The following is a 90,504-nucleotide window of genomic DNA, read 5'->3' as shown; positions in this document are numbered from 1 at the left end:
CGATAACGGCACCACCGCCAACGGCACTTTGGACGTGAACATCGTCGACGACCTGCCTGCCGCTCATGCCGATTCAGCCTCGGTGGATGAGGGCGGGACGGTCAGCGGCAACGTGTTGGACAACGATGTGGGTGGCGCCGACGGCCCGGCCTTGAGCGGTGCGGTGATCGGTGTTCGGGCCGGCGACGATACCTCGTCTCCGGTTATTGGCGGCCTCAACACCCAGATCAACGGCACTTATGGCTACCTGACCCTGGACGCCAACGGCAACGCCGTCTACCACAGCCATCCGAACACCGTCAGCGCACCGGGTGCCACCGACGTGTTCACCTACACTGTGCGCGATGCCGATGGCGATGAAAGCACCACGACCATCACCATCGACGTGCACAGCAGTTGCCTGGTCGCGCACACCGACCAGGAAATCAGCGTCTACGAAAAAGCCCTCGACCTGAACCAGGACGGCCAGGACCTGGCGCCCGGCACGGTCACCGGCAGCGACCCGAGCGCCACCAGCGAAACCGCCAGCGGTAACCTTGCCAGCTCGGTGTCCGGTGCCATCGGTGCCGTGACGTTTGCCCTGGTGGGCAGTGCCACCGGTGCCTACGGCCAGCTACTGCTTCACACCGACGGTTCCTACACCTACACGTTGACTTCACCCACCACCACGACGCCCCACGTCAACGATGGCCCGAACGTCTTGAGCGAAAGCTTCACCTACCAGGCCACGGACTCCCTGGGCAATACCGTCACCAGCACCATTGTCATCAACATCGTCGACGACGTTCCCACCGCCCATGCCGACTTCGCGTCAGTAGTGGAAGGCGGCACGGTCAATGGCAACGTGTTGGTCAATGACGTGCTCGGCGCCGACGGTGGTGAGGTCATCGGCATCCGTGCCGGCAATGACACGTCGTCCCCGGCCACTGGCGGCCTCAACACCCAGATCAACGGCGCCTACGGCTACCTGACCCTGGACGCCAACGGCAACGGGGTCTACCACAGCAATCCGAACAGCGTTGGCGCACCGGGCGCCACCGACGTGTTCACCTACACCGTGCGCGATGCCGATGGCGACGAGAGCACCACCACCATCACCATCGACGTGCACAACAGTTGCCTGGTCGCGCACACCGACCAGGACATCACGGTCTACGAGAAAGCCCTCGACCTGAACCTGGACGGCCAGGATCTGGCCCCCGGCACGGTCATCGGCAGCGACCCGAGCGCCGCCAGCGAAACCGCGACCGGCAGCCTGGTCGGTTCAGTGACCGGCGCCACGGGCGCCGTAACCTTCACCCTGGTGGGCAATGCCACGGGCGCCTACGGTCAACTGCTACTCAATCCTGACGGCTCCTACACCTACACCCTGACTTCACCTGCCACGACGACGCCCGGCGCCAACGACGGTCCGAATGTGCTGAACGAAAGCTTCACCTACAAGGCCACAGACTCGCTGGGCAACAGCGTCACCGGCAGCCTGATGGTCAGCATTGTCGACGACGTGCCCAAGGCCGTCGCGTCCGAACGTTCGGTGACGGCGGTGGAGATTGATTCGAACTTGCTGATCGTGCTCGACGTCTCCGGCAGCATGAAAGACGATTCCGGCGTGCCGGGGCTCTCGCGTATGGATCTGGCCAAGCAGGCGATCAGCGCCTTGCTCGACAAATACGACGACATGGGCGACGTCAGAGTCCAGCTGGTGACCTTCAGCGGCAGCGCCACCGACCAGAGTGCCGTATGGGTGGACGTGGCAACGGCCAAGACGCTGATCGCCGCGCTGAACGCGCACGGTGACACCAATTACGATGCGGCCGTGGCGATGGCCAAGACTGCGTTCGCAACCCCCGGACAACTGACCGGCGCGCAGAACATTGGTTATTTCTTCTCCGACGGCAAGCCGACCTTGGGCGAGATCGGCTCGGCGGACGAGGTCGCGTGGAAAGCCTTTCTCGATGCCAACGGCATCAAGAATTACGCCGTCGGCCTGGGCAGCGGCGCCAGAAACGTCAATCTCGATCCACTGGCCTACGACGGCAGCAGCCACACCAACACCAACGCAGTGGTGGTCACCGACCTGAACCAGCTCAACTCGGTGCTCTCCGGTACCGTGCAAGGCGCGCCGGTCACCGGTAACCTGCTGGGCGAGGGCGGTTCGTTCGGCGCCGACAGCGGGTTTGTGAAAAGCCTGGTGGTCGATGGCACCACCTACAGCTACAACCCGACTGCCAATGGCGGCCAAGGTGGGCTGACCGTCAGTGGCGGTGCCAATCACGGGACCTTCAATACGGTCGGCAACACGCTGAGCATCGCCACCGCCCATGACGGCACGCTGGTGGTCAACCTCGATACCGGCGCGTTCAACTACACCTCCCAGACCGCCACCAGTACGCTGATTACCGAGACCATCGGCTATACCGTCAGCGACAACGACGGCGACCTGGCAAGCTCGAACCTGGTGATCAAGGTTGTCCCCAACAGCCCGCCAGTGGCCGTCGATGACAACATCATCACCAACGTGCTGTCGGGCAATATCGTCGTCCCCGGTGAGCTGCTGCTGGGCAACGACAGCGACGCCAACGGCGATCCGCTCACCGCGTCGCCCACCGGTTTCAATACCGGCTGGGTCGCCAGAGGCGCGGACTTCACCGGCACCACCGGTACAGTGAGTTTCACGGGTAACCAAGTGCAGTCGATAAACCTCAGCCGCAGCGCCTTTGTCGCCAACACCGCGACCATGACGGCGGTGCTGGTGGTCAGTGGCGCGCTGGGGGCAGTGTCCAATAACAATGCCAATGATGAGGACCGACTCAACATCAGCCTCAAGCAAGGCGAAACCCTGACCCTGGATCACAACCTGGCGGCCGGCCATGTCACCCTGGAATATTCCCTCAACGGCGGGCCTTTCATCGCTATTGCCGACGGTGCCTCGTTTACCGCGGCGGCGGATGGCAACTACCAGATCCACGTCACCAACATCGCCAATCCCGGCAACGGAAATTCCAACGCCGCGGAAAACTATCAACTGACCATGACCGTCAACTACGCCGGGGCCCAGGACATCACGCCTGACTACCACGGCACCTACGCCGCCAGCGACAACCATGGCGGCAGCGACAGCGCGGCGGTGGGCATCAGTTATCAGGCCGGACACACCCTGACGGGCACCGGTGGGGACGATGTGCTGCTTGCCGGCACGGGTGACAACGTGCTCAACGCAGGTGACGGCAACGACATCCTCAGTGCCGGCTCGGGCAACAACACCCTGCACGGCGGAGCCGGCAACGACTTGCTTTACAGCGGCGCAGGCAATGACCTGCTGGACGGCGGTACAGGCACCGACACCGCCAGCTACGCCCACGCCACGGCGGCGGTCACGGTGAACCTGGGGCTGCTGGCGGCGCAAAACACTCTGGGCGCCGGCATCGACACCTTGAGTGGTATCGAGAACTTGGTCGGCTCGAACTTCAACGACATCCTCACCGGCGACGGTGGCAATAACCGCATCGACGGCGGGCTGGGTCATGATCTGCTCAATGGTGGTGGCGGCGATGACCTGCTGATCGGTGGGCTGGGCAACAATACCCTGACCGGCGGCAGCGGCGCCGATACCTTCCAATGGCACGCGGGCAATAGCGGCCATGACGTGATCACCGACTTTACCCCAGGCGTCGACAAGCTGGACTTGTCGCAACTGTTGCAGGGCGAAAATGGCAGCACGGCGTCACTGGACGACTACCTGCACTTCACCGTCACCGGCAGCGGCGCATCGGTGATGACCAGTATCGATGTCAGCGCCACCGCAGGCGCCACACCGAACCAGACCATTGACCTGGCCGGCGTCAACCTCGCCAGCCACTACGGCGTCACGCCGGGCGCAGGCGGGATGATTGCCGGTGCGGATACGGCCACCATTATCAATGGGATGTTGAATGATCATTCGTTGAAGGTGGATACGGTCTAAGGTGAGCTGAAATGACAGACCCCGTCATTTGTTGGGCGGCAATGGCGGGTTTTTCGTACTGCACCTGCCAGATCCCTGTGGGAGCAAGTTTGGCTCCCACAGGGATATGAGGACGGCCAACGGTGATTTCGGATGTTGGCACCCGCGCTCAAATCGTGCCCACAACGATGATGAACGTCACCGACTTGCCGTTGGAGGTCGCGGTGACCGTCACGAAACCGAATCTGTTGCCGGCGATCAGCTTCGGCGACACGGCGTCACCTTGACTGTTGGTCGTCGCTGTCGGCGTCTGGTCGTCGCCAATAAAGCGGGTTCCGGTTTCCCTGTCATCGATGATCGTGTAGGTGACCCAGGCGCCTTCTACCGGATTGCGGTCCTGATTCAATGTCCGTGCCGTGAGGGGGAGGGGAAACTCGGTCCCCTCGGGCGCGATCTGACCTTGCCCCGCGATCACGGACAGATGCTCCACATCCTCGGTCGGGTCGCCCTCCTGTGACACCACTCGCAAGTGGAACGTGGCCGTCTTGCCGCTGGACAGGGCGGTGACCTGCAACGTGCCCGTCCTGGCGTCGGTCAACAGGGCTGGCGACGTTGCATCACCTTCGGTGTTCGTTCGCACGGTTGGCGTCTGGTCATCCCCTTCGAACCGTGTCCCGGTCCCACCATCATCAGTGACTGCGAAAGTGACATCCGCGCCCACCACAGCCGCGTCAAGCGGGTCTTTCGCCCGTGCGGTCAATGGTTTCGAAAACCGGCTGTCCACAGGGGCGGCCTGAAGATTCCCCGCCTGCGCGCTGAGTGACTGAACCTCGCCTGGCCCGCGCGACATCACGTTCAGGGCGAGGTGGTTTGCTCCGCGGATCTGTCCTGTCTCGGACAAGAGTCGTACCCGGCCATCGATGACCTGGCCGTCGGGGGCTGTGTTATCCACGCGCAGCGTCGCCACTTGTGTCATGCCCCAGTTGGCTGCGCCTGACAGGGTGCATGACGCGGCTTTGCCGTCCTCGGCGATCCATTGGGTGCTGCCGCTCTGGCAGGACACGTCAGTGATCGCGGTGTGTGTAGGGGCCTGGTAATACAGCTGTTCTCCGGATGTCCCTGCCACCGGGGATTGGCCGTCCACCTGGGTCACTCGCACCGGAACCTGTACGCCAACCGCGCCCGGCTTGGCCATCGGCACGGTCGGCTGGTCCACCGGGATACTGCCCTCCGGCAACTTCCCACCGAAATACCCGGCGATATCGGGCCAGATGCTGCTCATCTGCGCGCCAGCGTTGTACCCCGAACTGAAACCAAAATTCAGCGCGATCACCGCATGGGTTCTTGCATCGATCACTGGCGATCCAGAAGACCCTGAGTCGGTGTCGCAGTTGTATTTGGCGAAATCCGTGCGACCGTTGTTGCGAATCTCGGTTATCGAGCAGGGACGTCCGTCATCGTGAAGGCGCGAAATCCGTTTCGGCCCCGCCAGGGGATGTCCTGCAACGTAGACCGGGTCGCCCACCTCCGAGAGGCGGGTATCCAGGCCCAGGTAGCCGAAGGAGTCCAGTACGCCGCTGTCGACCGTCTCCTGATCCAAAGCCAATAGCGCATAATCGGCCGACCCATCGGAGGCCAGGAGCCGCTCCACCGGCACCCGGACGGCAGACCGCACAGCATCCGAGTCGCAGCTGGGTTCCTCGTAATCGAACTCCACCACCATCCGAGCCAGATCCGGATTTTCACCCACGACGTGCAGGTTGGTGAGCACAAGGTTTCCAGGCCCTACCCGCCATGCAGTTCCATAGCTGCGCCCGGTGTCAATCCTGCCGACCGCGCGGGAGCGCTGGTACTTTGCCGGGTCCGACGCCTGCACGCACCGAGCCTTCTCGAGCTGACTCTCGCCGATGATCTGACCTGGAGTGATCGGGAGGGGAGGCGCAGGCAGCACGGCAGCGACCGCCGCCCCAGCACCCAGTACCAGCCCGGCAAATGCCAGCGGTGCCAGGATTGTTTTCGATCGAGTCAGCATGGCTCGGATGCTCCGGTCGCGTCAGGGGGGATGGAGCGATTAATGAAGTGGAACCGGTTCGCTGCCTACTGTCAGATCTGACAGGTCGAACAGGGGGCTGACGGGTGGTCGGCTCCTACGGTTTACGCAGGGTCTTCTGCCTGAGGATGTAGACCGTCACCAGCACCGCGCTGGTGAGCATGAAGCCGCGAGCCCATGGCAGGGGGACGAGGTAGCAGGAAAACAGGATGCTCGCCCACATCAGCCCGATGGCGTAGACCTTGCCCTTGAGCGGGATGCCATTGCCGCTGAGGTAGTCACGGATCCACGGGCCGAGGCGAGGGTGGTCTACCAGCCACTGGTAGAAACGCGGAGAGCTACGGGCAAAACAGGCAGCCGCCAGCAGCAGGAAGGGAGTCGTAGGGAGGACGGGAACGAAGATACCGATGACCCCCAGCACCACGCTCAACCAGCCGATGGCCAGCAGAGCGTAACGCAGGATCAGCGGGCGATTGCCAATGGGCGCGGACACCCAGGCACTCAGTGGTGACGAGGCTTGAGGATCGCCGGTTTCTCGTCCGGTGCGTTGCACAGTAGGTACAGGGCGGTGAGGGCTTCCGGGATCTGCACGATCATGTCGTCCATCAGGTTGGCGTCGGCAGCGATGTCGGAGAACTCCGGTTGCTCGTCGAACAGGCCGGAACCGACCATGATCGGCAGCAGCATTTCGCTGACTTCCTCTTCGGCGGTTTCGAACCAGGCCGCTTCGCGCAGGAAAACCCCTTCCATGAAACCGATGCACCAGCCACGCAGTTCCGAATCGTCCGGGTCATCGCCCAGGTCCAGCTCGCAGGGCAGTTCGAATTCTTCGTCGGAAGCCAGCTGACGGGCGATGTGTGCCTTGAGACCCACCAGCGTGGCTTCGATTTCGATGCGCTGGGCTTCGTCGCTGTAATGCGGCTCCTCGGCGAACAGTGCGTCGATCCATTCACGATCCGGCACCGGCTCGGAGCAGATCGACAGGGCGGTCAGATAGCCATGAGCGGCCACGTAGTCCAGCGCTTCCTCGTGCAGCTCATCGGCGTCGAGGAAGACTTGCAGGCGGGTCAGTTGCTCAGCGAAGGACATTACGGGCTACCTTGGGGAATAAACAATGCGGGAATTCTAGGCCTTCTTGAGCGCCCAGGCCAGCCGCATGGCATATTTGCCTTCCCCATGGCGCCTGGGTTGCCCCAATGGCCGGGCCTGCATCCCCCGTGGCGAGGGAGCTTGCTCCCGCCGGGTGGCGAAGCCGCCCCCGAAACAGGGCCGCTGCGCGCCCAGCGGGAGCAAGCGCCCTCGCCACGGGTTCAATGGCCTCAATGCCTCTTGTCAGCGGCGTCCTCTGCAACGAAGGCCTCGGGTATACTGCCGCGTTTTGCGATGCCCTGCGGCGTCTCGCCGGTTCGAAACGCGCCCTTACGATTTGCCGGTGCAGCGTTTGCAATTCTGAACCAGCCTTGCAGGGATGTTTCGGTGATTTTTGGAGTTTCTATGCTCGAACAGGCTCAGCGCGTCCTCAAGGACATCTTCGGCTACGACAGTTTTCGTGGTCGTCAGGGTGCCATTATTGAGCGCGTGGCCAGCGGTGGCGATGCCCTGGTGCTCATGCCCACCGGCGGTGGCAAGTCCCTGTGCTACCAGGTACCGGCGCTGTTGCGCAATGGCCTGGCGGTGGTGGTTTCCCCACTGATCGCGCTGATGGATGACCAGGTCGCGACCCTTGAAGAGCTGGGCGTCGCGGCCGCTTCGCTGAACTCCACCCTGAGCGCCGACCAACAGCGGGAGCTGGCGGCGCGCATCAGGCGGGGCGAAGTGAAGATGTTGTACCTGGCACCGGAGCGCCTGGTACAGCCGCGCATGCTGGCGTTCCTGCAGAGCCTGGAAATCGCCCTGTTCGCTATCGACGAAGCTCACTGTGTATCCCAATGGGGCCACGATTTCCGGCGCGAGTACCTGCAGCTGGGGCAACTGGCAGAACTGTTCCCCGACGTACCCCGCATCGCCCTGACCGCCACCGCGGACAAACGAACCCGCGAGGAAATCGTCTCGCGCCTGCACTTGCAGGACGCCGAGCGGTTCCTTTCAAGCTTCGACCGCCCCAACATTTTCTACCGCATCGTGCCCAAGGAGCAGCCGCGCAAGCAGTTGCTGGCGTTCCTGGCCGAGCGCCGCAGCGATGCCGGCATCGTGTATTGCCTGTCGCGTAAAAAGGTCGACGAAGTGTCGGCGTTTCTTTGCGAGCAAGGTTTCCCGGCACTGCCGTACCACGCCGGCCTGCCCAATGAGCTGCGGGCCTACCACCAGAAGCGCTTCCTCAACGAGGAAGGGCTGATCATGGTTGCCACCGTGGCGTTCGGCATGGGCATCGACAAGCCCAACGTACGCTTCGTCGCGCACCTGGACCTGCCCAAATCCCTCGAGGCGTACTATCAAGAAACCGGGCGAGCCGGTCGCGATGGCTTGCCGGCCGACGCCTGGATGGCCTACGGCCTGCAAGATGTGGTGATGCTCAAGCAGATGCTGCAGAACTCCGAAGGCGATGAGCGCCACAAGCGCCTGGAGCAGCACAAGCTCGACGCCATGCTCTCACTCTGCGAGGAAACCCGCTGCCGACGCCAGACCCTGCTGGCCTATTTCGACGAAGACATGCCCCAGCCATGCGGGCATTGCGACAACTGCGTCGACGGCGTGCAGACCTGGGACGCCACCGAGCCGGCCCGCCAGGCACTGTCGGCGATCTTCCGCACCGGCCAGCGCTACGGTGTCGGGCATCTGGTGGACGTATTGCTGGGCAAGGACAACGAAAAGGTCCGTAACTTCGGCCACCAGCATCTTTCGGTTTTCGGCGTGGGCAAGGCCCGTACCGAGGGCGAGTGGCGGTCATTGTTCCGCCAATTGGTCGCACGCGGGTTGGCGGACATCGACCTGGAAGGCTACGGCGGCCTGCGCCTGACCGAGAGCTGCAGGCCATTGCTCAAGGGCGAAGTCACCCTGGAACTGCGGCGTGATCTCAAGCCGGCCACGGCGGTCAAGAGCAGCAAGAGCCAGGCCAGCCAACTGGTGCGCGGCGAAGAGCGTGACCAGTGGGAGGCCTTGCGCGCCCTGCGCCGCAAGCTCGCCGAGGAACATGGCGTGCCACCCTACGTCATCTTCCCGGATTCGACCCTGTTGGAAATGCTTCGCAGCCAACCGACGTCGCTGGCGGAAATGGCTCGGGTCAGTGGCGTGGGCGCACGCAAGCTGGAGCGCTATGGCGAGGCCTTCCTCCAGGTGCTGGGTGGCGAGGCCGAGACGCCGAAAGCAGTGGCCGACGTCCGCCATGAACTCATTACGCTGGCGCGGGCCGGCATGACCCCGTTGCAGATTGCCGGGCAGTTGCAATGCTCCGAGAAAAATGTCTACGCCATGCTGGCCGAGGCCATTGGCGAACAGCAGTTGTCCCTGGAGCAGGCTCTTGATCTGCCGGAAGAGCTGATGGGCGAGGTACAGGACGCGTTCCTGGACGGCGAAGGCGAATTGCCGTCCGTGTCGGAGGTCGCCGAGCTGTTCGCGGGACGGGTTCCGGAAGGCGTGCTGTATTGCGTCAGGGCTGCATTGCAATCGGAATTCGAAGTCTGATCAATGAGTTAAACGCCTTTAACGATTCATCAAGGTACAAACCTTGCTTGAATCCGAAGCTCATGCTTAGCTGACTAATAATTAGTATTTCTCTATTTCAGATCCGATGAGTTTTTTATGTCTTTAACCGATGAACACCGATTTGGCATGCAACTGGCGCAGATTTCCCGTGGCTGGCGAGCCGAGCTGGATCGTCGCCTGGCCGGGCTGGGCCTGTCTCAGGCGCGCTGGCTGGTGCTGTTGCACCTGGCCCGTTTCGAACAGGCGCCGACTCAGCGTGAGCTGGCCCAGAGCGTCGCGGTCGAGGGGCCGACCCTGGCCCGGCTCCTCGACAGCCTGGAAACCCAGGGCCTGGTGCAGCGTCAGGCCGTGGCCGAGGACCGTCGAGCGAAGAAAATCGTGCTGTGCGCTCCGGCCCGGCCGCTGATCGAACAGATCGAAACCATCGCCACGCAGCTGCGCCGGGAAGTCTTCGAAGGCATCGACGAGGCGGACATCAGCCTGTGTATGCGTGTCCATGAAACCATCCTGGCCAATCTGGAAAAATCCTGAGGCATATCCCCGGCATTCAACTTTTGAGATTCGGCGATTAGCGAACTATAACCAGTACTAAGCGTTCGTATTGGAAGCGTTTACGCTCAGTCTGGTAATCGAAAGGGATGCCCATGCTTGGAAGTCTGCAGTTCACGTTGCGCCGTTGGGTCAGCGTGTTGGTCGTCGTGGGTGCCCTGGGATATTCGGCGTTGGCGTCTGCGCTGGGGTTGGGGGAGATCACCCTCCATTCGGCCCTGAACCAGCCATTACGCGCCGATATCGCCCTGGTGGATGTGGCCGGTCTCAGCGAGGGCGATCTCTCGGCCAGCCTGGCCAGCCCTGACGATTTCAATCGGGCCGGCGTAGAGCGGGTGTTCTTTCTGAGCAACCTGCGTTTCACGCCGGTGTTGCGTGGCGACCGCAGCTTCATTCGGGTGACGTCCAGCAAACCGGTGGAGGAGCCGTTCCTCAACTTCCTGGTACAGGTCAATCAACCCAACGGTCGGCTGCTACGCGAATTCACCGTGCTGATCGATCCGCCGGGCACACCCGGTATTGTTCCGGCTCGTGACGAACCTGCAGGCGATTCTCCGTCAATGAGGGCAGACCAGGCGCCTGCCATCAAGCCGCCTCCGGCGACTTTGGGCAAGCGCTACACCGTCGTCCAGGGTGACAATCCCTGGGTCATCGCCAAGCGCTTGCATGACGCAGGCAGCAACGCCTCGGTCAATGAACTGATGCAGGGAATCCAGGCGCTGAATCCCGGCAGCGACCGGCTCTCCATCGGCCAGCGCCTGTTGTTGCCAGATTCGGCAGTACTTCCGGCTGCTGATGCTGCCGCTGCGGCCCCCGCCCCGGCTGCTCCCGACGAGCAATTGGCGGCCAGCGCGCTGCAGAGCCAGCAGCAACAGTCCACCATCGACCAGTTGCAGGCCAGGCTCCAGGCCCAGGACGAGGAAATCGCCGCCCAGCGCAAACAAATCGGCGAATTGCAGGCCCGATTGGCCGAAGCAGTACCAGAAGCCCCGGTTGCGTCGCAGCCGCCCGAGCCCGCCGATTCGGTGCCTGAACCGAGCCCTGCACCAACCCCTGCACCGACTTCTTCACCAACCCCCGCACCGGCACCTGCACCGACCGCGGATACTACTGCGGCCGTAGAGCCGGTCGCCGAACCGGAAGGTATCGATTGGCTGTGGATAACAGGACTGGTAGGGCTGCTGGCGTTGCTCGCGCTGTTGCTGTTCGTTCGTCGCCGGCAACAGCAGGGGACGGCGGACCCGGCGCCCATGCCCGAGCGTCCTGGGCCGGAGCTTGAAGACCAAGCCGACATCTATGCGCCGCTTCCCGACAAAGAGCAGCCGGAGACTGCCGCGTCATTCCATAACGGTGATGCACCACTGGGCGACGTGTTGGAGGGCGTTGGGATTTACCTGACCTATGGGCGTTTTACCGAAGCCGCCGGGCTGCTACGTGCGGCGCTGCTGGCGGAACCTGAACGCACCGACCTGGGCCTGAAGTTGCTCGAAGTCCTGGGCAAGCAGGGTGATGTCATTGGTTTCCAGGCGCAGGAGCATCACTTGCTGGCGCAGGGCATCGACGCCGGAACGCTGCAAGCCGTTCGCGAGCGCTACCCCAAGGTCGCGGCGATCGCCACGCCGGTAGTGCCGCCACCGGAGCTTCAGGCTCCGCTTCCCGAGCCTGAGCCCGTCGCTGCCCCTGCACCGGCTCCCGCCCCGCCCAGTGACGAATTCGAGCTGAACCTGGATGCGCTGTCCATGGACAGTAGCTGGGACCTTGCAGACACCCAGCCAGCCCCTGCCGGGAAAACCGCTGTCGTACCACCTGTGCCCGTGGACGCTCCCAATGGCCTGTCGCTTTCAGGCTTCGATGAGCCTGAATTGCAATGGGAGGCGCCACTGGAAACCGAATCATTGGATGACGCCTTCCTCGATAGTTTTGCCGATGAAGAACAGTCGCTGGAACTGGAATCACTGCCGTTCGAGCCCGACCCCCTCCAACCCCTCTCGCTGGAGCCCCAAGCCCCGGAACATGCGGCCAAACTGGAACAGGCACAGAATTGCATCGATGATGGCGACCTGAAGACCGCCGTGACGCTGCTCGAAGAACTGCTCCAGGAAGGCGATGAACCGCTCAAGCAGACCGCCCGGATACTGCTGGCCGGGATTCGCTGAGTTCCTGGGACCTGTGCCGTAGCTACTGGCCTATTCGTCGGATCGCCCGGAGCAAGCCCGCTCCACAGGAGCCTGGGGCGTTCACAAAGGGGGGCACTGCAAATCCCCTGTGGGAGCGAGCCTGCTCGCGATGGCGGTGGGTCAGCTTACGAAGTTGTTGAATGTGCCCTCGCCATCGCGAGCAAGCCCGCCTCCACAAGGCATTTGGCGATGGGTATCATGGCAGGCCTTCCCCCAGGAATTCCCGCCATGACCGCAGCTAAACCGGAAGTCGTCATCACTTACTGCACCCAGTGCCAATGGCTGCTGCGCGCCGCCTGGTTGGCCCAGGAGCTGCTCAGCACCTTTGGCGACGATTTGGGCAAGGTGTCCCTGGTGCCGGGAACCGGTGGGATATTCCAGATCAGTTGCGACGGCCAGCAGATCTGGGAGCGCAAGGCCGATGGCGGTTTTCCCGAAGCCAAGGTGCTCAAGCAGCGGGTCCGCGACCGGATCGACCCGGAGCGCGACCTGGGTCATAACGACCGGGTTCAGTGAGATGCCACTTCGGCGCCCACATCCGGTTTCTTCGCGCCGCCCAGTTGGCTCGATACCACGATGGCGACGATGATCAGCACGCCCCCCAGCAGCATGCGCAGTGTCGGGCTCTCATCGAACAGCAGCCAGGCCATGGCGATGCCGTAGACCGGTTCCATGGCGAAGACCACCGCCGCCGTACGGGCCTTGATCACCGCCAGGCTAGCGACGAACAGGCTGTGGGCCAGGCCGGTGCAGAAGACCCCGAGCAGCGCGATCCACAGCCAATCGATGGGCCGTACATCACTTAATTGCGGCGCGGCCATCGGCAGCAGGCACAACCCGACCACCACGTTCTGACACAGTGCCGCCTGCACCGGCGGTACGTGGGCGGATCCGGCGCGGTTGGTCAATGACAGCAGTGAAAACAGCAAGCCCGACGTTACCGCCCACAGCAGGCCGGTGGTCGCGCCGCTGGCCAGGTCGAAGTCCGGCGTGACCAACACCAGGCCGATACTCACCAGCACCACCAGCAGGATTTCATTGGTGCGAATCCGCTCGCGGAATATCAGTCCTTCGAGCAGCACCGTGAAGGCCGGAAAACTGGCGAACCCCAGCGTGGCGATCGCCACCCCGGCGACCTTGACCGCAATGAAGAAACTCACCCAGTGCCCCGCCAGCAACAACCCGCCCAGCAGCAAGCGCCGAGCATCCGCAGGCCGGAGTTTCTGCCAGCGGGTGTGGCTGGCGAACCGGGCGAACATCGCCAGGGCCAGCACCGCGAATACCGCGCGGCCAAACACGATGATCGCAGGGGGGGCAGCAGCCAGTTTGCCGAACACACCGGTCAGGCCGAACATGAGTGCGCCGATATGCAAGGCGCCGAGGGCAGTGCGGGGAGTCATTGCAGTCCTTTTCTACAGGTAAGCCGAAACCGATCAGGCTGGGACACTGATATCTAACGGTGGGAGCGAGCCTGCTCGCGATGACGGCAGCACATCCAACATCCCTGCAAGCTGATACACCGCATCGCGAGCAGGCTCGCTCCCACAGGGGTATTTTGGTCTTGCGTACAGAGCCCTGTCTGTCGCGATCCTGGCGATTTTTAGCGCCAGGCTAGCGCTGGCGCCGCAATCTGCCCGGCGAGGCGCCGAATTCGCGCAGCACCGCAGCGGCGAAGGCGCTCTGGGAGCTGTAGCCGACGCGCTGGGCGATCTCACCGATGGGCAAATCCGAATCGCGCAGCATTCCCACGGCCTTGTGCAAGCGCCGGCTACGAATGTAGTCCATGGGCGTTTGTCCGCATTCGGCGACGAAGCGCGCATGCAGGCGGGCGCTGGAGAGGCCCGCGACCTGCGCCAGATCGGCGACTTGCAGCGGGTAGGCCGCGTATTGGTCGATGTGCGCGTTGAGCGCGGCGTAAGGCAGGCGCCGCCCGCCGACCGACTCCTGACGAACACCGTTGAGCGTGGCCAACAGCAGCACGGCGCCCTGATGCGCGATGAGCGGATCCTCCACCGGACTGCTCGCCAGCCAACTGACCAACTGGCTCTGACCGGCATCCAGGGGCAGGCGGGCACTGTTGTCCAGCAGGCGACGGCTGGCATCGGCATGCTCCCCCAGGCATTGCCCGATCCAGTCGTCGCCAGGCACATCCAGTACCAGGCAACGACTGCCATTGGGGCTGCCGCAGGCATGATGGGCGCCCGCCGGCACGACCACGAAACTCTGTTGCACCACCTGGCTGCCGAGCCCGTCGACCTCGAAGTCCAGCGCACCGGACAACCCGAACACCAACTGGGCATGGTCATGGCTGTGGACGATCAGGTCGTGGCTGTAATGGCGTAGCGTGAGGATAGGGCTCATCGCGGTCTCCCGTGTCAGGCCGCCAGCATACACCGCCAGCGCGATGTACCGGACTGTCATGTAACGGACTTGTGTTTGTCATGGGCTATTAACCGCGCAGGCGCACAGTGGAAAAAACGATCAGAGGGGGTTGCCCATGACCAGCGCCGAGCTCGCCAGACCCAGCCGCAAGCAGCGTGTCCGCACCCTGTGGATATCCGACGTGCACCTTGGCACCCGTGACTGCCAAGCCGAGCACTTGTCGCAATTTCTCAAGGGCTATCACGCCGACAGGATCTATCTGGTGGGCGACATCATCGACGGCTGGAAACTGCGCGGTGGGATGTATTGGCCCCAAGCCCACACCAACGTCATCCGCCGCTTGCTGACCATGAGCAAGCGCGGCACCGAGGTGATCTACGTCACAGGCAATCACGACGAATTCCTGCGGCGCTATTCGAAGCTGATCCTGGGCAACATCCAGCTGGTAGACGAAGCGGTACACGTGACCGCCGATGGCCGGTACCTGCTGGTGATCCACGGCGACCAGTTCGACGTCATTACCCGTTACCACCGGTGGCTGGCGTTCCTCGGCGACTCGGCCTACGAATTCACCCTCACGCTCAATCGCTGGCTCAACCACTGGCGCGCTCGTTATGGCTACGGCTACTGGTCGCTCTCGGCGTACCTCAAGCACAAGGTCAAGACGGCTGTCAGCTTCATCAGTGATTTCGAAGAAGCCATCGCCCACGAATGCGTCAAGCGCGAGCTCGATGGCGTGGTCTGCGGGCACATCCATCATGCCGAGATCCGCCAGGTGGGCGAGGTGGAGTACCTCAATTGTGGCGATTGGGTCGAGTCGTGCACGGCGCTGATCGAGCACTGGGACGGGTCGATCGAGCTGTATCGGTTGGCCGATGCCCAGGCGCGGGAAGCGCAGTTGAAGGCATTGAAAATCCCTGAACCGGCCTGACGCCTCTCCCAAGACAAAACACAAAACCCGTGGCGAGGGAGCTTGCTCCCGCTGGCTGCGCAGCAGCCCAAACGAGGGGGCGCTTCGCGCCCAGCGGGAGCAAGCTCCCTCGCCACAGGTTGTGTGTCAAGCAGGCTATAGGGGTGTGTATCAGGCAAGCCACAGAGTCGTGTTGTCAGGCAGGTTGTTGCGGCATTGCCGCCTTATAGATCGACTGCCTCGGCGCTGCGAAAACCCTATGCAACATCGGCTCGAAGAAGCCCAACGGCAGGGTGTCGTAGGCGGCATCGAACGCTGCTGCGTCGTAAAGGGCGCAGAAATCGATGGTTGCCTGGTATTGCGGGTGATCGCGAAATTGCTCGCGCAGGTGTCGGTCCATGCCCAGGTGATGGAAGAAGTAGTAACCCTGGAAGATCCCGTGTTTTTCCACCATCCACAGGTTCTCGGCGCTGACGAACGGCTTGAGGATCGCCGCCGCGATATCCGGGTGGTTGTACGAGCCCAGCGTATCGCCGATATCGTGGAGCAGCGCGCAGACGACATATTCCTCATCCCGCCCGTCCCGATACGCACGGGTGGCGGTTTGCAGTGAATGGGTCAGGCGGTCCACCGGGAAGCCGCCGAAGTCTCCGTCCAGCAACTTCAGGTGGGCCAGGATCCGGCCCGGCAACTGACGGGCATAGGCGCTGAAGTCGGCTGCGATGAGCGCCCAGTCTTCCTCAGTGCCGTCCTGCATATGCGTAAAGCCTGCGTGAGCGCTCATTGACAAATCCTTTGTGAGGTTAGAACGCAACCTTGCCCAGCAGCATGTCGCGGTACATGACGAAATCACCGAGCAGGCTGTAGAACGGATGCTGGAAGGTGGCGGGACGATTTTTTTCAAAGAAGAAATGCCCGACCCAGGCGAAGCCATAGCCAGCGACCGGGAGGGCAAGCAACCACCAACCGCTTCCGACAACCAGCGCCAGGGTGAAAATCAGGATGACCAGGGAGGTGCCGACGAAATGCAGTCGTCGGCAGGTGCTGTTGCCATGCTCGCTGAGGTAATACGGGTAGAACTCGGCGAACGTCTTGAATTGTCTGGCGTTTTCCACGACTGCGGGCTCTGTGGTTGTTGTTTTCGAGACGAGTGCATTGAGCTTGCTTATGGAAGTCTAGAGCGATCATTCACAACGGCCAGTGACAATGGGCGCCACTTTAGTATCCTTCGCAAATCCGGCCGTACCCTGCGGCTCGTCATGCAAGTAGACCGTCATGCACGAACGAACGACTTCTTCAAGCTGGGCGATGGGGATTGTCAAGGCGCTGGAAATGGACGGCCTCGACTGCCGGGCGCTGTTCAAGCAACTGGGGCTGGACTTCGATGCGCTGGACGACCCGGATGCGCGTTTTCCCCAGGACTCGATGACCCGGCTCTGGCAACGGGCGGTGGAGGTGTCCGGCAACCCGGCCATCGGCTTGAACATGGGCAAGGTGGCGCGTCCGGCGTCGTTCCATGTGGTGGGCTACGCCCTGATGTCCAGCCGCACGCTGCTGGAAGGTTTCCAGCGCCTGGTGCGTTACCAACGGATTATCGCCGAAAGTGCCGAGTTGAGTTTTCGCCAGTTGGGGGAGGGCTATGGGCTGATCCTGACGGTGCACGGCGATCACCTGCCACCCACCCGGCAGAGTGCCGAAGCGTCCCTGGCCTGTGCGCTGGCGCTGTGCAACTGGTTGACCGGCCGCGCCCTGCGTCCGGTGAAGGTATTGTTCCAAGGCCCCGAACCTTTGGACCTGACGCCTTACCAGCAGGCCTTTCCCGCACCGCTGGTATTCGGCGCGCCCCATGATGCGCTGATCTTCGAACGGGCCGACCTGGAAGCCCCCCTGCCCACGGCCAACGAAGCCATGGCCTTGCTCCATGATCGGTTCGCCGGGGAGTACCTGGCGCGGTTTTCGGAAAGTCGCGTGACCCACAAGGCGCGGCAGGTGCTGTGTCGACTGTTGCCGCAGGGCGAGCCCAAGCGTGACGTGGTGGCGCAGACGCTGCACTTGTCCCAGCGCACCTTGCAGCGGCGTTTGCAGGAAGAGGGCACCAGCTTCCAGAGCTTGCTCGACGACACCCGCCGGGAACTGGCCGAGCAATACCTGGCACAACCGGCCATGACGTTGCTGGAGATCGCTTATCTGCTGGGGTTTGCTGACCCGAGTAACTTTTTCCGGGCCTTTCGTCGTTGGTTCGACACCACGCCCGGCGAATACCGGACACGGCTGGCGAGCGTGGTGGCGCCGGTCAGTGGCGCCAGAACGCCGGGATACACAGCACGAACACCGTGATGATCTCCAGGCGCCCCAGCAGCATCCCCGCTGACAAGATCCATTTCGCGGCATCCGGCAGCGGTGCGAAGTTGCCGGCCGGACCGATGGTTTCCCCCAGCCCCGGACCGACGCCGGACACGGTACTGGCGGCCCCGGTCAGCGCGGTCATCCATTCCACGCCCAACAGCGACAGCAAGAGGGCGATCACGCAGATGGTGATGGCGAAGAAGAACGAGAACGTCAGGATCGAACGGACGATTTCTTCGTCGAGGCGGTGACCGTTGTACTTCTGCTTGATCACCGCCCGCGGGTGGATCAGTTGCATGAGGTTGGCCCGCAGCAGGATGTAGGCGACCTGGAAGCGGAAGATCTTGATTCCGCCGGCGGTCGAGCCGGAGCAACCGCCGACGAATCCCAGGTAGAAGAACAGCATCAGCGAGAAGTTGCCCCACAGGCTGTAGTCGCCCAGGGCGAAACCGGTGGTGGTGACAATCGACGTCACGTTCAGCGCCACGTGCCGCAAGGCATCCAGCCAGTGCAGGTCGGTGGTCGCCCAGTACCAGGTGCCGAGCACCAGCCAGGTCACCAGCAGTACGCCGATCAGGCCCTGGACCTGCTGGTCCTTGATCAGCGCCCGGCGATGGCCGCGCAGCATGGCGACATACAGGGCGAAGGGCAGGCTGCCGAGGATCATGATGACGATGGCGACCCAGTGCACCGCCGGTTGGGTCCATTTGGCCAGGGACAGGTCCGATGTGGAAAAACCGCCGGTGGAGATGGCAGACATGGAATGGTTGATGGCGTCGAACAGGCTCATCCCGGCCCACCAGAGCGCCAGCGTGCCAAGGATCGTGATGCCCACGTAGGACGACACGATCAGCCTGGCCACCATGTGCGAGCGGGGCATGACTTTTTCCGAACGGTCCGACGACTCGGTCTGGAACAGCCGCATGCCACCGATGCGCAGCAGCGGCAGGATCGCCACCGCCATGCCGATGAAGCCGATCCCGCCGAGCCAGTGCAGCAGCGAGCGCCACATCAGGATGCCTGGAGACATGTTGTCCAGGCCGCTGAGGACCGTGGCGCCCGTGGCGGTGATGCCTGACATGCTTTCGAAGAACGAATCGGTGTAGCTGATGTGCTGGGTCAGCAAGAACGGCAGCGCCGCGAAGATACACACCACCAGCCAGCTGCTGACGGTCAGCAGGTACATGTCTCGGGGGCGCAGGTGTACGTGTTCCGGGCGTCCGGGCAGCACCAGGGCCAGGCCGGCAAGGAAGGTGATCATGCTCGACCAGAGGAACGATGGCAGGTCGCGGGTGCGCTCGAAGACCACCAGGGTGGCCATCGGCACGACCATGAAGATCGCCAGGGTGATCAGGAAGATGCCGATGATGAAACCAATGATCCGCAGGGTCGGCAACGCCATGAAGTCCGCTCGGGCTGAAAAAGGGAAGGGCGCCATTCTACCCGTGGCAAGAAGCATGTAAACCAACCGCCGGCGGGCTCGGTGCGGCAGGCGTGGGCAGTGCAAGACGAATTTGCGCTGACGGACTTCTCCCGCAGCCACTAGAATAGCCGGACATTTTTATCAGGGAGATGGCCGATGCAGGCTCTCGACGCTTTGCTCAACCGTGTTTCCGTCCCGCGCCTGGTGGACCCGGCACCCACCCCCGAACAGCGCGAGATCATGTTCGCCGCTGCCATGCGCGCGCCGGACCACGGCCAGTTGCGGCCCTGGCGTTTTCTGACAGTCGAAGGGCAGGCGCGCTATCGCATGGGCGAACTACTGGCCGAAGCGGCACGCTTCAATGATCCGCTGGTGCCTGAGGCCGTAGTGGAAAAGGCCCTTAATGGTCCGCTGCGTGCACCGCTGGTCGTGGTGGTGATCGCTCGTTTGCAGGACCATTTCAAAATACCCAAATCCGAGCAGCTGCTGGCGGCCGGCTGCGCGGCCCACGGGATCCTGCTGGCCGCGTATGCTCAGGGTATTGGCGGCGTATGGCGCACGGGGGAACTGGCCTACTCACCCCACGTCGCCGAAGGGTTCGGTCTGGCGGACGGCGAAGAGGTGATCGGTTTCCTGTACCTGGGCACTCCGCAGAAAGAAGCCCGGGTCGCGCCGAAAGAAAATACGGCTGAATTCGTCAGTGAGTGGACGGGGGCGTAGATCCGGAGGATAACGTTCCACCTCAGGCATTCATGATTACCGTGGCGAGGGAGCTTGCTCCCGCTCGGGTGCGAAGCAACCGCAAAAGGGGTCTGCTGCGCAGCCCAGCGGGAGCAAGCTCCCTCGCCACGTGTTTGAGCTGTCTCTATTATCTGCAAACGTCCGCAATCGCCTCGGCCAGTAGGCTCAGGCGTGTGGCGTCGATGCCTGCCACATTGGCCCGGCCGGTGCCAACCATGTACACACTGTGCCGCTCGCGCAGCTGCCGGACCTGTTCCGGCGCCAGGCCGGTGTAGGAGAACATCCCGCGTTGCACACCGATATGGGCAAAGCGCTCGCGCAACCCATGGGGTTCGAGGGCATCCAGCAGACCGCTGCGTAACTGGGCGATGCGCAGGCGCATGCTTTCCACTTCTTCGGCCCACTGGCTTTTGAGTCGGGCATCGCCAAGGATCGTCGCCACGACCGCTGCGCCATGATCCGGCGGCGTCGACCAGAGGTTACGGGCGACGTGGGCCAACTGGCTGCGGATATCCAGCAACTTGTCGGTATCCCTGGCGCAGACGATCAGTGCGCCGATGCGGTCGCGGTACAGGCCGAAGTTCTTCGAACAGGAACTGGTGATCAACATCTCCGGCAATGTCTCGGCAAACAGCCGGACCGCCCAGGCGTCCTGCTCCAGACCATCGCCAAAGCCCTGGTAGGCGAAGTCGATCAACGGCAGCAGGCTGCGGCTGCGCACCACCTCCAACACCTGGCGCCACTGGTCCTGGGACAGGTCGAAGCCGGTGGGGTTGTGGCAGCAGGCGTGCAACAGCACCACATCACCCGAAGGTACCTGGTTCAGGGTCGCCAGCATCGCTGTGAAGTCCAAGCGGTTGTCGGCGCCCACGTAAGGGTAATGGCTGGCCTTGACCCCGGCCGCAGCGAAGAGGGTTTCGTGGATCGGCCAGGTCGGGTTGCTCAGCCAGACGCCACGACCCGGCAGGCATTGGGCGATGAAGTCGGCACTCAGGCGCAGCGCCCCCGTGCCGCCCGGAGTCTGGGTGGCGCCGGCGCGTTTTTGCGCGATCAACTCCGAGCCGGCACCCAGCACCAGTTCGTTGATCAACCGACCGAAATCGGCATCGCCATGGCCACCGATGTAGGTCTTGGTGGTCTGGCGATCCACCAGACGCTGTTCAGCCTGCTTCACCGATCCGAGAATCGGCGTCAGGCCTTGGGCGTCCTTATAGACGCCCACCCCCAGGTCGAACTTGCTCGGGTTGCTGTCGGCCCCGTAGGCCTCCATCAGTCCGAGGATCGGATCGCCGGGTACGCGGCCGATGGCATCGAAGTGCATTACTTGCGGCCCTCGGCGGTCTTGGCGACTTCATCGGTGCGCGCGGCCATGATGAAGTCATTACGATGCAGGCCCTTGATGGAGTGGCTCCACCAGGTCACGGTGACTTTGCCCCACTCGGTCAGCAGGCCGGGATGGTGACCTTCGGCCTCGGAGATTTCACCGACGGCGTTGGTGAAGGCCAGTGCGTGCTTGAAATTCTTGAACAGGAAAACCTTCTCCAATTGCATCACGCTGTCGCGCACTTCGATGTTCCAATCCGGGATCTGCTTGATCAGGACCGGCAGTTCTTCGTCGCTGACTTGCGGGGCGTCGGCACGACAGGCTTCGCAATGGGCTTGGTTCAGAGCGTTCATGGTGTGTTTCCTGGAGCGAATATTTGAAAAATGTCGATGCCACCCACGCTAAAGCAAAGCCGCGGGTCGCAACAGACTCACTTGAGCGTAAAAAACGCCATTCAGGCGGCTTTCGGCGGAAATTTCGGTGCGTGCAGGCCCAGCTCCTGGCCACGCTGGACCATGCCCATGATGTCTTCATGGGCCAGATCGAACAGGCGCTTGAGCTCAGGCAGGACAAAGTACAACGGTTGCAGGATGTCGATACGATACGGCGTGCGCATGGCTTCCAACGGATCGAACGGCTGATGCTCCGGCTCGTCCGACAGGCAGTACACGGTTTCCTTGGGTGACGAGAGAATACCGCCGCCGTAGATGCGTCGGCCCTGGGGAGTATCCACCAGGCCGAACTCGATGGTCATCCAATACAGGCGCGCCAGATACACGCGTTCTTCCTTGGACGCCTGTAGGCCGAGTTTGCCGTAGGTGTGGGTGAATTCGGCGAACCAGGGGTTGGTCAGCAATGGGCAGTGGCCGAAGATCTCGTGGAAAATATCCGGCTCTTGCAGGTAATCCAGTTCTTCACGGGTGCGTATGAAGGTGGCAACCGGAAACTGCTTGCTGGCGAGCAATTCGAAGAAGGTCTGGAAGGGGATCAGCGCCGGCACCCGGGCGACTTGCCAGCCGGTGGTTTCACCCAGCACCTTGTTGATTTCGTCCAGTTGGGGAATGCGGTCGTGGGGCAAGCCGAGCTTGTCGATGCCGTCCAGGTACTCCTGGCACGCACGGCCTTCGATGACTTTCAGCTGGCGGGTGATCAGCGTATTCCACACCGCGTGTTCTTCGGCGGTGTAGTGAATAAAACCTTGCGCATCGGGCTCGCGGGCCACGTAGTGCGTCTGCTTCATGCTGTTCTCCTGCTGTTTTCCAGGCTTTGAAACCGGGAAAGGCTGTTTGTTGTTATGTCCAGCGATGCATTAGAGATAACCCAGGGCAGGGGGATTTGCAGCAGAGGGTCGTGGGCGGATTCGGCGGACAGCAGGGCTATTCGTAAATTTTTCGTTACGGATTGGCTTGAGTGGGCGCAGTTGTCGAGATATCAGGCTAGGAATTGGCCTATAGCTGTCACATAATCTTGACAACTATTTGCGCTACGCAATGAAAAACGCCCTGCTCAATCCCGTGGCGAGGTAGCTTGCTCCCGCTGGGCTACGCAGTAGCCCTGAAATCAGGGGCCGCTGCGCGCCCCAGCGGGAGCAAGCTACCTCGCCACGGGATGTGGGTGGCTTCAATGGCGCCTTGTCTCCTACACATCCGAGTCCTTCCATGCGCATCAAAGTCCATTGCCAGAACCGCATCGGCATCCTGCGGGACATCCTCAACCTGCTGGTGGAATACGGCATCAACGTCGCTCGTGGTGAAGTCGGCGGTGAGCACGGCAACGCGATCTATCTGCATTGCCCGAACCTGATCAACATTCAGTTCCAGGCGTTGCGCCCGAAGTTCGAAAATATCGCCGGAGTGTTCGGCGTCAAGCGCGTGGGACTGATGCCCAGCGAGCGTCGACACATGGAGCTCAACGCCTTGCTCGGTGCCCTGGAGTTTCCGGTGCTGTCCATCGACATGGGCGGTTCCATCGTGGCGGCCAACCGGGCGGCGGCGCAGTTGCTCGGGGTGCGGGTGGATGAGGTGCCGGGCATTCCGCTGTCGCGCTACGCCGAGGATTTCGACCTGCCGGAACTGGTGCGGGCCAACCAGTCGCGGATCAACGGGTTGCGGGTCAAGGTCAAGGGCGACGTATTCCTGGCCGACATCGCGCCTCTGCAATCGGAGCACGACGACAGCGAGGCCATGGCCGGTGCGGTGCTGACCCTGCATCGGGCCGACCGGGTGGGCGAGCGTATCTATAACGTGCGCAAGCAGGAACTGCGCGGTTTCGACAGTATTTTCCAGAGCTCCAAGGTCATGGCGGCGGTGGTCCGTGAGGCCCGGCGCATGGCGCCGCTGGATGCCCCGCTATTGATAGAAGGTGAAACCGGCACCGGCAAGGAACTGCTCGCTCGTGCCTGCCACCTGGCAAGCCCGCGAGGCCAGTCGCCGCTGATGGCCCTCAATTGCGCCGGCCTGCCGGAGTCCATGGCCGAGACCGAGTTGTTCGGCTATGGTCCGGGGGCGTTCGAAGGGGCTCGAGCCGAGGGCAAGCTCGGATTGTTGGAACTGACGGCGGGCGGCACGCTGTTTCTCGACGGGGTAGGGGAGATGAGCCCGCGCTTGCAAGTGAAATTGCTGCGCTTTTTACAGGACGGCTGCTTCCGTCGTGTCGGCAGCGATGAAGAGGTGTACCTGGATGTGCGGGTGATCTGCGCGACTCAGGTGGATCTGTCCGAGCTGTGCGCCCGAGGGGAATTCCGTCAGGATCTGTACCACCGTTTGAATGTCCTGTCGCTGCACATTCCACCCCTGCGCGAATGCCTCGATGGCCTGGCGCCGCTGGTGGAGCATTTTCTCGACCAGGCCAGCCGGCAGATCGGTTGTGCGCTGCCAAAACTGGCCCCGGCGGCAATGGACCGTCTCAGTCGTTACCATTGGCCAGGCAATGTCCGCCAGTTGGAAAACGTTTTGTTCCAGGCCGTTTCCCTGTGTGACGGCGCAACCGTCAAGGTCGAGCACATCCGCCTGCCGGACTACGGCGTGCGTCAGCCGCTTGGCGATTTTTCCCTGGAAGGCGACCTCGACGAGATCGTCGGGCGTTTCGAGAAAGCGGTGTTGGAGCGCCTGTATTCCGAGCATCCCAGCAGCCGGCAGTTGGGCAAGCGGTTGGGGGTTTCGCATACCACCATTGCCAATAAGTTGCGGGCGTATGAGGTGGGCAAGGCGGAGTCCTGACGGAGCGGCGGCTGAAATAGTTGGTATGGGATTTGCTCGACCGAGCACGGTTCCCCGCTATTCAGATTCGGCGGCGATTTTTTGACAGGGCACCGTCCCCTTCCGCTGCGAACGTGAGATTCACAATGCCTAAGAAAATTGCAGTGGTGCAGTCGAATTACATTCCCTGGAAGGGCTATTTCGACATGATGCGTAGCGTCGATGCCTTCGTTCTGTATGACGATGTCCAGTACACCCGCAGCGATTGGCGCAACCGTAACAAGATCAAGACTGCCCAAGGCGAGTATTGGCTGAGTATTGCGGTCAAGAAGAAAAGTCGTCTCGGCCAATTGATCAATGAGGTTCAGGTCAGTGACCCTGGTTGGGCCGCCGCGCACTGGAAAACCATCGAGCAAAGCTACCGACGCGCGCCGTGTTTTTCCCAAATGCATGCGCCGATCCGGGCGCTGTACGAGCAGGCCGCCGACCTGACCCACCTGAGCCAGATCAATCATCTGTTCATCTGCGGTCTATGCCCGTTGCTGGGTATTCATACGCCGCTTTACCGTTCCGAGGATCTAGGGCGCACGGAGGGCAAGAATGAGCGGCTGATCCACCTGTGCCAGACGCTCGGTGCCGACGAATACCTCTCTGGACCGGCGGCCAGTCATTACCTCGACGAGGCGGCGTTCGCCGCTAATGGGATCAAGGTGTCCTACATGAGTTACACCGGCTACCCCGAATACTCGCAGGTGTACGGCGACTTCCAGCACGCAGTCAGCATCATTGATCTGTTGTTCAATACCGGCGCGGACGCATCGGCTTTCATAAACCGAGGGGCTTTCTGAGCGAGCTCGCCAGTCACACCCTGTTTGATTTGATCGTGGAGATGCACCCGATGTCGAACCCCGCGCAGTTGGACGCTCATTCGCTTGAACAGGCGTTGGCGCGTTTGCGGCTGATGTACGCCAAACCCGAGCATCCCTACTATTTCGCCGCGCCTGCCTACCGTGAATCGTCGTCGGGCGTGGTCTCGCTGCACTACCTCTGCCATATGCTTAACCTCAGCGGACGCGAGGCTTACATCTGCGGCACCGAGGTAGTCAATCCAGACCTCAAGACACCGGTGATTACATCTGCGATCAAACAGCGTCACAAGGCCGCCGGCAAAGTGCCGATCGCGGTGTATCCCGAGGTGTTCCCTGGCAACCCGCTGAACTGTTCGGTCGTGGCGCGTTTTCTGTTGAACTTCGAGGGCTTCCTGACCGGAAACGGCATGGACGCGGCGCCCACCGACTTGTTTTTCTATTACGCCGCCCGGCTCGCCGAGCACCGGGGCGACCCTGACGGCGACCTGCTGTGCCTGCCGACCATCGACATCGAAATGTTCTCCAGCGTGGGCACCGATGCTGTGCGCGAGGGTAGCTATCTCTATCAGAACCGCCACCCGCTGGAAAAGATCGACTACGCGCAACTGCCCGCCGACATTCGTTTGCTGAGCATGGCCAATCCCCTGACCCTGCCAGAACTGGCCAAGGTGTTGCGCAAGGCCGAGGTGATGTATTCCTACGAGTGGTCGATGACCTGCGTGATGGCGGTGCTGTGCGGCTGCCCGGTGATTTTCATTCCGGGGCATGGCGTCGACCAGCCCCTGCTCGACACCAGTTTCTTCGGCAGCGTCGGCTTTGCCATGCTCGACCAGCCGAACCCGCTGGAACATGCACGGGCCAGCCTCGGCGACGCCTTGCAGCGTTACGTTGAGCGCACCGCGTCTTTCTGGCAGCAATTGGATGTGTTCATTGCCAGGACCCAGGCGACCGCCGCCCGGGAAGCTGTCGGCAACCGCCTGGGGGCGCTCGACTGGTTGCGCCAGCGCTACCCGACGGCCCAGCAGTTGCGCTTGGTCAACGAGCGCTTGGCGAGCTCGACGGCGCCCAGCTTCACGGTCCTGGTCCGCGATGACGGCAACCCACTGGCGTTGGCTCACACCCTCGACAGCCTGGATCGACAGTTGTACCAGCGTATCCATGTGTGCGTGATGGGCGGCGTCGATCCGGCGCGCGCCAACGTCCAGTGGTTGGCCTGTGATCCGAGGCAGCCGGTGACTGCGATCAATGGCTTGCTCGCGGGCATCCAGAGCGACTGGGTGATGATGGTCGAGGCGGGGGAGGAGTTCGTGGCCGCAGGCTTGCAGGTGACGGCGCTGAACCTGATCGACGCCCCCGACAATTGCCTGGCGGTGTACGCCGACGAGGCGCTGCGCATGGCTGGCGTGGTCAATGTCGCGCTGCGCCCCGACCTGAACCTGGACTTGCTATTGGCCAATCCGGCCAGTTTTTCCCGTCACTGGATGTACCGTCGCGAAGCGCTGGTGCAGCTGTGCGGTTTCGACGAGGCCTGCGGCGGAGCCTTCGAGCTGGCCTATCAGTTGCGCCTGATCAGCGAGCAAGGTGGGCAGAGCGTGGGGCATGTCAGCGAGCCCCTGCTGATCGCCAACGAGCCGAGGCCGTCGGACTGCGCCGATGAGCGTGCGGTCATCGAGGCGCATCTGCAGGCGCGTGGCTACGTTCAAGGGCAGGCGATCGCCCTGGACATGCAGCCCGGCGGTTACCGCATCGACTACGGCCATGAGCGCCAGGCCTCGGTCAGCATTGTGATCTACCTCGAAGGGCAACTGGTCAATTTCCAGCGCTGCCTGGAAAGCCTGCTGATCCAGACCAGCGCCGTGGACTTCGAAGTCTTGCTGGTCGAGCCGGGCGGCGACGACCCTGCCTTGCTGGAGTGGCTGGCGCTGGTCGAGGAAATGGGCGAAGGCCGTTTCCAGGTGTTGCGTTTCATGCCGGGACAATCCCGTGCGGCCATGTGCAATGCGGCAGCGCAGGAAGCGCGTGGCGAGTACCTGTTGTGGCTTGATGCCCATGCCGCCGTGCTGGAGCCCGGCTGGTTGCACGCGTTGCTCAACCAGGCCCAGCGCCCGGAAGTCGGCGCCGTGGGCGGCAAGTCCCAGGACAACCAGGGGCGCATTCGCCAGGCGGGCCTGGTGTTGGGGTTGGGAGGAACGGTGGGTCGGGCTTTCGAGGGTGTGTCATCCCAGGTGGCGGGCTACATGGGGCGGCTGGGGCTTGAGCAGAGCTGCTGCGCGGTGGACGGTGAGTGCCTGATGCTGCGTCGGGCGTTGTTCATCGAGGCGGGCGGCTTCGACACCGATCCGTTGTTGGCGCCCTGGGCCCCTGTCGACCTATGCCTGAAGTTGCATCAGGCGGGTTACCTGAACGTCTGGACGCCTTTCGCACGCCTGTTGGTCGACCCGCTGCCGGCTCCTCGTGCGAGCCGCGAGCAGGAGGACGCGTTGTTCGCCCGCTGGATGCCGCAGTTGGCCCGCGACCCTGGCTACAACGCCAATTTCTCGCTGCGTGCCGGTGAGGGCTTTACCCTGGAAAACAACGACCTGAGCTGGTATCCGCTGCAAGGCAGCGTGCCGAGGCTGCTGGTTTGCATCACTGACCCGCAGGCGACGGGGCACTCGCGGCTGATCCAGCCATTGCGGGCCATGCTGGAAGCCGGGGAGGTCGAGGGTACGGCGGTTTCAACGGTGTTGTCGGCGGTGGAGATCGAGCGCCTGGCGCCGGCCACCGTAGTGTTGCAGCGGCCTCTGGATGACGCGGGGCTGTTGGCCCTGAGCCGTCTGAGGGCGTTTTCCAAAGCGTTCACGGTCTACGACCTGGACGGTTACTTGCCGCACATGGAATTGAAAGGCGATTACTCTGCCGATGAGCTGTTGGAGCGCCTGCGGTTCGGGCTGCTACAGGCCGATCGGGTATTGGTCTCTTCGCCGGCGCTGGCCGAACTGTTGCAGGGCCAGCACGATGATATTCGCGTGGTGGAAACCCTGCTGCCGGCCGCCTGGGGGCGCCTGCAGAGCAAGCGCGCCGTAGGCGTCAGGCCGCGCCTGGGCTGGCTGGGTGGCAAGGACGCCGAGCTGTTGGCCGATGTGCTGCCAGCGTTGGCCGGCGAAGTGGACTGGGTGGTGCTGGGCGATTGTCCGGCGGCCATGCGGCCTTTCGTGGCAGAACTGCACCCGAGCGTCGGGCAGCAGCAGTTGGCGGGCGCCCTGGCGGCATTGAACCTTGATCTTGCCTTGGTACCGATGGCCGAAACCCTGGGCAATGCCTGCTCGGCCGACCTGCGGGTCCTGCAGCATGCCGCTTGCGGGCATCCGGTCATATGCAGCCGGGTGCCGGGGTTTGTCGGTGGCGAGGTATTGCCGCTGTCGCGCGTAAGCAACGAGGCGCAAGACTGGATCCGCACGATTCGCCTGCATCTGGAGGATCGCCAGGCCTCGGCGACCCTGGGAGACGCCTTGCAGTCGGCCGTGCGTGCCCAGTGGCTGCTCGAAGGTGAGCGCCTGGACGCCTGGCGACAGGCCTGGCTGGCTGATTGAACCGTACCGATGACTATTTGGCCGCCCAGCGGAGTGCAGTGACATGAGCAACGATCTTGATACCTTCATCGCCGCCTACAGCGATAGCTTTGGCTATGCGTATGACAACAACATCATTCTCAATTGGTATCCCCAACGCATCATGGCGCTGTGCACCCAGGCGCAAAGCCTGCTGGAGCTCGGCGTGGGCCATGGTTTCAGTACCCATCGCTTCTCGAAGTTCTTCAGCAAACACACGGTCATCGATGGCTCCGCCTCGGTGATCGCCCAGTTCAAGGGCCAGTACCCGGACAGCCCGGCCGAGATTGTCGAAAGTTATTTCGAGACCTTCGACACCGACCAGCGTTTCGATCTCATCGTGATGGGGTTCGTGCTTGAGCATGTCGATGACCCGCAGGTCGTGCTGCAACGGTTCAAGCGTTTCCTGGCGCCGGGTGGTCGTTGCTTCGTGCTGGTACCCAATGGCGAGTCCCTGCATCGGCGCTTCGGCCATGCTGCCGGGTTGCTTGACGACATGATGGCGCTGGGCCGTGGCGATCTGGAACTGGGCCATGTGCGCAGCTATTCGCTACAGTCCCTGACGGCTGAGCTGCAAGCTGCAGGGTTTGAGGTGGTGCGCAAGGAGGGCGTGTTTCTCAAGCCTTTCACCACCGGTCAACTGAAGGAATTGAACCTGGGGGCAGACATCGTCCAGGCCATGTGCACCGTGGGCATCGACTACCCGGAGCTCAGTTGCGCGCTCATGCTCGAAGCGACAGTCGCCGCGTCATGAGGAGCCTGGTCATCGGAAGTACCTCGGTCATTGGCCAGGCGGTCGCTCGCAGCTTGTCGCGCCATGGCCAGGTCAGGTTGGCGGGGCGCCGCGATGCCGACATCGCCTTCGACTTGAGTGCCCAGGTCCCCGTCGCCTGCGATGAGCGCTTCGACGTTGTCGTGTTGGCCGCTGCCGATTTCGGCGGGCGCCAGCCGAATGAGCTGGTTCGCGCCGAGCTGGTCAACAGCGTGGGTACGCTGGCGGCCTGTCGCCTGGCGGAACAATGCGGGGCCCGCCATTTCATCTTGCTGTCGTCGCGTTCGGCCTGCGACCAGGTGACGGATCCCTACTTTGGCATCTACTCGCTGTCCAAGCGCCATGCCGAGGAAGTGGCAAGCCTGTACTGCCGGGAGCGCGGCATGGGGTTGAGCATCCTGCGCATCAGCCAGGTCTACGGCAGTGACGAGCAGTGCCGCTCCCATCAACCGCTGTTGTACGCCATCGCGGACAAGGCGCAATCCGGGCAGGCCGTTGAGTTGTATGGCCGCAACGACGCCAGGCGCAACTACCTGCACCTCAACGACCTTGCCGAGCTCTGCGCACGGGTAGCGACCCAGGGCATTACAGGGCTTTTCAACTGCGGCCATTCGCAATCCCCGCGTCTTTCCGAGATCGCCCAGGCCGCGTTCGAAGCATTTGGCAAGCCGCTGGACGTCCGCTTCCTTGCGGAAAAAAACGACATCCCCGACCTGCCGCCCTTCGACGATTTGCAGGCGCTCCACGAGCAAACGGGTTTCACCCCGCGAATCGACATTCGCCAGGGATTCGAGTTGATGCGAGCGCACCGGGAGACCCTGACATGAAGACCGTCATGGTGACTGGCGTAGGGGCCATCATGGGCTATGGCCTGCTCAAGTCCTTACGTGCGGCGGACCCTGCCGTGCGCCTGATCGGCACCGATATCTACGACGACGCTGTCGGGCGCGCTTGGAGCGATGCATTCGAGCAAGCCCCGCTGACCGCTGACCCGGGATATGGTCAGTGGCTGGGCGACACCCTCGCCCGGCACAAGGTTGACCTGCTGATTCCGGGGATCGAACAGGACCTCCATTGGCTGTCGGACAACCGCGCGTTGTTGGCCACGCTTGACTGCCAGGTGGTGCTCAACAATTCGCACCTGATCGACCTTTCCCGGGATAAATGGGCCATGGACCAGGCGCTGGTGGCGCTGGGGGATGCATGCCGTATTCCCAGCCTGCTGTCCGGGGACTTTCATTCGCTCACGGCCGCGCTGGGCCTGCCGTTCCTGCTCAAGCCACGCAGGAGCTACGCTTCCAAAGGGCTGGTCTGGGTTCGCGAGGAGCGCGACTTCACGCCTCATGCGCCGTTGCTGGGTGAGTACCTCATGGCACAGCCGATCATTGGCAGTGCGGCCGACGAGTTCACCGTGGCGGCGTTTGGCGACGGTCGCGGCGACACCGGGCCGATCATCGCTTTCCAGCGCCGCCTGGCCTCGGATGGCTCCACCGCCAAGGCTTGGGTGTATCAGGACGATTCGCTGGAACAGGTGGTGGTCAGGTTATGCCGTGCCTTCAAGCCTGAGGGGCCGACCAACTTGCAGTTCCGGCGTGGCGGCGACGGTTCCTGGAGCCTGCTGGAGATCAATCCGCGGATTTCCTCGACCAGTTCGATACGCCGCGCATTCGGCTACAACGAGGCGGCCATGTGCCTGGACTATTACCTGCGCGGCAAGAAGCTGGCCAGGCCTACGCTGCGCAGTGGTTTCGCTGTTCGTTATATAGAGGACTTCATTGTCTATGATCGGGATCATTTCTGACGTACATGGCAATTACAGCGCCCTTCGGACAGTGCTGGCCAAGCTCGACGAACTGGGTGTTACGCAGATCATCTGCCTGGGCGACACCGCCGGTTACTACAGCCAGGTCAACGAATGCTGCGACGCTCTGCGCGAGCGGGACGTCTTCTCGGTGATGGGCAACCACGACTGGTACCTGGCCAAGCATGAGCGATGCCCTCGTTCCAACAGCGCTAATGCCTGCCTGGACTACCAGCAAGGCGTCGTCACGGCGCAGAACCTGGCCTGGCTGGGCTCGCTTGCGCAGCGCTCGAACCAACAGGGGGTGAGCATCGTCCACGGTGGCTGGAACGATCCGCTGGATGAGTATGTGCGACCTTCGCAGGCGTATTTTTCGCCCTTGCCTGGCCGCTACTTCGCCTCGGGCCATACTCATGTCCAGTACCTGTGGAGCGGCGAAGGCAAGGTCTACTGCAACCCTGGTTCAGTTGGTCAGCCCCGTGATGGTGACGCTCGGGCCGGTTTCGCCACCTGGGACGGTGAGGCGTTCGAGCTGCATCGGGTTGAATACGACATCGGTGAAACCCAGCAGGCGATGAAGCGGGCCGGATTCACCCCGTACTTCTATGAGAATCTTGATACAGGCAGCCAGATAGGTGGACGGGTCAGTGCGGTTTGAGGTTTTGTCCTGCGCGCCATCCATGACCATGCCCATCCAGGGAAGTTTGCAATGAGCAAAGAAACGATCTTCTTCAACCGCCCTTACATGACCGGCAAGGAACTGGATTACATCGCCCAGGCCAAGTTCGGCAACATGCTCGCCGGCGATGGTCCCTTCACCAAACGGTGTCATCGCTGGCTGGAGGCGCAAACGGGCAGCAACAAGGCCCTGCTGACCCATTCATGCACCGCGGCCCTGGAAATGACTGCGTTGCTGCTGGATATCCAGCCTGGCGACGAAGTCATCCTGCCGTCGTATACGTTCGTTTCCACCGCCAATGCCTTCGTGTTGCGCGGCGCGGTGCCGGTCTTCGTCGATGTGCGGCCCGATACCCTGAACCTGGACGAGCGCCTGATCGAGGCGGCGATCACGCCACGGACCAAGGCCATCGTACCTGTGCACTACGCTGGTGTGGCCTGCGAGATGGACGAGATCCTGGCCATTGCCCGCAAGCATGGACTGGCCGTGGTGGAAGACGCCGCGCAAGGTGTGATGTCGACCTACAAGGGGCGGGCGCTGGGCAGTATCGGTGACCTGGGGGCCTTCAGCTTTCACGAAACCAAGAACGTGATTTCGGGGGAGGGCGGGGCCTTGCTGGTCAATGATCCCGCGCTGGCGTTGCGGGCCGAGATCATCCGGGAAAAAGGCACCGATCGCAGCCGGTTCTTCCGGGGTGAAGTAGACAAGTACACGTGGCAGGAGGTGGGTTCCTCGTTCCTGCCGGGGGAAATGACCGCCGCGTTCCTCTGGGCCCAGTTGGAAGAAGCTCAAGCCATCACCAACCGCCGCCTGGCCCTCTGGGACAATTACCATGCGGCGCTGGCGACGCTTGAGCGGCAAGGGGCGCTGCGGCGTCCGATAGTGCCTGAAAACTGCCAGCACAACGCGCACATGTACTACGTGATCCTCGCCCCTGACGTGGAGCGCCAGGCCGTCCTCGAAGAGCTCAAGCGGCATGCCATCTACGCGGTGTTCCATTACGTGCCGCTGCATTCATCGCCCGGTGGCCTGCGTTATGGACGCGTGCAGGGTTCGATGGAGGTGACTGACGGCTATTCCGAGCGCCTGTTGCGTTTGCCCATGTGGCTCGGCTTGACCCATGAGCACCAGGAGCAGGTGGTGGGTGTGCTGGGCGATGCCTTGGCAAAGGCCTGACTTTCCTCAGCCGATGAGGTGGCCTGGCATCGGGCGAGGTGCCAGGCCTTGCCACCTGGCGGCATAACACCGCCGGTTTTTCGACTTTGACACCCTCGACCTATCCTCTGTAATCCCCTCAGGCCCTTTGTTTACCGGGTTCGGGCCCGCCAGAAAAAAGTTGGTCTGTAAATTGCTTAAGGCTCTGCCGTACAGCAGTGGACGGCAACCGTCCGGCATGCAGAGGAACGACAGTGGACAAGTACCTTTATGTGGCAATGACCGGCGCCAGCCAGAACGCACTGGCGCAGCGGGCCCATGCCAACAACCTGGCGAACATCTCCACCAATGGTTTTCAGAAAGACCTGGAGCAGGCGCGTTCGATGCCGGTATTCGGCGACAGCTTTCCGGCGCGGGCATTTGCCATGTCCGAGCGTCCCGCCACTGACTTCACCCCGGGTGCGTTGGTTGAGACCGGTCGTGACCTCGATGTGGCAGTCAGCGGGCCGGGCTGGATGGCCGTGCAGAACCCCGATGGCGGTGAAAGTTATGTGCGCACCGGCAGCCTGAACGTTGACGCCCTGGGTGTGCTGCGGGCCGGCAACGGCATGCCGGTCATGGGCAACGGTGGTCCGATCGCCGTGCCGCCAGAGCAGAAAATCGAGATTGGCCAGGACGGCACCATCAGCATCCGCGCGATGGGCGAAGGCCCGCGGGTGATGGCTGAGGTGGACCGCATCAAGCTGGTCAATCCGGACCTCAAGAACATGACCAAAAGCCTGGACGGCTCGATCCGCACCAAGGACGGCCAGCCGGCGCCCATCGATGCCAATGTGCAACTGGTGTCGGGCTTCCAGGAAGCGAGCAACGTCAACGCAGTGGATGAAATGACTTCGGTGCTGGCCCTGGCCAAGCAGTTCGAGCTCCACGTGAAAATGATGAATACGGCCAAAGAAGGCGATGAAGCCATGGCTCGGGTCTTGCAAATCTAACTATTACTGACAGCGTCGCGCCGAAAAACAGGCGTACGAGGAGAAACGAATGCTTCCGGCTCTTTGGGTTGCCAAAACAGGTCTGTCCGCCCAGGACACCAACCTGTCTACCATTTCCAACAACCTGGCGAACGTATCGACCACAGGCTTCAAACGTGATCGGGCCGAGTTCCAGGACCTGCTGTACCAGGTCAAGCGCCAGCCCGGTGCCCAGTCGACCCAGGACAGCGAACTGCCGTCGGGCCTGCAAGTGGGTACGGGTGTGCGCATTGTCGGCACCCAGAAAAACTTCAACGCCGGCAGCCTGCAAACCACCGAGCAGCCGCTGGACATGGCCATCGACGGTCGCGGTTTCTTCCAGATCCTGCAGCCGGACGGCACCACGTCCTACACCCGTGACGGTACCTTCCACCTCGACTCCAATGGCCAGATCGTCAACGCCAGCGGTTTCGCCCTGGAACCGGCCATCATCATCCCGAACGATGCCCAGACCTTTACCGTGGGCCGTGACGGCACGGTGTCCATCACCGTGGCGGGCAACCCTGCCGCACAGGTGATCGGCAACCTGCAGACCGCCGACTTCATCAACCCGGCGGGCCTGCAAGCGGTGGGCAACAACCTGTTCCTGGAGACCGCCGCCAGTGGCGCGCCGCAAGTCGGCACTCCGGGCCTGAACGGTTTCGGCACCACGCTGCAGAACACCCTGGAAACCTCCAACGTGAGCACCGTTGAGGAGATGGTCAACATGATCACCACCCAGCGCGCTTACGAAATGAACTCCAAGGTGATCTCCACCGCGGATCAGATGCTCTCGTTCGTCACGCAGAACCTGTAATTACATTTATGAGGCGGCCGCAGGTCGCCTTGCAACACCGAGAGGTAGGGTCATGAAACGCTTTGTATCTGTTCTGGCACTGAGTGGGATCACCGCGCTCGCCGGCTGTGTCGCGCCTACGCCAAGGCCCAATGACCCGTATTACGCTCCGGTGTTGCCGCGCACACCGTTGCCGGCCGCCGCCAACAACGGCTCGATCTACCAGGCCGGTTTCGAGCAGAACCTGTACAGCGACCGCAAGGCCTTCCGGGTCGGTGACATCATCACCATCACCCTGAACGAGCGGACCCAGGCCAGCAAGAACGCCAACTCGCAGATCGACAAGACCAGCGAGACCAGCGTCGGCCTGACGTCGCTGTTCGGCTCGAGCCTGACCACCAACAACCCGATCGGCAGCAACGACCTGAGCCTCAACGCCGGTTACGGCTCCGACCGCGCCACCAAGGGCGACAGTAAATCCGGGCAGAGCAACAGCCTGACCGGTTCGATCACCGTGACCGTCGCCGACGTGCTGCCCAACGGCATCATCGTCGTGCGTGGCGAGAAATGGCTGACCCTCAACACCGGTGATGAGCTGGTGCGAATCGCTGGCATGGTTCGTGCTGACGATATAGCAACCGACAACACCGTGTCGTCGACTCGTGTGGCTGATGCGCGCATCACCTACTCGGGCACCGGTGCCTTTGCCGATGCGAGCCAGCCGGGCTGGTTCGACCGTTTCTTCCTCAGCCCGAAGTTCCCTTTCTAGGTGGTCAAGTTGAATCTTAAGCAGCTGTTGATGGGTGCGTTGATGATGTCGGCAGTCTTCAGTGCTCAAGCCGAGCGTCTGAAGGACATCGCCAGCATTTCCGGCGTGCGTTCCAACCAGTTGATCGGCTACGGCCTGGTCGTGGGCCTGAACGGTACGGGCGACCAGACCACCCAGACGCCGTTCACCTTGCAGACCTTCAACAACATGTTGTCGCAGTTCGGCATCAAGGTACCGCCTGGTTCGGGCAACGTGCAGCTGAAAAACGTCGCGGCGGTGTCGATCAGTGCCGATCTGCCGGCGTTCGCCAAGCCAGGCCAGCAGGTAGACATTACCGTCTCGTCCATCGGTAACTCCAAGAGCCTGCGGGGCGGCACGCTGCTGCTCACACCGCTCAAGGGGATCGACGGCAACGTCTACGCCGTCGCCCAGGGCAACCTGGTCGTTGGCGGTTTCGATGCCTCGGGCGCGGACGGTTCGAGAATCACCGTCAACGTTCCGTCGGCCGGTCGTATCCCTGGCGGTGCGACGGTGGAGCGTGCGGTGCCGAGCGGCTTCAACCAGGGCAACAGCCTGACGCTGAACCTCAACCGTTCCGACTTCACCACGGCCAAGCGCATCGTCGACAAGATCAACGACATGCTCGGCCCAGGCGTGGCCCAGGCCATCGACGGCGGTTCGATTCGTGTCACCGCGCCGATGGACCCGAGCCAACGAGTCGACTACCTGTCGATCCTGGAAAACCTTGAGGTCGATCCGGGCCAGGCGGTGGCGAAGGTCATCATCAACTCGCGTACCGGCACCATTGTCATCGGCCAGAACGTCAAGGTTTCGCCGGCCGCCGTGACTCATGGCAGCCTGACGGTGACCATCACCGAAGACCCGATCGTCAGCCAGCCGGGCCCGCTGTCCAACGGCCAGACCGCGGTCGTGCCGCGTTCGCGGGTCAATGCCGAACAGGAAGCCAAGCCGATGTTCAAGTTCGGGCCAGGCACTACCCTGGATGAAATTGTCCGGGCAGTGAACCAGGTCGGCGCGGCCCCAGGCGACTTGATGGCGATCCTCGAAGCCCTGAAGCAGGCCGGCGCGTTGCAAGCCGACCTGATCGTGATTTGAGGGACTGGCCATGGATATGCGCAAGGGCGCTTTGATCAGCGGGGATTCAGCGTCCTATTCGGACCTGAACCGCTTGAACCAACTCAAGGTCGGCGACAAGAACAGCGAAGGCAACCTGCGTAAAGTAGCGCAGGAATTCGAATCGCTGTTCCTGGGCGAGATGCTCAAGTCCATGCGTTCGGCCACCGAGGCGTTGGGCAAGGACAATCCCATGAACACGCCCGAGGCCAAGCAGTACCAGGAAATGTACGACCAGCAGCTGGCTGTTTCCATGTCCCGTGAGGGCGGTGGTATCGGCCTGGCTGACGTGCTGCTGCGCCAGATGTCGAAGAACAAGCCGTTGGCCCCCGGCGAGGCGGCGACGTTGTCGGCCGCCAAGCAGCAAGAGGCGCTGGAGAAGGTCACCAAGGCAGCGGTGCCGACCCCGGTCGCTGCCGGAACCCTGCCGACCGACGGTCCCTTGTCTCGCACCAGTGGCCAGCGTCCGCTGTGGGCGTCGCGAGCCGTGAGCGCGCCGCAGGGGACAGAAGGTGCTCATCGTAACGATATGGAACTGCTCAACCAGCGGCGCCTGGCCCTGCCACCGAAACTGGCGGACCGGCTGCTCGCCGGGCTGGTGCCTTCGGCGGCGGTCAATGCCGAGGTGCCTGCGCAAAACCTGCTGCCGGATCGCGCCGTCGCTGCGGTCAAGCCGGCCACCGGCGAACTCGCCAACGGCGACTGGCTGGCCGCGCTCAAGGCCGCCGACGCGAAACCGGACATGCAGGTCTACGGCCGTGCCGTCGCGCAGCCGCCGCTGGCTCCGGCCCGCAAAGCCTTCCGCGATGCCGACGAATTCGTCAACGCGATGCTGCCGATGGCCAAGGAAGCGGCGGACCGCATCGGCGTGGATCCACGCTATCTGGTGGCCCAGGCCGCGCTGGAAACCGGTTGGGGCAAATCGGTCATGCGCCAGCCTGACGGCAGCAGCAGCCACAACCTGTTCGGTATCAAGGCGAGCCAGAACTGGAAGGGCGATTCGGCGCGAGCGATCACCAGCGAGTTCCGCAATGGCCAGATGGTCAAGGAGACGGCCGAGTTCCGTTCCTACGCCTCCTATCGCGACAGCTTCCACGACTTGGTCAATCTGTTGCAGAGCAACAGCCGCTATCAAGATGTGCTGAAGTCGGCCGATAACCCGGAACAATTTGTACGCGAGCTGCAGAAGGCCGGTTACGCCACCGACCCGAACTACGCCCGCAAGATTTCGAACATAGCCCGGCAGATGACGAGTTACCAGAACTACGCGTCTGCAGGCGCCACCACGACTTTATAAGGTCTGAACCATGAGTTTGCTCAATATAGGGATGTCGGGTCTGTCCACAAGCCAGACCGCGTTGGTGACCACGGGTAACAATATCGCCAACGTCGATACCGCCGGTTATTCACGTCAACAGACCGTGCAGACCACCAAGGCGTCGAATCAATACGGCAACGTGTTCATCGGTTCCGGCACGACCCTGGCCGACGTGCGCCGGGTATACAACTCCTATCTCGAAGCGCAGCTCAAGACCACCACCTCGCTCAACAGCGATGCGGCGGCCTATCAGGGGCAGATTACGCCGCTCGACTCCCTGCTGTCCGACAGCGGCACCGGCCTGAACGGCGCGCTGACCAAGTTTTTCGCTTCGGTGCAGAACGTCAATGCCAAGCCGGGCGACGATGCGTCCCGCCAGTTGCTGCTCAGCGATGCCCAAGCCCTGAGCAACCGTTTCAACTCGGTTGCCAGCCAATTGACGGCACAGAACGAGAACATCAACGGCAACTTGTCGAATATGGTCGAGCAGGTCAACAACCTGGCTTCCACCATTGCGCAGTTGAACAAGAAAATCGCCGAAGTCTCTAACGCGGGCGGTGCGCCTAACGACCTGTTGGATTCCCGTGGCGAAGCCATTCGCCAGCTCTCCACCTTCACCGGTACTCAGGTGGTGGAGAACGGCAGCAGCCTGGACATCTATCTGGGCTCCGGACAGCCGTTGGTGATGGGCAACATCACCAACACCCTTCAAGCGGTGCCGGACAAGAACGATCCGGGGCGCATGGGTATCCAGCTCAACAGTGGCTCCAGTTCCATGGACCTCAGCCAGGTGCTCACCGGCGGTGAGATCGGCGGTCTGATGCGCTACCGCAGCACCGTGCTGGACCCGGCCATGAACGAGCTGGGCCGCGTGGCGCTGGTCGTCGCCGACCAGATGAACAGCATTCAGGCCTCCGGTATAGACAAGAACGGTGCCTTCGGGTCCAATCTGTTCAGCAACATCAACAGCGCCGCGCAAATCAGCCAGCGCAGCGTCGCCGCCCTGAACAACAGTGCGGGCGCCGGCAACTTCAACGTGTCCATCGAAGACACCGGCAAGTTGACCACCAACGACTACAAAATCACCTTCACCAGCGGTAGCGACTACACCGTCCAGCGCCTGCCCGATGGCACCTCGATGGGCGCGTTCAACACCGCGACCACGCCGCCACCGGTAGTCGACGGTTTCTCGCTGACCTTCGCCAACGGCACCGCGGCCGCCGGGGACTCGTTCAAGATCACCCCGACCCGCAACGCGGCGGGCAGCATCAAGACCGAGATGACCGACTCCAAGCGGCTGGCGATTGCCGCGCCGCTCGGCGCCGCTATCGCGCCGGGCGGCAGCGGCACGCTGACCATTCCGGCCAGCGGCCAGCCGGCGATGACCACCAAGCTGGACATCTACGACGAAGCCACCACCAGTATCATCCAGAACGGCATCCAGAACTCGATGCCGGTCAAGGTGGTGTTCGGCGCGACCTCCGCCGACGGCACCAGCCAGGGTTACCAATTGCTCGATGCCAAGGGTGGCACGATCAGCAGCGGCACGATCAAGCCTGGCCAGAGCAACACCCTGAGCCTGAGCGTTCCGCTCAAGGACGCCAGCGGCAACCCGATCATGGATTCGTCCGTACCGCCGGTGCAGCGCACCGTCTCGTTCGACATGTCCATCGCCGGTGCGCCGTCCCAGGGGGCTGGCATCAATATCAGCCTCAGCCAGGCCGGTAGCCTGGACAACCGTAACGGCACCGTCCTGGCCGGCTTGCAGATCGCCAAGACCGTCGACACCAACTCCGGCAGCAAAGGCATTTCCCTGAACGATGCCTACGGCAAGCTGGTGGAAGGGGTAGGGGCCAAGGCTGCCCAGGGCAAGCTGGACAGCGCCGCCACCGGCGCCATCCTGAACAACGCCAAGACTGCCCGCGACTCACTGTCGGGCGTGGACCTGGATGAAGAAACCGGCAACCTGGTCAAGTTCCAGCAGTACTACACCGCGTCTTCGCAGATCATCAAGGCTGCGCAACAAATCTTCAGCACATTGATCAACAGTCTTTAAGGAGCCGTAGCCCATGCGCATTTCTACCTCTCAGTTCTACGAAAGCACGGCTGCGAACTACCAGAAGAACTTCGCCAAGGTGGTCAAGACCAGCGAAGAGGCCAGCAGCCTGGTGCGGGTGAACACCGCGGCCGATGATCCGGTGGGCGCTTCGCGTTTGCTGCAGTTGGGCAACCAGGCGTCGATGCTTAAGCAATATGAAACGAACGTCACCACGATCAAGGCGACCTTGGGCACCACCGAAGCGGTCATGACCAGCATCGGCAACGTGCTGCAACGCGCCAAGGAATTGGCCGTCAGCGCCGGCAATGCCGCCTACACCGACTCCGACCGCAAGGCGGTGGCCTCGGAATTGGGTTCGATCGAAGAGCAGCTGCTGAGCCTGATGAACACCAAGGATGAGAACGGCAAGTACATCTTTGCCGGATCCAAAGGCGACATCGTGCCATTCACCCGCAACGACGACGGCAGCTACAGCTACAACGGCGACCAGGTCACCCTGGACCTGCCGATTGGCGACACCATGTCCATGGCCACCAATAGCACCGGCTGGGAAGCGTTCCAGCAAGCCGTCAACACCAGCCGCAGTCAGGTCACCATGACCGCGCCGGCGGTGGATGATGGGCGTGTGGTGTTGACCAACGGCCAGGTCTCGTCCGCTGTGACCTACAACAGTCAGTTCCGCAGCGGCGAACCGTACACCGTGGAGTTCGCCAGCGGCACCCAGTTGAAAATCACCGATTCGAGCGGCAACGACGTAACTGCCGAAGCCAGTAAAGGCGGCGTCATCAACCCCGACACCCAAGCCGGGCAGACTGTGAGCTTTCGCGGTGTCGACCTGACCTTGAACGTCAACCTTCATACGGGCGACGCGGCCGGCACGGTGCTGCCTGGCCACACCTTTACCCTGGCGGCCAAGCCTGACAGCTTCACGCCGGCCCGGAGCCCGGGCAACACCACGGCGACCCAAATCACCGGCAGTGCCATCACCGACCCGGTGGCCTACCACGCCAGTTTTCCGTCGGGATCGGCAGTGATGAAATTCACCAGTGCCACGGATTTCGACCTGTACGCTGCGCCACTGACCGCAGACAGCAAGCCGGTGTCCAGCGGCACCCTGGCAGGCAACGTTGCGACCGCCTCCGGCGTGAGCTTTACGCTCAACGGTGCCCCGGCCACCAACGATCAATTCAACATCGCGGTCAACACCCACGAGACGCAGAACATTCTGGATACCGTGAACCAGTTGCGCTCGGCATTGGAAACGCCAGTCGATGGCAATAACATCGCTGGTCAGAAACTGAACGCGGCACTGGCTTCGGCCATGGGTAACCTGGCCAGCGGTACTGATCAGTTGACCAGCGCGTTGAGTTCGGTCGGTGGTCGCGGACAGTCTCTCGACACCCAGAGCGACACCAACCAAAGCTTTGTTTTGGCCAACTCCCAGACCCAGTCGGCGATTCGTGATTCCGACCCGGCCGAGGTGATGACGCGCCTGACCTTACAGCAGACTATGCTGCAAGCATCGCAGTTAGCGTTCAGCAAGATCGCTCAATTGGGTCTGTTCAACAAAGTCTGATCCGGGATAGGGACCGTGACGCCAACGCGGTCCCTGACCCGCTCCTTATACGATTCAGGACGTCCCGCTCTCGCCTGAGTTGGCGCCCGCCGGTTGAGAGCCATGCGTGTGAAATCAGCTCCTCTTGTCAGTATTGCCATCCCCGCGTTCAACCCACGCTTTTTCACTCTCGCTTTGCAAAGCGCGCTCGACCAGACCTACGAGAACCTGGAGATTGTCATCTGCGACGACTGTCGCACCGATGAGATCGAGCAGATTGTCCAGACCCTTGGCGAGGGGGCAAAGGTCGAGGTGCGCTACTTGCATAACCCGGATCGGCTCGGGTTCCAGCAGAATCTGTTGCGCTGCCTTGTAGAGTCCCGGGGCGAATTCATCAAGTTCCTGTGTGATGACGACCAGTTGTTGCCGCTCTGCGTCAGCCAGCAGGCGGCGATCCTACAGGAGCATACGCAGGTGTCGTTGGTGGTCAGCAAGCATCACCTGATCGATGCCGACAATTATGCCTTGCCGATCCGCTTGGAAAATACCGGCATCACACAGTTCGATGCGCTGTTCAACGGCACTGACATGCTGGCGTATTTTGAAAAGACCACCCGCAATATTCTCGGCGGTTTCAGTAGTGCATTGATGCGCCGCACCGATGCTGAGGCCTTGCTGCCCGCGTTGGCGCGGGCCGGTGAAGGCTTCGAGGCGGTGCTCGATTTTGCCTTGTTCATTTGCCTATTGCGCCGGGGCAATCTGGTCCAGCTTTATGTCGAGGGCAGCGGCCAGCGGTTGCATCCGGATCGCCTGGGGCGTCAGCCCAAGATGCTCGATGCGGCCACGGTGGAACTGACATGGCTCAAGGAAATGCTCGCCCAGCGCAGTGGCGAGCCGGCGCCCGCCAGTGGCTGGGTGCGTTACCAGACACTGGGGCAGCCCAAGGAGCCGGGGGCACCGGAGTGGGAGGAGGTCAACGTCTACTCGATCATTGCGACCCGGCAGGGCGTTATCGGTTCGCAAGTCGGTACGGACATCGAAAGCTACGCAGACCTCTACGTGCAGTGGCTGGAGTGCCGGCATTTCAGCCCATTGCGCAAGCAGGTCCTGTCTCGCCAGATCGCCCGCTGGGCCTATCGTCCGAGGATCGTCCCCGTCATTATCGACGCGCAGGACGATGCCTATGCGCTTGGGATTACCCTGCAGAGCATTGCTGCGCAGGCCTATGCCTGCGAATCGGTGCTGGTGTTGTCCAATGGTCGCCAGTCACTGGACAACCATGTCCTGCGCCTTAGCCTGCAAGCCGATTGGGCGCAGCAGCTCAGTGGCTTACTGCCCCAGTTGGACGGTGCCGACTGGTTCTACCTGCTGCGGGCCGGCGATCGCCTGACCGAATCGGCGCTGCTGATAATGGCCGACCGAATAGTCGGCTCGCCGGGTGCGGTCTGTCTCTACAGCGATGAAGGCGCGCTGGTGGATGAAAAGTCGGTTGAGCCGATCTTCAAGCCTGACTTCAACGTCGACCTCATGCGCGGTTATCCCTATGTCGGGCGGACACTGGCGTTCGAGCGCGAGCGATTCCTGGACTCGGGCGGATTCGAACCGAGCCTGGGGGAATTGGCGCCCCATGACCTGGTCTGGCGACTTGTGGAAACAGACGGGCCGCAAGTCATTGGTCATATTCCCGAGGTCCAGGTCGAGTCGATGTTCTCATTCGCCCAATGGCTGTCGCTGCCCGAGGTCATCGAGCAAAACGCCCGGTTGGTCGGCGCTCATCTACAGCGAATCGGCGTGCCGCACCGGCTGCATCCGGGGCCGCTTCTGACGTTGATCCCACGCATCGAATATCTTTTCGACGAGCGGCCGCTGGTGTCGATCATCATCAGCGTCAAGGATGACCTGGGCGCGCTGGAGCGTTGCGTCAACAGCCTGATCAGCACGACCGCGTATCCGCACTACGAAATCATCATCGTCGATAACGCCAGCGAGAACTCCGAACTGCAACATTGGTTGCGGGCAATGGCCGAATTGGGCAGCGACACACTGCGAATATTCTTCCACCAGGGAAGCGATAGCGAAGCCGTGATCCGCAACTTCGCCGCGCAACAGGCCCGCGGTGAATACCTGTTGTTGCTCAACCCCCATTGCATGGTGTTCGAGGCCGCCTGGCTGGACGAGTTACTCAATCATGGTCAGCGCCCCGAGGTCGGCATCGTGGGGCCTCGCACGCTGAACCAGCAAGGGCGGGTCATCGACTCCGGCATGATCATGGGGCTCGGTGGCCTGGCGGGCAGAGCCTTTGTCAACGAATCGGTCACCTCAGGCGGCTACATGCAACGCTTGCAGACAGTGCAGAACTGGAGCGCTGTCGGCGATCACTGTCTGTTGGTGCGCAAGCAGGTGCTGGAGGAGACCGGTGGGTTCGATGAGTCGATCACGACGCAGCGCATCAACGCCCTGGAGCTGTGCCAGCAGGTCGGAAAAAACGGTTACCTGATCGTTACCACCCCTTACAGTGACGTGGTGCTGGCGTCTGGCGTGGAAGCCAGTCGCGATGCTTCCTGGAAGCAGCGGTTGGAGCTCGAACAGGAGGCGTTCTATCAGCGCTGGTTGCCCAGAATCGCCAATGATCCCGCCTACAACCGTAACCTGACCCTGACCGGGAAAAGCTTCAGCCTCGAACCCGGACCCCGCACCGGCTGGAATCCGTTGATTACCCGCAACGTGCCTTCGATCCTGGGGATGGCGGTCAATACCTCGGCGGTGGGGCACTACCGGGTCAGCCAACCGTTATTCGAACTGGAAGCGGCAGGGCGAATCGTGGGCCGTGTTGCCTACGATACCCCCTCGATTATCGATATCGAGCGTCAGTCACCCGATGTGATCGTGCTTCAAGGTCGCTATAACGTGGGTAAGTTCAAGGACATCGCCCAGGTCAAAAATTACTCCAAGGCCATGCGCATCTACGAACTGGATGACTACATCGCCAATGTCCCGGAAAAAAACGAACACCGCCGCAATATGCCGGACAACCTCGAAGACTTGCTGCGCCGGGGAATCGCCCAGTGTGATCGGGTGGTGGTCTCCACCCATCCGCTGGCGGACGTCTTGTCCAGCATGCACCACGATATCCGCGTGGTGCCGAACATGTTGGCGGCCGGCCTGTGGCAGCAGCTCAGAAGCCAGCGGGCCACCTCCGGCAAGCCGCGTATCGGTTGGGGCGGCGGCACCAGCCACCGCGGCGACTTGGAGCTTATTGCAGATGTCGTGCGTGAACTGGCTGACGAAGTCGAATGGGTTTTCTTCGGCATGTGCCCGGATCTGCTCAGGCCCTATGTTCATGAGTTTCATCCTGGCGTGAGCCTGGCGGCGTATCCGGCGAAACTTGCCAGCCTGAATCTTGACCTGGCCCTGGCGCCGCTTGAGTTTCATGTTTTCAATGACTGCAAGAGCAACCTTCGCCTGCTGGAGTACGGTGCGTGCGGCTATCCGGTCATTTGTTCGGATACCGAAGCTTACCGGGGACATTTGCCTTGCACCCGGATCCTCACCAACAGCAGCGAAGAATGGCTGGAGGCGATCCGCATGCACCTGGCAGACCCGATTGCCAGCTACCGGATGGGCGACGAATTACGTGAAGTGGTGTTGCGCGACTTTATTTTGCGCGGCGATAACCTGCAGTACTGGGCCAACGGCTGGCTGCCGGATTGATGGGTTTCAACCTTGAAACTCCCGGTGTCGCTGATGCGGTCATCCACTCATTAAGGAATGAATATGCAAAGCAATGTCCCAACAGGATCGTCTGCGCCGTTGAATGAACGGTTGACCCTGGTGCTGCTCGCTCACGACCAGTCGACTGCCCTGCGACGGGCGTTGCGCCATTACCGCGACAGTTCATTCGCCGTGCTGGTCATCGACTCGTCCAGCCAACCCGACGGCGACATCATGGCAGCGTTCCCCGTCGTGCAATACCTGCACGCACCCACGGCCTCTGGTTTCGGCGACAAGGTTCGCCAGGCTGTCGAGCGCGTCGCCACGCCTTACCTGACAGTGGTCGATGCCGAGGATTTCCTGCTGCCCCAGGCGCTCGAGCAGGCCTTGCAGTTTCTTGAGGCGCACCCCGACTACAGTGCCTGCCAGGGTTATAGCCTGGCGTTCGAGGCCCACGCCGATCGCGTCGACTACTACCTGCTCGATCGCAAGGGCAGTGACGACTACCGAGATGCATCGGCTGAAGCGCGGCTGGCCGCCTTTGCCGAAGATTGTCCGTCGCTGGCCAATGCCCTCGTGCGCACTGAAACCCTGCGGCGCAGCTACGCGTCGTTGCCCACCGGTTTTGATTCGCGGTTGCACGAAGCCGGCCATTCCTGTGCTTTGGTGAGCGAAGCCTCGGTGCGCTTGCTGGACATTCCATACGGGGTACGTGAGCGCGGTCGCGTGGCGTCGCCGCCGAGCCCTTCCGCAGTGCCTGGTTCCCAGGATTTGCGTGCGGCCGCCGAACAGGAACGCCTGGCCACGACGTTGGCCAGCACATTGGGCTCGGGAGGCTCGACGCGCGAGCACCTCAAAATCATCGTGAAGAAACTGGCCGAGCGCTCGGTGCCGCAGTCCAGCAAGCTGTTGGAGTCCTTCTGGGATTCGCGGCGCGGCGAACCGGTTCGCCGGTTCGAACCGACGCAATACGTTGAAATGCCTTTCTACAATCGGGCGTTCTTCGACGAGCTCACCAACCTGGAATTCCTGCTTCATGCGGCGCCAAGCGGGCAGGTGCAGTTGAGGGAACTGGAAGCAGTCATGCTCAAGCAGAAAGAGCTGTCTCGCCCCCAGCGCAACGCCAGCGCCGAGCCGCTTGATGAGCAACTGGCGAGGGCTTTCCTGAGCTATGCCTTCAACCAAGACCTGAATGAGCAGCTGCTCGATCTCATGAAGGCCAAGGGTGACAAGCGTTACGTGCAAATGCTCCAGGCCTGGAATCAACGGCTCAAAGCGGCGGCGTTTGAAAATACCGCGAGGTTGTTCGACACCACGCGCTCCGGCCAATTACTGGCCTGGCTCGAGGCGCGTGAACCGAGCGCCAGTGACGCACGGAAAGTCTCCAAGTACCTGGCCGACCGCAACGGTGGCCCGACGTTCGGCATTTTGATCCTGGATCTGGACGCCGACATCTTCAAGATGCAGGCAACGTTCGACAGCGTCATCAATGGCTACTGCCGGGCGTTCAAGATTGTTGTGTTTACCACCGGCGATCTGCCGGCCGAGACGACGTCAAAGAATGTCCTGCATTTTGTCAAAGTCAACGAAAGCAACTACGTCGACAAGATCAATCAGGTGGTCGGCCAGAGCGATTGCGATTGGATGGTCATGGCCGAGGCCGGTGACGAGCTGACGCCGGCCGGCCTGTTCCGCGCGGGTGTTGAATTACTTGGCGCTCCACAGTGCCAGGCTGTGGCAATGGATGAGTTCCAACGTCAGCCCGACGGGACGCTGGCCGATGTATTCCGGCCAGGGTTCAACCTCGACTTGTTGTTGAACGCCCCAGCCTTGATGGCCCGTCATTGGCTGGTACGCCGCGAGACGTTGGTCAGGCTCGGCGGCTATTCCCGCGAGTTCAAGCAAGCGATGGAGTTCGACCTGCTGTTGCGCTTGATCGAGCAGGACGGCCTGGAGGGCCTTGCCCACTTGGACGAGCCGCTGCTGATCAGTCAGGCGCCACCGGTGGAAGACAACATCGATGAGCGCAAGACGCTGCTGCGTCACTTGGCAGTAAGGGGGTATCAGGCCGACGTGAGCACGGCGGTGAGGGGTACGCACAAGATCGACTATCGTTTTGCCGATCGCCCCATGGTGTCGATCATCGTCCATGGCGTCACCGAACTGGCGGCGTTGCAGCGTTGCTTGCTCAGCGTGCTGCAACGCACTCGCTATCAGCGCTACGAGGTGTTGGTCCCGCTCGTGGCGGCCGAGCACGCGACGCTGCGCACCTGGCTCGGCGGCCAGGGGCATCAGGCCAGTCGTGTGCGGTTGCTGGAGATCGAAACGGGCGTCGCGACCGGGTCGTTGGTCAACGCCGTCAGCCAGGAGGCCAAGGGTGACTATCTGGTGACCCTGGCGGCCGACAGCGAGGTGCTCAACGTCAACTGGATCGAGTCGCTGCTCAACCAGGCCTTGCGTCCGGAAGTCGGTGTGGTCGGCGCCAAGTTGATCGAGCGCGATGGGAGCATCAACCAGGCTGGCTTGATCCTGGGCTTGAATGACGAAGTGGGCTCGCCTTTCATCGGCGAGTCGAAGTCCGGCAAGGGCTATATGAACAGGCTGGTCGTCGAGCAGAACTGTTCGGCGGTGTCGTTCGCCTGTTTGATGATTTCCAGGCAGCTGTTCAACGCGGCCGACGGTATCGACAGCGGACTTTTCGACGAGGCCCTAGGGGATGTCGACCTGTGCCTCAGGGTGGGCCAGGCGGGTTACCTGACGGTCTGGACGCCCCATGTGCAGGTAATCCAGTCCGGTGTGCTGGCCAGTACGCCTGAAGCGCTTGCGGCGCTGCGTGGAAAATGGTCCGAGGCGTTCGCCCAGGATCGCTTCTACAACGCCAACCTGGCGCTGCAAGGTGCGGGTTTCGCTCTGGGACCTGTGCGCAACGTACCGTGGACTGACCTGTTGGACAAACCTGCCGCCTGATCTGGCTGCTCGGCGCCGGCAGGGCGAACCTGCCGGCGCGTTTGCCGAAATACCCCGCCTATCACCCGATGCCTACCCGCAGTCTCCTACGGACGTGGACAATGACAGCGCTTCGTTTGTCATGAAAAAATGCCTCTGTGGCATAAAACGGCGTGACGCATAGGTCATAAAGTGCATCTTCACTGTATTGTATTCCGCGGAGTGGAGGCCCATTCGTTTGCCTGGCATGGCCTGCGCCCTTGGAAATCAACCATTTTGAAGCGCCCCTGAGCTTTGGGGGTGGAACCTAGTCGCAGTTTATGATCGGGAAGCCATGATGATTGGCATAAAAAGCATAGCGAGTTACGTGCCGACCGCTGGCGTGGATAACTACGCTCAGGGTGCCAAATTCGAGAAGGATGAGGAGTTCATCCTTGGCAAGATCGGTTCAGCGTTCCTGCCGCGCAAAGACGCTGACCAGGAAACCTCGGACCTGTGTGTCGAAGCCGTGAACGCCCTGTTCGCCAACAACCCGCAGCTGTCGCGCGAATCCATCGACGCGCTTATCGTGGTCACCCAGAACGGTGACGAAGAGGGATTGCCGCATACCGCTGCCATCGTGCAGGACAAACTGGGCCTGCCAACCCATGTGGCGGCGTTTGATATTTCGCTGGGCTGCTCAGGCTACGTCTACGGTATCTACGCTCTCAAAGGCTTTATGGAGGCCGCTGGGCTGAAGAACGGTCTGTTGGTGACGGCTGACCCTTACTCGAAGATCGTCGACCCTGAAGACCGCAATACCACCATGCTGTTCGGCGATGCCGCCACGGCCACTTGGATGGCCGAAGGAGCCAGCTGGCAGTTGGGCAAGTCCAAGTTCGGTACCGACGGGTCCGGCGCGCCGCACCTGAAGGTCAGCGACGGCGTGTTTTTCATGAACGGCCGCCAGGTGTTCAATTTTGCCTTGCTGAAAGTCCCGGCTCATCTGCACGAGTTGCTCAATGAGTCTTCGCTGCAAGCCAGCGACATCGATGCCTTTTGCATCCACCAGGGCAGTGCGGCGATTGTCGATGCCGTGGCGCGCCGTTTCGAGGGTGAGCCCGAGAAATTCATCAAGGACATGGTCGAGACCGGCAATACCGTATCGTCGAGTATTCCGCTGCTGCTGGAAAGGCACGTGCTGGATGCTGACTGGAAGCGCGTTGCAATCAGCGGTTTCGGCGTGGGCTTGTCGTGGGGATCGGCGATTCTCTATCGCGACTGATTCACAACTGAACATAAAGGTGGGAGCGGGCGTGCCCGCGAAGGCGTCGGTACTTCAGCACAGATACAAAGCTGATTCACCGCTTTCGCGAGCAAGCCCGCTCCCACTTTTTTTGCCTGCGATTTCATGAAGCAGGTTTTTGACGCCATTTTTCAGCGCTTCGCTCCACGCTAAGCCCTTGTTTATCAAGGAGTGGCAGTCTGCTAGCAAAATTTTTGAAAAAAGCCCTCAAGCAAGTTCCTAACCCGACGATAACTATTACGAAGGTTCTCTAGGCCACACCCCGGCGGTTGCCAAGGGCCGGAAGCCGCAGTACCCAACCAACGAGGAATTCGTCATGGCTTTAACAGTAAACACCAACACTACTTCGCTGAACGTTCAGAAGAACTTGAACCGTGCTTCCGACGCTCTCTCCACTTCGATGACCCGTCTGTCTTCCGGCCTGAAAATCAACAGCGCTAAAGACGACGCCGCCGGCCTGCAGATCGCTACCCGTATGACCTCGCAAATCCGCGGTCAGACCATGGCAATCAAAAACGCCAACGACGGTATCTCCATGGCGCAGACCGCTGAAGGCGCGATGCAAGAGCAAACCAACATTCTGCAGCGTATGCGTGAACTGGCCATCCAGTCCCGTAACGATAGCAACAGCGCAGATGACCGTATCGCTCTGAACAAAGAGTTCTCGCAGATGAGCGACGAACTGACCCGTATCGCCAACAGCACCAACCTGAACGGCAAGAACCTGCTCGACGGTACTGCTAGCACCATGACCTTCCAGGTTGGTTCGAACACCGGTGCCGACAACCAGATCTCCCTGACCCTGAGCGCCAGCTTCGACGCCGCGGCCCTGGGTGTTGACTCGGCCATCACCATCGTTGGTTCCGACAGCGCTACTGCTGAAACCAACTTCTCGGCCGCAATGGACGCAATCACCAGCGCGATCGACACCATCAACAGTGCTCGTGCCGACCTCGGTGCTGCTCAGAACCGTTTCGCCAGCACCATCTCCAACCTGCAAAACATCAACGAAAACGCCAGTGCTGCACTGGGTCGCGTACAAGATACCGACTTCGCTGCTGAAACTGCACAACTGACCAAGCAGCAGACTCTGCAGCAAGCGTCGACTTCGGTTCTGGCCCAGGCCAACCAACTGCCATCCGCTGTACTGAAGCTGCTTCAGTAATAGCCGGATGAGTTTTAGCGGGGGAGTGCGCATGCGTGCTCTCTCGCTTTTTCCGTTCAAGAGGTGATGGACATGGATATGAGCGTGAAGCTGAACTTGTCTTATCCAGCGGCGAAGCCGACGCCTACAGTGGCCGACAAGCCAGTGGAGAAGCCTCAAGCCGATGTTGTTTCCGTGGCACCGGTCAAGGAAACTCCCAAGGACGCTGCTGCCGAGCAAGACAAACTCAAGAAGGCCGTTCAGGAAATCGAGAAGTTCGTCCAGTCGGTCAAGCGTAATCTGGAGTTCTCTATCGATGAGCCTTCAGGCAAAGTAGTGGTCAAAGTCATCGCCAGCGGTTCCGGTGAAGTGATTCGCCAGATCCCGAACGAAGAAGTTCTGAAACTGGCGAACAGTTTGAATGATGCAAACAGCTTGTTGTTCAGCGCTGAAGCCTGACAATCGGCACGAATTTCGTTGCTATGTACTTTTGGGCGTTGTAGGGGTCAAAAGGCCGGCGACACACTGAAGGGAGTTCCTCATGGCAAGTCCGATTCTACCTGGCCTGGGGCTGGGTTCTGGTCTTAACACGACTGAGATCGTTAAGGCACTGGTCGATTCCGACAAGGCTGCCAAGCAAGGTCAGATCACCCGAGCCACCAACACAACCAGCAACAGTATCTCCGGGGTCGGCACCCTGAAGTCTTTGCTGGCAGCCTTCAATACCGCCATGAAGGATTTGGGCAACACCAAGAACCCGCAATTCGCGGGTTTTGCCGCAACCTCTTCCGTCCCTGGTGTGCTCACGGCTACCGCCAGCAACTCAGCGGTCAACGGCACTTATGCCATCAAGGTCACCAACCTCGCCACGGCGTCCAAGGTCACTTCGGCGGCTTTCGCCGGTGGTACGACCAGTGCTATCCCTTCCGGCACGCTAACCATCGCGCAGAAGGGGGTCAACTACAACCTCACTGTGCCGGACGGTTCGACCTTGCAATCGGTGCGTGACGCGATCAACGCCGACTCGTCCATGAAGGCCGCCGGTTTGAGTGCCAACATCGTGACCGACTCCTTCGGTTCGCGGCTGGTGCTGGGCTCCACCACCACCGGCGCAGGTTCCGATATCTCGGTCAGCGGTATTGCCGGCCTGGAGATCGACGGGACGAACGTCGTGGGCGCCAGCAATACTGCACTGACGGCCACTTCGGCGGGTGCTATCGGTGCCTTGGCCCAGGACGCCGTGTTTTCCGTCGATGGCATGAAGCTGACCAGCGCAAGCAATACGGTGAGCACGGCGATTTCTGGATTAACGTTGAATCTGGTCGGCGTACCCGGTGACGGCACATCCACCGTCACCGTCGCACCGAACAACGATGGCCTGAAGGCCTCGATCCAGAAGTTCGTCGATGCCTACAACGCGGTCGCCAACAGCATCACTGCGCTGACAAAGCCGTCTCTGGATGATGATGGCAACCCGACGATACCGGCCAAACTGACTGGTGACTCTTTGCCTCGCTCGCTCCTGGCGACGATCCGCGAACCGTTGTCCCAGACAGGTGCTGGTGACAAGCTCACGGTGTTGGCCCAGCTGGGTATTACCACCGACCAGAAGACGGGTGCATTGAATTTCGATAGCACCAAGTTCAACGCGGCCATGAATGACAAGAAGCTCAGCGGTGAAGTCCAGACGATGTTCACTGGTACCAATGGCTTGCTGGAGCGCATGGGCAAGGCGATCGAACCCTTCACCCAGACCGGTGGCATCCTCGACCAGCGGACCTCTGCGCTGACCAAGACCCAGACCCGGCTCAAGAGCGATCAGGCGGCCCTGGATCGCCGGGTCGAGACGTTGACCGCTTCGTTGACCAAGAAGTACAACGACATGGATACCCTGGTCGGCAAGCTGAAGGCCACGGCCAGTAACATCACTTCTATGTTCGAGGCCCTGACGGCGCAACAGAGAAACAGGTGATTTCGACCGATGTAAAAAAGCCCGGCAACGTTTTGACAACGTTCCGGGCTTTCGGCTTTTCGGTCTAAAGTTTTTTGACGCGGCGTCGATACGCTGTTTATACGAACTGAAGATTTTGATGAGGTAGCACATGAATCCGCTGTTGGCCCTTCGCCAATACCAGAAGATTGGCGCCCAGGCGCAAACCTCCGAAGCGAGTCCCCATCGTCTTGTTCAAATGCTCATGGAAGGCGGCCTGGATCGCATCGCGCAGGCCAAAGGTGCCATGGAACGCAAGGATATCGCCAGCAAGGGCATATTTATCAGTAAGGCCATCGGTATCGTCGGCGGCCTGCGTGAAGGCTTGGATCTGGAAAATCGGGCCGAGTCGGTTGCCGAATTGGATGCGCTCTACGACTACATGATGAAACGTTTGACCGAGGCCAACATCAAGACCGATCCGAAGATCCTCGACGAAGTCGCCGATCTGCTTCGCACGGTCAAGGAAGGTTGGGATGCCATCGCCACCCCTGGCCCGCAATTCTGAGGAGCACTCTCATGAGTCTTGTCCTGCAACGAATAGAACACACCCGTGATGCGCTGGTCGACGCACTGGCCGAGCGTAATTGGGAGGCAATCGGTCAGTTGGACTTGACGTGCCGTTCGTGCATGGAAGATGTCCTGAGCGAGTCCGGGGTGGACGAGGCGACGTTGCGTAACAATCTTGAGCAATTGCTGGGGGTGTACAAGCAGTTGCTCGAGGCGGCGACAGGGGAGCGCCAGGCAATCGTCGACGAGATGTCGCAGATCCATCAAGCACAGAACGCAGCAAAGGTTTACCATCTGTTCGGTTAATACTCAGTTAATCCGAATCCGTTGCGCCATAAATTTGACTGTGCACGGTTTTTTGACTTAACTAGTAACTGTTTTCAGATTTCAGGCGTCTACAGGCGTAACAAGTCTGCAAGCGTCTAGCTTGCCCCCTAATTCCGGGCATTGGGTTGACTAGGGAAGTTGCTATTGCATGTGGCGTGAAACCAAAATTCTCCTGATCGATGACGATAGCGTCCGCCGCCGTGATCTGGCGGTGATCTTAAATTTTCTCGGCGAAGAAAATTTACCCTGTGCAAGTCATGACTGGCAGCAGGCTGTCGATTCTTTGTCCTCCAGTCGTGAGGTCATTTGCGTTCTCATCGGAACGATAAGTGCTCCCACCACGCTTTTGGGCTTGCTAAAGACACTCTCAACCTGGGATGAGTTCCTTCCTGTTTTGCTAATGGGCGAAAATTCTTCTCTTGACTTGCCGGAAGACCAGCGTCGTCGGGTGCTGTCGACCCTTGAGATGCCGCCCAGCTACAGCAAGCTGCTCGATTCGCTGCACCGGGCGCAGGTCTATCGCGAGATGTATGACCAGGCCCGCGAGCGCGGCCGTCATCGTGAGCCCAACCTGTTCCGCAGTCTTGTCGGCACCAGCCGGGCGATCCAGCATGTTCGTCAGATGATGCAGCAGGTTGCCGACACCGACGCCAGCGTCTTGATCCTCGGCGAGTCGGGTACCGGCAAGGAAGTGGTTGCACGCAACCTGCACTATCATTCCAAGCGTCGCGAAGCGCCATTCGTGCCGGTCAACTGCGGCGCGATTCCGGCCGAGTTGCTGGAAAGCGAATTGTTCGGTCATGAGAAGGGCGCTTTTACCGGCGCGATCACCAGTCGCGCCGGGCGTTTTGAGCTGGCGAACGGCGGCACGCTGTTCCTGGATGAAATCGGCGACATGCCGTTGCCGATGCAGGTCAAGCTGCTGCGGGTCTTGCAGGAGCGCACCTTCGAGCGCGTGGGGAGCAACAAGACTCAGAGCGTCGACGTACGAATCATTGCCGCGACCCATAAGAATCTCGAGAGCATGATCGAGACCGGCGGTTTCCGCGAAGACCTTTACTATCGCCTGAACGTCTTCCCCATCGAGATGGCGCCGCTGCGTGAGCGGGTCGAAGACATTCCTCTGTTGATGAACGAGCTGATTTCACGCATGGAGCATGAAAAGCGCGGCTCGATCCGTTTCAACTCGGCGGCAATCATGTCCCTGTGCCGTCATGGCTGGCCGGGCAACGTCCGCGAGCTGGCGAATCTGGTGGAGCGCATGGCCATCATGCATCCTTATGGCGTGATCGGTGTGAACGAGCTGCCGAAGAAATTCCGCTACGTCGATGATGAAGACGAGCAAATGGTCGACAGCCTGCGTAGCGATCTGGAAGAGCGGGTGGCAATCAACGGTCATACGCCCGATTTCACCGCCAATGCCTTGCTGCCGCCGGAAGGCCTGGATCTCAAGGATTATCTGGGAGGCCTGGAGCAGGGGCTGATCCAGCAGGCCCTGGACGACGCCAACGGTATCGTCGCACGGGCCGCCGAGCGCCTGCGCATCCGGCGTACCACGTTGGTCGAGAAGATGCGCAAGTACGGCATGAGCCGTCGCGAGGGCGATGAACAGGCGGATGATTGACGCCAGCTTTACCATTCACCGCTGATTCATGGTGAGTATGCTCCCCTGTGGCGAGGGAGCTTGCTCCCGCTGGGCCGGGCTGGCGCACCAGCGCGAAGCGGCCCTAACTTTGGGCAGCAGCGCAGTCCAGCGGGAGTAAGCTCCCTCGCCATAGGTTTGACTATCCTTCCGGCACGCCTATTGCTACTGCCTCTCGCAACGTCCGTTTAACTGACGGTCAGCCACGCGAGAGAGCACGATGACCCACGCCGCCCAGATGTCTCCTGTCCCCGAGCCGGGACACCTGCCGTCCTCCGAGCAGGCAAGCCGGCTTGGCCTCGAACAGGCATTTTCGCTGTTCAATCAGGTGTCCAGTCAGCTGAGCGATTCCTACAGCCTGTTGGAAGCCCGGGTCACTGAACTCAAGGGTGAACTGGCGGTGGTCAGTGCTCAGCGCATGCAGGAACTGGCGGAAAAAGAACGCCTGGCCAATCGTCTGCAAAACCTTCTGGACCTGTTGCCCGGTGGCGTGATCGTCATAGATGCTCACGGTCGCGTGCGCGAAGCCAACCCGGCTGCTTGCCAGTTACTTGGCCTGCCGCTGGAAGGGGAGCTGTGGCGCCAGGTCATTGCCCGTTGCTTCGCGCCGCGTGAGGACGATGGACACGAGGTCTCACTCAAGGATGGCCGCCGTTTGTCCATCTCGACCCGTTCGCTGGACGCCGAGCCCGGGCAGTTGGTCCTGCTCAACGACCTGACTGAAACCCGTCACCTACAAGATCAGCTGGCGCGTCATGAGCGGCTGTCCTCCCTGGGCCGAATGGTCGCTTCGCTGGCCCATCAGATCCGCACACCACTTTCCGCCGCGCTGCTTTACGCCAGCCATTTGACTGAACAACAACTGCCGGTGGATACCCAGCAACGTTTCGCCGGGCGGCTCAAAGAGCGCCTGCACGAGTTGGAGCATCAAGTGCGCGACATGCTGGTTTTCGCCCGTGGGGAGCTGCCGTTGACCGATCGCGTCAATCCCAAGGCGCTGCTGCAGGCGCTGCAGGCGGCCGCCTCGGCTCATGTCCAGGACCTGCCGATCCGCTGGCAATGCGACAGTTACCACGGAGAGGTGTTGTGTAACCGCGACACCCTGGTGGGCGCGGTGTTGAACCTCATCGAGAACGCGATCCAGGCCAGTGGCGACGACGTCCGGCTCAAGGTCCACCTTTATACCCGCGACAACATCCTGCGCCTGTGCGTCAGCGACAGCGGCAGCGGTATCGAGCCGGCGGTGCTGGCGCGCCTGGGCGAGCCGTTCTTTACCACCAAGACCACCGGAACCGGCCTGGGCCTGACCGTGGTCAAGGCTGTGGCCCGGGCTCATCAGGGAGCATTGCAACTGCGCTCACGGCTGGGGCGTGGCACCTGTGCGACGGTGTGCCTGCCGCTGTTTTCCAGCGTACCCGAGATGGAGTGAAGGCAATGGCGATCAAGGTGTTGCTGGTTGAAGATGACCGCGCCCTGCGCGAAGCGCTGGTCGATACGTTGATATTGGCCGGGCATGACTACGCTGCGGTGGGCTCGGCCGAGGAAGCATTGCTGGCCGCGGACCGGGAAGCGTTCAGCCTGGTGATCAGTGACGTCAATATGCCGGGAATGGACGGTCACCAATTGCTCGGCCTGTTACGTGCGAGCCAGCCTCAATTGCCAGTGTTGCTGATGACCGCCCACGGCGCTGTCGAGCGAGCGGTTGAGGCGATGCGTCAGGGCGCGGCGGATTATCTGGTCAAGCCGTTCGAACCCAAGGCGCTGCTGGAGCTGGTGGCTCGCCACGCCTTGGGCAGCTTGGCGGTGGAGGGCGAAGGTCCGATTGCCATCGAGCCGGCCAGCGCGCAGTTGCTGGAACTGGCGGCGCGGGTGGCTCGCAGCGATTCGACTGTGTTGATATCCGGCGAATCCGGCACAGGCAAGGAGGTGCTGGCGCGCTACATTCATCAACAATCCCGGCGGGCCAACGAGCCGTTCATTGCCATCAACTGTGCGGCGATTCCCGACAACATGCTCGAGGCGACGTTGTTCGGCCACGAGAAAGGCTCGTTCACCGGCGCCATCGCCGCCCAGGCCGGCAAATTCGAACAGGCTGATGGCGGCACGATCCTGCTCGATGAAATTTCCGAAATGCCCTTGGGCCTGCAAGCCAAGCTGCTACGCGTGTTGCAAGAGCGTGAAGTCGAGCGGGTGGGGGCGCGCAAGCCCATCAGCCTGGATATCCGGGTGGTGGCGACCACCAACCGCGACCTCGCCGGTGAAGTGGCGGCGGGACGGTTCCGGGAAGACCTCTATTACCGCTTGTCGGTATTTCCCCTGGCCTGGCGTCCACTTCGCGAACGTACCGCCGATATCCTGCCGCTGGCCGAGCGTCTGTTGGCCAGGCACGTCAATAAAATGAAGCATGCACCGGCCAGGCTTTCAGCCGAGGCCCGGGCTTGTCTGGTCGCTTACCCCTGGCCTGGCAACGTCCGGGAATTGGATAACGCGATTCAGCGAGCGTTGATCCTGCAGCAGGGCGGTCTGATCCAGCCGCAGGACTTCTGTCTGGCCGGCCCGGTAGCCTGCGCGCCTTTGCCTGCATCGGCGCCGAGTGCGACGTTCGTACCTGCCCCGCAAGCGGATAGCGAATCGGCCGGTGCGTTGGGCGACGACCTGCGTCGCCGGGAATTCCAGATGATCATCGACACCTTGCGCGCCGAGCGCGGGCGTCGCAAGGAAGCGGCCGAACGCCTGGGCATCAGCCCGCGGACCTTGCGCTACAAGTTGGCGCAGATGCGCGATGCCGGGATGGACGTGGAGGCGTACCTCTTCGCCAGCTAATACTGTTTATCCCCTGTGGGAGCGAGCCTGCTCGCGATAGCGGTGGTCCTGGCGATGCCGATGTGACTGTCACGGCGCTATCGCGAGCGGGCTCGCTCCCACAGATGTGTATGGGGATTTGTTTATCGCCGGCCTTGAGCTGGCACCCTTGTTGCTACTACCCAGATATCCGCTGAGCAAGTGTCAAAAAAACGCGGGCCGCCAGAGAGAATAGACCATGAGCCAAGGTATTGAATTTAATCGATTGATGTTGGACATGCGGGCCATGCAAATGGACGCCATGGCTCAGCCGAAATCGGTCGCCGTCCCCCAGGTGGGTGGCAGCAGCTTTTCCGATATGCTCGGTCAGGCCGTCAATAAAGTGAACGATACCCAGCAGGCGTCGAACCAATTAGCAAGTGCGTTTGAAATTGGTAAAAGTGGCGTCGACCTGACTGACGTGATGATCTCCTCGCAAAAAGCCAGTGTCTCGTTCCAGGCCCTGACCCAGGTTCGCAACAAGCTGGTTCAAGCCTACCAAGACATCATGCAGATGCCGGTTTAAGGAAACTATTGAGTCATGGCAGAAGCAGCCGTAGATAACGTTCCGGCCAAGGCCACTCCACCAGACGGCAAACCGCCGCTGTTTGGCTTGTCCTTCCTGGAAAATCTCTCCGAAATGACCATGTTGCGTCAGGTCGGCCTGTTGGTGGGCCTGGCTGCGAGCGTGGCGATTGGTTTTGCCGTGGTGTTGTGGTCCCAGCAGCCGGACTACCGTCCCCTCTACGGTAGCCTGGAGGGTATGGACGCCAAGCAAGTGATGGAGACCCTGGCGGCTGCCGACATTTCCTATACCGTCGAACCCAATTCCGGCGCCTTGCTGGTCAAGGCCGACGATGTTGCCCGTGCGCGCCTCAAGCTCGCCGCGGCTGGCGTGACGCCGAAAGATGGCAACCTCGGCTTCGAGATCCTCGACAAGGACCAGGGCCTGGGTACCAGCCAGTTCATGGAAGCGACCCGTTATCGTCGCGGCCTGGAAGGCGAACTGGCACGGACCATTTCCAGCCTGAACAACGTCAAGGGCGCACGGGTGCACCTGGCAATTCCGAAAAGCTCGGTATTCGTGCGTGATGAGCGCAAGCCCAGCGCATCGGTACTGGTGGAACTGTATCCGGGCCGCTCCCTGGAGCCGGGCCAGGTCATGGCCATCGTTAACCTCGTGGCGACCAGCGTACCTGAGCTCAGCAAGTCGCAGATCACCGTCGTCGACCAGAAGGGCACGCTGCTGTCCGATCAGGCGGAAAACTCCGAACTGACCATGGCCGGCAAGCAATTCGATTACAGCCGTCGGATGGAAGGCATGCTGACCCAGCGGGTGCACAACATCCTGCAACCGGTCTTGGGTAATGATCGCTATAAGGCGGAAGTTTCGGCCGATCTGGACTTCAGTGCGGTCGAGTCGACTTCCGAGCAGTTCAATCCTGATCAGCCAGCGTTGCGCAGTGAGCAGTCGGTCAATGAGCAGCGCACCGCCAGCAATGGTCCGCAGGGCGTTCCCGGTGCGTTGAGCAACCAGCCGCCGGCTCCGGCCAGCGCGCCGCAAACCACCGGTGGTGCCGCTGGGTCGGCCAGCATGGTGCAGCCAGGTCAGCCGCTGGTGGACGCCAACGGCCAGCAGATCATGGACCCGGCCACCGGCCAGCCGATGCTGGCGCCATACCCGGCGGACAAGCGTCAGCAGTCGACCAGGAATTTCGAGCTAGACCGTTCCATCAGCCACACCAAGCAACAGCAAGGTCGTTTGACGCGTCTTTCGGTCGCGGTGGTGGTGGACGACCAGGTCAAGGTCAACCCGGCCAACGGCGAAACCACTCGTGCGCCATGGAGCGCCGACGAATTGGCGCGTTTCACTCGCCTGGTCCAGGACGCCGTCGGATTCGATGCCAGCCGTGGCGACAGCGTCAGCGTGATCAACGTGCCGTTCTCCTCCGAGCGCGGTGAAGTGATCGCCGATATTCCGTTTTATTCGCAACCCTGGTTCTGGGATGTGGTCAAGCAAGTACTGGGCGTGCTGTTCATCCTGATCCTGGTATTCGGTGTGCTGCGTCCGGTGCTGAACAACATCACCAATGGCGGCAAGAACAAGCAGTTGGCAGGCCTGGGTGATGTAGAGCTGGGAGGCATGGGCGGCCTGGATGGCGAATTGGCCAATGATCGCGTCAGCCTCGGCGGGCCGCAGAGCATTCTGCTGCCAAGCCCGAGCGAAGGTTATGACGCCCAGTTGAACGCCATCAAGAGTCTGGTGGCAGAAGATCCGGGTCGTGTGGCTCAGGTCGTGAAAGAGTGGATCAACGCAGATGAGTGATAATCGAGCCGCTGTTGCCAAATTGTCCCGGGTCGACAAAGCCGCGATTCTGCTGCTGTCCCTGGGTTCGACCGACGCCGCCCAGGTGCTGCGCCACATGGGGCCCAAGGAGGTCCAGCGAGTGGGCGTGGCAATGGCGCAGATGGGTAACGTGCACCGTGAGCAGGTCGAGCAGGTAATGAGCGAATTCGTCGACATCGTCGGCGATCAGACCAGCCTGGGTGTCGGTTCCGATGACTATGTGCGCAAGATGCTCACCCAGGCGCTGGGTGAGGACAAGGCCAACGGCCTGATCGACCGCATTCTGCTGGGCGGCAACACCAGTGGCCTGGACAGCCTCAAGTGGATGGAGCCGCGGGCAGTCGCCGACGTGATCCGTTACGAGCACCCGCAGATCCAGGCGATCGTGGTGGCGTATCTCGATCCGGACCAGGCGGGTGAAGTCCTGGGCAACTTTGACCACAAAGTGCGCCTGGACATCATCCTGCGGGTCTCGTCGCTCAACACCGTGCAGCCGGCGGCCCTGAAGGAATTGAACCAGATCCTCGAGAAGCAGTTCTCGGGCAACTCCAATGCCTCGCGCACCACCTTGGGTGGCATCAAGCGTGCGGCGGACATCATGAACTTCCTCGACAGCTCGATCGAAGGTCAGCTGATGGACTCGATCCGCGAGTTCGACGAAGACCTGTCCGGTCAGATCGAAGACCTCATGTTCGTGTTCAACAACCTGGCCGATGTCGACGACCGCGGGATCCAGGCGCTGTTGCGCGAGGTGTCCTCCGACGTACTGGTCCTGGCCCTCAAGGGTTCGGACGAAGGCGTCAAGGAGAAGATCTTCAAGAACATGTCCAAGCGGGCGGCCGAACTGTTGCGCGACGACCTGGAGGCCAAGGGCCCGGTGCGCGTCAGCGACGTGGAAACCGCACAGAAGGAAATCCTCACCATCGCCCGCCGCATGGCCGAAGCCGGAGAGATCGTTCTCGGTGGCAAGGGCGGCGAAGAGATGATCTAAGGTCGTTATGTCCGTCAAGAGTGATGATGCACCCAGCGACCTGATCCGCGCCCGCGACGTCGGTGGTTTCGACGTCTGGTCGCTGCCCAGCTTCGACCCCCATGTGCCGGAGCCTGAGCCTGAGCCGGTGGAGGAGCTGCCGGAGATCGAGGAAGTGCCGCTGGAGGAGGTCCAGCCGCTGACCCTCGAAGAAGTCGAAAGCATACGCCAGGAAGCCTACAACGAAGGTTTCGCCGTGGGCGAGAAAGAGGGCTTTCACAGCACCACGCTCAAGGTCCGTCAGGAGGCCGAAGTGGCCCTGACGGCCAAGCTGCGGGCATTGGAGTCACTGATGGTCAACCTGTTCGAACCGATTGCCGAGCAGGATACGCAGATCGAGAAATCCCTGGTGGGACTGGTGCAGCACATCACCCGCCAGGTCATCCAGCGCGAACTGGCCATCGATTCGAGCCAGATCGAACACGTGATGCGCGAGGCCCTCAAGCTCCTGCCATTGGGCGTGGGCAACGTGCGGCTGTACATCAATCCGCAGGATTTCGAACTGGTCAAGGCCTTGCGCGAGCGCCATGAGGAAACCTGGCGCATCGTCGAGGACGCCTCGCTATTGCCTGGCGGCTGCCGCGTGGAAACCGAACACAGCCGCATCGACGCAACTGTCGAGACCCGCATCGAGCAGGTCATGGCCAAGTTGCTGAACCAACTGCACGAGCAAGCCCTGCACCCCGCACCGGCCGACCTGAGCCTGGAGCTGCCGGACGAGCCCAGGGCTGACGCCGAACCTGACGGTGCGTCATTGATTGCCACCGAACCGGACAGCCGCGATGCGCCTTGAGCGAACCAGCTTCGCCAAGCGCCTGGGCAGCTACGCCGAGGCCACCGAGCTGGCGGGCCAGCCGATCCTGGAAGGACGCCTGTTGCGTATGGTCGGTCTGACGCTGGAAGCCGAAGGTCTGCGCGCCGCCATGGGCAGTCGTTGCCTGGTCATCAACGACGACAGTTACCACCCGGAGCAGGTGGAAGCCGAGGTCATGGGGTTCTCCGGCAGTAAAGTATTTCTGATGCCGGTGGGCAGCGTCGCCGGGATCGCCCCCGGGGCGCGCGTGGTGCCCCTGGCCGATACCGGTCGCCTGCCCATGGGCATGAGCATGCTCGGCCGCGTACTGGACGGTGCCGGGCGCGCCTTGGATGGCAAAGGCGGCATGAAGGCCGAAGACTGGGTGCCGATGGACGGCCCGACGATCAACCCCCTCAAGCGCGACCCCATCAGCGTGCCGCTGGACGTGGGCATACGCTGCATCAACGGTGTATTGACGGTCGGGCGCGGCCAGCGTCTGGGCCTGTTCGCCGGTACGGGTGTGGGCAAGAGTGTGCTGCTCGGCATGATGACCCGCTTCACCGAGGCCGACATCATTGTGGTGGGGCTGATCGGCGAGCGGGGCCGCGAGGTGAAGGAATTCATCGAGCACATTCTCGGCGAAGAAGGCCTCAAGCGTTCGGTTGTCGTGGCTTCGCCGGCGGATGACGCGCCGTTGATGCGTCTGCGGGCAGCCATGTATTGCACGCGCATCGCCGAGTATTTCCGCGACAAAGGCAAGAACGTCCTGTTGCTGATGGATTCGTTGACCCGTTTCGCCCAGGCCCAGCGGGAGATCGCCCTGGCCATCGGTGAACCGCCGGCGACGAAGGGCTATCCACCGTCGGTGTTCGCGAAGTTGCCGAAACTGGTGGAACGCGCCGGTAATGCGGAGAAGGGCGGCGGTTCGATCACTGCGTTCTACACCGTGCTTTCCGAAGGTGACGATCAGCAGGACCCGATCGCCGACTCGGCCCGGGGCGTGCTCGACGGTCACATCGTGTTGTCCCGGCGCCTGGCCGAGGAAGGACATTACCCGGCCATCGACATCGAGGCGTCCATCAGTCGGGTCATGCCGTCGGTGGTCAGCCCTGAGCACATGAAGCGTGCCCAGCAATTCAAGCAGTACTGGTCGCGTTATCAACAAAGCCGTGACCTGATCAGCGTCGGCGCCTACGTACCCGGCGGTGACCGCGAGACGGACACCGCGATCAACCTCTACCCGGCCATGTCCGTGTATTTGCGCCAGAGCCTGAACGACAACATTGGCATGGGGGCCAGCGAAGCGCACCTGCAGAGTATTTTCACCCCCGTCGCCGGCGGGTAACCGACCATGGCCACGAGTCGTGCGGCGCGCCTGGCGCCGGTGGTGGAAATGGCGGAAAAAGCCGAGAAAGCCGCCGTGCAGCGGCTGGCTTATTTCCAAGGGCAGGTGGCGGTCGCCGAAAGCAAACTGGCTGACCTGGAGAATTTCCGCCTCGAATACCAGGAGCAGTGGGTTGCCCGTGGCCGCCATGGGGTTTCCGGACAATGGCTGCTGGGCTACCAGGGGTTCCTGGCGCAGTTGGGGACCGCCATCGACCAGCAGCGCCAGAGCCTGGTCTGGCACCAGAACAATCTGGAAAAAGCCCGGCAGGGCTGGCAGGAGGCTTTCGCCCGCGTGGAAGGGCTGCGCAAACTGGTGCAGCGCTATATCGATGAGGCGCGACAGCTGGAGGATAAACGCGAACAGAAGTTGCTGGATGAGCTGTCCCAGCGCCTGCCGCGCCAGAACCCATATTGACCACTCAACAGGATTTCGTCAGGTGAATGATCCGAAACCTTGCTCAGACCTTCACCAGATGCTAAACCTTGTACACGTATGTCCATGACAAGGAAGCCGATCATGTCAGTCGTTACCGAAGTATCCCCCGATAGGCAGAAGTTGACTATTTCGATCAAGGGTCGATTCGATTTCGGTCGGCATCAAGAGTTTCGTGAGGCGTATGAGCGGCTCGATCCACTGCCAGGGTCCGTCGTCGTGGATTTGAAAGAAGCCACCTATCTGGACAGCTCTGCCCTGGGCATGCTCCTGCTGCTGCGCGATTTTGCCGGCGGCGACGATTCGGACATTCGGATCGTCAACAGCAACAGTGACGTCAAGAAAATCCTGGCGATTTCCAATTTCGACAAGCTGTTCGATATCTACCCCAAAGACGACCGGTCGGCAGAGCACGACCGCACAGGCAACCACCACGACAAGCGTCATTCAGGCAAAGCCTGACTGCCCATCATGTTGTCCGACCTGGAACCGTTGACGGTCCTGATCGCCGAGGACAGCGCCGCTGATCGACTGTTGTTATCCACCATCGTCCGTCGCCAGGGTCATCATGTACTGACTGCGGCGGATGGCGCCGAGGCGGTCGAGGTGTATCGGGGGCAGCGTCCGCATCTGGTGCTGATGGACGCGATGATGCCGGTGATGGATGGCTTCGAGGCCGCGCAGAAGATAAAGCAGCTGGCCGGCGACCAGTTGGTCCCGATCATTTTCCTGACATCGCTGACCGAGAGCGAGGGCCTGGCTCGCTGTCTGGAGGCCGGCGGCGATGATTTTCTCGCAAAGCCTTACAACCAGGTGATCCTGGCTGCCAAGATCAAGGCCATGGACCGCTTGCGTCGGTTGCAGGCTACGGTGGTGGAGCAGCGTGACCAGATCGCCCGGCACAATGGCTACCTGCTCAACGAGCAGCGGGTCGCCAAGGCGGTCTTCGACAAAATTGCCCACTCCGGCTGCTTGAGCGCGCCGAATATCCGTTACCTGCAATCACCTTATGCCTTGTTCAACGGCGATTTGCTGCTGGCCGCGTTCAATCCGGCCGGGGACATGCATATCCTGCTGGGCGATTTCACCGGGCATGGTTTGCCGGCGGCGGTGGGCGCGATGCCGTTGGCGGAAGTTTTCTACGGCATGACGGCCAAGGGCTATGGCCTGGCGCAGATCCTGCGGGAGATGAACGCCAAGCTCAAGCGGATCCTGCCGGTGGACATGTTTTGCTGCGCAACCCTGCTGTGCCTGAGTTTCCAGCGTTGTACGGTGGAGGTCTGGAACGGCGGCATGCCCGATGGCTATCTGCATGACGGCCTCAGCGGCACGCGCACGCCATTGCCGGCGCGGCACCTGCCATTGGGTGTGCTGTCGCCTCAACTATTCGATGACCGCACCGAAGTCCACCCCATGTCCTTGGGTGACAGGGTCTTCCTGTTGTCCGACGGCGTAATCGAGACCAGTGACGAACAGGACCGGCCGTTTGGTGTCGAGGGGCTGCAACAGGTGTTCGCCGCCAACCGTGAGCCCGACCTGCTGTTCGATGATATCCAACAGGCCTTGCGGGACTTTGGCGGAGAGTCGCGGGATGACTTCAGCATGGTCGAGGTGCGGCTCGTCGCGCCTTCGCAACTCAATCCGCCGCAACCGGTTTACTCCGATAGCGGCCAATCCAGCCCGCTGGACTGGTCGGTGAGCTTCGAGTTCCGGGCGCAGACGCTCAAGCGCTTCAACCCGATGCCTTATCTGTTGCAGTTGCTGCTTGAGGTTCATGGACTCAGGGCTCAGAGTGGCGCTCTTTACAGCGTCCTGTCGGAGCTTTATTCCAATGCCCTGGACCACGGCGTATTGGGGCTCGATTCGAGCCTCAAGCGTGACGCGTCGGGGTTTGCCCGGTATTACCGGGAACGTAACGAACGCCTGGATGCGCTGAGCGATGGCCATGTGCGGGTGCACCTGCACGTCACGCCGAACGAAGAGGGTGGTCGCCTGGTCATCGAGGTCGAGGACAGCGGCCAGGGTTTCGACGTGGCTCGGGTGCTGGCGCAGCCCGTGGACAGTGATCGGTTATCCGGGCGCGGCGTGAGCCTGGTGCGTCAACTTAGCCATCATGCCTTGTGGTCAGACGATGGTCGTAGTGTGCGCGTGGAGTTTTTCTGGGAGGCTCTGGCATAATCAGGGTCATTCTTGATCAGGGAGCGAACAAGTGAGTGAGATTCATCTGGACCGTGACGTGCTGAGCACGTTGAAGGAAGTCATGGAAGAAGGGTATCTGGAGTTGCTGGATACCTTCCTTAACGATTCCGAAGCTCGCCTGCGGGTGCTGCATGAGGCGCGGGACGCTGAAAAACTGAGCGCCACCGCCCATAGCTTCAAGGGCAGTAGCAGCAACATGGGCGCCATCCGTCTCGCCGAGCTCTGTGGCGAACTGGAGCAGCGTGCCAAGCAGCCGTCGTTGGGCGGTATCGAGAAGCTGGTCAGCGAAATCGACAGCGAATTCGCTCACGTGCGCTCGCTGTGCCGGGAAGAGCGCGAAGGCTTCCACTGCTGAGCATTCTCAGGCAATCGTAGATTGGCCCGCCCCTTGCATTGTTTGTCCCGACTGTACCTATGATTCCAGTGCAGCGGAGACTTTTTTATGCCGGTTACCCCCAATTCACTGCTTCAGGCCGCTGCCCAGGCCAAGCCCCAGGCTGCCGTCAATTCACTGGCAGCAGCCCCGGACAACGGGGATAAAGGCTCCAGCTTCGCTAAAGTCTTTGCCCGTCAGGCATCCTCCGACTCCTCGGGGCCTGTTGTTAAGGCCGCGCGCGACAAGACTTCCGATGTCCCCGTCAAAAAGGAGGTCGGAAACGAAACCGCTGCCGCTGAGGAACCCAAGGTTGCCGATAGCGGCAAGCCCTTGCCTGTAGACAAGCAACCGTCCAGCGCCGACGACGAGACGGCCAGTGATGACGCAGCAGATTCGACTGACGATACGGTGGCACAGGCTCCCGTGGCGGATCCGACAGTGGGTCCGGCACAACTGCCGGACATGAGCGTACCCGTCGTGGCCACCGCGCCGGAACCTCCACCGGTGGTGGTCGCCGCTCAAGTCCAGGCCGCTGCTGCCGTGGCTCCGCCGGCCGCTCAGTTGGTCTCGCCGGGCCAGGTCGAAGACCCGGTTGTCGATCCGGCTTTCGACCCGCAAGCCGACCCACTCGACGCGTTGCCGGCTTTGCGCTTGGCGATGGAACAAAGTGGCCATGTTTCCGCCTCCAGCCAGGCGCAACCCCAAGTGGCTGCTCCTGCTTCGCACGAGGCCGACCAGACTTCGGCCCAGACGTTTGCCGCCGGAATGGCGAGCATGCTGACCGTGCAAGCCGACCAGGACAGCACCGGTCCCGGCAGCCAGGGCGGTGACAAGGCATTCGGTGGCCTGATCAGCGAAGGCCTTAAGGACCTGACCGCCGCTTCCAGCGATACGCGGGTTGATGATTTTGCCAACCGTCTGGCGGCACTGACCCAGGCTGCGACGCCGAAGACCGCCAACGCGGTGCCGGTCAACCAGCCCATTGCCATGAACCAGAATGGCTGGACCGAAGAAGTGGTCAATCGCGTCATGTACCTGTCCAGCGCCAATCTCAAGGCGGCTGATATCCAGCTGCAACCGGCCGAGCTCGGGCGTCTGGACATCCGTGTGAACATGGTGCCGGACCAGCAGACCCAGGTCACCTTCATGAGCGCTCACTCAGGCGTTCGCGAGGCGCTCGAAGGCCAGTTGCATCGCTTGCGCGACAGTTTTGCCCAGCAGGGCATGGGGCAGGTCGACGTCAATGTGTCCGACCAGTCCCGAGGCTCGCAGGACCCGGGACAACAGGCGCAACAGCAGGCCCAGGCAGGACGAACCCGTTCGTCTGGCGAGCGTATCGATTCGCCTGATGAGCAATCGCCAGCCAGCATTGCTGAAGTGGCAACTGCCACCACCAGCGTGATCGGCACCAGCGCGGTCGACTACTACGCCTGATTGATAACAATCAGAATCTGTGGGAGCGAGCCTCTCGCGATAGCGGTGGATCAGTCATCAATGAGGTGACTGACACACCGCTATCGCGAGCAGGCTCGCTCCCACAATAGTTTGGGGGAGTCACTGGGCGAGCCGGACACTTCTGGCATAACACTTGCTCCACCCTAGCCACGCAACAGTGAAAACCCCGATTAGTGACGGATTATTGGCATGGCGAAGAGCGACGCAGCAGCTGTAAAAGACCCCGCAACCAAAGGCAAGCTCAAGATGATCATCCTGATCGTCGTCGGCCTGCTCCTGGCGATCGGTGTGTCCGTAGGGGCGACCTGGTATTTCATGCACGGCGCTCAAAGCAAGCCAGCCCCGGCGGCCGAGGCCGCACCGGTCGGCAAACAGCCGGCGATTTTCGAATCGATGGCGCCGGCCTTCGTGGCCAACTACACCCAGAACGGACGCCAGCGCTACATGCAGGTCAGCATCACCCTGCTGGGTCGCAACCAGGCCGACCTGGAAGCACTGCGGGTGCACATGCCGCTGATCCGCAATAACCTGGTGATGCTGTTTTCCGGACAGAACTTCGACACCCTGGCGACGCCCGTCGGCCAGGAAATGCTCCGTCAGAAAGCCACGGCCAGCGTGCAGGAAGTGGCTCAGAAAGAGCTGGGCAAAGTGGTGATCGAACAGTTGCTCTTCACTAACTTCGTATTGCAGTAGGAACACGACATGGCCGTGCAGGACCTGTTGTCCCAGGACGAAATCGACGCGCTGCTACACGGTGTCGACGACGGCCTGGTCCAGACCGAAAACGTAGCTGAACCGGGCAGCGTCAAAAGTTATGACCTGACCAGCCAGGACCGCATCGTTCGCGGACGCATGCCGACCCTGGAAATGATCAACGAGCGTTTCGCCCGGTACACCCGCATCAGTATGTTCAACATGCTGCGCCGTTCGGCGGACGTGGCCGTTGGTGGTGTGCAGGTGATGAAGTTCGGTGAGTACGTGCACTCGCTGTACGTGCCCACCAGCCTCAACCTGGTGAAGATCAAGCCGTTGCGCGGCACTGCGTTGTTCATCCTTGACGCCAAGCTGGTGTTCAAGCTGGTGGACAACTTCTTCGGTGGCGATGGGCGTCATGCCAAGATCGAAGGGCGTGAATTCACCCCGACCGAGCTACGCGTCGTGCGCATGGTGCTGGAACAGGCCTTCGTCGACTTGAAGGAAGCCTGGCAGGCGATAATGGAGGTGAACTTCGAGTACATCAACTCCGAAGTGAACCCGGCCATGGCGAATATCGTCGGCCCGAGCGAAGCCATCGTGGTCTCGACTTTCCACATCGAGCTCGATGGCGGTGGCGGTGACCTGCACGTGACCATGCCGTACTCGATGATCGAGCCGGTGCGCGAAATGCTCGACGCCGGTTTCCAGTCGGATCTCGACGACCAGGACGAGCGCTGGATCAATGCGTTGCGCCAGGACGTGCTGGATGTCGACGTGCCAATCGGTGCGACGGTTGCCCGGCGTCAGCTGCGCCTGCGGGACATTCTGCACATGCAGCCAGGGGACATCATTCCCGTGGAAATGCCCGAAGACATGATCATGCGCGCCAACGGCGTGCCGGCCTTCAAGGTCAAGATGGGCTCTCATAAAGGCAACCTGGCGTTGCAGGTGATCGAGCCGATCGAACGCCGCTGAGCGGTGTCGTACCCTTTAAGTTTGTGACGGATTTTAGGTTTTCTACTGATTTTTGCCCGCCGAGGACAAATGATGGCTAACGATATGAACACCCCGGATGACCAGGCGCTGGCCGATGAGTGGGCTGCGGCCCTTGAGGAGGCGGGCGATGGCGGACAGGCCGACATCGACGCCTTGCTGGCCGCCGACACGGGTGCCCAGGCTTCCAATCGCCTGCCCATGGAAGAGTTCGGCAGCGTGCCGAGAAGCAATGACCAGGTCACCCTGGACGGTCCGAATCTGGATGTGATCCTGGATATCCCGGTGTCCATCTCGATGGAAGTGGGCAGCACCGACATCAACATCCGCAACCTGCTGCAACTCAACCAGGGCTCGGTGATCGAGCTGGATCGCCTGGCGGGCGAGCCGCTGGACGTACTGGTCAACGGTACGCTCATCGCCCACGGTGAAGTGGTGGTGGTCAACGAGAAGTTCGGCATTCGCCTGACGGACGTGATCAGCCCGAGCGAACGCATCAAGAAGTTGCGCTGAGTGAAAACGCTATTCGCCGCAGCGATGATGCTGCCGTTCAGCGTGCTGGCTGCCGAGCCGGCGGCCACTGCGGCTACCGCGGTCGCTGCACCAGCGGTGGGTAGCGGCGTGGCCGGGCAATTGGCGCAGTTGGTGCTCGGCCTGTTGCTGGTGCTGGGATTGATCTTCTTCCTTGCCTGGCTGTTGCGCCGCGTGCAACAGGCAGGGCCGGCCGGCAAAGGGCAGGTCATCGACATCGTCGGCTCTCGCGCGCTGGGACCACGTGATCGGCTGGTGCTGGTGCAGGTCGGTAACGAGCAGATTCTGCTGGGTTTGAGTCCAGGCTCGATCACCGCTTTGCATGTCCTCAAGGAGCCGGTACAGGTGCCCTCTACCGAACAGGCCTCCCCCGAGTTCGCCCAGCGTCTCATGGAGCTGTTGGGGAAAGACCAGAAGGATAAAAAGTAATGCCGCTGCGCATTCTATTGGCGCTGGCCCTGATGCTGGCCGCGCCGTTGGTATCTGCCGCCGACCCGCTGTCGATTCCGGCGATTACCTTGGGCACCAACGCCGACGGGGCGCAGGAGTACTCGGTCAGCCTGCAGATCCTGCTGATCATGACCGCGCTGAGCTTCATCCCGGCGTTCGTCATGCTGATGACCAGTTTCACGCGGATCATCATTGTCTTTTCGATCCTGCGCCAGGCCCTGGGTTTGCAGCAGACGCCGTCGAACCAGATTCTCACCGGCATGGCGCTGTTTTTGACGATGTTCATCATGGCCCCGGTGTTCGACCGGGTGAACCAGGACGCGCTGCAACCTTATCTGGCGGAAAAACTCAGCGCACAGGACGCGGTGGCCAAGGCCCAGGTGCCGATCAAGGACTTCATGCTGGCCCAGACGCGCAGCAGCGACCTGGAATTATTCATGCGCCTGTCCAAGCGTACCGACATCGCCAGTCCCGACCAGGCGCCGTTGACGATCCTGGTGCCGGCCTTCGTGACCTCCGAACTCAAGACTGCGTTCCAGATCGGTTTCATGATCTTCATCCCGTTCCTGATCATCGACCTGGTCGTCGCCAGCGTACTGATGGCGATGGGTATGATGATGCTCTCGCCGCTGATCATTTCCCTGCCGTTCAAGATCATGCTGTTCGTGCTGGTGGATGGCTGGGCGCTGATCATCGGCACGCTGGCGGGCAGTTTCGGCGGTGTTTAGCCCTTTTGTGCAGGTAGCAAGATATGACGCCTGAAGTCGCGCTGGACCTGTTTCGAGAAGCGCTCTGGCTGACCACGATTATGGTCGCCATCCTGGTGATTCCCAGTCTGCTGGTGGGTCTGGTGGTGGCCATGTTCCAGGCAGCGACGCAGATCAACGAGCAGACCCTGAGCTTCCTGCCGCGCCTGCTGGTGATGCTGGTGACGCTGATCGTCGCCGGTCCGTGGCTGGTGCAGACTTTCATGGAATACATCCTGCGTTTGTACGGCAGTATTCCACAGTTGATCGGCTGACCCGATGTCGATGCTTGCGCTGACAGACACCCAGATCAGTTCCTGGGTGGCGGCGTTCATCCTGCCGCTGTTTCGTGTCACGGCCGTACTGATGAGCATGCCGGTCTTCGGCACGACCCTGCTGCCCAGGCGCATTCGCCTGTACTTCGCCTTGGCGATCACCGTGGTCATCGCGCCCGGGTTGCCACCGATGCCGCCGGTTCATGCCTTGGACCTCAGTGCGTTGATGCTGGTGGCCGAGCAGATTCTCATCGGCGCCTTGATGGGGTTTTCTTTGCAGCTGTTTTTCCAGGCATTCGTAGTGGCCGGGCAAATCATTTCGATCCAGATGGGCATGGCCTTTGCCTCGATGATCGATCCCACCAACGGCGTGAACACCGCGGTGATCGGGCAGTTCCTGACGATGCTTGTGACCTTGCTGTTTCTCGCCATGAACGGGCACCTGGTAGTGTTCGAGGTGCTGACCGAGAGCTTCACCACCATGCCGGTGGGCAGTGCGATGCTGGTCAATCATTTCTGGGACGTCGCCGGCAAGCTAGGTTGGGTGCTGGGCTCGGCGATGGTGTTGGTACTGCCCGCGGTGACTGCCCTGCTGGTGGTCAACATCGCGTTTGGCGTGATGACCCGGGCGGCGCCGCAACTGAACATTTTCGCCATTGGCTTCCCGCTGACCCTGGTGTTGGGCATGGTGATTTTCTGGATCAGCCTGGGGGATATTCTCAACCAGTATCAACCGCTGGCCACCGAGGCCTTGCAGCTGCTACGCGACATGGCACAGGCGCGCTGAACCATGGCCGAGAGCGAGAGTGGTCAGGACAAGACAGAAGACCCCACGGAGAAGCGCCAGCGCGAGTCCCGGGAAAAAGGCGAGATTGCCCGCTCCAAGGAACTCAACACCCTGGCGGTGATGCTGGCCGGCTCCGGTGGCTTGCTGATCTATGGTGGCGGGCTGGCCCTGGACCTGCTGGAAATCATGCGGCTGAATTTCTCCCTGCCACGTGAAGTGTTGCTCACCCCGGGCGCCATGACGCAGCATCTGCTGCACTCCGGGAAAATTGCAATTGCGGCGGTGCAGCCCATTCTGATTTTTTTGCTGGTGGCAGCCTTTGTCGGTCCGATTTCCCTGGGTGGCTGGTTATTTGCCGGCGGGAGCCTGGCCCCGAAATTCAGTCGGATGAATCCGGCCGCTGGCCTCAAGCGCATGTTCTCGACATCAGCACTGATGGAGTTGCTCAAGGCTTTTGGGAAATTCCTGATCATCCTGTTTGTGGCGCTGACGGTGTTGCAATCGGACATTGATGACATAGTGCGTATTGCCCATGAGCCGTTGGAGAAGGCGATCATCCACAGCGTGCAATTGGTGGGTTGGAGTACGTTGTGGATGGCCTGCGGCCTGATCCTGATCGCCGCCATCGACGTGCCGATCCAGCTTTATCAGAGCAAGCAGAAGTTGATGATGACCAAGCAGGAGGTTCGCGACGAGCACAAGGACGCGGAGGGCAAGCCGGAGGTCAAGCAGCGTATCCGTCAATTGCAGCGCGAGGTCTCCCAGCGGCGGATGATGGCGGCCATCCCCGATGCCGATGTGGTCATCACCAACCCGACTCACTACGCCGTCGCCCTCAAGTACGACCCCGAAAAAGGCAATGCGCCCGTGTTGCTGGCCAAGGGCAGTGACTTCCTGGCGCTGAAGATCCGTGAGATCGCCGTGGCCAATGAGGTGATGCTGCTCGAGTCCCCGGCGCTGGCGCGATCGATTTACTACTCCACCGAACTCGACCAGGAGATCCCTGGAGGCCTGTACCTGGCCGTGGCCCAGGTATTGGCCTACGTCTACCAGATCCGCCAGCACCGCGCGGGCAAGGGCAAGCGTCCGGAGCCGCTGAAGGATTTGCCGATCCCGCCGGATTTGCGGCGTGATTCCTGAGGCAGCGTAGTGGGCAGCTGTCAGCAGCCATCGCTTTTCGCGAGCAAGCCCACTCCTTGACGACATATGCAGATCCATTGGTGGGAGCGAGCCTGCTCGGGATGGCGTCGGATCGAACCACCTGATGTCGGCCAACAGGCCCTGTTCGCGAGCAGCCTCGCCACCGCCGTTTCCAAGCCTCTATTGCGCTCCATGATGAAAGTTGGACAGCTTCTTGCAATACCCCGCCTGCGCCCGTTTCGGGCGTCAAAAGTTTGCTTCACTGGAACGGGGATTATTGGTGGATCGCTCTCAGTTACTCAGCACTGCGCGCAGCAACGTCGTAGGCCTCAGCCAGGGCAATCTGGGCGTGCCGCTGTTGCTCATGGTCATGCTCGCCATGATGATGCTGCCGGTCCCGCCGTTCCTGCTGGACGTGTTCTTCACGTTCAACATCGCGCTGTCGATCGTGGTGCTGCTGGTATGCGTTTACGCCCTGCGGCCGCTGGATTTCGCGGTGTTCCCGACCATCCTGCTGGTGGCCACGCTGTTGCGTCTGGCATTGAACGTGGCATCGACGCGGGTGGTCATGCTCCACGGCCAGGAGGGCCACGCCGCCGCCGGTAAGGTGATCCAGGCCTTCGGTGAGGTGGTGATCGGCGGTAACTACGTCGTCGGTATCGTGGTCTTCGCCATCCTGATGATCATCAACTTCGTGGTGGTGACCAAGGGTGCCGGGCGGATTTCCGAGGTGAGCGCTCGCTTCACCCTCGATGCGATGCCGGGCAAGCAAATGGCGATCGACGCCGACCTCAACGCCGGCCTGATCGATCAGAACCAGGCCAAGGCCCGCCGTCTGGAAGTGGCCCAAGAGGCCGAGTTCTACGGTTCGATGGACGGTGCCAGCAAGTTCGTGCGCGGTGACGCCATCGCCGGCCTGTTGATCCTGTTCATCAACCTCATCGGCGGCATGGCCGTCGGTATCTTCCAGCACAACATGAGCTTCGGCGATGCCGGCAAGGTCTACGCCTTGTTGACCATCGGTGACGGTTTGGTGGCGCAATTGCCATCACTGTTGCTGTCCACCGCTGCGGCGATCATGGTGACCCGTGCCTCGGGCTCCGAAGACATGGGCAAGCAGATTCGTCGTCAGATGTTCGCGTCACCCAAGGCCCTGGCCGTGTCTGCCGGCTTGATGGCGGTGATGGGCCTGGTGCCGGGCATGCCGCACTTTTCCTTCCTGAGCATGGCGGCCGTGGCGGCTGGTGGTGCCTACCTGTTCTGGAAGAAGGACAACGCGCAGAAGGTGCTGGCTCTTGAAGAGGTCAAGCGTCAGCAGGAGCTGCTGCCATCGCCTGCTCGTGCGCTGGAAACCAAGGAACTGGGCTGGGACGATGTGACCCCAATCGACATGATCGGCCTGGAAGTCGGCTATCGCCTGATTCCGTTGGTCGACCGTAACCAGGGTGGTCAGTTGCTGGCGCGGATCAAGGGCGTGCGCAAGAAGCTGTCCCAGGACCTGGGCTTCCTGATGCCCACCGTGCATATCCGCGACAACCTCGACCTGGCGCCGAGCGCCTATCGTCTGACCCTGATGGGCGTGATCCTGGCCGAGGCCGAGATCTACCCGGACCGCGAGCTGGCGATCAATCCCGGACAAGTCTACGGCAGTCTCAACGGCATCACCGCCAAAGATCCGGCTTTCGGCCTGGAAGCGGTGTGGATCGAAGTCAGCCAGCGGGCCCAGGCCCAGTCCCTCGGTTATACCGTGGTGGACGCCAGCACCGTGGTGGCGACGCACTTGAACCAGATTCTCTACAAGCACTCCAGCGAGTTGATCGGTCACGAGGAAGTCCAGCAACTGCTGCAAGTGCTGGCCAAGGGGTCGCCGAAGCTGGCCGAAGAACTGGTGCCGGGGGTGCTTTCGCTGTCGCAGCTGCTCAAGATTCTCCAGGCGCTGCTGGCCGAACAGGTGCCGGTGCGTGACATACGCAGTATTGCCGAAGCCATCGCCAACAACGCGTCGAAGAGTCAAGATACCGCCGCGATGGTGGCTGCGGTGCGGGTCGGCGTATCCCGCGCAATCGTCCAAAGCATTGTAGGCACTGAGTCTGAGCTGCCTGTGATCACGTTGGAGCCAAGGTTGGAACAGATATTGCTCAATAGTCTGCAGAAGGCAGGACAAGGCTCGGAAGAGGGTGTTCTGCTTGAGCCAAGCATGGCCGAGAAGCTGCAACGTTCGTTGATCGACGCAGCCCAGCGGCAAGAGATGCAAGGCCAGCCGGTGATCCTGCTGGTGGCCGGTCCGATTCGCGCGATGCTCTCGCGGTTCGGACGCCTCGCGGTCCCGGGGCTGCATGTGCTGGCGTACCAGGAAATACCGGACAACAAGCAAGTGACCATCGTTGCGACAGTAGGGCCCAACGGCTGAGGTAGTGGTTTATGCAAGTGAAGCGTTTTTTCGCCGCCGACATGCGTCAGGCCATGAAACTGGTTCGTGACGAGCTGGGCGCTGAAGCAGCCATCATCGGCAATCGCCGGATCGCTGGCGGTGTGGAACTGACGGCGGCCCTGGACTACAAACTGTCGGCGCTGGCCCCACGCGTTCCGAACATGGAACTCGAGGATGAGCTGCGCAAGACCCAATCGCGCATCGCCAGCGCCCAGGCTGAACTGAGCCTGCGCAGCCACGAAGGCGAGGCTGCGGCGGGCACCAATCGTCAATTGTTCGCCGGTCAGCCATTGACCGCCGGCCTGCCATTGACCGCAGCCGAACCGCTGATCGAGCCGACCCCGGCTGAACCGCGCCGTGCCGAGCCGGCCCCGGCAGCGCCTGCCCGTGGCGTCGACCCGCGAGCCCTTGACTCGATGCGTTCGGAACTCAACAGTCTGCGCGAGCTGATGGAAGTCCAGCTCGGCTCCCTGGCCTGGAACCAGCTGCAAGGCAGCCGTCCAGCCCAGGCCAACCTGTGGCGTCGCCTGCAGCGCATCGGCCTGTCCGGTCCGTTGTCCCGCGACCTGCTGGCGCTGATCAACGGTATCGAAGAGCCGCGCCAGGCCTGGCGCATGTTGCTGGCGCACCTGGCGCGGATGATTGCCACGCCGGAAGTCGAGCCATTGGAAGAGGGCGGTGTGATCGCCATGGTCGGTCCGGCCGGCATGGGCAAGACCACCACCCTGGCCAAGCTCGCGGCCCGTTATGTACTTAAATATGGTGCCCAGAGCATTGCACTGGTGAGCATGGACAGTTTCCGTATCGGTGCCCAGGAGCAACTCAAGACCCTGGGGCGGATCCTCAATGTGTCGGTGACCCAGGTGGATCCGGGTCAATCCCTGGCCCAGGCGTTGGAGCCTTTGCTGCGCAAGCGCGTCGTGCTGATCGACACCGCCGGCCTGCAAGCCAGCGATCCGGCCCTGCGCATGCAGCTCGAAAGCCTGGCCGGGCGCGGCATCAAGTCAAAAAATTATCTCGTGTTGGCAACCACCAGCCAGAAGCAGGTTCTAACCGCCGCATACCACAGCTACAAGCGCTGCGGGCTGGCCGGCTGCATCCTGACTAAGCTGGACGAAACGGCAAGCCTGGGCGAGGTACTGAGCCTGGCGATCGGACACGATCTGCCGGTGGCATACCTGACCGACGGGCCGCGGATCCCGGATGATTTGCATCTGCCGCGCCGTCACCAACTGGTCAGCCGTGCCGTGAGTGTGCAAATGCAGGAAGAACCCAGCGAAGAAGCCATGGCTGACATGTTCGCTGATATCTACCACAGCCCGACCAAGCAGGTCGGCTGAGGTTATCATGAGTATTTTTTGTACCTACATCGATGGTCTGCCATGCATTGTTCCGTGTGTGAACGCGCAGCCAGTAATGTGGCCTCCGTCTACGTAAGACAAGGTAAAGAACGAACATGGGCAGCATGCATCCCGTACAGGTGATCGCGGTGACCGGCGGCAAAGGTGGCGTCGGGAAGACTAACGTGTCAGTGAACTTGTCCCTGGCTCTGGCAGAGCTTGGCCGACGGGTCATGCTGCTGGACGCCGACCTGGGCCTGGCGAACGTCGACGTATTGCTGGGGCTTACCCCCAAGCGCACCCTGGCGGACGTCATCGAAGGCCGTTGTGAACTGCGCGACGTGCTGTTGCAGGGGCCGGGCGGGATTCGCATCGTGCCGGCCGCTTCCGGCACCCAGAGCATGGTCCACCTGACTCCGGCCCAGCACGCCGGCCTGATCCAGGCGTTCAGCGATATCGGTGACAACCTTGATGTGCTGGTGATCGACACCGCCGCAGGTATCGGCGACTCCGTCGTCAGTTTCGTACGCGCCGCCCAGGAAGTGCTGCTGGTGGTCTGCGATGAACCCACGTCCATCACCGACGCCTATGCCCTGATCAAGTTATTGAATCGCGACTACGGCATGAACCGCTTCCGCGTCCTGGCCAACATGGCCCAGAGCCCGCAGGAGGGGCGCAACCTGTTCGCCAAGCTGACCAAGGTCACGGATCGCTTCCTGGATGTCGCCCTACAATACGTGGGTGCGGTGCCTTACGACGAAAGCGTGCGTAAGGCGGTTCAGAAGCAACGTGCCGTTTATGAAGCTTTTCCACGTTCCAAATGCGCGCTGGCATTCAAGGCAATCGCCCAGAAGGTCGATAGCTGGCCCTTGCCGGCCAATCCGCGCGGTCATCTGGAATTTTTCGTCGAGCGTCTCGTGCAACAAACAGCAGGGCCCGTGCTATGACTGCAAGCGGTTACAACCATCTCTACAAAAAATCGGCACGGGACGCCCAATACGAACTGATCGAGCGTTATGCGCCCCTGGTCAAGCGTATCGCGTACCACTTGCTGGCGCGCCTGCCGGCCAGTGTTCAGGTCGAGGACCTGATCCAGGCCGGCATGATCGGCCTGCTCGAGGTGGCGAACAAATACGACGCGAGCAAAGGCGCCAGCTTCGAGACGTATGCCGGGATCCGCATTCGCGGGGCAATGCTCGATGAGGTCCGCAAGGGCGATTGGGCGCCGCGCTCGGTGCACCGTAATACGCGCATGGTCAGCGACGCGATCCGGGCAATTGAAGCTAAAACCGGGCGCGACGCTAAAGATCACGAGGTTGCGGCCGAACTCCAGTTGAGTCTCGATGATTACTACGGGATTTTGAACGATACCTTGGGCAGCCGCCTGTTCAGTTTCGACGACCTGTTGCAGGACGGCGAACATGAAGGGCTGCATGAGGATGGCGCAAGTACTCACATGGAGCCTGCGCGTGACCTGGAAGATGAACGGTTCCAGAGCGCGCTGGCCGAAGCGATTGCCAATTTGCCGGAGCGTGAGCGGCTGGTCTTGGCGCTGTACTACGACGAAGAGCTGAACCTCAAGGAGATCGGTGAGGTCCTGGGGGTCAGCGAATCGCGGGTCAGCCAGTTACACAGCCAGTGCGCGGCCCGCTTGCGGGGGCGTTTGGGGGAGTGGCGAGCGCGCTGACAGGCGTGTGGAGCGATTGCGAACGAGATTGGCCAGTCATGCGCCAGCCACGTGCAGCGCTCCAGACCGTTGTCGAGTGTTGTGCCGGAATTGATTGAAATGGCGCGTTCAGGTGCTGGACGCGTTTAAGACTGCTTGGAGGTCGAATTGGACAAGAACATGAAAATCCTCATCGTTGATGATTTTTCAACGATGCGGCGGATCATTAAAAACCTGTTGCGTGACCTCGGGTTCACCAACACGGCCGAAGCAGATGACGGGACCACCGCGCTCCCGATGTTGCACAGCGGTAACTTCGATTTCCTGGTCACCGACTGGAACATGCCAGGCATGACCGGCATCGACCTGCTGCGCCAGGTGCGTGCCGATGAAAAGCTCAAGCACCTGCCGGTGCTGATGGTGACTGCCGAAGCCAAGCGCGAGCAGATCATCGAAGCGGCCCAGGCCGGTGTGAATGGCTATGTGGTCAAACCCTTCACGGCCCAGGCGTTGAAAGAGAAGATCGAAAAAATCTTCGAACGCATCGGTTAACGGCGCCACGGGGGAGCTATGGATAACGAATCTTCTATGGGCGATTTCGAATCGACCCTGAAAAAACATGCCCGCGAACTGGTCGAGAGCCTTGAAAAAGGTCGTTTTGGCGATGCGGTTCAAATGATCCATGAGCTCAACCAGACCCGTGACCGCGGTCTGTATCAGGAAGTGGGCAAGCTCACGCGTGAATTGCACAGCGCGATTGTCAATTTCCAGATCGACCCGCACATGCCGCAGGCCGAGGAAGTCTCGCAGATCACCGACGCCACCGAGCGTCTGGGTTATGTGGTCAAGCTGACCGAGGCTGCGGCCAACCGCACCATGGACCTGGTGGAAAATGCCACGCCGCTGGTCAATGGCCTGAGCGAAGAAGCCCAGGCCTTGAGCACCGACTGGGGGCGCTTCATGCGGCGCGAAGTCGGGGCTGAAGAGTTCCGGGAACTGGCCCGTCGGGTTGACGCTTTTCTGACGCGCAGCAGCACCGAAGGCCGCGCCGTTGCAAGCAACCTCAACGATATCTTGCTGGCCCAGGACTATCAGGACCTGACCGGCCAGGTCATCAAGCGGGTGACCCAACTGGTCACCGAAGTGGAAAGCAATCTGCTCAAGCTGGTGCTGATGGCCAGCCAGGTTGACCGCTTTGCAGGCATCGAACACGACCGTGCAGCGATACTTGCAGAAAAAGATCCACAAAAACATCTCTCTCAGGGTGAAGGTCCGCAGATTCATGCCGATAAAAGAGAAGACGTTGTGTCCGGTCAGGACGATGTGGACGATTTGCTGTCCAGCCTTGGATTCTGAGTTTGTAGGTCGTGATGACGGTTAATGCCGGTCGCGCCGTGCCCCACAAGGCGCAAGACTAGGCACGAGGAGTGCGGTTTGGTTTTCCAAATGAACGACGAGTAACGACGGCTTGCGCCTTGTGGGGCGCGGCCCGGAGGGTTGGAGCTGTGAGCGCGCCATGCCGCGTTGCGAAACTTGGTAAGGAAACAACCCTTACCCGCGTCTCGCGCCTTGCCTGGCACGCTCACAGCTCCAACGCAATCCGGCATTAACCGTCATCACGACCTACCTGTTTTAGGAGCAGCCATTAATGAGCTTCGGCGCCGATGAAGAGATCCTTCAGGATTTCCTGGTTGAGGCCGGCGAGATTCTAGAGCAACTTTCCGAGCAACTGGTCGAGCTGGAAAGCCGACCGGATGATGCGGATCTGCTCAATGCAATTTTTCGCGGTTTCCACACTGTAAAAGGAGGCGCCGGCTTCCTCCAGCTCAACGAGCTGGTGGAGTGCTGTCACATTGCCGAGAACGTGTTCGACATCCTGCGCAAGGGTGAGCGTCGCGTTGACGCAGAGTTGATGGACGTGGTGCTTGAAGCGCTGGATGCGGTCAACAGCATGTTCAGCGAAGTGCGCGAGCGCTCGCCGATTACCCCCGCTACACCTGAGCTGCTCGCCGCGCTGTCGCGCCTGGCCGAGCCGCAATCGGCTGACGAAGCCGCGCCGGAAGCTGCGCCGGCCGTCGAGGCGGTGGTCGAAGAGCCGGTCGCCGAAGAGTCGGGCGATATCACCGATAATGAATTCGAACAACTGCTGGACTCGCTGAACGCCGTCAAGGCCGAGGCCGAGGCTCCGGCGGCGCCTGCTGCGCCCGCAACGCCTGCGGCCGATGCCGCTGCCAGCGATGAAATCACCGACGCCGAGTTCGAGTCGCTGCTCGACCAGCTCCATGGCAAAGGCCAGTTCGCCGTCGATGCCGTCGTTCCTCCTGCGGCCCCCACGGCGGCTGCCGCTGCGCCGAAAGCGGCGGGCGACAACTCGGACATCACCGACGACGAATTCGAAGCCTTGCTCGATCAGTTGCATGGCAAGGGTACCTTTGCCGTCGACGCGCTGGACTCGGCCATCGCTTCGGCGCCGGCGCCGGCCCAGCCCGCCGCCGCTGTGGCTGGTAGTGATCTGATCACTGACCAGGAATTCGAATCGCTGCTCGACGAATTGCACGGCAAAGGCAAGTTCAGCGAAGTCGCTACGACCTCCGCTGCGCCTGCTGCTGCCACCACGGCTACGCCGGTGGCCAAGGCTGCGCCAAAGCCCGCCGCCAAGGCGCCGGAACCGAAAGCCGAGGCGCCCAAGCCTGCCGCGGCCGCCGCCCCGGCGCCAGCCCGCGCCGCCGCCGCGCCGCCACCGGAAAAACCGGCCAGCGAAGCCGAGACCACCGTGCGGGTCGACACCGCGCGCCTGGACGAGATCATGAACATGGTCGGCGAACTGGTGCTGGTGCGTAACCGCCTGGTGCGCCTGGGCCTCAACAGCCAGGACGAAGCCATGTCCAAGGCCGTGTCGAACCTCGACGTGGTCACGGCTGACTTGCAGACCGCGGTCATGAAGACCCGGATGCAACCGATCAAGAAAGTCTTCGGGCGTTTCCCACGCCTGGTTCGCGACCTGGCTCGCCAGCTCAAGAAAGAAATCAACCTGGAACTGGTGGGTGAAGAGACCGACCTCGACAAGAACCTTGTCGAGGCCCTGGCCGACCCGCTGGTCCACTTGGTGCGCAACGCGGTCGACCACGGTATCGAGTCGCCGGAAGAGCGTGAAGCCGCGGGCAAGGTCCGCAGCGGCAAGGTGATCCTGGCCGCCGAGCAGGAAGGCGATCACATCCTGTTGTCGATCTCCGACGACGGCAAGGGCATGGACCCGGAAGTGTTGCGTGCCATCGCGGTGAAACGCGGGGTGATGGACAAGGATGCCGCCGATCGCCTGAGCGACACCGAGTGCTACAACCTGATCTTCGCCCCGGGCTTCTCCACCAAGACCGAGATTTCCGACGTGTCGGGCCGCGGCGTGGGTATGGACGTGGTGAAGACCAAGATTTCCCAGCTCAACGGTTCGATCAACATCCACTCGGTCAAGGGCTCGGGTTCGAAGATCCTCATCAAGGTCCCGCTGACCCTGGCGATCATGCCGACCCTGATGGTGATGCTGGGCAACCAGGCGTTCGCCTTCCCACTGGTCAACGTCAACGAGATCTTCCACCTCGACCTGTCGCGCACCAACGTGGTGGACGGCCAGGAAGTGGTGATCGTGCGGGACAAGGCGCTGCCACTGTTCTACCTCAAGCGCTGGTTGGTCAGCTCTGCAGCCCATGTGGAGCAGGGCGAGGGCCATGTGGTGATCCTTTCGGTGGGCACCCAGCGGATCGGCTTTGTCGTCGATCAGCTCGTGGGCCAGGAAGAAGTGGTCATCAAGCCGTTGGGCAAGATGCTCCAGGGCACCCCGGGCATGTCCGGCGCTACCATCACCGGCGACGGCCGCATCGCGTTGATTCTCGATGTGCCTAGCATGCTCAAGCGTTACGCCGCACGGCGTATTTGATTCTGGAGGGGCGTGGCTTCGAGCCGCGCCTCGTCTAACGGAGTGTTTATGGTCGTTAAAGTCCTGGTGGTGGACGATTCGGGGTTTTTCCGCCGCCGCGTCTCGGAAATTCTTTCGGCGGACACGACGATTCAAGTCGTGGGCACCGCAACCAACGGTAAAGAGGCAATCGATCAGGCGCTGGCGCTCAAGCCGGACGTGATCACCATGGACTACGAGATGCCGATGATGGATGGCATCACGGCGGTGCGGCATATCATGCAGCGCTGCCCGACCCCGGTTTTGATGTTCTCTTCCCTGACCCACGAAGGCGCCCGGGTGACCCTCGATGCGCTGGACGCCGGGGCGGTGGACTTCCTGCCGAAGAATTTCGAAGACATCTCGCGCAACCCTGACAAGGTCCGGCAGTTGCTGTGCGAGAAGGTCCACAGTATTTCCCGCAGCAATCGCCGTGTCAGCGCCTACAGCGCGCCGGCACCGGCAGCGGCACCAAGCCCCGCGCCAGCACCGGCTTCGTCATCGAGTAGCTTCAATCCGGCACCGGTGCGCAGTGCTCCGGCACCGGCACCTGCTCGCCCGGCGCCTGCCAGTGCCTCGTCGCCATCGCCCAAGCGCAAAGCCTACAAGCTGGTCGCCATCGGCACGTCCACCGGCGGTCCGGTGGCCCTGCAACGGGTCCTGACCCAGTTGCCGGCCAGTTTCCCGGCGCCGATCGTGCTGATCCAGCACATGCCGGCAGCCTTCACCAAGGCCTTTGCCGAGCGCCTCGACAAGCTGTGCAATATCAGCGTCAAGGAAGCCGAGGATGGCGACATCCTGCGTCCGGGCCTGGCGCTGCTCGCGCCGGGTGGCAAGCAAATGATGGTCGATGGCCGTGGCGCGGTGAAAATCCTGCCGGGAGATGAGCGTCTGAATTACAAGCCGTGCGTGGACATCACGTTCGGCTCTGCGGCGAAATCCTACGGTGACAAAGTTCTGGCGGTGGTCCTTACCGGCATGGGCGCCGATGGTCGCGAAGGCGCCCGCCTGCTCAAGCAGGGTGGCAGTGCGATCTGGGCCCAGGACGAAGCCAGTTGCGTGATCTACGGCATGCCGATGGCGATCGTCAAGGCAGACCTCGCCGATGCGGTTTACAGCCTGGATGACATCGGCCGGCATCTGACCGAGGCATGCCTGTAATGGATGTGCTCAGCCTGATCGGCATCATCATGGCGTTCGTCGCCATCATTGGCGGCAATTACCTGGAAGGCGGACACCTGGGCGCCCTGGCCAATGGCCCGGCGGCGTTGATCGTGCTCGGTGGCACCATTGGCGCGGCATTGTTGCAGTCGCCCATGAGCGCGTTCAAGCGCGCCATGCAGGTGCTGGTCTGGATCCTGTTCCCACCCCGGGTCGACCTGGCCGGCGGTATCGACCGCGTGGTGAACTGGAGCCTGACCGCGCGCAAGGAAGGCTTGCTGGGCCTGGAAGGGGTGGCCGATGCCGAACCCGACAGCTACTCGCGCAAGGGCTTGCAATTGTTGGTCGACGGTGCCGAGCCTGAGGCCATCCGCAGCATTCTGGAAGTGGATTTCTACACCCAGGAAAGCCGCGACATCGAGGCCGCCAAGGTGTTCGAAAGCATGGGCGGCTATGCGCCGACCATCGGTATCATCGGCGCGGTGATGGGTCTGATTCACGTCATGGGCAACCTGGCCGATCCGTCGCAACTGGGCAGCGGCATCGCCGTGGCTTTCGTCGCCACGATTTACGGTGTGGCGAGTGCCAACCTGGTGTTGCTGCCGATCGCGGCCAAGCTCAAGTCCATCGCGTTGCGCCAGTCGCGCTATCGCGAAATGCTGCTGGAAGGGATCCTGTCGATTGCCGAAGGCGAGAATCCGCGCTCCATTGAATTGAAGCTCCAAGGCTTCATGGATTGATGGGGAGAATGGACCATGGCCCGTCGCAGGCATACTGAAGAACACGTCAACCATGAACGCTGGCTGGTTTCCTACGCCGACTTCATCACGCTGCTGTTCGCCTTTTTCGTGGTCATGTATTCGATCTCGTCGGTCAACGAAGGCAAGTACAAAGTCATTTCCGAGGCGCTGATCGGGGTCTTCACCGATTCGGATCGCGCCCTCAAGCCGATTCCCATCGGCGACGAACGGCCCAAGACCACCACACCGGCCAAGCCGTTGGTCAAGGACTCCGAGCAGGTCGACGCGGGCATCGCCGGCGGTAGCGATCCGTTGAAAAGCATCGCCGATGACATCAGCGCGGCCTTCGGTGACCTGATCAGTTCCAACCAGATGACCGTGCGCGGCAACGAGCTGTGGGTCGAGATCGAGCTCAATTCCAGCCTGCTGTTCGGCAGCGGCGATGCGATGCCCAGTGACATGGCTTTCAATATCATCGACAAGGTGGCGGCGATCCTTAAGCCGTTCGACAACCCGATCCATGTCGAAGGATTTACCGACGACCAGCCGATCCGGACGGCGCAATACCCCACCAACTGGGAATTGTCTTCCGCCCGTTCGGCGAGCATCGTGCGGATGCTGGCGATGCAGGGTGTCAATCCCGGTCGCCTGGCCTCGGTGGGCTACGGTGAATTCCAACCGGTGGCCAATAACGCCACCGCCGAGGGACGGGCGCGTAACCGGCGTGTCGTACTGGTCGTATCGCGTAATCTTGACGTACGGCGCAGCCTGACCGGTACCGGGACGGCCAACGCGACGCCGGACGCGGCGTTGAAGCGCGCTGGCACACAAACTGCACCGCCCCCGGTCAAGTCGCCGGGAAGACAGAGTGCCGTCAATTCTCCGTCACCCGCTTTATAACGAGCCATGTCTCGGTCGAGCCTGTTTCGGCCGGGAGGAACGATCCGAATGAGAGTCTGGGCAGTCGCCAATCAAAAAGGTGGTGTGGGCAAAACCACATCTTCCATCGCTTTAGCCGGGTTGCTGGCCGAGGCGGGCAAGCGCGTGGTCATCGTCGACCTGGACCCGCACGGCTCGATGACCAGCTACTTCGGCTACGACCCCGATAGCTTGGAGCACAGCAACTACGACCTGTTCCTGCACAAGGGCACGGTGCCCGAAGGATTGCCGGGTCAATTGCTGCTGTCCACCAGCGACGAGCGGATTTCCCTGTTGCCGTCGAGTACCGCCCTGGCAACCCTGGAGCGTCAGTCACCAGGGCAGGGTGGCCTGGGGCTGGTGATCGCCAAGACTCTGGCGCAGCTGTGGCAGGACTTCGATTACGCGATCATCGACAGCCCGCCGCTGCTGGGGCTGCTGATGGTCAATGCCTTGGCCGCCAGCCAGCAACTGGTCATCCCGGTGCAAACCGAACACCTGGCCGTCAAAGGGCTGGAACGCATGGTCAATACGCTGGAGATGGTCAACCGCTCGCGCAAGCAATCGCTGGCCTTCAACATCGTCCCGACCTTGTTCGACCGTCGGACCCAGGCGTCCCTGGGCACATTACGCGTATTGCGGGACATGTACCCGGATGACATCTGGCAAGGCTACATCCCTGTCGATACCCGATTGCGCGATGCCAGCCGCGCAGGCGTCACGCCTTCGCAGTTCGATGGCAAGAGCCGTGGCGTGCTGGCCTACCGCGCGCTGCTCAAGCATCTGCTGGCCCAGCAACTCGTTTCCCAGCAGGTGGCTTGATTGAACGCTCTTTTATTACACCCTTCGGCGGCGCCTGCCCATTGGGCGCTCGACCGTGTTGCAGCCTCAAGTCTCGTGGCAATCATGCCGATAACCTCTACATGCGGCGTACTGTTGCCATGAGCCGCCCGATAAAGACGACCTCGCGCCCGCAACTGGCCTTGCAGTCCTATCTGGACGGGCTGTTGCAGGAAGCGACCGAAGAAATGCCACCGCAGCCGAGCGTGGTCGAGGCGTTGCCCGACCCCGTCGAAGCCAGGGGCGAGCTGGATGATTTTCAGGCGGCCGTGCTCGAAGAGCAGGCCCGCGATGCACGGAACGCGGTGAAGGCCGCGGCGATAGAGGCACCGTTCAGCAAGCCGAAAGTGGCAGTGATCGACGCTCCCGCGCCGATCCTGGCGCCGGTGTCGACCGTTGCGCCGTTGCTGCAAGGCCTGGTGGCCCCGGTGGTGGAAGTTCACATGCCACCGAGCAACACGCCGCCACCGGTGCAGGAGGACGACCGTCCGGCCTGGGCTGGCGAGCCGTTCGAGTGCCTGTTGTTCGATGTGGCGGGCCTGACGCTCGCGGTGCCGCTGGTGTGCCTGGGCTCGATTTATTCCCTGGCCGGGCAGGAGTTGACGCCGTTGTTCGGCCAGCCGGACTGGTTCCTCGGGATCCTGCCGAGCCAGGCCGGCAACCTGAAGGTGCTGGATACGGCACGTTGGGTCATGCCGGACCGTTATCGCGATGATTTTCGCCAGGGCTTGCAGTATGTGATTTCGGTGCAAGGGTATGAGTGGGGATTGGCGGTGCATCAGGTCAGTCGCTCGCTGCGCCTGGACCCGAACGAGATCAAGTGGCGCAGCCACCGAGGGCAACGGCCATGGCTGGCCGGTACGGTGATCGAACACATGTGCGCCTTGCTGGACGTTTCCGAGCTGGCAGAGTTGATCGCCAGCGGCGGGGCAAAACACCTGGGCGGCGGCAAGCCGGTCCAGAAACCGAAATAACACAACCGTGACGCACCGCGTCATGGGACAGAACACACCGCCACAGGCGGTTTTTCGAGGGGTCAGGGTATGAATGATAAGGCGTCGTCTCTCAAGGGTTCCGAAGATCCGATCTTGCAATGGGTGACCTTCAAGCTCGACAACGAAACCTACGGTATCAACGTGATGCGCGTCCAGGAAGTGCTGCGCTATACCGAGATCGCTCCGGTACCGGGTGCGCCAAGCTATGTGCTGGGCATCATCAACCTGCGGGGTAACGTGGTCACGGTGATCGACACCCGCCAGCGTTTCGGCCTGAGCTCCACCGAGGTCAATGACAACACCCGCATCGTGATCATCGAGGCGGACAAGCAAGTGGTCGGTATCCTGGTCGACAGCGTCGCCGAAGTGGTTTACTTGCGTCAGTCGGAAATCGAAACCGCGCCTAACGTCGGTAACGAAGAGTCGGCCAAGTTCATCCAGGGTGTCTGCAATAAGAACAACGAGTTGCTGATCCTGGTCGAACTGGAAAAAATGATGAGCGAAGAAGAGTGGTCGGAACTGGAGAGTATCTGATTTGATTCTTGAGGTAGCAGTCATTGTCCTGTTCCTTTTCTGGGCAGGCACGCTGGCGATGTTCCTGGCGTACATACGTGGCCAGCGGCAGATCGCCGCTCAGCAGGCCCAGGGCGATGCGCTGCGCGACCAGCGCATCAAGGACCTGGCCAAGCGCGTCGACGATTACCAGAACGGCACCGTGCGCATGGGTGAAGCCATCCATGAGCTGCGTGCCGTGCTCGCGCCATTGCCGGACAAACTCGCCCAACTGGAACAGCGCGACCCCTCCAGCCTGTCCTTCGCCCAGGCCGCCCGCCTGGTCGGCATGGGCGCCAGCGTCGACGAACTGACCCAGGCCTGCGGTCTGACCCAGGCCGAAGCGGAGTTGATGAGCAAATTGCACAGAGGCGGCTGACCGCCTTCGCCCGGAATCCATGTGGGAGCGAGCCTGCTCGCGACAGCGGTGTGACAGTCAATAGCGATGTTGAACGTCCGGCCGCCATCGCGAGCAGGCTCGCTCCCACAGGTTTTTCTGGCGTTCGCCACAAGGACCGAAGTCGCCCCGATCTTCAGTGAACCGCAATCCCCGTGGCGAGGGAGCTCGCTCCCGCTGGGCTGCGCAGCGGCCCTAAGATCTTGCGGCTGCTGCGCACCCGAGCGGGAGCAAGCTCCCTCGCCACAGTTGGGTGCATACCGATGTTCAGCGCAACACCGGTACCACTCAATAATCGTCGCCGCGCTCGGTCACGTCTTTCTCGACATTCGGCGCGTCAGGATCATGGCCCTGGGGAAATTTGCCCTTGAGGTTCCAGGCGAATGCGATGATTTCGGCAATCGTGCGGTACAGCTCTTGGGGGATGCTGTCGCCCAGTTCCAGCCGTGCCAGGAGCTTCACCAGCTCGGCGTTTTCGTAGATCGGCACTTCGCTGTCCCGAGCGATCCGCAGGATTTCCTCCGCCAGGGCTTCGTCGCCCTTGGCCGTGAGGGTCGGGGCGTGCTGGCCGTCGTATTTGAGCGCGATGGCCTGGCGGGGTTCGGTGTGGGTTGTCATGCGGTTTCGTCCACCCAGCGTTGTTCGAGGCGAGTCTTGGGGCCCTGTGGCGGGGTGCCGAGATGGCAGTTCAGTTCGCCGACGTTCAGGCCGCAGGTCACCAGGCGCTCACGCAGCGCCGACAGGTGGCTTTCGATCAGGCTCGCGGTGTATGGCCGTTGCGCCCATAGCTGACTCGACAGCGTGCCGCTGAGCAGTTGTACCTGAACCTGCAACGGCCCCAGCGGTGCCATGTCGAAGGCCATCTCGACCCGCCACAGTTGCTGTTTCGTCTCACGCTCTTCGCGGCGCTGCTGAGGGTGATCCCGGGGAGTGGTTTCCTCGCGCTGGAACTTGAGCTGCAGCGGTACGATGTCCTGCAGGTTGCGCATCGGGACTTCCAATTGCCAGGTGCTCATCAACCGGCCATCGTCGGTCAGGCCGGTCTGTTCCAGGCTCGACAACTGATGACTTTGCAGTCGCGACACGGCCGCGGCGGCCAGGCGCAGTAGGTGCTCCAGATCGCCTTCCTGGTCCTGCTCTTTCAGCAGGCGCGAGGGTAACGGAAAGCTGGTGGGTTGTGGCTTGGCGCTGACCTGGCCGAGCATGCCCAGGGCACTGCGTACGAAGTTGGGCATGGCCTGGGCAAGTGTATTGGCCGCGATCACCGCACCAAGACTGGTGGAGGCGG

At 61.6% G+C, this 90,504-nt stretch carries 78 protein-coding genes and 1 pseudogene (1 of these 79 cut by a window edge); 66 read left to right on the top strand and 13 right to left on the bottom strand.

All coding sequences use genetic code 11. The features are described 5' to 3' along the window. Positions 1-3,964, top strand: a 3,964-nt coding sequence (locus ACLEJQ_RS13900; protein WP_440795833.1) for a beta strand repeat-containing protein, incomplete at its 5' end; no start/stop codon positions are given. A gap of 148 nt (positions 3,965-4,112) precedes the next feature. Here the strand turns inward: ACLEJQ_RS13900 and ACLEJQ_RS13895 are convergent. The 3 genes from ACLEJQ_RS13895 to ACLEJQ_RS13885 all read right to left on the bottom strand — a co-directional run bounded on the left by ACLEJQ_RS13895 (position 4,113) and on the right by ACLEJQ_RS13885 (position 7,082). After that, a complete protein-coding gene (locus ACLEJQ_RS13895; RefSeq protein WP_440795831.1) occupies positions 4,113-5,975 on the bottom strand; it encodes a trypsin-like peptidase domain-containing protein in 1,863 nt (620 codons plus the stop codon). 115 nt (positions 5,976-6,090) lie between these two features. Further along, positions 6,091-6,486, bottom strand: a complete 396-nt coding sequence (locus ACLEJQ_RS13890) for a YbaN family protein (RefSeq protein ID WP_440795829.1) — start codon at positions 6,484-6,486, stop codon at positions 6,091-6,093. Positions 6,487-6,494: 8 nt separating this feature from the next. Beyond that, entirely contained in the window at positions 6,495-7,082 is a 588-nt protein-coding gene (locus ACLEJQ_RS13885) for a UPF0149 family protein (RefSeq protein ID WP_440795827.1), read from the bottom strand. Between the two features lie 405 nt (positions 7,083-7,487). On the opposite strand from ACLEJQ_RS13885, the gene recQ reads away from it, so the two are divergent. The 4 genes from recQ (at position 7,488) to ACLEJQ_RS13865 (ending at position 12,877) form a co-directional block, all read left to right on the top strand. After that, the gene (gene recQ, locus ACLEJQ_RS13880; protein ID WP_440795825.1) at positions 7,488-9,614 is read left to right on the top strand and encodes a DNA helicase RecQ; all 2,127 of its coding nucleotides are present in this window, start codon (positions 7,488-7,490) and stop codon (positions 9,612-9,614) included. Positions 9,615-9,731: 117 nt separating this feature from the next. Next, complete coding sequence (locus tag ACLEJQ_RS13875) at positions 9,732-10,166, top strand: MarR family transcriptional regulator (protein WP_440795823.1); 435 nt, start codon at positions 9,732-9,734, stop codon at positions 10,164-10,166. Between the two features lie 113 nt (positions 10,167-10,279). Then, positions 10,280-12,340: a FimV/HubP family polar landmark protein gene (locus tag ACLEJQ_RS13870; protein ID WP_440795821.1), complete on the top strand. Its 2,061-nt coding sequence runs from the start codon at positions 10,280-10,282 to the stop codon at positions 12,338-12,340. A gap of 249 nt (positions 12,341-12,589) precedes the next feature. Next, positions 12,590-12,877: a SelT/SelW/SelH family protein gene (locus ACLEJQ_RS13865; RefSeq protein ID WP_440795819.1), complete on the top strand. Its 288-nt coding sequence runs from the start codon at positions 12,590-12,592 to the stop codon at positions 12,875-12,877. On the opposite strand, the gene ACLEJQ_RS13860 is transcribed toward ACLEJQ_RS13865, so the two are convergent. Next, on the bottom strand, positions 12,871-13,761 hold the full coding sequence (locus tag ACLEJQ_RS13860; RefSeq protein ID WP_440795817.1) for a DMT family transporter: 891 nt from the start codon (positions 13,759-13,761) through the stop codon (positions 12,871-12,873). The two genes, ACLEJQ_RS13865 and ACLEJQ_RS13860, sit on opposite strands and share 7 nt — an antisense overlap. A 211-nt stretch (positions 13,762-13,972) precedes the next feature. Then, a complete protein-coding gene (locus tag ACLEJQ_RS13855) occupies positions 13,973-14,722 on the bottom strand; it encodes an AraC family transcriptional regulator (protein ID WP_440795815.1) in 750 nt (249 codons plus the stop codon). A 136-nt stretch (positions 14,723-14,858) separates the two neighbouring features. Here ACLEJQ_RS13855 and ACLEJQ_RS13850 point away from each other — a divergent pair, with 136 nt between their 5' ends. Beyond that, positions 14,859-15,674 carry a UDP-2,3-diacylglucosamine diphosphatase gene (locus ACLEJQ_RS13850; protein WP_440795813.1) on the top strand — a complete coding sequence of 272 codons (816 nt, stop codon included), beginning with the start codon at positions 14,859-14,861 and terminating at the stop codon, positions 15,672-15,674. Positions 15,675-15,849: 175 nt separating this feature from the next. Here ACLEJQ_RS13850 and ACLEJQ_RS13845 read toward each other — a convergent pair whose 3' ends face one another. Both ACLEJQ_RS13845 and ACLEJQ_RS13840 read right to left on the bottom strand, forming a co-directional pair. Continuing rightward, positions 15,850-16,437 (bottom strand): HD domain-containing protein, encoded by a 588-nt coding sequence (locus ACLEJQ_RS13845; protein ID WP_440795811.1) that lies wholly within the window; start codon positions 16,435-16,437, stop codon positions 15,850-15,852. 19 nt (positions 16,438-16,456) lie between these two features. Continuing rightward, positions 16,457-16,768, bottom strand: a complete 312-nt coding sequence (locus ACLEJQ_RS13840; RefSeq protein ID WP_440795809.1) for an Mpo1-like protein — start codon at positions 16,766-16,768, stop codon at positions 16,457-16,459. A 160-nt stretch (positions 16,769-16,928) separates the two neighbouring features. Here ACLEJQ_RS13840 and ACLEJQ_RS13835 point away from each other — a divergent pair, with 160 nt between their 5' ends. Then, positions 16,929-17,990 carry an AraC family transcriptional regulator gene (locus ACLEJQ_RS13835; protein WP_440795807.1) on the top strand — a complete coding sequence of 354 codons (1,062 nt, stop codon included), beginning with the start codon at positions 16,929-16,931 and terminating at the stop codon, positions 17,988-17,990. Here the strand turns inward: ACLEJQ_RS13835 and ACLEJQ_RS13830 are convergent. Then, positions 17,947-19,401, bottom strand: coding sequence for a TrkH family potassium uptake protein (locus ACLEJQ_RS13830; RefSeq protein WP_440795805.1), 1,455 nt, complete (start codon positions 19,399-19,401; stop codon positions 17,947-17,949). The two genes, ACLEJQ_RS13835 and ACLEJQ_RS13830, sit on opposite strands and share 44 nt — an antisense overlap. 177 nt (positions 19,402-19,578) lie before the next feature. Between ACLEJQ_RS13830 and ACLEJQ_RS13825 the strand changes: the two genes are divergently transcribed. Beyond that, positions 19,579-20,142 carry an NAD(P)H nitroreductase gene (locus ACLEJQ_RS13825; RefSeq protein WP_440795803.1) on the top strand — a complete coding sequence of 188 codons (564 nt, stop codon included), beginning with the start codon at positions 19,579-19,581 and terminating at the stop codon, positions 20,140-20,142. 148 nt (positions 20,143-20,290) lie between these two features. On the opposite strand, the gene ACLEJQ_RS13820 is transcribed toward ACLEJQ_RS13825, so the two are convergent. The 3 genes from ACLEJQ_RS13820 to phhA all read right to left on the bottom strand — a co-directional run bounded on the left by ACLEJQ_RS13820 (position 20,291) and on the right by phhA (position 22,727). Next, positions 20,291-21,484 (bottom strand): amino acid aminotransferase, encoded by a 1,194-nt coding sequence (locus ACLEJQ_RS13820; RefSeq protein ID WP_440795801.1) that lies wholly within the window; start codon positions 21,482-21,484, stop codon positions 20,291-20,293. Then, on the bottom strand, positions 21,484-21,840 hold the full coding sequence (locus ACLEJQ_RS13815; protein WP_440795799.1) for a 4a-hydroxytetrahydrobiopterin dehydratase: 357 nt from the start codon (positions 21,838-21,840) through the stop codon (positions 21,484-21,486). The genes ACLEJQ_RS13820 and ACLEJQ_RS13815 overlap by 1 nt, the downstream gene beginning before the upstream one ends. A gap of 101 nt (positions 21,841-21,941) precedes the next feature. Then, positions 21,942-22,727: a phenylalanine 4-monooxygenase gene (gene phhA, locus ACLEJQ_RS13810; RefSeq protein ID WP_440795797.1), complete on the bottom strand. Its 786-nt coding sequence runs from the start codon at positions 22,725-22,727 to the stop codon at positions 21,942-21,944. Positions 22,728-23,145: 418 nt separating this feature from the next. On the opposite strand from phhA, the gene ACLEJQ_RS13805 reads away from it, so the two are divergent. The 58 genes and pseudogenes from ACLEJQ_RS13805 to ACLEJQ_RS13520 all read left to right on the top strand — a co-directional run bounded on the left by ACLEJQ_RS13805 (position 23,146) and on the right by ACLEJQ_RS13520 (position 89,198). Continuing rightward, positions 23,146-24,705, top strand: coding sequence for a sigma-54-dependent transcriptional regulator (locus tag ACLEJQ_RS13805; protein WP_440795795.1), 1,560 nt, complete (start codon positions 23,146-23,148; stop codon positions 24,703-24,705). A 125-nt stretch (positions 24,706-24,830) separates the two neighbouring features. Continuing rightward, positions 24,831-25,532 carry a WbqC family protein gene (locus ACLEJQ_RS13800; protein ID WP_440795793.1) on the top strand — a complete coding sequence of 234 codons (702 nt, stop codon included), beginning with the start codon at positions 24,831-24,833 and terminating at the stop codon, positions 25,530-25,532. A 50-nt stretch (positions 25,533-25,582) separates the two neighbouring features. Next, positions 25,583-29,125 carry a glycosyltransferase gene (locus tag ACLEJQ_RS13795; RefSeq protein WP_440795791.1) on the top strand — a complete coding sequence of 1,181 codons (3,543 nt, stop codon included), beginning with the start codon at positions 25,583-25,585 and terminating at the stop codon, positions 29,123-29,125. A 43-nt stretch (positions 29,126-29,168) separates the two neighbouring features. Beyond that, the gene (locus tag ACLEJQ_RS13790) at positions 29,169-29,897 is read left to right on the top strand and encodes a class I SAM-dependent methyltransferase (RefSeq protein WP_440795789.1); all 729 of its coding nucleotides are present in this window, start codon (positions 29,169-29,171) and stop codon (positions 29,895-29,897) included. Then, positions 29,894-30,742: an NAD-dependent epimerase/dehydratase family protein gene (locus ACLEJQ_RS13785; RefSeq protein WP_440795787.1), complete on the top strand. Its 849-nt coding sequence runs from the start codon at positions 29,894-29,896 to the stop codon at positions 30,740-30,742. The genes ACLEJQ_RS13790 and ACLEJQ_RS13785 overlap by 4 nt, the downstream gene beginning before the upstream one ends. Then, positions 30,739-31,716: an ATP-grasp domain-containing protein gene (locus ACLEJQ_RS13780; protein WP_440795786.1), complete on the top strand. Its 978-nt coding sequence runs from the start codon at positions 30,739-30,741 to the stop codon at positions 31,714-31,716. The genes ACLEJQ_RS13785 and ACLEJQ_RS13780 overlap by 4 nt, the downstream gene beginning before the upstream one ends. Continuing rightward, positions 31,697-32,374: a metallophosphoesterase family protein gene (locus tag ACLEJQ_RS13775; RefSeq protein WP_440795784.1), complete on the top strand. Its 678-nt coding sequence runs from the start codon at positions 31,697-31,699 to the stop codon at positions 32,372-32,374. Before ACLEJQ_RS13780 ends, ACLEJQ_RS13775 begins: the two co-directional genes overlap by 20 nt. 51 nt (positions 32,375-32,425) lie before the next feature. Beyond that, positions 32,426-33,571: a dTDP-4-amino-4,6-dideoxygalactose transaminase gene (rffA, locus tag ACLEJQ_RS13770; protein WP_053146445.1), complete on the top strand. Its 1,146-nt coding sequence runs from the start codon at positions 32,426-32,428 to the stop codon at positions 33,569-33,571. Positions 33,572-33,804: 233 nt separating this feature from the next. Next, positions 33,805-34,542: a flagellar basal body rod protein FlgF gene (locus ACLEJQ_RS13765; protein ID WP_440795782.1), complete on the top strand. Its 738-nt coding sequence runs from the start codon at positions 33,805-33,807 to the stop codon at positions 34,540-34,542. A gap of 49 nt (positions 34,543-34,591) precedes the next feature. Next, entirely contained in the window at positions 34,592-35,377 is a 786-nt protein-coding gene (gene flgG, locus ACLEJQ_RS13760) for a flagellar basal-body rod protein FlgG (RefSeq protein ID WP_053154880.1), read from the top strand. Between the two features lie 52 nt (positions 35,378-35,429). Beyond that, positions 35,430-36,125: a flagellar basal body L-ring protein FlgH gene (gene flgH / locus ACLEJQ_RS13755; protein WP_440795780.1), complete on the top strand. Its 696-nt coding sequence runs from the start codon at positions 35,430-35,432 to the stop codon at positions 36,123-36,125. 30 nt (positions 36,126-36,155) lie between these two features. Further along, positions 36,156-37,241: a flagellar basal body P-ring protein FlgI gene (locus ACLEJQ_RS13750; RefSeq protein ID WP_440795847.1), complete on the top strand. Its 1,086-nt coding sequence runs from the start codon at positions 36,156-36,158 to the stop codon at positions 37,239-37,241. Positions 37,242-37,251: 10 nt separating this feature from the next. Further along, entirely contained in the window at positions 37,252-38,556 is a 1,305-nt protein-coding gene (flgJ, locus tag ACLEJQ_RS13745) for a flagellar assembly peptidoglycan hydrolase FlgJ (protein WP_440795778.1), read from the top strand. A 10-nt stretch (positions 38,557-38,566) separates the two neighbouring features. Next, entirely contained in the window at positions 38,567-40,633 is a 2,067-nt protein-coding gene (gene flgK, locus ACLEJQ_RS13740) for a flagellar hook-associated protein FlgK (protein ID WP_440795776.1), read from the top strand. 13 nt (positions 40,634-40,646) lie between these two features. Then, the gene (locus tag ACLEJQ_RS13735) at positions 40,647-42,212 is read left to right on the top strand and encodes a flagellar hook-associated protein 3 (protein ID WP_440795774.1); all 1,566 of its coding nucleotides are present in this window, start codon (positions 40,647-40,649) and stop codon (positions 42,210-42,212) included. A gap of 108 nt (positions 42,213-42,320) precedes the next feature. Further along, the gene (locus ACLEJQ_RS13730; protein ID WP_440795845.1) at positions 42,321-45,902 is read left to right on the top strand and encodes a glycosyltransferase; all 3,582 of its coding nucleotides are present in this window, start codon (positions 42,321-42,323) and stop codon (positions 45,900-45,902) included. Between the two features lie 63 nt (positions 45,903-45,965). Continuing rightward, complete coding sequence (locus tag ACLEJQ_RS13725; RefSeq protein ID WP_440795772.1) at positions 45,966-48,869, top strand: TIGR00180 family glycosyltransferase; 2,904 nt, start codon at positions 45,966-45,968, stop codon at positions 48,867-48,869. 316 nt (positions 48,870-49,185) lie between these two features. Continuing rightward, the gene (locus tag ACLEJQ_RS13720) at positions 49,186-50,112 is read left to right on the top strand and encodes a ketoacyl-ACP synthase III (protein WP_440795770.1); all 927 of its coding nucleotides are present in this window, start codon (positions 49,186-49,188) and stop codon (positions 50,110-50,112) included. 337 nt (positions 50,113-50,449) lie between these two features. Beyond that, on the top strand, positions 50,450-51,298 hold the full coding sequence (locus tag ACLEJQ_RS13715; protein ID WP_440795768.1) for a flagellin domain-containing protein: 849 nt from the start codon (positions 50,450-50,452) through the stop codon (positions 51,296-51,298). A gap of 72 nt (positions 51,299-51,370) precedes the next feature. Continuing rightward, positions 51,371-51,736, top strand: coding sequence for a flagellar protein FlaG (locus tag ACLEJQ_RS13710; protein ID WP_047737641.1), 366 nt, complete (start codon positions 51,371-51,373; stop codon positions 51,734-51,736). Positions 51,737-51,818: 82 nt separating this feature from the next. Then, positions 51,819-53,249 (top strand): flagellar filament capping protein FliD, encoded by a 1,431-nt coding sequence (fliD, locus tag ACLEJQ_RS13705; protein WP_440795766.1) that lies wholly within the window; start codon positions 51,819-51,821, stop codon positions 53,247-53,249. Positions 53,250-53,379: 130 nt separating this feature from the next. Continuing rightward, on the top strand, positions 53,380-53,775 hold the full coding sequence (gene fliS, locus ACLEJQ_RS13700; protein WP_440795764.1) for a flagellar export chaperone FliS: 396 nt from the start codon (positions 53,380-53,382) through the stop codon (positions 53,773-53,775). 11 nt (positions 53,776-53,786) lie between these two features. Continuing rightward, positions 53,787-54,083 (top strand): flagellar protein FliT, encoded by a 297-nt coding sequence (locus ACLEJQ_RS13695; RefSeq protein ID WP_440795762.1) that lies wholly within the window; start codon positions 53,787-53,789, stop codon positions 54,081-54,083. A 169-nt stretch (positions 54,084-54,252) separates the two neighbouring features. Continuing rightward, positions 54,253-55,728, top strand: a complete 1,476-nt coding sequence (locus ACLEJQ_RS13690) for a sigma-54 dependent transcriptional regulator (RefSeq protein ID WP_440795760.1) — start codon at positions 54,253-54,255, stop codon at positions 55,726-55,728. 238 nt (positions 55,729-55,966) lie between these two features. Continuing rightward, complete coding sequence (locus ACLEJQ_RS13685; protein ID WP_440795758.1) at positions 55,967-57,175, top strand: sensor histidine kinase; 1,209 nt, start codon at positions 55,967-55,969, stop codon at positions 57,173-57,175. Between the two features lie 5 nt (positions 57,176-57,180). Continuing rightward, positions 57,181-58,569 carry a sigma-54-dependent transcriptional regulator gene (locus ACLEJQ_RS13680; protein ID WP_440795756.1) on the top strand — a complete coding sequence of 463 codons (1,389 nt, stop codon included), beginning with the start codon at positions 57,181-57,183 and terminating at the stop codon, positions 58,567-58,569. 217 nt (positions 58,570-58,786) lie between these two features. Continuing rightward, positions 58,787-59,113: a flagellar hook-basal body complex protein FliE gene (fliE, locus tag ACLEJQ_RS13675; RefSeq protein WP_003199082.1), complete on the top strand. Its 327-nt coding sequence runs from the start codon at positions 58,787-58,789 to the stop codon at positions 59,111-59,113. A 15-nt stretch (positions 59,114-59,128) separates the two neighbouring features. Then, positions 59,129-60,913 carry a flagellar basal-body MS-ring/collar protein FliF gene (fliF, locus tag ACLEJQ_RS13670; protein WP_440795754.1) on the top strand — a complete coding sequence of 595 codons (1,785 nt, stop codon included), beginning with the start codon at positions 59,129-59,131 and terminating at the stop codon, positions 60,911-60,913. Continuing rightward, positions 60,906-61,925, top strand: coding sequence for a flagellar motor switch protein FliG (fliG, locus tag ACLEJQ_RS13665; protein WP_024778656.1), 1,020 nt, complete (start codon positions 60,906-60,908; stop codon positions 61,923-61,925). The genes fliF and fliG overlap by 8 nt, the downstream gene beginning before the upstream one ends. Positions 61,926-61,932: 7 nt before the next feature. Continuing rightward, positions 61,933-62,757, top strand: a complete 825-nt coding sequence (gene fliH, locus ACLEJQ_RS13660) for a flagellar assembly protein FliH (protein ID WP_440795751.1) — start codon at positions 61,933-61,935, stop codon at positions 62,755-62,757. Further along, positions 62,747-64,105, top strand: coding sequence for a flagellar protein export ATPase FliI (fliI, locus tag ACLEJQ_RS13655; RefSeq protein WP_440795750.1), 1,359 nt, complete (start codon positions 62,747-62,749; stop codon positions 64,103-64,105). The genes fliH and fliI overlap by 11 nt, the downstream gene beginning before the upstream one ends. 6 nt (positions 64,106-64,111) lie before the next feature. Beyond that, the gene (gene fliJ / locus ACLEJQ_RS13650; protein ID WP_245138382.1) at positions 64,112-64,561 is read left to right on the top strand and encodes a flagellar export protein FliJ; all 450 of its coding nucleotides are present in this window, start codon (positions 64,112-64,114) and stop codon (positions 64,559-64,561) included. A 102-nt stretch (positions 64,562-64,663) separates the two neighbouring features. Beyond that, positions 64,664-64,963, top strand: a pseudogene (locus ACLEJQ_RS13645) (STAS domain-containing protein); the annotation flags it as partial. Between the two features lie 87 nt (positions 64,964-65,050). Further along, positions 65,051-66,757: an ATP-binding SpoIIE family protein phosphatase gene (locus tag ACLEJQ_RS13640; RefSeq protein WP_440795747.1), complete on the top strand. Its 1,707-nt coding sequence runs from the start codon at positions 65,051-65,053 to the stop codon at positions 66,755-66,757. Between the two features lie 31 nt (positions 66,758-66,788). Beyond that, a complete protein-coding gene (locus ACLEJQ_RS13635; RefSeq protein ID WP_245138383.1) occupies positions 66,789-67,133 on the top strand; it encodes an Hpt domain-containing protein in 345 nt (114 codons plus the stop codon). 87 nt (positions 67,134-67,220) lie between these two features. After that, the gene (locus tag ACLEJQ_RS13630; RefSeq protein ID WP_440795745.1) at positions 67,221-68,588 is read left to right on the top strand and encodes a flagellar hook-length control protein FliK; all 1,368 of its coding nucleotides are present in this window, start codon (positions 67,221-67,223) and stop codon (positions 68,586-68,588) included. A gap of 210 nt (positions 68,589-68,798) precedes the next feature. Then, a complete protein-coding gene (gene fliL / locus ACLEJQ_RS13625; RefSeq protein WP_440795743.1) occupies positions 68,799-69,302 on the top strand; it encodes a flagellar basal body-associated protein FliL in 504 nt (167 codons plus the stop codon). A gap of 9 nt (positions 69,303-69,311) precedes the next feature. After that, positions 69,312-70,280 carry a flagellar motor switch protein FliM gene (gene fliM, locus ACLEJQ_RS13620; RefSeq protein WP_440795741.1) on the top strand — a complete coding sequence of 323 codons (969 nt, stop codon included), beginning with the start codon at positions 69,312-69,314 and terminating at the stop codon, positions 70,278-70,280. A gap of 72 nt (positions 70,281-70,352) precedes the next feature. Beyond that, positions 70,353-70,811 carry a flagellar motor switch protein FliN gene (gene fliN / locus ACLEJQ_RS13615; RefSeq protein WP_440795843.1) on the top strand — a complete coding sequence of 153 codons (459 nt, stop codon included), beginning with the start codon at positions 70,353-70,355 and terminating at the stop codon, positions 70,809-70,811. 24 nt (positions 70,812-70,835) lie between these two features. Continuing rightward, entirely contained in the window at positions 70,836-71,258 is a 423-nt protein-coding gene (fliO, locus tag ACLEJQ_RS13610) for a flagellar biosynthetic protein FliO (protein WP_440795841.1), read from the top strand. Next, positions 71,258-72,007 (top strand): flagellar type III secretion system pore protein FliP, encoded by a 750-nt coding sequence (gene fliP / locus ACLEJQ_RS13605; RefSeq protein ID WP_440795739.1) that lies wholly within the window; start codon positions 71,258-71,260, stop codon positions 72,005-72,007. Before fliO ends, fliP begins: the two co-directional genes overlap by 1 nt. 23 nt (positions 72,008-72,030) lie before the next feature. Beyond that, entirely contained in the window at positions 72,031-72,300 is a 270-nt protein-coding gene (gene fliQ / locus ACLEJQ_RS13600; RefSeq protein ID WP_440795737.1) for a flagellar biosynthesis protein FliQ, read from the top strand. A gap of 4 nt (positions 72,301-72,304) precedes the next feature. Beyond that, positions 72,305-73,087, top strand: coding sequence for a flagellar biosynthetic protein FliR (gene fliR / locus ACLEJQ_RS13595; protein ID WP_440795735.1), 783 nt, complete (start codon positions 72,305-72,307; stop codon positions 73,085-73,087). Between the two features lie 3 nt (positions 73,088-73,090). Continuing rightward, positions 73,091-74,227, top strand: coding sequence for a flagellar biosynthesis protein FlhB (gene flhB / locus ACLEJQ_RS13590; RefSeq protein ID WP_440795733.1), 1,137 nt, complete (start codon positions 73,091-73,093; stop codon positions 74,225-74,227). 280 nt (positions 74,228-74,507) lie between these two features. Further along, positions 74,508-76,637, top strand: a complete 2,130-nt coding sequence (gene flhA, locus ACLEJQ_RS13585; protein WP_440795731.1) for a flagellar biosynthesis protein FlhA — start codon at positions 74,508-74,510, stop codon at positions 76,635-76,637. Between the two features lie 11 nt (positions 76,638-76,648). After that, positions 76,649-77,998, top strand: a complete 1,350-nt coding sequence (gene flhF / locus ACLEJQ_RS13580; RefSeq protein WP_440795729.1) for a flagellar biosynthesis protein FlhF — start codon at positions 76,649-76,651, stop codon at positions 77,996-77,998. A gap of 116 nt (positions 77,999-78,114) precedes the next feature. Next, positions 78,115-78,945 carry a flagellar synthesis regulator FleN gene (gene fleN / locus ACLEJQ_RS13575; protein ID WP_042729120.1) on the top strand — a complete coding sequence of 277 codons (831 nt, stop codon included), beginning with the start codon at positions 78,115-78,117 and terminating at the stop codon, positions 78,943-78,945. Further along, on the top strand, positions 78,942-79,685 hold the full coding sequence (fliA, locus tag ACLEJQ_RS13570) for an RNA polymerase sigma factor FliA (protein ID WP_245139490.1): 744 nt from the start codon (positions 78,942-78,944) through the stop codon (positions 79,683-79,685). Before fleN ends, fliA begins: the two co-directional genes overlap by 4 nt. A gap of 159 nt (positions 79,686-79,844) precedes the next feature. Then, positions 79,845-80,216, top strand: coding sequence for a chemotaxis response regulator CheY (locus ACLEJQ_RS13565; protein ID WP_003199125.1), 372 nt, complete (start codon positions 79,845-79,847; stop codon positions 80,214-80,216). A gap of 18 nt (positions 80,217-80,234) precedes the next feature. Next, positions 80,235-81,020, top strand: a complete 786-nt coding sequence (locus ACLEJQ_RS13560; protein WP_440795726.1) for a protein phosphatase CheZ — start codon at positions 80,235-80,237, stop codon at positions 81,018-81,020. Positions 81,021-81,312: 292 nt separating this feature from the next. Further along, positions 81,313-83,595, top strand: a complete 2,283-nt coding sequence (locus ACLEJQ_RS13555) for a chemotaxis protein CheA (RefSeq protein WP_440795724.1) — start codon at positions 81,313-81,315, stop codon at positions 83,593-83,595. A 48-nt stretch (positions 83,596-83,643) separates the two neighbouring features. Next, positions 83,644-84,774, top strand: a complete 1,131-nt coding sequence (locus ACLEJQ_RS13550; protein WP_440795722.1) for a protein-glutamate methylesterase/protein-glutamine glutaminase — start codon at positions 83,644-83,646, stop codon at positions 84,772-84,774. Continuing rightward, positions 84,774-85,514: a flagellar motor protein gene (locus ACLEJQ_RS13545; protein ID WP_039593074.1), complete on the top strand. Its 741-nt coding sequence runs from the start codon at positions 84,774-84,776 to the stop codon at positions 85,512-85,514. The genes ACLEJQ_RS13550 and ACLEJQ_RS13545 overlap by 1 nt, the downstream gene beginning before the upstream one ends. 15 nt (positions 85,515-85,529) lie before the next feature. Next, on the top strand, positions 85,530-86,414 hold the full coding sequence (motD, locus tag ACLEJQ_RS13540; protein WP_440795718.1) for a flagellar motor protein MotD: 885 nt from the start codon (positions 85,530-85,532) through the stop codon (positions 86,412-86,414). Positions 86,415-86,462: 48 nt separating this feature from the next. After that, complete coding sequence (locus tag ACLEJQ_RS13535) at positions 86,463-87,254, top strand: ParA family protein (protein WP_440795716.1); 792 nt, start codon at positions 86,463-86,465, stop codon at positions 87,252-87,254. A gap of 119 nt (positions 87,255-87,373) precedes the next feature. Continuing rightward, positions 87,374-88,246, top strand: coding sequence for a chemotaxis protein CheW (locus ACLEJQ_RS13530; protein ID WP_440795714.1), 873 nt, complete (start codon positions 87,374-87,376; stop codon positions 88,244-88,246). A gap of 69 nt (positions 88,247-88,315) precedes the next feature. Beyond that, the gene (locus ACLEJQ_RS13525) at positions 88,316-88,801 is read left to right on the top strand and encodes a chemotaxis protein CheW (protein WP_003183968.1); all 486 of its coding nucleotides are present in this window, start codon (positions 88,316-88,318) and stop codon (positions 88,799-88,801) included. Between the two features lies 1 nt (position 88,802). Next, entirely contained in the window at positions 88,803-89,198 is a 396-nt protein-coding gene (locus tag ACLEJQ_RS13520) for a DUF2802 domain-containing protein (RefSeq protein WP_053154987.1), read from the top strand. A 306-nt stretch (positions 89,199-89,504) separates the two neighbouring features. Here ACLEJQ_RS13520 and ACLEJQ_RS13515 read toward each other — a convergent pair whose 3' ends face one another. Both ACLEJQ_RS13515 and fliK read right to left on the bottom strand, forming a co-directional pair. Further along, entirely contained in the window at positions 89,505-89,834 is a 330-nt protein-coding gene (locus tag ACLEJQ_RS13515) for an EscU/YscU/HrcU family type III secretion system export apparatus switch protein (RefSeq protein ID WP_440795712.1), read from the bottom strand. After that, a protein-coding gene (gene fliK, locus ACLEJQ_RS13510) for a flagellar hook-length control protein FliK (protein WP_440795710.1) crosses the window boundary here: on the bottom strand, positions 89,831-90,504 show its end. Its footprint extends 898 nt past the window's final position; 674 of the gene's 1,572 nt are visible here — the last part of the coding sequence; its start codon lies beyond the right edge, outside the window; it ends in the stop codon at positions 89,831-89,833. The genes ACLEJQ_RS13515 and fliK overlap by 4 nt, the downstream gene beginning before the upstream one ends.

Source organism: Pseudomonas sp. SMV71, assembly GCF_052042015.1.
GTDB lineage: Bacteria > Pseudomonadota > Gammaproteobacteria > Pseudomonadales > Pseudomonadaceae > Aquipseudomonas.
Note: the sequence above shows the minus strand (reverse complement) of the source record. Positions and strands in the feature narration are given on the sequence as shown.

What these genes read in the sequence shown, in the direction of transcription:
- ACLEJQ_RS13895 (WP_440795831.1), bottom strand. Translation starts at nt 5,975, where the DNA reads ATGCTGACTCGATCGAAAACAATCCTGGCACCGCTGGCATTTGCCGGG.
- ACLEJQ_RS13885 (WP_440795827.1), bottom strand. Translation starts at nt 7,082, where the DNA reads ATGTCCTTCGCTGAGCAACTGACCCGCCTGCAAGTCTTCCTCGACGCC.
- recQ (WP_440795825.1), top strand. Translation starts at nt 7,488, where the DNA reads ATGCTCGAACAGGCTCAGCGCGTCCTCAAGGACATCTTCGGCTACGAC.
- ACLEJQ_RS13875 (WP_440795823.1), top strand. Translation starts at nt 9,732, where the DNA reads ATGTCTTTAACCGATGAACACCGATTTGGCATGCAACTGGCGCAGATT.
- ACLEJQ_RS13870 (WP_440795821.1), top strand. Translation starts at nt 10,280, where the DNA reads ATGCTTGGAAGTCTGCAGTTCACGTTGCGCCGTTGGGTCAGCGTGTTG.
- ACLEJQ_RS13865 (WP_440795819.1), top strand. Translation starts at nt 12,590, where the DNA reads ATGACCGCAGCTAAACCGGAAGTCGTCATCACTTACTGCACCCAGTGC.
- ACLEJQ_RS13860 (WP_440795817.1), bottom strand. Translation starts at nt 13,761, where the DNA reads ATGACTCCCCGCACTGCCCTCGGCGCCTTGCATATCGGCGCACTCATG.
- ACLEJQ_RS13855 (WP_440795815.1), bottom strand. Translation starts at nt 14,722, where the DNA reads ATGAGCCCTATCCTCACGCTACGCCATTACAGCCACGACCTGATCGTC.
- ACLEJQ_RS13850 (WP_440795813.1), top strand. Translation starts at nt 14,859, where the DNA reads ATGACCAGCGCCGAGCTCGCCAGACCCAGCCGCAAGCAGCGTGTCCGC.
- ACLEJQ_RS13845 (WP_440795811.1), bottom strand. Translation starts at nt 16,437, where the DNA reads ATGAGCGCTCACGCAGGCTTTACGCATATGCAGGACGGCACTGAGGAA.
- ACLEJQ_RS13835 (WP_440795807.1), top strand. Translation starts at nt 16,929, where the DNA reads ATGCACGAACGAACGACTTCTTCAAGCTGGGCGATGGGGATTGTCAAG.
- ACLEJQ_RS13830 (WP_440795805.1), bottom strand. Translation starts at nt 19,401, where the DNA reads ATGGCGTTGCCGACCCTGCGGATCATTGGTTTCATCATCGGCATCTTC.
- ACLEJQ_RS13825 (WP_440795803.1), top strand. Translation starts at nt 19,579, where the DNA reads ATGCAGGCTCTCGACGCTTTGCTCAACCGTGTTTCCGTCCCGCGCCTG.
- ACLEJQ_RS13820 (WP_440795801.1), bottom strand. Translation starts at nt 21,484, where the DNA reads ATGCACTTCGATGCCATCGGCCGCGTACCCGGCGATCCGATCCTCGGA.
- ACLEJQ_RS13815 (WP_440795799.1), bottom strand. Translation starts at nt 21,840, where the DNA reads ATGAACGCTCTGAACCAAGCCCATTGCGAAGCCTGTCGTGCCGACGCC.
- phhA (WP_440795797.1), bottom strand. Translation starts at nt 22,727, where the DNA reads ATGAAGCAGACGCACTACGTGGCCCGCGAGCCCGATGCGCAAGGTTTT.
- ACLEJQ_RS13805 (WP_440795795.1), top strand. Translation starts at nt 23,146, where the DNA reads ATGCGCATCAAAGTCCATTGCCAGAACCGCATCGGCATCCTGCGGGAC.
- ACLEJQ_RS13800 (WP_440795793.1), top strand. Translation starts at nt 24,831, where the DNA reads ATGCCTAAGAAAATTGCAGTGGTGCAGTCGAATTACATTCCCTGGAAG.
- ACLEJQ_RS13795 (WP_440795791.1), top strand. Translation starts at nt 25,583, where the DNA reads ATGTCGAACCCCGCGCAGTTGGACGCTCATTCGCTTGAACAGGCGTTG.
- ACLEJQ_RS13790 (WP_440795789.1), top strand. Translation starts at nt 29,169, where the DNA reads ATGAGCAACGATCTTGATACCTTCATCGCCGCCTACAGCGATAGCTTT.
- ACLEJQ_RS13785 (WP_440795787.1), top strand. Translation starts at nt 29,894, where the DNA reads ATGAGGAGCCTGGTCATCGGAAGTACCTCGGTCATTGGCCAGGCGGTC.
- ACLEJQ_RS13780 (WP_440795786.1), top strand. Translation starts at nt 30,739, where the DNA reads ATGAAGACCGTCATGGTGACTGGCGTAGGGGCCATCATGGGCTATGGC.
- ACLEJQ_RS13775 (WP_440795784.1), top strand. Translation starts at nt 31,697, where the DNA reads ATGATCGGGATCATTTCTGACGTACATGGCAATTACAGCGCCCTTCGG.
- rffA (WP_053146445.1), top strand. Translation starts at nt 32,426, where the DNA reads ATGAGCAAAGAAACGATCTTCTTCAACCGCCCTTACATGACCGGCAAG.
- flgG (WP_053154880.1), top strand. Translation starts at nt 34,592, where the DNA reads ATGCTTCCGGCTCTTTGGGTTGCCAAAACAGGTCTGTCCGCCCAGGAC.
- flgH (WP_440795780.1), top strand. Translation starts at nt 35,430, where the DNA reads ATGAAACGCTTTGTATCTGTTCTGGCACTGAGTGGGATCACCGCGCTC.
- ACLEJQ_RS13750 (WP_440795847.1), top strand. Translation starts at nt 36,156, where the DNA reads ATGGGTGCGTTGATGATGTCGGCAGTCTTCAGTGCTCAAGCCGAGCGT.
- flgJ (WP_440795778.1), top strand. Translation starts at nt 37,252, where the DNA reads ATGGATATGCGCAAGGGCGCTTTGATCAGCGGGGATTCAGCGTCCTAT.
- flgK (WP_440795776.1), top strand. Translation starts at nt 38,567, where the DNA reads ATGAGTTTGCTCAATATAGGGATGTCGGGTCTGTCCACAAGCCAGACC.
- ACLEJQ_RS13735 (WP_440795774.1), top strand. Translation starts at nt 40,647, where the DNA reads ATGCGCATTTCTACCTCTCAGTTCTACGAAAGCACGGCTGCGAACTAC.
- ACLEJQ_RS13725 (WP_440795772.1), top strand. Translation starts at nt 45,966, where the DNA reads ATGCAAAGCAATGTCCCAACAGGATCGTCTGCGCCGTTGAATGAACGG.
- ACLEJQ_RS13720 (WP_440795770.1), top strand. Translation starts at nt 49,186, where the DNA reads ATGATTGGCATAAAAAGCATAGCGAGTTACGTGCCGACCGCTGGCGTG.
- ACLEJQ_RS13715 (WP_440795768.1), top strand. Translation starts at nt 50,450, where the DNA reads ATGGCTTTAACAGTAAACACCAACACTACTTCGCTGAACGTTCAGAAG.
- ACLEJQ_RS13710 (WP_047737641.1), top strand. Translation starts at nt 51,371, where the DNA reads ATGGATATGAGCGTGAAGCTGAACTTGTCTTATCCAGCGGCGAAGCCG.
- fliD (WP_440795766.1), top strand. Translation starts at nt 51,819, where the DNA reads ATGGCAAGTCCGATTCTACCTGGCCTGGGGCTGGGTTCTGGTCTTAAC.
- fliS (WP_440795764.1), top strand. Translation starts at nt 53,380, where the DNA reads ATGAATCCGCTGTTGGCCCTTCGCCAATACCAGAAGATTGGCGCCCAG.
- ACLEJQ_RS13695 (WP_440795762.1), top strand. Translation starts at nt 53,787, where the DNA reads ATGAGTCTTGTCCTGCAACGAATAGAACACACCCGTGATGCGCTGGTC.
- ACLEJQ_RS13690 (WP_440795760.1), top strand. Translation starts at nt 54,253, where the DNA reads ATGTGGCGTGAAACCAAAATTCTCCTGATCGATGACGATAGCGTCCGC.
- ACLEJQ_RS13685 (WP_440795758.1), top strand. Translation starts at nt 55,967, where the DNA reads ATGACCCACGCCGCCCAGATGTCTCCTGTCCCCGAGCCGGGACACCTG.
- ACLEJQ_RS13680 (WP_440795756.1), top strand. Translation starts at nt 57,181, where the DNA reads ATGGCGATCAAGGTGTTGCTGGTTGAAGATGACCGCGCCCTGCGCGAA.
- fliE (WP_003199082.1), top strand. Translation starts at nt 58,787, where the DNA reads ATGAGCCAAGGTATTGAATTTAATCGATTGATGTTGGACATGCGGGCC.
- fliF (WP_440795754.1), top strand. Translation starts at nt 59,129, where the DNA reads ATGGCAGAAGCAGCCGTAGATAACGTTCCGGCCAAGGCCACTCCACCA.
- fliG (WP_024778656.1), top strand. Translation starts at nt 60,906, where the DNA reads ATGAGTGATAATCGAGCCGCTGTTGCCAAATTGTCCCGGGTCGACAAA.
- fliH (WP_440795751.1), top strand. Translation starts at nt 61,933, where the DNA reads ATGTCCGTCAAGAGTGATGATGCACCCAGCGACCTGATCCGCGCCCGC.
- fliI (WP_440795750.1), top strand. Translation starts at nt 62,747, where the DNA reads ATGCGCCTTGAGCGAACCAGCTTCGCCAAGCGCCTGGGCAGCTACGCC.
- fliJ (WP_245138382.1), top strand. Translation starts at nt 64,112, where the DNA reads ATGGCCACGAGTCGTGCGGCGCGCCTGGCGCCGGTGGTGGAAATGGCG.
- ACLEJQ_RS13640 (WP_440795747.1), top strand. Translation starts at nt 65,051, where the DNA reads ATGTTGTCCGACCTGGAACCGTTGACGGTCCTGATCGCCGAGGACAGC.
- ACLEJQ_RS13630 (WP_440795745.1), top strand. Translation starts at nt 67,221, where the DNA reads ATGCCGGTTACCCCCAATTCACTGCTTCAGGCCGCTGCCCAGGCCAAG.
- fliL (WP_440795743.1), top strand. Translation starts at nt 68,799, where the DNA reads ATGGCGAAGAGCGACGCAGCAGCTGTAAAAGACCCCGCAACCAAAGGC.
- fliM (WP_440795741.1), top strand. Translation starts at nt 69,312, where the DNA reads ATGGCCGTGCAGGACCTGTTGTCCCAGGACGAAATCGACGCGCTGCTA.
- fliN (WP_440795843.1), top strand. Translation starts at nt 70,353, where the DNA reads ATGGCTAACGATATGAACACCCCGGATGACCAGGCGCTGGCCGATGAG.
- fliO (WP_440795841.1), top strand. Translation starts at nt 70,836, where the DNA reads ATGATGCTGCCGTTCAGCGTGCTGGCTGCCGAGCCGGCGGCCACTGCG.
- fliP (WP_440795739.1), top strand. Translation starts at nt 71,258, where the DNA reads ATGCCGCTGCGCATTCTATTGGCGCTGGCCCTGATGCTGGCCGCGCCG.
- fliQ (WP_440795737.1), top strand. Translation starts at nt 72,031, where the DNA reads ATGACGCCTGAAGTCGCGCTGGACCTGTTTCGAGAAGCGCTCTGGCTG.
- fliR (WP_440795735.1), top strand. Translation starts at nt 72,305, where the DNA reads ATGTCGATGCTTGCGCTGACAGACACCCAGATCAGTTCCTGGGTGGCG.
- flhB (WP_440795733.1), top strand. Translation starts at nt 73,091, where the DNA reads ATGGCCGAGAGCGAGAGTGGTCAGGACAAGACAGAAGACCCCACGGAG.
- flhF (WP_440795729.1), top strand. Translation starts at nt 76,649, where the DNA reads ATGCAAGTGAAGCGTTTTTTCGCCGCCGACATGCGTCAGGCCATGAAA.
- fleN (WP_042729120.1), top strand. Translation starts at nt 78,115, where the DNA reads ATGGGCAGCATGCATCCCGTACAGGTGATCGCGGTGACCGGCGGCAAA.
- fliA (WP_245139490.1), top strand. Translation starts at nt 78,942, where the DNA reads ATGACTGCAAGCGGTTACAACCATCTCTACAAAAAATCGGCACGGGAC.
- ACLEJQ_RS13565 (WP_003199125.1), top strand. Translation starts at nt 79,845, where the DNA reads ATGAAAATCCTCATCGTTGATGATTTTTCAACGATGCGGCGGATCATT.
- ACLEJQ_RS13560 (WP_440795726.1), top strand. Translation starts at nt 80,235, where the DNA reads ATGGATAACGAATCTTCTATGGGCGATTTCGAATCGACCCTGAAAAAA.
- ACLEJQ_RS13555 (WP_440795724.1), top strand. Translation starts at nt 81,313, where the DNA reads ATGAGCTTCGGCGCCGATGAAGAGATCCTTCAGGATTTCCTGGTTGAG.
- ACLEJQ_RS13550 (WP_440795722.1), top strand. Translation starts at nt 83,644, where the DNA reads ATGGTCGTTAAAGTCCTGGTGGTGGACGATTCGGGGTTTTTCCGCCGC.
- ACLEJQ_RS13545 (WP_039593074.1), top strand. Translation starts at nt 84,774, where the DNA reads ATGGATGTGCTCAGCCTGATCGGCATCATCATGGCGTTCGTCGCCATC.
- motD (WP_440795718.1), top strand. Translation starts at nt 85,530, where the DNA reads ATGGCCCGTCGCAGGCATACTGAAGAACACGTCAACCATGAACGCTGG.
- ACLEJQ_RS13535 (WP_440795716.1), top strand. Translation starts at nt 86,463, where the DNA reads ATGAGAGTCTGGGCAGTCGCCAATCAAAAAGGTGGTGTGGGCAAAACC.
- ACLEJQ_RS13530 (WP_440795714.1), top strand. Translation starts at nt 87,374, where the DNA reads ATGAGCCGCCCGATAAAGACGACCTCGCGCCCGCAACTGGCCTTGCAG.
- ACLEJQ_RS13525 (WP_003183968.1), top strand. Translation starts at nt 88,316, where the DNA reads ATGAATGATAAGGCGTCGTCTCTCAAGGGTTCCGAAGATCCGATCTTG.
- ACLEJQ_RS13515 (WP_440795712.1), bottom strand. Translation starts at nt 89,834, where the DNA reads ATGACAACCCACACCGAACCCCGCCAGGCCATCGCGCTCAAATACGAC.